The 113159-nt window shown below is 71.9% G+C and carries 101 protein-coding genes, 5 tRNA genes, 2 pseudogenes and 1 riboswitch (2 of these 109 cut by a window edge); of the genes and pseudogenes, 28 read left to right on the plus strand and 80 right to left on the minus strand.

Going from position 1 to position 113159, the window contains the following annotated elements; translation table 11 throughout:
* The 4 genes from ACWC5C_RS15725 to ACWC5C_RS15740 all read left to right on the plus strand — a co-directional run.
* Positions 1-613 carry the end of a thiamine pyrophosphate-binding protein gene (locus tag ACWC5C_RS15725; RefSeq protein ID WP_450875955.1) on the plus strand. It extends 1031 nt beyond the left edge of the window, so only the last 613 of its 1644 coding nucleotides appear in the window; its start codon lies off the left edge, out of view; the stop codon is at positions 611-613.
* A gap of 142 nt (positions 614-755) precedes the next feature.
* Positions 756-1484 (plus strand): ABC transporter ATP-binding protein, encoded by a 729-nt coding sequence (locus ACWC5C_RS15730; protein WP_450875956.1) that lies wholly within the window; start codon positions 756-758, stop codon positions 1482-1484.
* Positions 1466-2680: a hypothetical protein gene (locus ACWC5C_RS15735; protein ID WP_450875957.1), complete on the plus strand. Its 1215-nt coding sequence runs from the start codon at positions 1466-1468 to the stop codon at positions 2678-2680. The genes ACWC5C_RS15730 and ACWC5C_RS15735 overlap by 19 nt, the downstream gene beginning before the upstream one ends.
* A gap of 81 nt (positions 2681-2761) precedes the next feature.
* Positions 2762-3898 carry an LOG family protein gene (locus ACWC5C_RS15740; RefSeq protein ID WP_450875958.1) on the plus strand — a complete coding sequence of 379 codons (1137 nt, stop codon included), beginning with the start codon at positions 2762-2764 and terminating at the stop codon, positions 3896-3898.
* Between the two features lie 22 nt (positions 3899-3920).
* Here ACWC5C_RS15740 and ACWC5C_RS15745 read toward each other — a convergent pair whose 3' ends face one another.
* From ACWC5C_RS15745 to rpsB, 9 genes are all read right to left on the minus strand, one after another.
* The gene (locus tag ACWC5C_RS15745; RefSeq protein WP_450875959.1) at positions 3921-4949 is read right to left on the minus strand and encodes an ABC transporter ATP-binding protein; all 1029 of its coding nucleotides are present in this window, start codon (positions 4947-4949) and stop codon (positions 3921-3923) included.
* 45 nt (positions 4950-4994) lie between these two features.
* Positions 4995-6608, minus strand: coding sequence for an ABC transporter permease (locus tag ACWC5C_RS15750; protein ID WP_450876153.1), 1614 nt, complete (start codon positions 6606-6608; stop codon positions 4995-4997).
* Positions 6609-6667: 59 nt separating this feature from the next.
* Entirely contained in the window at positions 6668-7741 is a 1074-nt protein-coding gene (locus tag ACWC5C_RS15755; protein ID WP_450875960.1) for a thiamine ABC transporter substrate-binding protein, read from the minus strand.
* Positions 7737-7840: riboswitch (TPP riboswitch) on the minus strand. Its footprint overlaps the gene before it by 5 nt.
* A gap of 66 nt (positions 7841-7906) precedes the next feature.
* On the minus strand, positions 7907-9013 hold the full coding sequence (gene rlmN / locus ACWC5C_RS15760; RefSeq protein ID WP_385439429.1) for a 23S rRNA (adenine(2503)-C(2))-methyltransferase RlmN: 1107 nt from the start codon (positions 9011-9013) through the stop codon (positions 7907-7909).
* Positions 9014-9098: 85 nt separating this feature from the next.
* A complete protein-coding gene (locus ACWC5C_RS15765; RefSeq protein ID WP_450875961.1) occupies positions 9099-10295 on the minus strand; it encodes a phosphatidate cytidylyltransferase in 1197 nt (398 codons plus the stop codon).
* Positions 10295-10852, minus strand: coding sequence for a ribosome recycling factor (frr, locus tag ACWC5C_RS15770; RefSeq protein WP_009714720.1), 558 nt, complete (start codon positions 10850-10852; stop codon positions 10295-10297). Before frr ends, ACWC5C_RS15765 begins: the two co-directional genes overlap by 1 nt.
* Before the next feature lie 104 nt (positions 10853-10956).
* Positions 10957-11736 (minus strand): UMP kinase, encoded by a 780-nt coding sequence (gene pyrH, locus ACWC5C_RS15775; protein ID WP_385439424.1) that lies wholly within the window; start codon positions 11734-11736, stop codon positions 10957-10959.
* A gap of 151 nt (positions 11737-11887) precedes the next feature.
* Positions 11888-12724, minus strand: a complete 837-nt coding sequence (gene tsf / locus ACWC5C_RS15780; RefSeq protein ID WP_450875962.1) for a translation elongation factor Ts — start codon at positions 12722-12724, stop codon at positions 11888-11890.
* A gap of 99 nt (positions 12725-12823) precedes the next feature.
* On the minus strand, positions 12824-13756 hold the full coding sequence (rpsB, locus tag ACWC5C_RS15785) for a 30S ribosomal protein S2 (RefSeq protein WP_450875963.1): 933 nt from the start codon (positions 13754-13756) through the stop codon (positions 12824-12826).
* Positions 13757-14072: 316 nt separating this feature from the next.
* Between rpsB and ACWC5C_RS15790 the strand changes: the two genes are divergently transcribed.
* Positions 14073-14852 carry a M23 family metallopeptidase gene (locus tag ACWC5C_RS15790; RefSeq protein ID WP_450875964.1) on the plus strand — a complete coding sequence of 260 codons (780 nt, stop codon included), beginning with the start codon at positions 14073-14075 and terminating at the stop codon, positions 14850-14852.
* Here the strand turns inward: ACWC5C_RS15790 and ACWC5C_RS15795 are convergent.
* The 18 genes and pseudogenes from ACWC5C_RS15795 to proS form a co-directional block, all read right to left on the minus strand.
* The gene (locus ACWC5C_RS15795) at positions 14806-15345 is read right to left on the minus strand and encodes a helix-turn-helix domain-containing protein (RefSeq protein ID WP_450876154.1); all 540 of its coding nucleotides are present in this window, start codon (positions 15343-15345) and stop codon (positions 14806-14808) included. The genes ACWC5C_RS15790 and ACWC5C_RS15795 overlap by 47 nt on opposite strands.
* Before the next feature lie 103 nt (positions 15346-15448).
* Positions 15449-16282, minus strand: a complete 834-nt coding sequence (whiG, locus tag ACWC5C_RS15800; RefSeq protein ID WP_358621081.1) for an RNA polymerase sigma factor WhiG — start codon at positions 16280-16282, stop codon at positions 15449-15451.
* A gap of 129 nt (positions 16283-16411) precedes the next feature.
* On the minus strand, positions 16412-17665 hold the full coding sequence (gene dprA, locus ACWC5C_RS15805; protein WP_450875965.1) for a DNA-processing protein DprA: 1254 nt from the start codon (positions 17663-17665) through the stop codon (positions 16412-16414).
* Positions 17665-19287, minus strand: a complete 1623-nt coding sequence (locus tag ACWC5C_RS15810; protein ID WP_450875966.1) for a YifB family Mg chelatase-like AAA ATPase — start codon at positions 19285-19287, stop codon at positions 17665-17667. Before ACWC5C_RS15810 ends, dprA begins: the two co-directional genes overlap by 1 nt.
* Positions 19288-19647, minus strand: coding sequence for a YraN family protein (locus tag ACWC5C_RS15815; protein ID WP_450875967.1), 360 nt, complete (start codon positions 19645-19647; stop codon positions 19288-19290).
* A 142-nt stretch (positions 19648-19789) separates the two neighbouring features.
* Positions 19790-20098: a DUF2469 domain-containing protein gene (locus ACWC5C_RS15820; protein ID WP_009714730.1), complete on the minus strand. Its 309-nt coding sequence runs from the start codon at positions 20096-20098 to the stop codon at positions 19790-19792.
* Between the two features lie 39 nt (positions 20099-20137).
* On the minus strand, positions 20138-20674 hold the full coding sequence (locus ACWC5C_RS15825; protein WP_450875968.1) for an NUDIX hydrolase: 537 nt from the start codon (positions 20672-20674) through the stop codon (positions 20138-20140).
* Positions 20667-21422, minus strand: a complete 756-nt coding sequence (gene lepB / locus ACWC5C_RS15830) for a signal peptidase I (protein ID WP_450875969.1) — start codon at positions 21420-21422, stop codon at positions 20667-20669. Before lepB (ACWC5C_RS15830) ends, ACWC5C_RS15825 begins: the two co-directional genes overlap by 8 nt.
* Before the next feature lie 90 nt (positions 21423-21512).
* Entirely contained in the window at positions 21513-22553 is a 1041-nt protein-coding gene (gene lepB / locus ACWC5C_RS15835) for a signal peptidase I (RefSeq protein ID WP_450876155.1), read from the minus strand.
* Positions 22453-23560: pseudogene (gene lepB, locus ACWC5C_RS15840) on the minus strand (signal peptidase I); the annotation flags it as partial. The pseudogene lepB (ACWC5C_RS15840) and the gene lepB (ACWC5C_RS15835), both read right to left, overlap by 101 nt.
* The gene (lepB, locus tag ACWC5C_RS15845; RefSeq protein WP_450875970.1) at positions 23553-24338 is read right to left on the minus strand and encodes a signal peptidase I; all 786 of its coding nucleotides are present in this window, start codon (positions 24336-24338) and stop codon (positions 23553-23555) included. The pseudogene lepB (ACWC5C_RS15840) and the gene lepB (ACWC5C_RS15845), both read right to left, overlap by 8 nt.
* A gap of 62 nt (positions 24339-24400) precedes the next feature.
* A complete protein-coding gene (rplS, locus tag ACWC5C_RS15850) occupies positions 24401-24751 on the minus strand; it encodes a 50S ribosomal protein L19 (RefSeq protein WP_055557941.1) in 351 nt (116 codons plus the stop codon).
* Between the two features lie 133 nt (positions 24752-24884).
* Positions 24885-25727 (minus strand): tRNA (guanosine(37)-N1)-methyltransferase TrmD, encoded by an 843-nt coding sequence (trmD, locus tag ACWC5C_RS15855; protein ID WP_450875971.1) that lies wholly within the window; start codon positions 25725-25727, stop codon positions 24885-24887.
* Positions 25724-26275, minus strand: a complete 552-nt coding sequence (gene rimM, locus ACWC5C_RS15860; RefSeq protein ID WP_450875972.1) for a ribosome maturation factor RimM — start codon at positions 26273-26275, stop codon at positions 25724-25726. Before rimM ends, trmD begins: the two co-directional genes overlap by 4 nt.
* An 83-nt stretch (positions 26276-26358) precedes the next feature.
* Positions 26359-26598 (minus strand): RNA-binding protein, encoded by a 240-nt coding sequence (locus tag ACWC5C_RS15865; protein WP_003958958.1) that lies wholly within the window; start codon positions 26596-26598, stop codon positions 26359-26361.
* Positions 26599-26600: 2 nt separating this feature from the next.
* Positions 26601-27044 (minus strand): 30S ribosomal protein S16, encoded by a 444-nt coding sequence (rpsP, locus tag ACWC5C_RS15870; protein ID WP_385439403.1) that lies wholly within the window; start codon positions 27042-27044, stop codon positions 26601-26603.
* 155 nt (positions 27045-27199) lie between these two features.
* Positions 27200-27793: a hypothetical protein gene (locus ACWC5C_RS15875; protein WP_009714740.1), complete on the minus strand. Its 594-nt coding sequence runs from the start codon at positions 27791-27793 to the stop codon at positions 27200-27202.
* 257 nt (positions 27794-28050) lie between these two features.
* Positions 28051-29466, minus strand: coding sequence for a proline--tRNA ligase (proS, locus tag ACWC5C_RS15880; protein WP_450875973.1), 1416 nt, complete (start codon positions 29464-29466; stop codon positions 28051-28053).
* A gap of 297 nt (positions 29467-29763) precedes the next feature.
* On the opposite strand from proS, the gene ACWC5C_RS15885 reads away from it, so the two are divergent.
* Positions 29764-30609 (plus strand): methyltransferase domain-containing protein, encoded by an 846-nt coding sequence (locus ACWC5C_RS15885; protein WP_450875974.1) that lies wholly within the window; start codon positions 29764-29766, stop codon positions 30607-30609.
* A gap of 76 nt (positions 30610-30685) precedes the next feature.
* Here the strand turns inward: ACWC5C_RS15885 and ffh are convergent, their stop codons facing one another.
* The 5 genes from ffh to nsdA all read right to left on the minus strand — a co-directional run bounded on the left by ffh (position 30686) and on the right by nsdA (position 39099).
* Positions 30686-32242: a signal recognition particle protein gene (ffh, locus tag ACWC5C_RS15890; protein WP_450875975.1), complete on the minus strand. Its 1557-nt coding sequence runs from the start codon at positions 32240-32242 to the stop codon at positions 30686-30688.
* 840 nt (positions 32243-33082) lie between these two features.
* Positions 33083-35617, minus strand: coding sequence for a [protein-PII] uridylyltransferase (locus ACWC5C_RS15895; protein WP_450875976.1), 2535 nt, complete (start codon positions 35615-35617; stop codon positions 33083-33085).
* 57 nt (positions 35618-35674) lie between these two features.
* Positions 35675-36013 (minus strand): P-II family nitrogen regulator, encoded by a 339-nt coding sequence (locus ACWC5C_RS15900; protein ID WP_358621118.1) that lies wholly within the window; start codon positions 36011-36013, stop codon positions 35675-35677.
* Complete coding sequence (locus ACWC5C_RS15905; RefSeq protein WP_450875977.1) at positions 36010-37389, minus strand: ammonium transporter; 1380 nt, start codon at positions 37387-37389, stop codon at positions 36010-36012. The genes ACWC5C_RS15900 and ACWC5C_RS15905 overlap by 4 nt, the downstream gene beginning before the upstream one ends.
* A gap of 207 nt (positions 37390-37596) precedes the next feature.
* Positions 37597-39099, minus strand: a complete 1503-nt coding sequence (gene nsdA, locus ACWC5C_RS15910; RefSeq protein WP_450876156.1) for a transcriptional repressor NsdA — start codon at positions 39097-39099, stop codon at positions 37597-37599.
* A 443-nt stretch (positions 39100-39542) separates the two neighbouring features.
* Between nsdA and ACWC5C_RS15915 the strand changes: the two genes are divergently transcribed.
* Positions 39543-40202 carry a bifunctional DNA primase/polymerase gene (locus ACWC5C_RS15915; protein ID WP_450875978.1) on the plus strand — a complete coding sequence of 220 codons (660 nt, stop codon included), beginning with the start codon at positions 39543-39545 and terminating at the stop codon, positions 40200-40202.
* A gap of 92 nt (positions 40203-40294) precedes the next feature.
* Here the strand turns inward: ACWC5C_RS15915 and ftsY are convergent, their stop codons facing one another.
* The 5 genes from ftsY to ACWC5C_RS15940 form a co-directional block, all read right to left on the minus strand.
* Entirely contained in the window at positions 40295-41521 is a 1227-nt protein-coding gene (ftsY, locus tag ACWC5C_RS15920) for a signal recognition particle-docking protein FtsY (RefSeq protein WP_450875979.1), read from the minus strand.
* An 81-nt stretch (positions 41522-41602) separates the two neighbouring features.
* Positions 41603-42319: a response regulator gene (locus ACWC5C_RS15925; RefSeq protein ID WP_450875980.1), complete on the minus strand. Its 717-nt coding sequence runs from the start codon at positions 42317-42319 to the stop codon at positions 41603-41605.
* On the minus strand, positions 42316-44460 hold the full coding sequence (locus tag ACWC5C_RS15930) for a sensor histidine kinase (protein ID WP_450875981.1): 2145 nt from the start codon (positions 44458-44460) through the stop codon (positions 42316-42318). The genes ACWC5C_RS15925 and ACWC5C_RS15930 overlap by 4 nt, the downstream gene beginning before the upstream one ends.
* A 1-nt stretch (position 44461) precedes the next feature.
* Positions 44462-44740 carry a hypothetical protein gene (locus ACWC5C_RS15935; RefSeq protein WP_385439384.1) on the minus strand — a complete coding sequence of 93 codons (279 nt, stop codon included), beginning with the start codon at positions 44738-44740 and terminating at the stop codon, positions 44462-44464.
* Between the two features lie 188 nt (positions 44741-44928).
* Positions 44929-45321, minus strand: a complete 393-nt coding sequence (locus ACWC5C_RS15940) for a hypothetical protein (RefSeq protein ID WP_385439381.1) — start codon at positions 45319-45321, stop codon at positions 44929-44931.
* 205 nt (positions 45322-45526) lie between these two features.
* Between ACWC5C_RS15940 and ACWC5C_RS15945 the strand changes: the two genes are divergently transcribed.
* Positions 45527-46513 (plus strand): LLM class flavin-dependent oxidoreductase, encoded by a 987-nt coding sequence (locus tag ACWC5C_RS15945; RefSeq protein WP_385439380.1) that lies wholly within the window; start codon positions 45527-45529, stop codon positions 46511-46513.
* 42 nt (positions 46514-46555) lie between these two features.
* Here ACWC5C_RS15945 and ACWC5C_RS15950 read toward each other — a convergent pair whose 3' ends face one another.
* The 4 genes from ACWC5C_RS15950 to ACWC5C_RS15965 all read right to left on the minus strand — a co-directional run bounded on the left by ACWC5C_RS15950 (position 46556) and on the right by ACWC5C_RS15965 (position 53326).
* The gene (locus ACWC5C_RS15950) at positions 46556-47974 is read right to left on the minus strand and encodes a sugar porter family MFS transporter (protein WP_450875982.1); all 1419 of its coding nucleotides are present in this window, start codon (positions 47972-47974) and stop codon (positions 46556-46558) included.
* A gap of 204 nt (positions 47975-48178) precedes the next feature.
* Positions 48179-52216 (minus strand): AAA family ATPase, encoded by a 4038-nt coding sequence (locus tag ACWC5C_RS15955; RefSeq protein ID WP_450875983.1) that lies wholly within the window; start codon positions 52214-52216, stop codon positions 48179-48181.
* A 236-nt stretch (positions 52217-52452) separates the two neighbouring features.
* Positions 52453-52659 carry a hypothetical protein gene (locus ACWC5C_RS15960; RefSeq protein WP_385439375.1) on the minus strand — a complete coding sequence of 69 codons (207 nt, stop codon included), beginning with the start codon at positions 52657-52659 and terminating at the stop codon, positions 52453-52455.
* A 385-nt stretch (positions 52660-53044) separates the two neighbouring features.
* A complete protein-coding gene (locus ACWC5C_RS15965; protein ID WP_450875984.1) occupies positions 53045-53326 on the minus strand; it encodes an acylphosphatase in 282 nt (93 codons plus the stop codon).
* A 273-nt stretch (positions 53327-53599) separates the two neighbouring features.
* Here ACWC5C_RS15965 and ACWC5C_RS15970 point away from each other — a divergent pair, with 273 nt between their 5' ends.
* Together ACWC5C_RS15970 and ACWC5C_RS15975 are read left to right on the plus strand one after the other, a co-directional pair.
* Positions 53600-54388: a CAP domain-containing protein gene (locus ACWC5C_RS15970; protein WP_450876157.1), complete on the plus strand. Its 789-nt coding sequence runs from the start codon at positions 53600-53602 to the stop codon at positions 54386-54388.
* Between the two features lie 83 nt (positions 54389-54471).
* A complete protein-coding gene (locus ACWC5C_RS15975) occupies positions 54472-54921 on the plus strand; it encodes a winged helix-turn-helix transcriptional regulator (protein ID WP_450875985.1) in 450 nt (149 codons plus the stop codon).
* Here ACWC5C_RS15975 and mutM read toward each other — a convergent pair.
* The 9 genes from mutM to ACWC5C_RS16020 all read right to left on the minus strand — a co-directional run bounded on the left by mutM (position 54864) and on the right by ACWC5C_RS16020 (position 64276).
* The gene (gene mutM / locus ACWC5C_RS15980; protein ID WP_450875986.1) at positions 54864-55763 is read right to left on the minus strand and encodes a bifunctional DNA-formamidopyrimidine glycosylase/DNA-(apurinic or apyrimidinic site) lyase; all 900 of its coding nucleotides are present in this window, start codon (positions 55761-55763) and stop codon (positions 54864-54866) included. The genes ACWC5C_RS15975 and mutM overlap by 58 nt on opposite strands.
* Before the next feature lie 65 nt (positions 55764-55828).
* Positions 55829-56779 carry a ribonuclease III gene (gene rnc / locus ACWC5C_RS15985; RefSeq protein WP_450875987.1) on the minus strand — a complete coding sequence of 317 codons (951 nt, stop codon included), beginning with the start codon at positions 56777-56779 and terminating at the stop codon, positions 55829-55831.
* A gap of 19 nt (positions 56780-56798) precedes the next feature.
* Complete coding sequence (gene rpmF / locus ACWC5C_RS15990; RefSeq protein WP_009714764.1) at positions 56799-56972, minus strand: 50S ribosomal protein L32; 174 nt, start codon at positions 56970-56972, stop codon at positions 56799-56801.
* Between the two features lie 2 nt (positions 56973-56974).
* On the minus strand, positions 56975-57637 hold the full coding sequence (locus ACWC5C_RS15995; protein WP_450875988.1) for a YceD family protein: 663 nt from the start codon (positions 57635-57637) through the stop codon (positions 56975-56977).
* 114 nt (positions 57638-57751) lie between these two features.
* Positions 57752-58891: a cell division initiation protein gene (locus ACWC5C_RS16000; RefSeq protein WP_450875989.1), complete on the minus strand. Its 1140-nt coding sequence runs from the start codon at positions 58889-58891 to the stop codon at positions 57752-57754.
* 105 nt (positions 58892-58996) lie between these two features.
* Entirely contained in the window at positions 58997-59476 is a 480-nt protein-coding gene (gene coaD / locus ACWC5C_RS16005) for a pantetheine-phosphate adenylyltransferase (RefSeq protein ID WP_385439361.1), read from the minus strand.
* Between the two features lie 26 nt (positions 59477-59502).
* Positions 59503-60090: a 16S rRNA (guanine(966)-N(2))-methyltransferase RsmD gene (rsmD, locus tag ACWC5C_RS16010; RefSeq protein ID WP_450875990.1), complete on the minus strand. Its 588-nt coding sequence runs from the start codon at positions 60088-60090 to the stop codon at positions 59503-59505.
* Positions 60091-60217: 127 nt separating this feature from the next.
* Complete coding sequence (recG, locus tag ACWC5C_RS16015; protein ID WP_450875991.1) at positions 60218-62458, minus strand: ATP-dependent DNA helicase RecG; 2241 nt, start codon at positions 62456-62458, stop codon at positions 60218-60220.
* Between the two features lie 63 nt (positions 62459-62521).
* A complete protein-coding gene (locus tag ACWC5C_RS16020; RefSeq protein ID WP_450875992.1) occupies positions 62522-64276 on the minus strand; it encodes a DAK2 domain-containing protein in 1755 nt (584 codons plus the stop codon).
* Positions 64277-64487: 211 nt separating this feature from the next.
* On the opposite strand from ACWC5C_RS16020, the pseudogene rpmB reads away from it, so the two are divergent.
* Positions 64488-64598: pseudogene (gene rpmB, locus ACWC5C_RS16025) on the plus strand (50S ribosomal protein L28); the annotation flags it as partial.
* Positions 64599-64776: 178 nt separating this feature from the next.
* On the opposite strand, the gene thiD reads toward rpmB, so the two are convergent.
* Complete coding sequence (thiD, locus tag ACWC5C_RS16030) at positions 64777-65613, minus strand: bifunctional hydroxymethylpyrimidine kinase/phosphomethylpyrimidine kinase (RefSeq protein WP_450876158.1); 837 nt, start codon at positions 65611-65613, stop codon at positions 64777-64779.
* A gap of 16 nt (positions 65614-65629) precedes the next feature.
* Positions 65630-66598, minus strand: a complete 969-nt coding sequence (locus ACWC5C_RS16035; RefSeq protein WP_385439351.1) for a thiamine-phosphate kinase — start codon at positions 66596-66598, stop codon at positions 65630-65632.
* 137 nt (positions 66599-66735) lie between these two features.
* Here ACWC5C_RS16035 and ACWC5C_RS16040 point away from each other — a divergent pair, with 137 nt between their 5' ends.
* On the plus strand, positions 66736-66969 hold the full coding sequence (locus ACWC5C_RS16040) for an Lrp/AsnC family transcriptional regulator (protein ID WP_009714774.1): 234 nt from the start codon (positions 66736-66738) through the stop codon (positions 66967-66969).
* Positions 66970-67048: 79 nt separating this feature from the next.
* On the opposite strand, the gene ACWC5C_RS16045 is transcribed toward ACWC5C_RS16040, so the two are convergent.
* Genes ACWC5C_RS16045 through ACWC5C_RS16055 form a run of 3 tightly spaced genes read right to left on the minus strand, consistent with a single transcriptional unit; the run spans position 67049 to position 69991 of the window.
* Positions 67049-68221 carry a D-alanine--D-alanine ligase family protein gene (locus tag ACWC5C_RS16045; protein WP_450875993.1) on the minus strand — a complete coding sequence of 391 codons (1173 nt, stop codon included), beginning with the start codon at positions 68219-68221 and terminating at the stop codon, positions 67049-67051.
* Between the two features lie 34 nt (positions 68222-68255).
* A complete protein-coding gene (locus tag ACWC5C_RS16050; protein ID WP_450875994.1) occupies positions 68256-69257 on the minus strand; it encodes an NAD(P)H-dependent glycerol-3-phosphate dehydrogenase in 1002 nt (333 codons plus the stop codon).
* Positions 69254-69991, minus strand: a complete 738-nt coding sequence (locus ACWC5C_RS16055; RefSeq protein WP_385439345.1) for a lysophospholipid acyltransferase family protein — start codon at positions 69989-69991, stop codon at positions 69254-69256. Before ACWC5C_RS16055 ends, ACWC5C_RS16050 begins: the two co-directional genes overlap by 4 nt.
* Positions 69992-70162: 171 nt before the next feature.
* Here ACWC5C_RS16055 and cofC point away from each other — a divergent pair, with 171 nt between their 5' ends.
* Both cofC and ACWC5C_RS16065 read left to right on the plus strand, forming a co-directional pair.
* On the plus strand, positions 70163-70822 hold the full coding sequence (cofC, locus tag ACWC5C_RS16060) for a 2-phospho-L-lactate guanylyltransferase (RefSeq protein ID WP_450876159.1): 660 nt from the start codon (positions 70163-70165) through the stop codon (positions 70820-70822).
* Between the two features lie 49 nt (positions 70823-70871).
* Positions 70872-71075 (plus strand): hypothetical protein, encoded by a 204-nt coding sequence (locus tag ACWC5C_RS16065; protein WP_450875995.1) that lies wholly within the window; start codon positions 70872-70874, stop codon positions 71073-71075.
* A 115-nt stretch (positions 71076-71190) separates the two neighbouring features.
* Here ACWC5C_RS16065 and ACWC5C_RS16070 read toward each other — a convergent pair whose 3' ends face one another.
* From ACWC5C_RS16070 to leuC, 4 genes are all read right to left on the minus strand, one after another.
* Entirely contained in the window at positions 71191-71775 is a 585-nt protein-coding gene (locus ACWC5C_RS16070; RefSeq protein ID WP_450875996.1) for an HU family DNA-binding protein, read from the minus strand.
* Between the two features lie 125 nt (positions 71776-71900).
* On the minus strand, positions 71901-72146 hold the full coding sequence (locus ACWC5C_RS16075) for an SCO5555 family protein (RefSeq protein WP_179936968.1): 246 nt from the start codon (positions 72144-72146) through the stop codon (positions 71901-71903).
* Positions 72147-72270: 124 nt separating this feature from the next.
* The gene (leuD, locus tag ACWC5C_RS16080; protein WP_450875997.1) at positions 72271-72864 is read right to left on the minus strand and encodes a 3-isopropylmalate dehydratase small subunit; all 594 of its coding nucleotides are present in this window, start codon (positions 72862-72864) and stop codon (positions 72271-72273) included.
* Positions 72865-72870: 6 nt separating this feature from the next.
* Positions 72871-74301: a 3-isopropylmalate dehydratase large subunit gene (leuC, locus tag ACWC5C_RS16085; RefSeq protein ID WP_450875998.1), complete on the minus strand. Its 1431-nt coding sequence runs from the start codon at positions 74299-74301 to the stop codon at positions 72871-72873.
* A gap of 142 nt (positions 74302-74443) precedes the next feature.
* Here leuC and ndgR point away from each other — a divergent pair, with 142 nt between their 5' ends.
* On the plus strand, positions 74444-75160 hold the full coding sequence (gene ndgR / locus ACWC5C_RS16090; RefSeq protein WP_385439332.1) for an IclR family transcriptional regulator NdgR: 717 nt from the start codon (positions 74444-74446) through the stop codon (positions 75158-75160).
* A 55-nt stretch (positions 75161-75215) separates the two neighbouring features.
* Here the strand turns inward: ndgR and ACWC5C_RS16095 are convergent, their stop codons facing one another.
* On the minus strand, positions 75216-75707 hold the full coding sequence (locus ACWC5C_RS16095) for a DUF4188 domain-containing protein (RefSeq protein ID WP_450875999.1): 492 nt from the start codon (positions 75705-75707) through the stop codon (positions 75216-75218).
* Positions 75708-75822: 115 nt separating this feature from the next.
* Between ACWC5C_RS16095 and ACWC5C_RS16100 the strand changes: the two genes are divergently transcribed.
* Positions 75823-76458: a MerR family transcriptional regulator gene (locus ACWC5C_RS16100; RefSeq protein WP_450876000.1), complete on the plus strand. Its 636-nt coding sequence runs from the start codon at positions 75823-75825 to the stop codon at positions 76456-76458.
* 46 nt (positions 76459-76504) lie between these two features.
* Here ACWC5C_RS16100 and ACWC5C_RS16105 read toward each other — a convergent pair.
* The 8 genes from ACWC5C_RS16105 to ACWC5C_RS16140 all read right to left on the minus strand — a co-directional run bounded on the left by ACWC5C_RS16105 (position 76505) and on the right by ACWC5C_RS16140 (position 79825).
* Positions 76505-76577: transfer RNA gene (locus tag ACWC5C_RS16105), tRNA-Glu, on the minus strand.
* Positions 76578-76602: 25 nt separating this feature from the next.
* Positions 76603-76674, minus strand: a tRNA-Gln gene (locus tag ACWC5C_RS16110).
* A gap of 13 nt (positions 76675-76687) precedes the next feature.
* Positions 76688-76760, minus strand: a tRNA-Glu gene (locus tag ACWC5C_RS16115).
* Between the two features lie 31 nt (positions 76761-76791).
* Positions 76792-76864, minus strand: a tRNA-Glu gene (locus tag ACWC5C_RS16120).
* A gap of 50 nt (positions 76865-76914) precedes the next feature.
* Positions 76915-76986, minus strand: a tRNA-Gln gene (locus ACWC5C_RS16125).
* Between the two features lie 168 nt (positions 76987-77154).
* Positions 77155-78651 carry a glutamate--tRNA ligase gene (gene gltX / locus ACWC5C_RS16130; RefSeq protein WP_450876001.1) on the minus strand — a complete coding sequence of 499 codons (1497 nt, stop codon included), beginning with the start codon at positions 78649-78651 and terminating at the stop codon, positions 77155-77157.
* Positions 78644-79435, minus strand: coding sequence for a fumarylacetoacetate hydrolase family protein (locus ACWC5C_RS16135; protein ID WP_450876002.1), 792 nt, complete (start codon positions 79433-79435; stop codon positions 78644-78646). Before ACWC5C_RS16135 ends, gltX begins: the two co-directional genes overlap by 8 nt.
* Positions 79436-79645: 210 nt before the next feature.
* Positions 79646-79825 carry a hypothetical protein gene (locus ACWC5C_RS16140; RefSeq protein ID WP_450876003.1) on the minus strand — a complete coding sequence of 60 codons (180 nt, stop codon included), beginning with the start codon at positions 79823-79825 and terminating at the stop codon, positions 79646-79648.
* A gap of 599 nt (positions 79826-80424) precedes the next feature.
* Here ACWC5C_RS16140 and ACWC5C_RS16145 point away from each other — a divergent pair.
* The 8 genes from ACWC5C_RS16145 to ACWC5C_RS16180 all read left to right on the plus strand — a co-directional run bounded on the left by ACWC5C_RS16145 (position 80425) and on the right by ACWC5C_RS16180 (position 90958).
* Complete coding sequence (locus ACWC5C_RS16145) at positions 80425-84288, plus strand: nitrate- and nitrite sensing domain-containing protein (RefSeq protein WP_450876004.1); 3864 nt, start codon at positions 80425-80427, stop codon at positions 84286-84288.
* Between the two features lie 9 nt (positions 84289-84297).
* The gene (locus tag ACWC5C_RS16150; protein ID WP_009714791.1) at positions 84298-84711 is read left to right on the plus strand and encodes a roadblock/LC7 domain-containing protein; all 414 of its coding nucleotides are present in this window, start codon (positions 84298-84300) and stop codon (positions 84709-84711) included.
* Positions 84712-84804: 93 nt separating this feature from the next.
* Positions 84805-85215, plus strand: a complete 411-nt coding sequence (locus tag ACWC5C_RS16155) for a DUF742 domain-containing protein (RefSeq protein WP_009714792.1) — start codon at positions 84805-84807, stop codon at positions 85213-85215.
* A complete protein-coding gene (locus ACWC5C_RS16160; protein ID WP_385439319.1) occupies positions 85196-85783 on the plus strand; it encodes a GTP-binding protein in 588 nt (195 codons plus the stop codon). The genes ACWC5C_RS16155 and ACWC5C_RS16160 overlap by 20 nt, the downstream gene beginning before the upstream one ends.
* 337 nt (positions 85784-86120) lie before the next feature.
* Positions 86121-89189, plus strand: coding sequence for a nitrate- and nitrite sensing domain-containing protein (locus ACWC5C_RS16165; protein WP_450876005.1), 3069 nt, complete (start codon positions 86121-86123; stop codon positions 89187-89189).
* Positions 89190-89199: 10 nt separating this feature from the next.
* Positions 89200-89613, plus strand: coding sequence for a roadblock/LC7 domain-containing protein (locus ACWC5C_RS16170; RefSeq protein WP_009714795.1), 414 nt, complete (start codon positions 89200-89202; stop codon positions 89611-89613).
* 87 nt (positions 89614-89700) lie between these two features.
* The gene (locus ACWC5C_RS16175; protein ID WP_450876006.1) at positions 89701-90399 is read left to right on the plus strand and encodes a DUF742 domain-containing protein; all 699 of its coding nucleotides are present in this window, start codon (positions 89701-89703) and stop codon (positions 90397-90399) included.
* Positions 90380-90958, plus strand: a complete 579-nt coding sequence (locus ACWC5C_RS16180; protein WP_450876007.1) for a GTP-binding protein — start codon at positions 90380-90382, stop codon at positions 90956-90958. Before ACWC5C_RS16175 ends, ACWC5C_RS16180 begins: the two co-directional genes overlap by 20 nt.
* Before the next feature lie 106 nt (positions 90959-91064).
* Here the strand turns inward: ACWC5C_RS16180 and ACWC5C_RS16185 are convergent, their stop codons facing one another.
* The 6 genes from ACWC5C_RS16185 to ACWC5C_RS16210 form a co-directional block, all read right to left on the minus strand.
* Entirely contained in the window at positions 91065-91307 is a 243-nt protein-coding gene (locus ACWC5C_RS16185) for an acyl-CoA carboxylase subunit epsilon (protein WP_450876008.1), read from the minus strand.
* A gap of 24 nt (positions 91308-91331) precedes the next feature.
* The gene (locus ACWC5C_RS16190; protein ID WP_385446842.1) at positions 91332-92915 is read right to left on the minus strand and encodes an acyl-CoA carboxylase subunit beta; all 1584 of its coding nucleotides are present in this window, start codon (positions 92913-92915) and stop codon (positions 91332-91334) included.
* Between the two features lie 244 nt (positions 92916-93159).
* Positions 93160-95571 carry a polysaccharide lyase 8 family protein gene (locus ACWC5C_RS16195; RefSeq protein ID WP_450876009.1) on the minus strand — a complete coding sequence of 804 codons (2412 nt, stop codon included), beginning with the start codon at positions 95569-95571 and terminating at the stop codon, positions 93160-93162.
* 603 nt (positions 95572-96174) lie between these two features.
* On the minus strand, positions 96175-97773 hold the full coding sequence (gene cimA / locus ACWC5C_RS16200; RefSeq protein WP_450876010.1) for a citramalate synthase: 1599 nt from the start codon (positions 97771-97773) through the stop codon (positions 96175-96177).
* A 339-nt stretch (positions 97774-98112) separates the two neighbouring features.
* Positions 98113-99198: a branched-chain amino acid aminotransferase gene (locus ACWC5C_RS16205; RefSeq protein WP_450876011.1), complete on the minus strand. Its 1086-nt coding sequence runs from the start codon at positions 99196-99198 to the stop codon at positions 98113-98115.
* 205 nt (positions 99199-99403) lie between these two features.
* On the minus strand, positions 99404-100441 hold the full coding sequence (locus ACWC5C_RS16210) for a 3-isopropylmalate dehydrogenase (RefSeq protein WP_450876012.1): 1038 nt from the start codon (positions 100439-100441) through the stop codon (positions 99404-99406).
* A gap of 130 nt (positions 100442-100571) precedes the next feature.
* Between ACWC5C_RS16210 and ACWC5C_RS16215 the strand changes: the two genes are divergently transcribed.
* On the plus strand, positions 100572-102155 hold the full coding sequence (locus tag ACWC5C_RS16215; protein WP_450876013.1) for a purple acid phosphatase family protein: 1584 nt from the start codon (positions 100572-100574) through the stop codon (positions 102153-102155).
* 36 nt (positions 102156-102191) lie between these two features.
* Here ACWC5C_RS16215 and ACWC5C_RS16220 read toward each other — a convergent pair whose 3' ends face one another.
* The 3 genes from ACWC5C_RS16220 to ACWC5C_RS16230 all read right to left on the minus strand — a co-directional run bounded on the left by ACWC5C_RS16220 (position 102192) and on the right by ACWC5C_RS16230 (position 105411).
* Positions 102192-102332 (minus strand): hypothetical protein, encoded by a 141-nt coding sequence (locus tag ACWC5C_RS16220; RefSeq protein ID WP_385446848.1) that lies wholly within the window; start codon positions 102330-102332, stop codon positions 102192-102194.
* Between the two features lie 463 nt (positions 102333-102795).
* Positions 102796-104427, minus strand: coding sequence for an L-glutamate gamma-semialdehyde dehydrogenase (gene pruA, locus ACWC5C_RS16225; RefSeq protein ID WP_385446849.1), 1632 nt, complete (start codon positions 104425-104427; stop codon positions 102796-102798).
* Between the two features lie 57 nt (positions 104428-104484).
* Positions 104485-105411 (minus strand): proline dehydrogenase family protein, encoded by a 927-nt coding sequence (locus ACWC5C_RS16230; RefSeq protein WP_385446850.1) that lies wholly within the window; start codon positions 105409-105411, stop codon positions 104485-104487.
* A 167-nt stretch (positions 105412-105578) separates the two neighbouring features.
* On the opposite strand from ACWC5C_RS16230, the gene ACWC5C_RS16235 reads away from it, so the two are divergent.
* Complete coding sequence (locus ACWC5C_RS16235) at positions 105579-106799, plus strand: PucR family transcriptional regulator (protein ID WP_450876014.1); 1221 nt, start codon at positions 105579-105581, stop codon at positions 106797-106799.
* Here ACWC5C_RS16235 and ACWC5C_RS16240 read toward each other — a convergent pair.
* Positions 106777-108012, minus strand: a complete 1236-nt coding sequence (locus ACWC5C_RS16240; protein ID WP_450876015.1) for a serine hydrolase domain-containing protein — start codon at positions 108010-108012, stop codon at positions 106777-106779. The two genes, ACWC5C_RS16235 and ACWC5C_RS16240, sit on opposite strands and share 23 nt — an antisense overlap.
* Positions 108013-108173: 161 nt before the next feature.
* On the opposite strand from ACWC5C_RS16240, the gene ACWC5C_RS16245 reads away from it, so the two are divergent.
* Entirely contained in the window at positions 108174-109130 is a 957-nt protein-coding gene (locus ACWC5C_RS16245) for a glycoside hydrolase family 6 protein (RefSeq protein WP_450876016.1), read from the plus strand.
* Positions 109131-109134: 4 nt separating this feature from the next.
* Positions 109135-110544 (plus strand): pectate lyase family protein, encoded by a 1410-nt coding sequence (locus ACWC5C_RS16250; protein WP_450876017.1) that lies wholly within the window; start codon positions 109135-109137, stop codon positions 110542-110544.
* A gap of 6 nt (positions 110545-110550) precedes the next feature.
* Here the strand turns inward: ACWC5C_RS16250 and ACWC5C_RS16255 are convergent, their stop codons facing one another.
* Together ACWC5C_RS16255 and serA are read right to left on the minus strand one after the other, a co-directional pair.
* Positions 110551-112056, minus strand: coding sequence for an MFS transporter (locus ACWC5C_RS16255; RefSeq protein WP_450876018.1), 1506 nt, complete (start codon positions 112054-112056; stop codon positions 110551-110553).
* A gap of 143 nt (positions 112057-112199) precedes the next feature.
* Positions 112200-113159, minus strand: the 3' portion of a protein-coding gene (gene serA, locus ACWC5C_RS16260; protein ID WP_450876019.1) for a phosphoglycerate dehydrogenase. It continues 642 nt past the right edge of the window; the window shows 960 of its 1602 coding nt (coding positions 643-1602); its start codon lies off the right edge, out of view; its stop codon occupies positions 112200-112202.

Below are 113159 nucleotides of genomic sequence, written 5' to 3' on the forward strand. Positions count from 1 at the left end.
GATCGCGGCCGACCTGCTGGCCCGCGTACGGGAGCGGATCGCGGCGCAGGACCTGGACCTGGAGCAGCGGGTCCTGGGCGCCGTACGGGACGCCCTGCCCGATGACGCGCCCAGCTTCTGGGACATGACGATCCTCGCGTACTGGGCCTGGTCCGCGTTCGACCCGCGCGCGGGCGCGACGCACTCCGCGCAGGGCGCGGGCGGCCTCGGCTACGGGCTGCCCGCCGCCCTGGGGGCAGCCGCCGCGGACCGTACGCGGCCGGTGCTGGCCGTGTCGGGCGACGGCGGGGCGATGTACTCGATCGCCGAACTCGCCACCGCCCGCCAGTACGACCTGCCGGTGACCTGGCTGATCGTGGACGACGGCGGCTACGGGATCCTGCGCGAGTACATGACGGACGCGTTCGGCGAGGCGACCGCCACCGAACTGGCCCGCCCGGACTTCACCGCGCTCGCCGAGTCCTTCGGCGTACCGGCCGTACGGACCGCACCCGACCGGCTGCGCGCCGACCTGGCGGCCGCGCTGGCCGCCCCGGGCCCCTCGGTCGTCGTCCTCCCCGCCCGTCTGCGCATGTTCGCGCCCACCCACCTCGGAGAGCCGCACCAGGGCTGATCGGAGGAACCCGGCCCGCGCCCGGCCGAGCCTCAGGCGCGGGCCCCGGCGGGAGTCCTTACCGTGCAGTGACCCATTGGCTCCGGCCTCGTTCACCCCGTCGGGGGAACGGGACGATCGCAGGTAAGGCGAGGTGCTCTGGATGGTGGCTCCGCCGGACAACGACGTGCTCCGGGCACGCACCCTGTCGTACGCCCATGACGGCTCGCCCGCCCTCGCCAGTGTCACCGTCGGCGCGCGCGAGGGCGAGATCCTGGCGGTGACCGGCCCCCGGGGCTGCGGGAAGACCACGCTCCTCAAGTGTCTGTCGGGCCAGTTCCTCCCGGACGACGGCGAAGTGTGGTTCCACGACACCTCCGTGCACTCCCTCACCCCCCTGAGCCGCGAGCGGCTCTGGCGCGACCACTTCGGCTGGATCGACACCGAACCGCAGCTGGTACCCGAGCTGACCGGATGGGAGAACGCCGCGCTGCCGCTGATGCTGCGCGGCACCGGGCGGCGCGCCGCGAAGAGCGCGGCGTGCGAATGGCTGGAGCGGCTCGACGTCGCGGAGTGCGCCGGGGCGCGCCCCGGCGCGCTGCTGCAGTCGCAGCGTCAGCGGGTCGCGATCGCGCGGGCGCTGGCCCCCACGCCCAGCGTGCTGTTCGCCGACGAGCCCACCGCGCCGCTGCACCGCGCCGACCGCGCCCAGGTGCTGCGTACGCTCACCTCGGCGGCGCGGACCCACGGCATCACCGTCGTCCTCGCCACCCAGGACCCGGAGGTGGCGACGCTCGCCGACCGGACCGTGACACTGCTGGACGGCCGCCTGGTGGACTCGGCGGCGTTCCCCGACGCGGAGGGCATCGCGGCGTGCTCAGCCTCCGCCTGACCCGCGGCTCCCATCCGCTGATCCTGCTGCGCCGGTCGCTGGTGGCCGTCGCGGCGGCGGGCGCGAGCTTTCTGCTGCTGTCCGCCCTGGCGTTCGCGGCGAGCCACCCGGCCGACCCCGACGGGGCGCTGGCGCGGCTGCTGTGGTGCGTCGTCCCGCTGGCCGCGACCGTGCAGCTGGCCATGTCGGTCGCCCGCGCCGACCCCAGCACCCGCCCGGGGGCGGGGTTCGCCGCGGCGGGCCTCGGCCCGGCCCGGCTGGCGCTGCTGGCGGGCGCCGCGACGGCGACGGCCTGCGCGGCCGGGAGCGCGCTGGCCCTGCTGGTCTTCCTCCATCTGCGCGGCGATGTGGGCGGCTCGTGGCTGCTGTGGGCGGGCAGCGGCGCGGCGGGCCGCGCGCTCGGCGGTGAGCGGCCGTTGCCGCTGGTCGGGGCGGTCACGCTGGTGGCCGTCGTCCCGGTGGTGGCGGGCGCGGCGAGCGCGGCGGGGCTGTGGCCCCGGCGGCCGGGGGCCGGGGCGCCGAGGCCGTTCGTCCCCACCATGACGACCGGCTCGCCGCACCCGCCGCCGCACCGCGCGGCGGCCGCCCTGCCGTGGGGCGTCGCGCTGATCGCGGCGGGGCTCGCGCTGGGGGCGTACGCGGGGCGCGGGGCGCATCCGTCCCCCATGCCCCTGTCCGGGCGGTTCGGCGGCAGCGCACCCGAGATGGTGGGCGGCTGGGCGCTGACGGTGACCGGTCTTGTCCTGGCCGGGCCCGGCCTCGTCCACGGCTGCGGGCGGCTGCTGGCCCTGGGCCGTCCGCGCCCGCTGCGGCTGCTCGCGGGGCGCGTGCTGCAGCAGGAGGCGGGGCTGATCGGGCGTCCGGTGGGGGTGCTGTGCGCGGTCGCCGCCGGGCTGTACGGAGCGCTGTGGCCGCACGGAGCGGCCCACGGTCGCCCCGGCCCCCATGGGTTCGGTCCGCTCACGGAGCTGGGCGTGGGCCTGGTCCTGATGTGCGCGTTCGCCACGGCGCTCACGGCGGCGCTGGAGGCGCGGAGCGCACGGCGGCGCACCACGGCAGCGCTGCTGCGCCTCGGCGCGTCGGCCCGGCTGCTGCGGGGCGCGGCCGCGCTGCGCGGTGGGGCGCTGCTGCTCCTGCTGGCGCCGGTGGCCTGGGGCGTGGCCCAGCTGACGACGATGCCGTTCGCCCACTCCTGACCCCGCCGACCCTTCCGACCCCGCCGACCCTTCCGACCCTGGTCTGACCCCCGCGCCGTCCGGTGTGATTAGCATGACGCCGTGCCCACCAATGACGCTTCGGCGCCCACTGAGACCACCGCACCCGACGTCGAAATAGAGTCCCTGGAGGAGTTCGACCAGGTTGTCGCCCGCGGCACCCTGGCCGGATACCGGGTCCAGTCCGTCGATCTGACGGCCCGTACGTCCGCGCTGCTGTCCACCGACACCGACCGGGCGGTGTTCCTCGGCTGTCCGATGGAACCGGAAGCCGCCGCGCGGATCCGGGCGGCGGGGGCGCTGGTCTTCCCGCCCGTACCGGACCTGCCGTTCAATCCGTACCGGGGCACCCTCTACACCCCGGCCGAGCTGTTCGAGGGCCTGGACGACGGGGACGACGGGTACGCGGGCACGCCGGACGCGCTCTCGTACGCCTGGTTCCAGCGGACCAAGGCGGACGGCGACATCTTCGCCTCGATGCTCCGCTCGATCCACGACGACGCGGTCTCCGACGCGCTGGACGAACTGCTCACCGGCTCCCGGGTGGTGGGCGTGATGGGCGGGCACGCGCTGGAGCGCGGCTCCGAGGGGTACGCGGGCGCCGCCCGGCTCGGACAGGCGCTGGCGCGGTCCGGGCTGACCGTCGCGACGGGCGGCGGCCCGGGCGCGATGGAGGCCGCCAACCTGGGCGCGTACACGGCCCCGCTGCCGGACGCGGCGCTCAAGGAGGCGCTCGAACTCCTCGCCCGGACGCCCTCGTTCCGCCCCTCGGTGGGCGCGTGGGCCGGGGCCGCGTTCACGGTGCGGGAGCGGTGGCCGGACGGCGGCGCGTCGGTCGGGATACCGACCTGGTTCTACGGGCACGAGCCGCCGAACGCCTTCGCCTCGCACATCGCCAAGTACTTCGCCAACGCCATCCGCGAGGACGGGCTGCTGGCCCGCTCGAACGCGGGCGTCGTCTTCCTGCCCGGCGCCGCCGGAACCCTTCAGGAGATCTTCGACAACGCCACGCCGAACTACTACGAGTCGCGCGGTGAGCCGACCCCGATGGTGCTCGTGGACCGCGACCACTGGACGCGCCGCCTCCCGGCCTGGCCGCTGCTCGAAGCGCTCGCGGAGGGGCGGTCGATGAAGGCCCGTATCGCGCTGGTGGACTCGGTGGACGAGGCCCCGGACGCGCTGGCCGCCCTGACCGGCTGAACGTTTCTACGGACGGGCCGCGCTACGGCGAACCGAGCACCACCACGTCCGCAGCGTCGAACACCACCCCGACCCGCTCCCCCGCCTCCGGAGCGTCCCGCAGCGCGCAGGACGCCTCCAGGCGGGGGCCCTCGGACGGCTGGAGGATGAGCGCCACGTGGTCGCCGCGGAAGGTACGGGCGGCGACCGTACAGGGCAGCCCGTCCGAGGGGGCGGTGAGCCGCACCCCGGCCGGGCGGACCAGCAGCCGGACCGGGCCCGGCCGGGAGCCCGGCGGCACCGGCAGCTTGCCCCACACCGTGTCGGCGACATCGCCGTGCACGGTCGCCTCCACCACGTTGTCGAAGCCGAGGAAGCGGGCGACGAACTCGTTCGCGGGGTGCTGCCACACCTCCAGCGGAGTGCCGGATTGCGCGATCCGCCCGTTCTCCATGACCACGACCCGGTCGGCGAGCGCGAAGGCCTCGCCCTGGTCGTGGGTGACGGCGAGGACCGTGGTGCCCAGCCGGGCGAACAGCTCCCGCAACTCCACGACCAGCCGCTCCCGCAGCCCTCGGTCGAGCTGGCCCAGCGGCTCGTCCAGCATCAGCAGCCGAGGCCGAGGCGCCAGCGCGCGGGCGAGCGCGACGCGCTGCTGCTCACCGCCGGACAGCGAGTCGATCGGCCGCCGCTGCGCGCCGGGCAGTCCGACCAGCTCCAGCAGTTCGGCGACCCGGCGATCCGCCTCCGCGCGCGCGGTGCCCCGCATCCGCAGCCCGAAGGCGACGTTGCCGCCCACGTCACGCTGCGGGAAGAGCTGGTGGTCCTGGAACATCAGCCCCACGCCGCGCCGGTGGGTGGGCACATCGCTCTGGTCGCGGTCCGCGAGCCACACCCGGCCGGAGGCGGCGCGCTGGAGCCCGGCGACCACGCGCAGCAGGGTGGACTTGCCGCTGCCGCTGGGGCCCAGCACGCAGACCGTCTCGTGCTCGGCGACGGCCAGGTCGACGGCGTCGAGCGCGTCATGGCGGCCGTACCTGACCGTCACCTCGTCCAGTCGCAGCAGCGTCATCGGGCTGCCCCTATAGCAGAACCCGCCATGTCAGAACCCTCCATGTCAGAACTCCCCCGAGCGGTCGGTGCGGACGCGTTCCAGGGCCAGCAGGGAGCACGCGCACACCACCATCAGGATCGTGCTCAGGGCCATCGCCTGCCCGTAGTTGAGCTGTCCGGCGCGGCCCAGGAAGCGCGCCACGGCCACCGGGAGGGTGGGCAGGTCCGGGCGGGCGATGAACACCGTGGCCCCGAACTCGCCGAGCGATACGGCGAACGCGAACCCCGCCGCGACCGCCAGCGCCCGCCCCACCAGCGGCAGGTCCACCTCGCGCCAGGCGCGCAGCGGGGACGCGCCGAGCACGGCGGCCGCCTCCCGAAGCCGGTGGTCCACGGCGCGCAGGACGGGCAGCATCGTGCGCACCACGAAGGGCACGCCCACCAGGGCCTGGGCGAGCGGGACGATGACCCAGGAGGCGCGCAGATCCAGCGGGGGCTCGTCGAGCGCGATGAGGAAGCCGAAGCCGACGGTGACAGCCGAGGTGCCCAGCGGCAGCATCAGCAGCGCGTCGAAGCCGCGGACGAAACGCCCGGCGCCGCGGGTGAGCGCGGCGGCGGCGAGGCCGCCGACGACGAGCGCGAAGAGGGTGGCGACCGCCGCGTACTGGAGGGAGTTCCCGATGGCCTCCACGGGCGCCACGAAGAAGGTGCCGCCGCTGTCGGCGGCGGACTGGAGCGCCCGGTAGTACGTGAACCCGTAGCCGTCCGGCCCGTGCAGCGAGCGCTCCACCAGCACCGCGAGCGGCACCACGATCAGCAGCGCGACGACGGCCAGCACCCCCGCGAGCAGCCCCCACTGCGCCGCGCCCTGTGGGCGGCGCGCGGTCCGGGCGGCGTCGACGAGCCGCAGGGCGCCCTCCCGGCGCCGTACGGTCCAGGCGTGCAGGGCGAGCACGGCCGCGACCGCCGCGAACTGGACGAGGGTGAGCACCGCGGCCGTCGGCAGGTCGAGCAGCTGCGCGGTCTGCCGGTAGATGGCCACCTCCAGGGTGGCGTAGCGCGGGCCGCCGAGGATCTGGATCACCCCGAAGGAGGTGAACGTGAACAGGAAGACCATCAGCGCGGCGGCGGCCACGGCGGGCCCCAGCGCGGGCAGGGTGACCCGGCGCCAGGCGGCGAGGCGGCTCGCGCCGAGCACCCGGGCGGCCTCCTCCTGACGCGGATCGAGCTGCGCCCACAGCCCGCCGACGGTGCGGACGACCACCGCGTAGTTGAAGAAGACGTGGGCCAGCAGGATCGCCCAGACGCTGGTGTCCAGCCGTATCCCCCACAGCTCGTCCAGCAGCCCGCCCCGGCCGAGCAGCCCCAGGAACGCCGATCCGGCGACCACGGTCGGCAGCACGAACGGCACGGTCACCACGGCGCGCAGCAGCCCCTTGCCGGGGAAGTCGAAGCGGGCGAAGACATACGCGCCGGGCAGCGCGACCGCCAGCGTCAGCCCGGTCGACGCGGCCGCCTGCCAGCCGGTGAACCACAGGGTGTGCAAGACGGACGGATCGCCCAGCACCTCGGGTATCCGCCCGAGGTGCCAGCGGCCGTCGGCGCGCAGCCCGCGGGTGACGATCGCGGCCACCGGATACGCGAAGAAGACGCCGAAGAAGGCGAGCGGGATGGCCATAAGGGCGAACCGCACGGCGGCACCGCGGACGCTCCTCCCCGCACCCTTCTCGCGAGGCGCTACAGAACGAGCGAGGACCATGCCTTGACCCAGGGCTCACGGTTCTTGGCGATCTTGCGCGGGGGCAGCGTGGCCGGATCGGCGACCTTGGCCCCGTACCGGGTGAAGATCTCCGGCAGCTTCGCGTCCTCGCGCACCGGATTGACGTACATGTTCAGCGGTACGTCCTCCTGGAAGCGCTTGGTCAGCAGGAAGTCCAGCAGCGCCTTGCCCCCCTTGGTGTTGCCCGCGCCCTCAAGCAGCCCGGCGAACTCCGTCTGCCGGAAGCAGGTGCCCTCCGCCACCCCGGTCGGGGCCTTGGCGGGCTTCGACTTCGCGTCGGCCACCTCGGCGGGCGGGCTGGAGGCGTACGAGACGACGAGCGGCTTGTCGCCCTTGGCGCCGCCCGCCGAGCCGGAGAAGCGGTCGTAGTACGCCTGCTCCCAGCCGTCGACCACCTCGACGCCATTGGCCCGCAGCTTCTTCCAGTAGTCCCGCCAGCCGTCGTCGCCGTAGCGGGCGGCGGTGCCGAGCAGGAAGGCGAGGCCGGGGGACGAGGTGGCGGCGTTCTCGGTGACCAGGAGGTTCTTGTACGCGGGCTTGGTCAGATCGGCGAACGTCTTCGGCGGCGCGAGCTTCTTCTCGGCGAAGTACGCGCGGTCGTAGTTGACGCAGATGTCGCCGTAGTCGACCGGGGTGACGCGATGCTTCGCCTGGTCGAGCTGGTGCGCGGCCGGGACCTTGTCCAGGCCCTTCGCCTCGTACGGGGTGAACAATTCATTGTCCAGCGCGCGGGAGAGGAGGGTGTTGTCGACGCCGAAGAACACATCGCCCTGCGGATGGCCCTTGGACAGGATCGCCTGGTTGACGGCCGCCCCCGCGTCGCCCCCGGCCTGCACCCGCACCTTGTAGCCGGTGGTGCGGGTGAACTCCTTGAGGACCGCCTTGGACGCCGCGAACGAATCGTGCGAGACCAGGGTGACGGTCTTGGAGTCCTTGCCCTCCGCCGCACCTCCGCCGCAGCCGCTGAGGACGCCGGTGCCGAGGGAGCCGACGAGGGCGGCGGTGAGCGCACGCCGAAGATGGCTGTTCATGGTGAGGCTGACTCCCTACGCCGGTATGACCCGGATCAGGTTGGAGGGTCTGCGGCCGTGCCGCACTCTCAGCGCTGTCGCGCTCCCCTGTCGGAATGTTCAGTTGTCCGTCACTACGGGATGGTTGTACGACGGGTTGTGCGAAGGCACCGTATCAGCCGGTGGTCAGCGCTCCGTGGCCGCCAACTGACCGCACGCCCCGTCGATCTCCTGCCCCCGGGTGTCCCGGACGGTCACCGGCACCCCGTGCCGCTCCAGGGCCGCCACGAACGCCTTCTCGTCCTCCGGCCGGGACGCCGTCCACTTGGAGCCGGGCGTCGGGTTGAGCGGGATGAGGTTGACGTGGACCCGGTGGCCCTTGAGCAGCCGGCCGAGCAGATCGCCGCGCCAGGCCTGGTCGTTGATGTCCCTGATCAGGGCGTACTCGATGGAGATCCGGCGGCCGGACTTCTCCGCGTACTCCCACGCCGCGTCCAGCACCTCGCGCACCTTCCAGCGGGTGTTGACCGGGACGAGGGTGTCGCGCAGCTCGTCGTCGGGCGCGTGGAGGGAGACCGCGAGGCGGCACTTGAAGCCCTCGTCGGCGAACCGCAGCATCGCCGGGACCAGCCCCACGGTCGAGACGGTGATGCCGCGCTGGGACAGCCCGAGGCCGTCCGGCTCGGGGTCGGTGAGCCTGCGGATGGCGCCGATGACCCGGTTGTAGTTGGCCAGCGGCTCGCCCATGCCCATGAAGACGATGTTGGACAGCCGGGCCGGGCCGCCCGGGATCTCTCCATCCCTCAGGGCCCGCATCCCGTCGACGATCTGGTGCACGATCTCGGCGGTCGACAGATTGCGGTCCAGACCCGCCTGGCCGGTGGCGCAGAACGGGCAGTTCATGCCGCAGCCCGCCTGGGAGCTGATGCACATGGTGACCCGGTCCGGGTAGCGCATCAGCACGGACTCGACGAGCGTGCCGTCGAAGAGCCGCCACAGGGTCTTGCGGGTGGTGTCGTCGTCGCAGCTGATGTGCCGCACCACGCTCATCAGGTCCGGCAGCAGCTCCGTCGCCAGCTTCTCGCGCGCGGCGGCCGGGATGTCGGTCCACTGGGCGGGGTCGTCGGTGTAGCGGGCGAAGTAGTGACGCGACACCTGCCCGGCCCGGAAGGGCTTCTCCCCGAGGGCGGCGACGGCCTCGCGGCGCTCGGCGGGGGTGAGGTCGGCGAGATGCCGCGGGGGCTTCTTGGCCCCACGCGGCACGGCGAAAGTGAGTTCTCCGGGCTTAGGCATGGCCGTACCAGTGTCGCAGACACGCGGAAGGCCCCGCGCCACGGGCGGCGCGGGGCCCTGAACAGCCCTGTTCGGTACGGACGGCTCAGCCGCCGCCCACGAAGATCACGAACAGCAGCCACACCACGGGCGCGGTGGGCAGCAGCGAGTCGAGCCGGTCCATGATCCCGCCGTGGCCGGGCAGCAGCTTGCCCATGTCCTTGATGCCGAGGTCACGCTTGATCATGGACTCGCCGAGGTCCCCCAGGGTCGCGCTGACCGCGACGGCGAGGCCGAGCAGCAGCCCCTGCCACCACACGCCGTCCCTGATGAGGTACTGCATGCACAGCGCCCCCACGACCATCGCGAACGCCACCGCGCCCATCAGCCCCTCGCGGGTCTTGCCGGGGCTGATGCGGGGCGCGAGCGGATGCTTGCCGAAGCGCCAGCCGACCGCGTACGCGCCGGTGTCGCTCACCACCGTCAGCAGCAGGAAGGTCAGCACCCGCTGCGGGCCGTCGTGCTCGGCGGCCAGTATGAGCGCCACGAAGGTGGCGAGGAACGGCACGTAGAAGGCGGCGAAGACGCCCGCCGTGACGTCCCTGAGGTAGTTGTCGGGTGGCTCGGTCATCCGCCACACGAGCACGGCGAGCGCCGTGAGCGACACCGCCACCCAGGCGCCCTGCGCCCCGCGCACATAGCCCGCGACGACCATGGCGACACCGCCGACGGCGAGCGGCACCAGGGGGACCCGGATGTCCTTCCGCTCGGCCAGCCGGGAGGTCAGCTCCCACAGCCCGACGACCACGGCGACCGCTATCACGCCGATGAACACGGGCTTGTAGATGAAGAGCGAGGCGACGATGATCGCGCCGAGGCCGACGCCCACCCCTATCGCGGCGCGCAGATCGCGGCCCGCGCTCTTCTTCTTCGTCCCCTGACCGCCGCCGCTGCCGGGCGCGCTCCCGGCGGACTCGGGGCCGGGGCCGGGGGGCGTCGGCGGCTGCCCGGCGGGCTGCTGCCGGGGGCCGGGCCGAGGCTCACGCTCATCGCGGAACAAGGGGCCGCCCGGCCGGGCGGCCCCCCGGTCACGGCCGGCGGCGTCGCCGGGGTCGCCGCCTGCGTGCGGCACGGTGGGCATGGGGCGAGTCTGCGCCGCTTCGGCCACGTCGTGCGCGGGACCCGCCGAAGCGGGACCCGCCGAAGAAGGGGGCACCTCCCAGCCGTAGCCGGGGGAGGTGCCCTGATCAGTCGGTCCCCAGAGTCCGGCGCGTGGTGGGGCCCCCCAGGAAGAGTCGTTCATCAGACCTCGAGCAGCTCGGCTTCCTTGTGCTTGAGCAGCTCATCCACCTGCGCGACGTACTTCGCGGTGAGGTCGTCGAGCTCCTTCTCGGCACGGCGGCCCTCGTCCTCGCCGACCTCGCCGTCCTTGATCAGCTTGTCGATGGACTCCTTGGCCTTGCGGCGGATGCTGCGGATCGAGATCTTCGCGTCCTCGCCCTTGCCCTTGGCGACCTTGATGAACTCCTTGCGGCGCTGCTCGGTCAGCTCCGGGAACACCACTCGGATGATGTTGCCGTCATTGCTGGGGTTGACCCCGAGGTCCGAGTCCCGGATCGCCTGCTCGATGTTGCGCAGCGCGCTCTTGTCGAACGGAGTGATCACAGCCATGCGCGGCTCGGGCACCGAGAACGACGCGAGCTGGTTGATCGGCGTCAGCGCACCGTAGTAGTCCGCCACGATCTTGTTGAACATCGCCGGGTGCGCACGCCCGGTGCGGATCGCGGCGAAGTCCTCCTTGGCGACCACAACGGCCTTCTCCATCTTCTCCTCGGCCTCGAGGAGGATTTCTTCGATCACCACTTGCTCCTGGTGTTATCCGTAAGCAGAGCCTCGCCCCTGCGTGCGTCTTCTCCTGCACGGTGTCCGACCGGCAGGCCGTTGTCCATCCCCCGAACGAGCCGTCAGGCGCGTACGTCCCGGTCGCTCACGAGCGTGCCGATCTTCTCACCCTTCACCGCGCGGGCGATATTTCCTTCGGCGGTCAGCTCGAAAACCAGGATCGGCAGCTTGTTGTCCCGGCAGAGGGTGATCGCGGTGGCGTCGGCGACCTTGAGGTCCCGGGTGATCACCTCGCCGTACTCCAGAGCGTCGAACTTGACCGCGTCCGGGTTCCGCTTGGGGTCGGAGTCATAGACCCCGTCGACCCCGTTCTTGCCCATGAGCAGCGCCTCGGCGTCGATCTCCAGGGCACGCTGGGCGGCGGTGGTGTCCGTGGAGAAGTACGGCATGCCCATGCCCGCGCCGAAGATCACGACACGGCCCTTTTCCAGGTGGCGCACCGCGCGCAGCGGGATGTACGGCTCCGCGACCTGGCCCATGGTGATGGCGGTCTGGACGCGGGAGTCGATGCCCTCCTTCTCCAGGAAGTCCTGGAGAGCGAGGCAGTTCATGACGGTGCCGAGCATGCCCATGTAGTCCGAGCGCGCCCGGTCCATGCCGCGCTGCTGCAGCTCGGCCCCGCGGAAGAAGTTGCCACCGCCGATCACGATGGCGATCTCCGCGCCGTCCCGCACCACGGCGGCGACCTCGCGGGCGATGGCGTGCACGACATCGGGGTCGACCCCGAGTCCCCCGCCCCCGGCGAACGCCTCGCCGGACAGCTTCAGCAGGAAACGGCCGTGTCGTACTGGGCCGTCCGCGTTCTTGTCGGCGGCCTGATTGGCGTCCGCGCCGTGATTCATTGGAGATCTCCTCGTGCACATACGAAGAAGGCCACTGCCGGGTCCTGGTACGACCTCTGCGGCAATGGCCTCCTCGTCACATCTGCGGCCGACCGGTTGACGGTTGGCTGCCTACGACCCTATCGGTGTCGCCGGTGTTTCGCTGCTCGGCTCAGACGCCGACGCGGAAACGGGCGAAACGGGTCAGGGAGACGCCGGCCTCGTCCAGGACCTTCTGGACGCTCTTCTTGTTGTCCTTGGCGAACGCCTGGTCCACCAGGACGTTCTCCTTGAAGAAGCCGGTGACGCGACCCTCGACGATCTTCGGGAGGGCGGCCTCGGGCTTGCCCTCCTCGCGGGCGGTGGCCTCGGCGACGCGACGCTCGTTCTCGACCGTCTCGGCCGCGATCTCGTCACGGCTCAGGAACTTCGGCGCGAAGGCGGCGACGTGCTGCGCGATGTCCTTGGCGACCTCGGCGTTCTCCTTGTCCAGCTCGACCAGGACGCCGACCTGCGGCGGCAGGTCCGGGCTGGTGCGGTGCATGTACGCGGCGACGAAGCCGCCGGAGAACTGCGCGAAACGGTCGAGGACGATCTTCTCACCGAGAGTGGCGTTGGCCTCGTCCACGAACGCCTGGACGGTCTTACCGGCCTCGATCTCGGAGGCGAGCAGGGCCTCCAGGTCGGCCGGGACGGTCTTGGCGACGTGGGCGGCGATGGCGTCGGCGACGGCGATGAACTTGTCGCCCTTGGCCACGAAGTCGGTCTCGCACTTCAGCTCGACCAGCACACCGGAGGTGTTGTCGTCGGCGATGAGGGAGACAACGGCACCGTTCTCGGCGCTGCGGCTCTCGCGCTTGGCCACGCCCTTCTGGCCCTTGACGCGGAGGATCTCGACGGCCTTGTCGACGCTGCCCTCGGCCTCGTCCAGCGCCTTCTTGCAGTCCATCATGCCGGCGCCGGTGAGCTCGCGGAGCTTCTTGACGTCAGCGGCGGTGAAGTTCGCCATGATCTGTGAATCTCTTCTCGAAAGTCGAAAGCTCTACGGGTGAACGACGGGGGAGGTGCCACCGCACCGTCCCCCGCCGTTGTACACCGTCTGCGTAGGTCAGGCCTGCTCGGCGTCCGCGGCCGGGGCCTCGGCGGGCTTCGCGTCCTCGACCGGCGCCTCGGCGACAGCCTCGGCCGGCGTCTCGGCGACGGCCTCGGCGGGCTTCTCCTCGGCGGCCTCGGCCGGCTTGGCCTCGGGCTCGTCGGCCTTCTTCTCACCCTCGAGCAGGTCGCGCTCCCACTCGGCCAGCGGCTCGGCCGCCGCACCCTTGTCGGCCTTCTCGTCACCGGTGGCGACGCCGGAGCGGGCGATGAGGCCCTCGGCGACGGCGTCGGCGATCACGCGGGTGAGCAGCGTGACGGAACGGATCGCGTCGTCGTTGCCCGGGATCTTGTAGTCGACCTCGTCGGGGTCGCAGTTGGTGTCGAGGATCGCGACCACCGGGATGCGGAGCTTGCGCGCCTCACCGACGGCGATGTGCTCCTTCTTGGTGTCCACGATCCAGACGGCGCTCGGCACCTTCTGCATCTCGCGGATACCGCCGAGGGTCTTCTCCAGCTTGGCCTTCTCGCGGGAGAGGACCAGCAGCTCCTTCTTGGTGAGGCCGGAGGCGGCCACATCCTCGAAGTCGATCTGCTCGAGCTCCTTGAGGCGCTGCAGGCGCTTGTAGACAGTCGAGAAGTTGGTCAGCATGCCGCCCAGCCAGCGCTGGTTGACATACGGCATACCGACGCGGGTCGCCTGCTCGGCGATCGCCTCCTGCGCCTGCTTCTTCGTGCCGACGAACATGATGGAGCCGCCGTGGGCGACGGTCTCCTTGACGAACTCGTAGGCGCGGTCGATGTACGACAGCGACTGGAGCAGGTCGATGATGTAGATGCCGTTGCGCTCGGTGAAGATGAAGCGCTTCATCTTCGGGTTCCAGCGGCGGGTCTGGTGCCCGAAGTGGACGCCGCTCTCCAGCAGCTCCCGCATCGTGACGACGGCCATGGCCGTACTCCTTGAGGTACTCGGTTCCACGGCGGCCGGGCGGCCGCCGCTCCTGACGCCCCGGCGCGCCTGCCACGAACGAGGGCCCTGGTAGGGGGCTCGTCCGAGGACCGAGGGGCGCGGCCGCCGTGCTGCCGATACATGCTCGGGGCGTCGGCGGCGGGGCGTGCGAAGTCGATCCGGTGACCCGGATCGCCATAAGAAGTGTACGGGACCCGTGCGGTGCCGGGTGACGGCGATATCCACAACCCGTGGGTAGTCCCCAGTTCGCGTCCATGATCCACCGGATGCGGCGATTGGCGTCACCGTGGGTGACATGCGACGGCTTGGTGCGGTGTGGGCTCTTGCCCTGTGCGTTCTGTTGTGTGTGGTGCGGGCCCCGGCCGCGGTGGCGGCCCCGGGATCCGAGGGCCGGTCATGGCCGGTGGCGGGCCCGGCGGGGGCGGCGCGGCCGGCGGTGCTGAGGGTGTGGCGCCCGCCGCCCGCGCCGTGGGCGGCGGGCCACCGGGGGGTCGATCTGGCGGCGCGGGCGGGGCAGCCGGTGCGGGCGGCGGGCACGGGGCGGGTGAGCTTCGCGGGGCCGGTCGCGGGGCGCGGGGTGCTCACCATCGAGCTGTCCGGGACCGGAAAGCCCCCGCTGCGGACGTCCTACGAACCGGTGCGGGCCACGGTCGCCAGGGGCGCGCGGGTGGCGGCGGGGCAGGTGGTCGGGGTGGTGGAGGCGGGGCCGTTCCACTGCGCGGCCGGGTGTCTGCACTGGGGGCTGCGGCGCGGGGACCGCTATCTGGATCCGCTGTCGCTGCTGCCGCCGTCGATGCTGCGGGGCGGCCCATCCCGGCTGCTGCCGGTCTTCGGCGTCCCGGTCGCCGGGGAGTCCACGGCGGCGTCACCTCCGCGAATCGCCGGGTCGCGCCCGCTTCTGGCGGCGTCCGCCTCCCCCACCGGACCGTCGGACCTGGCACCGGCCACGGCGCTGGCGGCCGCGGCCGCCTACGCCGGACGCCGCCTGCGCGGCCAGGTTCGCTGGGCGCGCGGCGGGGCTTCGGCGGTCAGCCGCGCACGCCGTTCAGGACCATGGCGACCGCCGCCTCCGTGATGCGCTCGGGGTCCTCGGCGGCTCCCAGTTCGGTGCGGCGGACCGCGGCGTCCACGACGCCCTGCAGCAGCACCGCGGCAAGGCGGGGCTGCTGATGGCCGAGGGCACCGAGGGCGTCGACCACCATGCCGATCAGCCCGCCGTGGGCGGCGCGGATCTTCTCGCGCGCGCCCGCGTCCAGCTCACCGGCCGAGATCGCCACCACCGCACGGTGGCGGCGGTCGCCGACGAGGGCGAGTTGTCGGCGCACATACGCCTCGACCTTCGCCTCGGGCGCACCGGCCTCCTCCATGGCGGCCTCGACCTCGGCGGCCCAGACCGGGAAGTCGACGGCGCACAACTCCTCGACCACGGCCGCGCGGGAACGGAAGTACTCATAGACGGACGAGCGGGCGAGGCCCGTGCGCTCGGCGAGTGCGGGGAAGGTCAACGCCTCCGTACCGCCCTCGGACAGCAAGGAGCGGGCGGCCTCCAGCAGGGCGCCGCGCTGCATCGTCCGGTGCTCGGCCACTGAGGCCGCTCGAATCCTGGGCACGCCACCACTGTACGGAGACGTCACGGTCACGTCACGGCGGCGGCGATCCCGGCGGGACGATTCAGCGTCCGACGTCGGCGAGTTTGGCGCGCAGCTGGAGCACGGACTTGGTGTGGATCTGGCTGACCCGGCTCTCGGTGACCCCGAGGACCTGGCCGATCTCGGCCAGGGTGAGCCCCTCGTAGTAGTAGAGCGTGACCACGGTCTTCTCCCGCTCCGGAAGGGTGTTGATGGCGCGGGCGAGCAGCCGGCGCAGCTCCCGGTCCTCGGCCACCTCGACCGGGTTGTCCGCGGCGGTGTCCTCCAGGGTGTCCATGAGACTGAGCCGGTCGCCGCCCTCACCGCCGACGTGCAGCAGCTCCTCCAGGGCGACCACGTTGGCCAGCGACAACTGGCTGAAGACCCCGTGCAGTTCGTCGACGCTGATGTCCATCTCGGCGGCGACCTCGGCCTCGCTGGGGGTGCGGCGCAGCGCCGCCTCCAGCGTGGCGTACGCCCGCTCGACCGCCCTGGCCTTCTGGCGGACCGAGCGCGGGATCCAGTCCAGCGCCCGCAGTTCGTCGATCATCGCACCGCGGATGCGGGTGATGGCGTAGGTCTCGAACTTGATGGCGCGCTCGGGGTCGAACTTCTCGATGGCGTCGATGAGTCCGAAGACACCGGACGAGACGAAGTCGGCCTGCTCGACGTTGGAGGGCAGCCCGACGCTGACCCGCCCGGCCACGTATTTCACCAGGGGCGAGTAGTGCAGGATCAGCTGCTCCCGCAGCCGCCCGTCGCCCGTGGCTTTGTACGACCGCCACAGCTCGTCGAGCGAGGACGGTGCCGCGGGGCGCACCGCGCCGCGGGCAGCGGGCGGCGCCGCGCGGTCAGACCCGGAGATGTGCTGGGGCATTCGTCGCCTTGAGCCGTTCTGCCATGACATGGGTGAGGTCGTACGCTTCCACCGGAAACCTTGTGAGCGTAGCGTGACTGCGGCGTCGCGGTATGCGAAGGGCGTCGACTCGGCGGTCTGCGGATACGGTCATCGCCTCAACCCTTTCACCCGATTGCCCCGATTTGGGGGATCGCCTCGCCGTGTGCCGTCACTACGGCGTGCGGGCGGCGCCAACTGCCAGCGGTCGCCATGGCGTTCGACGAAACCCAGGGCGAGCAGTTCATAGAGCCGGCCCACGGCCTCCTCACAGCTCGTCCCGGAATCCCTGGCCACCTCACGTCCGTCGTTGCCGCCCTGTGCCGACAACGCTTCCAGCACCCGTGCCGTCACGGGATCGAGCAGGTCCCGCTCGACGAGGGGCCCTTCCCGGACAGGGGCGAGATCCCCGATGGCGCCGATCAGCTCGGCGACTTCGTCGGCGTCGGTGACCAGGACGGCCTCGCCGCGCAGCAGTTCATGGACCCCCGCGGAGAGCCCGCTGGTGACCGGGCCGGGCACGCCCATGGTGGACCGGCCGAGCTGCTGTGCCCGGCGGGCGGTGACCAGCGATCCGCTGCGGTACTCGGCCTCGATGACGACCGTGCCCCGGGTGAGCGCGGCGATGACCCGGTTGCGCAGCACGAAGCGGCTGCGGGTGGGATGCGCGCCGGGCGGTAACTCGGCCAGTACCAGCCCCTGTTCCGCGATGCGCTCGATCAACTCGGCGTGCCCCCGCGGATAGGGGGTGTCCACGCCGGAGGCGAGCACGGCCACGGTGGCCCCGCCCACGGCGAGCGCCCCACGGTGCGCCGCGCCGTCCACCCCCTGGGCCGCGCCGGAGACCACGACCCAGCCCCGCTCGGCGAGCCCGGCGCCCATCGTCGCCGCGACATGCGCGCCGTAGTCGCTGCAGGCGCGCGCCCCCACCACGGCGACCGAGCGCAGCGCCCACATGCGCAGCGACGCGGGGCCCCGCACCCATAACCCGACCGGGCGAGCGTCCCCCAGGTCGTCGAGCTGACCGGGCCACTCCATGTCCCCGGGGCAGATGAACCGCCCGCCCCGGGCGGCGATCAGGGCGAGGTCGGCCGCAGGGTCGAGCCCGGCGGCCCGCAGCGCGCATCCGGCCAGCCGGGACGGGCTCGCCCCGGGCGGCGGCTCAGCCTCCCCGGTGAGCGCCCGCCACAGGCCGACCGGCCCCAGCCCGCGCAGCCAGCGCCCCACCGCTTCGTCGCCGGGCTCCACGAGCCGGGTGAGGGCCGCGCGCGCCAGCCGCTCCCCGTCGTCCACGCCCGGCCCTGGGTCCATCGCGGGTGACGGCCGGGGCGCCGCGACCGGGCCTCCCGCCGGGAAGGCGGCCATCAGCACTCCCCCGCGCCGACCGGCACCCCGCGGGCCACTCCGGTGCGCAGCTGGAGGGCCTGGGCGACGTCCGGCGCCAGCGGCCGGTCGTGCCCGGCGAGGTCGGCGACGGTCCAGGCGACCCGCAGCACCCGGTCCAGGCCACGGGCGGTGAGCAGCCCGCGCTCCATGTCGCGCTCGGCCTCGCGGAGCGCCCCGGGGCAGGCCTGCCAGCGGGTGCGCAGCTCATGGCCCGGCACCTCGCTGTTCAGCCGCCAGGGGGTGTCCGCGAGGCGCGCGGCGGCCCGCTCCCTGGCCTCGCGCACCCGGGCCGCGACCTCGGCGGTGCTCTCCGCCGTGCCGCGCGCCCCGGTCAGCTCGGCCCGGCTCACCGCCTCGACACGGACGCGCAGGTCGACCCGGTCCAGCAGCGGGCCGGAGAGCCGCGACTGATAGCGGCGGACCGTCGAGGGCGAGCATTCGCAGCCGTCCCCCAGCAGCCCGTGCCGCCCGCATGGGCAGGGATTGGCGGCCAGCATGAGCAGGAAGCGCGCGGGCATGCGCATCATGCCCGCGGAGCGGGCGACCACCACATGGCCCGATTCCAGCGGCTGCCGCAGGGCGTCCAGCGCCCGGCCGCTGAACTCCGGCGCCTCGTCCAGGAAGAGCAGCCCCCGGTGGGCGAGCGAGACCGCGCCCGGCCGTGGCAGCCCGTTCCCGCCGCCGACCAGGGCGGCCATGGTCGCCGAGTGGTGCGGCGCGCAGTACGGGGGTGTCTCCACCAGGGGCTGGCCCGGTGGCAGCACCCCGGCCACCGAGTGCACGGCGGTGACCTCCAGCGCCTCCTGCTGGGTGAGCGGCGGCAGCAGCCCGGGCAGCCGCTCGGCAAGCATGGTCTTGCCCGCGCCCGGTGGCCCGACGAGAAACAGATGGTGGCCCCCGGCGGCGGCGACCTCCAGCGCGGTGCGCGCGGCCCGCTGCCCGGCGACCTCGGCCAGATCGGGCCGCCCCGCCCCGGCCCCGGGGAGCGCGGCCACACCGGTGCCCATGCCCGCGCCGGGCATGGTGAGCCCCGCCAGCATGGGATCGGGCCGCCCGGCCTCCAGCGGCTCGTCCTCCTCGGGGACCGGTTCGTCGGTGAGGACCGCGATCAGCTGGCGCAGGCTCCGCACGCCGAGCACCGAGACGCCCGGCACCAGGGATGCCTCGGCCGCGGTCTGCTCCGGGACGACGACCTGCCGGTATCCGGCCTCGGCGGCCGCGAGCACGGCGGGCAGCACCCCGCGCACCGGCCGGACCCGGCCGTCCAGACCCAGCTCCCCGATCATCATCAGATCGGCGATCTCCCGTGGGTCGATGCGCTCGGCTGCGCCGAGCACCGCGCAGGCCACGGCCAGGTCGAAGCCGCTGCCGCCCTTGGGCACGGACGCCGGGCTGAGCCCGACCGTGAGCTTCTTCTGCGGCCAGGCGTCACCGGAGTTGACCACGGCGGCGCGGACCCGGTCCCGGCTTTCCACCAGGGACTTGTCGGGCAGACCGACCAGGGCGAAGGCGGCCACGCCGGGCTCCAGGTCGGCCTGGACCTCGACCACCACGCCCTCGACCCCGACCAGGGCGACCGAGCAGGTGCGGGCGAACCCCATTCAGGCCACCCCCCGCATGTGCTCGACCACGGGCGCGCCGCGCCGTGGCAGCACCACGCCCACCAGGTCGATCCGCACACCCTCAGGCGGCGGCCCGCCGTGCCGCTCCAGCCAGCGCTCGGCGAGGCGGCGCAGCCGGTCGGCCTTGCCGGGCCTGACCGCCGCCGCCGGAGGTTCGTACCCCTCCGCGCGACGCGTCTTGACCTCGCAGACGACCAGCGCCCCGGCGTCCAGCGCGACGATGTCGATCTCGCCGTCCCGGCACCGCCAATTGCGCTGCAGGACGGTCATACCGGCCTCGGCCAGCCGGCGCGCCGCCAGATCCTCGCCGTAGCGGCCCAATGCTCCCCGGGCGTTCATTCGGCACCACCTCCGGCACCGACTGTGACGCCCCCGCCCCGAATTCAGGGATCTTGGTGGATTTCTGTGGACGGCCCGCCGCTGGTGGAGAACTCGGCCACCCGGAAGAGTGAGTCAGCCGAGGAAGGCCGGGTCCGGAAGATCAGCCCCCCGGAAGGTCGAGGTCGCTCTTGTTCAGCTCCTCGATATTCACGTCCTTGAACGTGAGTACGCGTACCTGCTTGACGAACCGCGCCGGTCGGTACATGTCCCAGACCCAGGCGTCCGCCATCGACACCTCGAAGAAGACCTCACCCTGGACCGAGTGCACCTGCATCTCGTAGTCGTTGGTGAGATAGAAGCGGCGCTCGGTCTCGATCACGTATTTGAACAGACCGACGACATCGCGGTACTCCCGGTAGAGCTTCAGCTCCATCTCGGTCTCGTACTTCTCGAGGTCCTCGGCGCTCATGGCATGTTCCCCTTCAGCCGTGCGTCCCCCCATTGTGCGTCAGACGCGCTCAGTCTCCAGGATCACCGGTGTAGTGGGCGGTCCCTGTTCCAGCAGCGTACGCAACAGTCCCACGAGCCGGGTCGGGTATACCGGCTCGGTCGCCCCGGCCAGCTCCTCCACCGTCCACCAGCGCGACCCGGTCATGCTGCGCCGCTCCAGCTCCGTCAGCCCCTCAGGGCGCGTCGTGGTCTGCTCCGTACGGGCCAGGTAGTACCACTCGTCCTGGTCCCAGCGGCGGCCGTAGAACGGGAAGGAGCAGGTGCGCCGCCACAGCAGCGGGCCGAGCCGGACATCGGTGATCCCGGTCTCCTCCGCCAGCTCGCGCAGGGCGGCCTGCTCGCGGCTCTCGTCGCCCTCCAGCCCGCCACCCGGGGTGAACCACCAGGTCAGCGAGGGGTCATCCGGTTCGAAGCCGTGCAGCAGCAAGATCCGGTCTTGGGGATCGAGCAGCACCACCCGGGCGACCTTCCGCAGCGGCGCCGCCTCCGCGCCGGTCCCGTCGGTTCTGTCAGCCTTGCCAGCCCCGTCAGCCACTGGCCGCCACCTTCTCCCGCGTCTCGTCCCGCCGGGTGGTGCCGCCTCCCATCCGGCGCGCGACCGGTCCGTAGGCCGCACCTCCCAGGATGAGCACGGCGCCGGTCAGGACCGAGACCAGGACGATCCGGAGCGGACCGGGCTGTGAGACCCCGCCCGGCAGCTCCTTGAACAGCTCAGGGCGCTCCATCATGCCGAAGGCCCCCAGCGGCCAGGCGGTGGCGTCCACCCGGGCCGTCACGGCGTCCGTGGGGACGGCTCCATGGCTGCTGTCGCTGAGGTGCACCCGGGAGTCGAGGGAGTCGCTGCGGTGGTCGCCCATGAGGAACAGGCGTCCCTTGGGCACGGTGGTGGAGAACCGGGTCATCGAGGCCGGTTCCTTGGCCTGCAGATACGGTTCTTCGAGGACCTTGCCGTCCACGGTGATGCGGTTCTGCTTGTCGCAGCACACGACCTTGTCACCGCCGACCCCGATGACCCGCTTCACCATCGGCAGGGCGCCCCAGATCTCGTCCTGGAAGACGACCACATCACCGCGGCGCACCTCACCGCCGTCGATGCGCTCCGCGAGCACCCGGTCGCCCTTGCCGATGGTCGGCGACATCGAGTCGGTCGGGACGCTGTACGGCTTGTAGAGCACCGCACCCCAGGCGAAGCCGCCCAGGAACAGCACACAGCCGACGGCCACCGCCAGCCCGGACAGCACGGCGCCCAGCCTGCTGCCCCCCGCCCCTCGGGCATCACTCATTCCAGTGCTCCCACCGTGTCCAGCAGACAGAGAAGGCCATGTTCCGCATGCCCCATGGCACGGGATCGCACCTTACCCGCGGTACGGGCGTCAGTCAGCCGTCCCCCGCACCTTCGCCGCCTGCCTGCGACGACGCCACAGCACGAGCGGCACCGCGCCCGCGAGCCCGAGCGCCGAGGGGGCCATGGAGGCCGCCGCGCTCAGCCCCGGCTGCTCGAAGGTGCCCGGGATCGACAGGGCGGACCAGCGGTTGATGGGCCAGGCGACCACGATCGCGCGCCCGACGACGTCGTCCACCGAGACCGTGCCGTTGTGCAGGTTCTGGTGGTAGCGGGAGTCCAGCGAGTCCTGGCGGTGGTCGCCCATCACCCAGATCCGGTCCTTGGGCACCTTGATCGGACCGAACGGCTTCTCGTCACACGGAGTGTTCCCGGGGAAGATGTACGGCTCGTCCAGCGGCTTGCCGTTGACCATCACCTTGCCGCCGCGCCGGCACGAGACCGTGTCCCCGCCGGTCGCGATCACTCGCTTGATCAGGTCCTTCTCATCGGCGGACGGCATCAGACCGACGCGGCTCAGCGCCTCCTGGATGCCCTCGGCGATCGGGCCCGCGTCCTGCGTCTGGGTCTCGCCGAGCCAGCCGCCCGGGTCGTGGAAGACGACCACCTCGCCGCGCTCCGGCTTCGAGCCGAACCACGGAGTGAGCTTGTCCACCAGCACCCGGTCGCCCCGCTGCAGCGTGTTCTGCATCGAGTCGGACGGGATCGAGAAGGCCTGCACCAGGAACGTCTTGATCAGCAGCGCCAGCACCAGCGCGATGAAGATCAGGATCGGCAGCTCCTTCCAGAAGGAGCGCACCTTCCTGCCCTTCGCGGGCCGCCGCCCGGACCCGGCCGCCTTGCCCTCTTCCTCGGAGCCGGTCTCCCGCTCCGCGCCGGGCCCGGCCCCGGGCCCCGGCCCGGGCGGTCCCGAAGGGCCGGAGGGCGGGGTGTCAGCCGGTCCGGCCTCGGGAGCGCCGCCCGGTGCCGGGGACGCCCCGGGCGCTTCCGGTGCCTGGTCCGCGGTCCCCTCTCCCCTCGTACCGGGCCGCCTCTCGGGCTCTTCGTGACCGGATCGCGCGCCGACCGCCAAGTCCCCCACATTCACTCCTCACGCCGCTGCCGCCTGCTCCACGAACGGCGCAGGCCCACCACTCCCATAACGAGCGGGAGTTCCGCAGGGGTCGGGAGCTGGATCATTCCTTGCTGATCCATGGGGGACAGCCTATGCGGCGCACCGCTCACCTGTGTCGCCCCACTCGGCGCGTCCCGCACGGACGCGTACGTTCCGGGCTCCTCCAGCTGCCGCATGTGGCCGAACGGCCATGCGATCACCACGGCCCGGCCCACCACGCTCTCATCCGCGACGGTGCCCTGGTACGCCTCGCCGAGGTGCACCCGGGAGTCCGCCGAGTTCGACCGGTGGTCGCCCATCATGAACATCCGCCCCGCGGGGACGGTCACCTTGAACTTGCGCTGCGACGGCGCGTTCCCCGGGTACAGATACGACTCGTTCAGCGGTGTCCCGTTGACCGTGACCCTGCCGTTCGTGTCACAGCATGCCACCGTGTCGCCGCCGACGGCGACCACCCGCTTGATCAGGTCCTGCTCGTCCGACGAGGGCAGCAGACCGATGAAGGTCAGGAACTCCTTGCCCTGCTTGATGACCGGCGGATCGTCCTTGGGCGGCTTCCGCTCGTCCTCGAGCCAGCCACCGGGGTCCTTGAACACCACCACGTCCCCGCGGGTCGGCTTGGAGCCGAACCACGGGGTGAACTTGTCGACCAGCACCCGGTCGCCGATCTTGATCGTCTGCTCCATCGAGCCGGACGGGATCACGAACGCCTGGACCAGGAAGGTCTTGAGGACCAGCGCGATCACCAGCGCCACACCGATCAGGATCGGTATCTCCCGCACCGCGGAACGGCGTCTTCTGCGCTTGATCCGCTGCTGCACCCGGCGCCGCTCCGCGCGCGTGGCCAGCCGCCGCTGCCCCGGCTCGCGCTGCGGCCCGTCGGGAGCGGGCGTGGGAGAGGGAGAGGGCGTGGGAGAGGGCCCTGCCCGGCGGGTGCCGGAGCGGGGGCGTCCGCGGTTACCCATGCGCACCACCGGGGACCGCCGCGCCCGGCGCACCGCCGGGTCCTGGGACGTCCGCGAAGGCCTCCGCGCCCCTGACGCGGGACCAGCGGCCGAACGGCCAGCCGATCCAGTCGGCCCGTCCGATCACCTGGTCCACGGGGACGGTGCCGCCGCCCGGCTCGCCGAGGTGGTCGCGGGAGTCCCGGGAGGCGCTGCGGTGATCGCCCATCACCCACAGCCGCCCTTCGGGCACGACGGTGTCGAACGGCACCCGCGAGGCGCTGTCCCCGGGGTACAGATAGTCCTCGTTCACGGGCCGGCCGTTCACCTCGATCCTCCCCCGCTTGTCGCAGCAGACGACCCGGTCACCGCCGACGCCCACCACGCGCTTGATGTAGTCGGTCTCGGCGGGCTCGGCGAGACCGACCGCCGCGGCCGCCGTGCGCAGCGCACCGGTCACCGGGTTCCCGGACGGCCCCTCTCGCAGGAAGGAGCCGGTGCCGTCGAAGACGACAACGTCACCACGGCGCGGATCGTCCCCGAAACGGTAGGCGAGCTTGTTCACCAGCACCCGGTCCCCGGGGCGCAGAGTGTTCTCCATGGAGCCGCTGGGGATCAGGAACGGCTGCACCACGAACCCGCTCACCAGCAGCACCAGCGCCATGGAGACGGCCGCGAGGAGCGCCGCCCGCCGCCACGGCGGCCGCTCCGGGGTATGCGAAGAGCGCGATCGCTCCTCGTGCTCCGGGTCGGAGCGGGAGGAGCGATCGCGCTCCGCGAGCCGTCCTTCGATGTCCATCGGGCCAGAGCCTATCCGGCCCGGCCGGGGCATCCGACGCTAGCTCAGTAGTCGCACAAAACTCAGCGGGTGCGCTTCTCCTTGATCTTCGCGGCCTTGCCGCGGAGGTCACGCAGGTAGTACAGCTTCGCGCGGCGCACGTCACCGCGGGTGACGACCTCGATCTTCTCGACGATCGGGGTGTGCACCGGGAAGGTGCGCTCGACGCCGACGCTGAAGCTCACCTTGCGGACGGTGAAGGTCTCGCGCACGCCGGAGCCCTGGCGGCGGATGACGACGCCCTTGAACTGCTGGACACGCGAACGGTTGCCCTCGATGACGCGGACGTGCACGTTGACCGTGTCGCCGGGGCGGAACGTCGGGATGTCGCTGCGCAGCGACGCGGAGTCGACGTTGTCGAGCAGGTGAGTCATGATCGTCTGCTTTCTTCGCTGATGCCACAGGTCATCAGCGGCATATCGGAATGTTGATTCGGAGTGCCGCCCTCATCGGGCGAGCGTCGGTCCCCCTGTGGCAGGGGCGCACACCCGGACGTACGGCAGCGGCCTATTCTTCCACGGGCCGGTCCGGCCGCCCAAATCGGGCCCGTCCCCCGGTTTCGCCCGCCCCGGGCAGCTCCTCCCAGCCGAGATCGGCCAGGAGCGCCCGGTCGTGCTTGTCGAGCGTCGCCGGGTCGCAGCGCTCGATCAGATCGGGGCGGTGGGCGCTGGTGCGGCGGAACGCCTCGTCCCTGCGCCACCGGGCGATCTTGCCGTGATGGCCGCTGACCAGCACCTCCGGGATGTCCCGGCCGCGCCACTCGGGGGGCTTGGTGTAGACGGGCCCCTCCAGCAGATCGGCCATCGCGCCGGGGGCGAAGGAGTCGTCCTGGTGCGACTCGGCGTTGCCCAGCACACCGGGCAGCAGCCGGGCGACGGCCTCCGTGATCACCAGGACCGCGGCCTCGCCGCCCGCCAGGACGTAGTCGCCGATGGAGACCTCGTGGATCTCCAGCCGCTCCCCGTACTCCTCGATCACCCGCCGGTCGATGCCCTCGTACCGCGCCGGCGCGAAGACCAGCCAGGGGCGCTCGGACAGCTCCACCGCGAGGGTCTGGGTGAACGGGCGGCCGCTCGGGGTGGGCACCACCAGGGTGGGCCCCGGCAGCCCCTCGCCCTCGCCCGACTCGATGACCTCATCCAGCGCCTCGCCCCACGGCTCGGGCTTCATGACCATGCCCGGGCCGCCGCCGTACGGGGTGTCGTCCACCGTGTTGTGCCGGTCGTGCGTCCAGGAGCGCAGGTCGTGCAGGCGGACGTCCAGTACGCCGCGGGCGCGCGCCTTGCCGACCAGCGAGACGTTCAGCGGCTCCAGGTACTCCGGGAAGATCGTGATGACGTCGAGCCTCATGACGACGCGTCCTCACGGCCGGTGGCGATCTCCGCCTCGGCCTCGTCCAGCAGTCCCGGCGGCGGGTCGACGACCGCGCGCTGCTCCTCCAGATCGATCTCCGGCACCATCTCGGAGACGAACGGGATCATCACCTCGCTGCCGTCGGGCCGCTTCACGATCAGCAGGTCCTGGTACGGAAGGTGGGAGATCTCGGAGATCCGGCCGACCGCCGCGCCGTCCACGGTGACCACGTCGAGGTCGATCAGCTGGTGGTCGTAGAACTCCTCGGGGTCCTCCGGGACCTCCTCGGGGTCGACCTCCGCGATGAGCAGGATGTTGCGCAGCGCCTCCGCGCCCGTACGGTCCCGCACCCCCTCGAAGCGCAGCAGCAGCCGGCCGCTGTGCACCCGGCCGGTCTCGATGGTCAGCGGTCCGGCCGAGGCGGGCTCGGTGGCCAGCACGGCGCCCGGGCCGAGCCTCAGCTCGGGCTCGTCCGTACGCACCTCGACGGTGACCTCGCCCTTGATGCCATGGGCACGGCCGATCCGCGCGACAACCAACTGCACGATGCATGTCCCTTTCACGCACACGGGCCGGGGACGGCCCAAAGCCCTCCCCGGCCCGTGCCGGTGCTCCTATTGATCGCCTCTCAGCTGACCTGATCCACGTCGACGAGGTCGACGCGGATGCCACGGCCGCCGATGGCGCCAACAACGGTGCGCAGCGCGCGGGCGGTGCGGCCGTTACGGCCGATCACCTTGCCCAGGTCATCGGGGTGCACCCGGACCTCGAGCACGCGTCCGCGACGCAGGTTGCGCGAGGCGACCTGCACGTCGTCGGGGTTGTCGACGATGCCCTTCACCAGGTGCTCGAGGGCTTCCTCGAGCATCCTCAGGCCTCGGTCGACGCGGTGGACTCAGCGGCCTCGGCCGCCTCGTCCGACTTCTTCTCGGACTTCTTCGCCTTCGGGGTGATGGCCTCACCCTTCGGCTCGTCACCGGCGTCCTTGGCCGCGGCCTCGAACAGGGCGCGCTTGTCGGCCTTCGGCTCGGCGACCTTCATCGGGGCCGGGGCGGGCAGGCCCTTGAACTGCTGCCAGTCACCGGTGACCTTCAGGATGGCGAGCACCGGCTCGGTCGGCTGGGCGCCGACCTTCAGCCAGTGCTGCACACGCTCAGAGTCGACCTCGATGCGCGAGGGGTTCTGCACCGGGTGGTACAGGCCGATCTCCTCGATCGCCCGGCCGTCACGGCGGGTGCGGGAGTCGGCGACGACGATGCGGTAGTGAGGCGAACGGATCTTGCCCAGACGCTTCAGCTTGATCTTGACTGCCACGGGAGTGGTGTCTCCTGGTCTTGACGTGGTTGAGCACTGCGAAGTGCCGCGTGGGGTTGCGGTACCCGAGTGCCCGATGGACGCGTCAGCCGGAGGAGAGAGGGGTCCTGGTCGGCTGTCGAGTACAGCGGACCATTCTGCCACACCGTGGCAGGTCACCCGACCGCGGCCACCGCGTCCGGAATACGGAACGGCTTCCCGCAGCCGCCGCACATGATCGGCGCCTGGGCCAGCACCGACGGAACGACGCGAACGTTCCGCCCGCAGTCGCACACCGCCTTGACGCGGACGCCGCCCCCGGACGAACCGTGCCGTGCCGCGGGCCCGCGGAAGGCGCGGGAGGTCTCGGCCGCGGTCGCGACGGTGTGCGCCTTGAGGGCGCGGTGCAGTCGGTCGATCGTGGTCCGGTAGCGCTTTCTCGCCTCGGGACTGAGAGTGACCAGCGAGAAGCCACTGCTGGGATGCGGCTCCTCGGAGTGGTCGAGACCCAGCTCCTCGGCGATCGCCAGGAACCGGCGGTTGTGGTAGCGGCCGGCGCGCGAGGTATCACGGACACCGCGGGCGGCGGCGATGCCGTGGACTGCCTCGTGCAGCAGCCGTTCGAAGGAGAGCTCGGCGCCACATGCGGACGACGACTCTCCGATCAGCGATTCGGGCGCGGCTAGATCTGGCAGCTCGGGGTGGTGCCGTTGAATGTCGGCCCACGCCTGTGCCAGCTCTGCGGCGAGTACAGGTGGTGTCGTGCTCACGTCGTGCTAACGAGCAGGAGCCGCCCGGTGTTCCGATTCCGGGGCATCTCAAATAATTTGCACGTACCAGTCAGTTCAGCGCTGATGCGTCGCGACGAGGGCGGGTGCGCACATGCATGGATGAGCCGCCCACGGCGCACCAAGGCGGTACGTACCGCCATGTACGGCCCGGCCCGTAGACACCGGGCCCGCGGAGGGCCCGTACACCGTCGGGAGGGCCCGTGCACCGTCGGCACCGGCTCACCGGTCCCGCGCCCTCAGTAGGCGCGTGCCACGAAGGCGACGTTACCTGGCGCGTCATCAGCGTCCGGCACCGCCCCGTCCTCGGCGACCAGACACCGTACGGACACCGCCCGCTCGGCGAGCGCGGCCTCGCCCTCCGGGCCCAGATCGGCCCACCGGATCCGCGCCCAGCCTCCCGCGGCCGCCGCCTCCGCGGCCTCCTCCACGGTCCGCGCCTCCACCGTGCGCGCCACGCGGCGCTCCCGCGCCTGGCGCAGCAGCAGCGCCTGGTCCTCCTCCAGCGCCTTCGGCACCGCCTCGGCCAGCAGGTCGGCGCGCACCGGTTCCTTGCCGCCCGGAATGCGCCGGGCGAGGGTGGCGGTCCCGGCCGCCAGGTCGCGCGGGCCGATCTCGACGCGCACCGGTACGCCGCGCAGCTCCCAGTCGACGGCGCGGCGGCCGAAGGGGACGTCGGTGCGGTCGTCGACCTGGACCCGCACCCCCGCCGCCGCCAGCCGGTCGCCGGTCTCGCGGACCGCGGCGAGCACCGCGTCGTCGCCCTTGACCGCGAGGACGACGGCCTGGACCGGGGCCAGCCGGGGCGGCAGCCGCAGCCCGTCGTCGTCGCCGTGCATCATGACCAGCGCGCCGACCAGACGGGTCGTACTGCCCCAGGAGGTCTGCCAGACCAGTTCCTGCTCGCCGTCCCGGGACAGATAGCGGGTGTTGAAGGCGCGCGCGAAGTTCTGCCCCAGCTCATGGCTGGTGCCCAGCTGCAGCGCCTTGCCGTCGCCCATCATCCCTTCCAGGGTGAGGGTGTTGACGGCACCGGCGAAGCGCTCCCGGGCGGTCTTGCGCCCCAGGACGACGTCCATGGCGAGCACGTTCTCCATGAAGTCGGCGTAGACGTCGCGGTGGATGCGGGCGGCGAACTCCCGGGCGTCCTCGTACGTGGCGTGCGCGGTGTGGCCCTCCTGCCACAGGAATTCGGTCGTCCGCAGGAACAGCCGGGGCCGCAGCTCCCAGCGCACCACATTGGCCCACTGGTTGATCAGCAGCGGCAGATCGCGGTAGCTCTGCACCCACTTCGAGAAGTACTCGTTGACGATCGTCTCGGAGGTGGGCCGGACCACCACCGGCTCCTCCAGCTCCTTGCCGCCGCCGTGGGTGACGACCGCGAGCTCGGGGGCGAAACCCTCGACGTGCTCGGCCTCCCGGGTCAGATACGACTGCGGGATGAAGAGGGGGAAGTAGGCGTTCTGGACGCCCGCCGCCTTGATCCGGGCGTCCAGATCGCCCTGCATCCGCTCCCACAGCCCGTATCCGTACGGTCGGATGACCATGGTGCCGCGCACTGGTCCGTTCTCGGCCAGCTCGGCCTTGCTGATCACATCCTGGTACCAACGCGGAAAATCCACCGCACGTGGGGTGAGAACGGGTGCTTTGACCATGGCGCCGATCGTACGGCGGCGGCGCGGCGAACCGCGGCGAATTTCTCCCGGGCGGGGCGGGGGCGCCTGGGGAGCGGGGCGAACGCGAGGGTGCGTGGGGGCGCACGGAGGGGGCACGCAAGCACGGCCGTGAAAGCTCTGGACGCGGGGACGGATGCGGAGTTCTCTGGCATACGGGGGTGGGACGCGACGAGCGGGTGCCCTGTGGAAGAGCCCGGCACGATCCACACGGCACCCTCTGGCGCACAACGGCGGATCTGACGACGGCACTGCTCTTCGCTGATTGGGGCCCTTTCGATGACATCTACGCTCGTACGGCGGCACCACCCGCACCCCTCCCCACCGCGCACGGCGGACCCGCACGCCCGCGCCCGCGACTGGGCGGAGATCCAGGAACGGATGCTGGTACCGCTGTACGAGGCCGTGTACGAACGGCTGGACGTCGGCACCGGCACCCGGCTGCTGGGCCTGGGCTGCGGCTCGGGGCTCGCCCTGCTCATGGCGGCCGGACGCGGCGCCGACGTCTGCGGCGTCGACACGGACGAGCCGCGCCTCGCGCTGGCGCGGGAGCGGCTGGGCGACCCGGTGCGGCTGGGGCCCGGCGGTCCGGAGTCGGCGTGCGCGCGGGAGGCGGCGGCGACCGCGCGCTTCTCGGTCGTGACCGCCTTCGAGCCACTGCCCGCCCCGGCGGCGGGCGGCCCCGGCGGGCCCGGCGCGGCGGCCTCCTCGCTCACGGCGGCCGCGGCGCTCGCCCAGCGCGGCGGCGCGGTGGTGCTGGCCGGGTGGGGTCCGCCGGAGCGGTGCGCCACCTCGTCGGTGCTGCGGGTGGGGGCCCGGCTCGCCGACCCGATGTGCGCCCCGGCACGCTGGCGGCCGTGCGGCCGGGACGACCTGGAGACGCTGGCCGAGCGGGCCGGGCTGCGGCCGGACGGATCGGGGCGGGTGGCCTGCCCGTTCGGGTACGCCGACCTGGACAGCGCGGTGCGCGGACTGCTCTCGACGGGGCTGTTCGACGCGGCGGAGCGGGCGACCGATCCGACGCAGGTGCGCAAGGAGATAGCGGAGGCGCTGCATCCGTATCAGCGTCCGGACGGGACGGTGTGGATGCCGAACGTATTGCGGTATCTGATCGCCCGGGTCTGAACGTCCGCGTATACGGGTGCGCGGGTCCCTGCCGTCCGTGGCAGGGACCCGCGCACCCGGTGCTGTGCGGGCGGGTTCAGCCCATGAACTTCTTGAACTCGTCGGGGAGTTCGAAGTCCTGGGCGCCCTGGCCGCCGGGCGCGCCGAACGCGCCGCCCTGCTGGCCCGCCTGCTCACGGCGGGCCGCGGCGGCCTGCTCGTCGGCCTTCCGCTTCATCGGGTTGCCGCTGCGCTGCTTGCCCTTGACCTTCTTCTGCGGCTTGCCCTTGCGCTTGGTGGCGCCACCGCCGGGCATGCCCGGCATCCCGGGCATCCCCGGCATGCCGCCGCCCTGGGCCATCTTCGACATCATCTTGCGCGCTTCGAAGAACCGCTCCACCAGGTTCTTGACCGCGCTCACCTCGACGCCGGAACCCCGGGCGATACGGGCGCGGCGGGAGCCGTTGATGATGTTCGGGTCCTGGCGCTCGCCCGGCGTCATCGACTTGATGATCGCGGCCGTGCGGTCCACGTCCCGCTCGTCCAGATTGTTGATCTGGTCCTTCATCTGGCCCATGCCCGGCAGCATGCCGAGCAGCTTGGAGATGGAGCCCATCTTGCGGACCTGCTCCATCTGCGCCAGGAAGTCGTCGAGCGTGAACTCCTTGGGGCCCTTCGCCAGCTTGGCCGCCATCTTCTCGGCCTCTTGCTGGCTGAAGGTCTGCTCGGCCTTCTCGATGAGGCTGAGCATGTCGCCCATGCCGAGGATGCGGGACGCCATGCGGTCCGGGTGGAACGCGTCGAAGTCGTCCAGCTTCTCACCATTGGAGGCGAACATGATCTGACGGCCGGTGACATGCGCGATGGACAGCGCGGCACCGCCGCGCGCGTCGCCGTCGAGCTTGGAGAGCACCACGCCGTCGAAGCCGACGCCGTCGCGGAACGCCTCGGCGGTGTTCACCGCGTCCTGGCCGATCATCGCGTCGACGACGAACAGGACCTCGTCCGGGCTGACCGCGTCGCGGATGTCCGCGGCCTGACGCATCAGCTCCTCGTCGATGCCGAGGCGACCGGCGGTGTCGACGATCACGACGTCGTGCTGCTTGGTGTTGGCGAACTCGACGGAGTCCTTGGCGACCTTCACCGGGTCGCCGACACCGTTGCCCGGCTCCGGCGCGAACACCGCGACGCCCGCGCGCTCGGCGACCACCGAGAGCTGGTTGACGGCGTTGGGGCGCTGGAGGTCACACGCGACGAGCAGCGGCGCGTGGCCCTGGCCCTTCAGCCAGCGGCCGAGCTTTCCGGCGAGCGTCGTCTTACCGGCGCCCTGCAGACCGGCGAGCATGATGACCGTCGGGGGCTGCTTGGCGAAGCGGAGGCGGCGGGCCTCGCCGCCGAGGATGCCGATCAGCTCCTCGTTGACGATCTTGATGACCTGCTGGGCCGGGTTCAGCGCCTGGGAGACCTCGGCACCGAGGCTGCGCTCCTTGACCTGCTTGATGAACGCCCGTACGACGGGCAGCGCGACGTCCGCCTCGAGCAGGGCGATCCGGATCTCGCGTGCCGTCGCGTCGATGTCCGCCTCGCTGAGGCGGCCCTTGCCCCGGAGGTTCTTGAAAGTCGCTGCGAGGCGATCGGAGAGGGTATCGAACACGGTGGTCGCGAATCCTTCGGTCGGATGTCGGGTCGGCGGTCGGCCTCCAAGGGTATCCGCACGCCGAGGTAACGGTCTGCCCCCGGGCGCACGACGCGGCATTCCCCCACCCCGCCCCTTCCCGAACCGGGGCCCCGCCCCGGCCCCCGCTCCTCAATCGCCGGAGGGGCTGGAGGCGGGGCACATCCGCCCCGGACCCGACCCCTCAAACGCCGAAGAGGCTGGAGGCGGGACACATCCGCCCCGAACCCGACCCCTCAAACACCGCAGGAGCCGAGGGCAGACGCGCCTCCGCCCCCCGGGGTCCCCGGCCGCTCAAACGCCGCAGGGGCTGGAGTGGGGCACCTTCACCCCAGGGCCCCGCTCCTCAACCACCGCAGGGTCTGGAGGCCAGGTATCCCCGCCCCGCACCCGACTCCCCAAACACCGCAGGAGCCGGAGGCAGGGGCACCTCCGCCCCGGGGTGCCCAGCCGCTCAAACGCCGCAGGGACTGGAGTGGGGCACCTTCACCCCAGGGCCCCGCTCCTCACCCACCGCAGGGTCTGGAGGCCAGGTATCCCCGCCCCGCACCCGACTCCCCAAACACCGCAGGAGCCGGAGGCAGGGGCCTCTCCGCCCCGGGGTGCCCAGCCGCTCAAACGCCGCAGGGACTGGAGTGGGGCACCTTCACCCCAGGGCCCCGCTCCTCACCCACCGCAGGGGCTGGAGGTCAGGTATTCCCGCCCCGGACCCGACTCCTCAAACGGCGCAGGGGCGGGGGCAGGGCGTCTCTGCTCCTGGGTGCGCGGCTGCCCGGCGTCGGGGAGGCCGGTGGCCGAACGGGGGACGGACGGTAGGGCCTAGCGCAGGGTCTGCTCTACCTCTTGGGCCAGTTCCGCGGCGCGCATGGGGGACAGCGGGGCGCCCGTGGGGTCCGTGACATAGAACGCGTCGACCGCGTTCGCGCCCAGCGTGCTGACGTGGGCGCTGCGGACCGTCACACCGGACGCCTCCAGGGCGCGGCCGATGCGGTGGAGGAGGCCGGGGACGTCCTGCGCGCGGACCTCGATCACGGTGGCGAGCTGTGAGCTGCCGGGCGCGACCGTCACCCGCGGGGGCGGGGCGTGGACGCCGCGGCGGCGCGGGTACTTGCGGTAGGCGGCCTCGCGCTCGGCGAGCCGGGCGACGATGTCGAGCGAGCCGTCCAGCGCCCGGAGCAGATCGTTCCGCAGCCGCGCGGCCTGCGGCAGCGATCCGTATTCGGCGGCCACCCGCCAGCTCAGCAGCAGGACGCCGCCGGGCTTGTCCGCGCCGTCCAGCTCCGACGGCAGCTCCACGGCGCGCAGGTCGGCCGCCCGGACCGTGAGCCGGTGCAGGGCCAGCACCCCGGCGGCCGCGGCCAGCACTCCGGTCTGGTCAGGGACGGCGATCAGCAGCTCGACGCCGATCGGTTCCGGTTCCGTCGCCGAGTCAGCCGAGTCAGCCGAGTCACTAGACGGCAGCGCTTCCGACCTCGCGTGCAGGGCCAGCACCGGGCCGCCGGTGCGGCACGCCTCGATCGCGAGCCGTTCCTGCTCGGCGGTGATCTGCTGCGGGTCGTCCGGGTCCGCCGCGGGCTCGCCCGCGAGGACGGCGGCGACCCGCTTGACCAGGTCGGCGACGAGCGCGCCGCGCCAGGCGCTCCACGCCGCGGGCCCGGTGGCCAGCGCGTCGGCCTCGGTGAGGGCGTGCAGCAGCTCCAGGGTGGCGGGGGCGCGGACCGCCTCGGCGACCGCGCGCACGGTGGCCGGGTCGTCCAGGTCGCGGCGGGTGGCGGTCTCCACGAGGAGCAGATGGTGACGTACGAGAGTAGCGAGGACGGACACATCGGCGCGGTCGAAGCCGATCCGGGCGGCCACGTCCCGGACGATCGTCTCCCCCACCACCGAGTGGTCGCCGGGCCAGCCCTTGCCGATGTCGTGCAGCAGCGCGGCGACCAGCAGCAGGTCGGGGCGGCCGACGCGGCGGCTGAGGGCGCTGGCGCGCACCGCGGTCTCCACGAGGTGGCGGTCGACGGTCCACCGGTGCACGGGGTTGCGCTGCGGGCGGCAGCGCACCCGCTCCCAGTCCGGCAGCAGCCGGGTGATCAGGCCCTCGGCCTCCAGCGCCTCCCAGACCGGCACGGTGGACTCGCCCGCGCCCAGCAGGGTGACCAGTTCCTCCCGGGCCTCCGGCGGCCAGGGCACCGGCAGCGGGCCCGAGGCGGCGGACAGCCGCCGTACGGCGTGCAGCGAGAGCGGAAGACCGGCCTGGGCGGCGGCCGCGGCGGCCCGCAGGGGGAGCACGGGGTCGCGCTCGGGGCGCGCGGCGCGGGCGAGCACCACCTCGCCGTCCTGTTCGACGACGCCCTCGGCGAGCGGGCTGCGCTCCCCCGGCGTCTGCCCGGCGTCGCCGGAGCCGCCACGGCCACGGCCACCGAGCAGTCCGCGCAGCCGCGGGCGGCTCGCCGAGCGGGCGCGCAGCACCCGGTCGACCTCGCGCCAGGTGACATCGCTCGCGTACGCGATGGTCCGGGCCGACTCGTAGACCTGGCGCAGCAGGGCGTCGGCGTCCATCAGCCCGACCGCCACCGCGATCTGGTCCTGTTCCTGGAGGGACAGCCGGTCGGTGGCCCGGCCGGTGGCCAGGTGGAGCGCGTCGCGGGTGTCCAGCAGCCGCCGCCGGGCCTCGTCCAGGCCCTCGCGGGGCGCGTCGGCGAGCCAGGAGGCGGCGATGGCGCGCAGCGCGGTGGCGTCGCGCAGTCCGCCGCGAGCCTCCTTCACGTCGGGTTCGAGCAGATACTGCAGCTCGCCGTGGCGCTCGGCGCGCTCCTGGCACAGCTCGCGCAGCTCGGGCAGGCGCTTCGGGGCCTGGGCGCGCCAGTCCGCGAAGACGGAGGTGCGCAGGCCCGCGGTGAGGGCGGCGTCTCCCGCGAGATGGCGGGCGTCCAGCAGGCCGAGCTGGACCTTCAGATCCTCGGCGGCGGTCTTGCGGGCCTCGCCGGGGGTGCGTACGGAGTGGTCGAGGGCCAGCCCCATGTCCCAGACGGGGTACCAGACGTGGTCGGCCAGCGCGGCGAGGGCCGAGGGGTCGGCGGAGCCGTCGTGCAGCAGGACGACGTCGAGGTCGCTGCGCGGGGACAGTTCGCCGCGTCCGTATCCGCCGACCGCCACCAGCGCGACGCCCTCCGTGATCCCGGAGGTCTCGGCGCCGCCGGTGAGCAGCGCGGCCAGCCACTGGTCGGTGAGTCCGGCCAGCGCGCTACGGCGCGGCGGCCCGGACCGCGACTCCTCCTGGAGGAGCCGCAGCCGGGCCGCCGCGTAGCCGCCGGGGCCCGAGTCGGTGGTCGTCTCTGTCGTTGCCTCGACGCGTTCCATCAACTCGGCTGCTCCCTGTCAGCTGGACATGCGCTTGCTGGATGCCTCACGGGTGGCTCACAAGGCGTCCGGGCCCCGCTCGCCGGTCCTGACCCGGACCGCGGTCTCGACGGGGACGCTCCAGACCTTGCCGTCCCCGATTTTTCCGGTGCGGGCGGCCTTGACCACGACCTCGATGAGGTCGTCGGCTTCCTCGTCCTCGGCCAGCACCTCGATGCGGACCTTGGGCACCAGGTCGACGGTGTACTCCGCGCCCCGGTAGACCTCGGTGTGGCCGCGCTGGCGCCCGTAGCCGCTGGCCTCGGTGACGGTCAGGCCCTGCACGCCGAACGCCTGGAGGGCTTCCTTGATCTCGTCGAGCCGGTGCGGCTTCACAACCGCCGTGATGAGCTTCACGCGTCCACCTTCTTCGGGTCCTTCTTGGCGTCCTTCTTCTTCGCCTCACCGGCCGCCGAGTGCGCGGCCGCCTGGAGGCCGCCGAGGGAGGTGCCGCCGCCCGCGCCCGCGAAGTCGTACGCCGTCTCGGCGTGCTCGACCTGGTCGATCCCGGCGACCTCGTCGTCCTCGTCCACCCGGAAGCCCATGACCAGGTCGACGACCTTGGCCAGGATCGCGGAGACGATCAGGGAGTAGGCGAGGACCGCGAAGGCACCGGCGGCCTGCTTGCCGAGCTGGCTGGCGTCGCCGCCGTAGAACAGGCCCTTGGCCTCGCTCTGCACCCGGCCGGTGGCGAAGAGGCCGATGAGCAGCGAGCCGATGAGGCCGCCGACCATGTGGACGCCGATGACGTCGAGCGAGTCGTCGTAGCCGAACTTGTACTTCAGGCCGACCGCCATGGCGCAGACGACACCGGCGATGACGCCGATCGCGATCGCGCCGAGCGGGCTGACCGCACCGCAGGCCGGGGTGATCGCGACGAGTCCGGAGACCGCGCCGGAGGCGGCGCCCAGGGTGGTGAAGGAGCCGTGCCGGATCTTCTCGTACGCGAGCCAGCCGAGCATCGCGGAGGCGGTGGCGACCTGGGTGTTGGTGAAGGCGGCCGCGGTGACGCCGTCGGCGCCGAGCCAGGAGCCGCCGTTGAAGCCGAACCAGCCGAACCACAGCAGACCGGCACCGAGCATGACCAGCGGCAGGCTGTGCGGCCGCATCGGGTCCTTCTTGAAGCCGACCCGCTTGCCGATGACGAGGATCACGCCGAGCGCGGCGGCGCCCGCGTTGATGTGGACGGCGGTACCACCCGCGAAGTCGATCACGCCGAGCTTGAAGGCCCAGCCGTCGGCGGCCCACACCCAGTGCGCGACCGGGAAGTAGACGACCGTCGCCCACAGGGCGATGAACACCGCCCAGGCGGTGAACTTCACGCGGTCCGCGAGGGCGCCGCTGATCAGCGCCGGGGTGATGATCGCGAACATCATCTGGAACAGGGCGAAGACATAGATCGGAATCGTGTAGCCGGGCCACAGCTCGGTCAGCCCGATGTTGTGCATGCCCAGCCAGTCGAAGCCGCCGAACAGGTCATTGCCCTTGTCGAAAGCGACGCTGAAGCCGTAGAGGACCCACAGGACGGTGACGATGCCGATGCTGATGAAGCTCATCATCAGCATGTTCAGCACGCTTTTGACGCGGACCATGCCGCCGTAGAAGAAGGCAAGGCCGGGCGTCATGATCAGGACCAGCGCGGCGCACAGCAGCATGAACCCGGTGTTGGCCGCGCTGAGTGCGTCATCGGGCGTGATCTTGTCCGCGGCAAGCATCGTGATGCCCACTGGCATCGGCGTCTCCTCGCTGTCGAAACGGCCCGTGCGGGCAATAAACAAAAGGGCCGGTATTCGCCACGAGATTGGCGCAGCGCCGTTTCAGTCGATGCCGCTCGATGTTTCGCGGCAGTGACGAAGGGCGCGGGCGTGTTACGCGCCGATGAATTGACGGTAAGCGGTCCTTCCGCTCCGTTACCGTGCCGCAACCCGCTCCGGGCCGCCTCAGACGGCCCGGGGGGCGCCCGTCTCGTCCGGGGAATCGGGCAGCATTTCGACGAGCCTGTCGCTCAGCTCGACGACCTCGGGCACGTCCCCGAAGTGGCGCACCGCCGTGTCCACGGTCTTGCGCAGGCGGTTGTTCACCCGCTCCGAGCGGATCCGCTGGGCGAGCGGCAGCGCCTTCTGGGCGACCTCCACGCACTGCTCGGGCTGCTTCTGGAGGAGGTGGACGGTGGCCATGCCGATCAGGTTGAGCGCATACGAACGCTGGTGCCCGCCCTCGCCCTCGGCGGTCTCCTCGCCGAAGAGGCGCACGGCGTTGCGCATCACCGGGTCGGCGAGCTGGGCGTAGGTGGGGCTGCGGCCCGCGACATAGGCGAGGTCGCGGTAGGAGTGGGCGTTCTCCGCGTTCAGCTCGGCCTCGGAGAAGAAGCCGATCCAGTTCGGGTCGCCGTCGCCCGTGGCGCAGTCGGCGAAGGTGTCCTCGGCCATCTTGACGGCGCGGTGGCACTTGCTGGGCTGGCCCATGTTGGCGTACGCCCGGCCCTCCATCGCATACAGCATGGCCTGGGTGCGCGGGGTGGCGCTCTCCCGGCTGCCGTACTGCGCGAGGTGGATCAGTTCCAGCGCGTCGTCCGGCCGCCCGACGTGGATCATCTGGCGGCTCATGCTGGAGAGCACATACGAGCCGAGGGGGCGGTCGCCGGACTCCTTGGCGGCGTGCAGCGCGAGGACGAAGTACTTCTGGGCGGTGGGCTGGAGGCCGATGTCGTAGCTCATCCACCCGGCCAGCTGGGCCAGCTCGCCCGCGACCTTGAACAGCCGCTTGGACACCGCCTCGGTGTGCGACTCCTGGAGCAGGTCGGTGACCTCGTGGAGCTGGCCGACCACCGCCTTGCGGCGCAGCCCGCCGCCGCACTGGGCGTCCCAGGCGCGGAACATCGTGATGGTGGACTCCAGCAGCTCCAGCTCCGGCTCGGAGAGCCGGGAGATGCGCCGTGAGCGGCCGCTGTCCGCCGCGCGCGCGCCGCCGGGCGCCCCGCTCGGCGAGGGCACCAGCCAGCGCTGCATCGGCTCGATGAGGGCGGGGCCCGCCGAGAGGGCGAGGGAGGTGCCGAGGAAGCCGCGCCGGGCGAGCATGAGGTCGCTGCGGGAGAACTCGCCGATCAGCGCGACGGTCTCGGGACCGGCCCAGGGAAGATCCACCCCGGACACGGACGGTGACCGGTGGGCGGGGCGCAGCCCCAGGTCCTCGATGCCGACCACACAGCCGAAGCGCTCGGAGAACAGCTCGGAGAGGATCTGCGGGATCGGCTCGCGCGGCTGTTCCCCATCCAGCCAGCGGCGCACCCGCGAGGTGTCCGTACTGATGTGATGCGCGCCTAACTGACGTGCCCTGCGGTTCACTTGGCGGGCCAGTTCCCCCTTCGACCAGCCGCTGCGCACAAACCACGATCCCAGCTGCGCGTTGGGTCGCTTGTCAGCACCGCCGCCGCTGTCGCCCACCGGAACGCCCCCATCCCACGAATCTTCCCGGACCGCCACCAGAATGCCTTCTGTCACGGTCAGTTGTCCCCGCGATACGGCGCATCAACCGTCCGCCACGGGAACCGGCCCTTGCCAGTGGCAAGTACCGGACCGCGGCCGGGCATATGCTCGCAACCGGGGATCGTGCACCGAAAGTAATCCTACGATCACGCTCTATGCGAGGTGGATCGGGAAAACGCCACCATTCGCCACCCCTTCGAATGAACCCCTTCACCGATTCACACGATTCACTTGACACGGGGCGACCGGAAGAACGCGAAGAGGTGCACAGCGGGGCGCATGCGCCGTTCCGCACCACCCGTTACACCGCGACACACCACCTGCCGCACCACTTCGGCGACGGAGCGTCATGAGTGCGCTCCGGCTCGTAACCATCGAGAGCGCGACCCGTTGGAGGGGGCATGGGCTTCACGATCGGCGGCATCCGGGAGATGCGGTCCGGCTCACGGCGCCGCGGCCGTACGTCCGAGTCCACCACGGTGGCGGAGTACACCGGGCTGTGGGGCTGGGACGTGGTGCCGGGCGCCCGGGCCGCGCGCGGTTCGGGCGAATGCTCCTGCGGTGCGGCCGACTGCCCGGCCCCCGGCGCCCATCCGCTCGGCTGCGTCCCCGGCGTGCCCGCGGGCGCCACGCTCGACGCCGCCGCGGCGGCGTGGGAGGAGGTCCCGGGGGCGGCCGTCCTGCTGCCGGTGGGCCGGTCGTTCGACGTCCTGGAGGTGGCCGAGTACGCGGGGCGGCACGCCCTGGTGCGGCTGGAGCGGATGGGGCTGCCGCTCGGCCCGGTCGCCGTCACCCCGCACGGGCGCGCCCAGTTCTTCGTCGAACCGGGGGCCGCGGCCGAACTCCCCGACCTGCTCTACCGCATGGGCTGGGACGACGCGGACCTCGATCTGTGCTGCTTAGGGAAGGGCGACCACATCACCGCGCCGCCCTCCGACCTCGGGGGCCTGGGACCGGTGCGCTGGCTGCGCCCGCCGACCCTCGACACGGCGGGCCGCCCGCCGCACGCCCGGCTGGTGCTGGGCACCCTCGCTTATGTGAGCCACCGCGCCGGGTCCTGAGTTCTTCCCGTACAACGCCGGACAGCCGGACAAACGCCGGACGGGCTTGAATCGATGGTCGATTCAAGCCCGTCCGGCGGTGCGGGACCGGATCAGTCGCCGATCAGCGCGTCGACGAACGCCTCCGGCTCGAACGGCGCCAGATCGTCCGCGCCCTCGCCCAGTCCGATCAGCTTGACCGGTACGCCCAGTTCGCGCTGGACCGCGACGACGATGCCGCCCTTGGCGGTGCCGTCCAGCTTGGTGAGCACGATGCCGGTGATGTCCACCACCTCGCGGAAGACCCGCGCCTGCACCAAGCCGTTCTGCCCGGTGGTGGCGTCGAGCACGAGCAGCACCTCGTCCACCGTGCCGTGCTTCTCCACGACCCGCTTGACCTTGCCCAGCTCGTCCATCAGACCGGTCTTGGTGTGCAGCCGCCCGGCGGTGTCGATGAGGACGACGTCCGCGGACTCGGCGATGCCCTCCTTGACCGCGTCGAAGGCGACCGAGGCCGGGTCGCCGCCCTCGGGGCCGCGGACCGTACGGGCGCCGACCCGCTCGCCCCAGGTCTGCAGCTGATCGGCGGCGGCCGCCCGGAAGGTGTCCGCCGCGCCCAGCACGACCGACTTGCCGTCGGCCACCAGGACCCGGGCCAGCTTGCCGGTGGTGGTGGTCTTGCCGGTGCCGTTGACCCCGACGACCATGACGACGCCCGGCTTCTCCTCGCCGTTCGCCCCCACCCCGCTCTCGGTGTGCACGGTCCGGTCGGCCTCGGTGCCGACGAGGTGCAGCAGCTCCTCGCGCAGCAGCCCGCGTAGCTCCTCGGGGCTGCGGGTGCCGAGCACCTTGACGCGCTCACGCAGCCGCTCGACCAGCTCCTGGGTCGGGGCGACGCCGACGTCGGCGGTCAGCAGCGTGTCCTCGATCTCCTCCCAGGTGTCGTCGTCGAGGTGCTCACGGGACAGCAGCGTCAGCAGCCCCTTGCCCAGAGTCGTCTGGGAACGGGACAGCCGGGCGCGGAGCCGGACCAGCCGTCCGGCGGTCGGCTCCGGGACCTCGACCGGCGGGGCCTCCGGCGCGGCGGGGGCGGCGGCCTCCGCGGGCGCGGCCGGCGCCTCGGCGCCGGGCAGGTCCACCTCTTCGATGGTTCTGCGCGGTTCCTCGCGCGGGGTTTCGGCCTCCTCGCCGACGTGCGGTTCGGCGGGCGGCGCGGTGACGGACGGGCTGCTCGGCGGTGCCGGGGGCAGTCGCTTCTTCTTGCGGCTGCTGATCACAAGCCCGCTGATCGCGGCGAGCGCGACCACAGCGATGACTACAGCAAGGATGACGAATTCCATAACCCACCCAGTATCAGACACATGGCCAAGCGAGTCATTCGCCTCGTCATCGCCTCATCGTTCGCCTCGTCACTCGCCTCGTCACTCGCCGCCGAGCCCAGCCTCGCGGGCCCGGACGATCGCCTGGGCCCGGTCGTGCACTTGGAGCTTGGCGAAGATCGAGCCGACATGGTTGCGCACGGTCTTGTCCGTGACCACCAGCCGCTGGGCGATCTGCCGGTAGCCGAGCCCGCCCGCGAGCAGGTCCAGCACCTCCCGCTCGCGCGCGGTGAGCGTCGGGAACGCCTCCTTGGCCGACGCCGCGCCGGAGGCGCCCAGCAGCACCCCCAGCCGCTCCGCCATGCGCGGGCTGAAGACGGCGCCGCCGCGCACCACGGTGTGCAGGGCGCGCAGGATCTCGTCCCGGCCCGCTCCCTTGAGGAGATAGCCACGGGCCCCGGCGCGCACGGCGGCCAGCAGACTGTCGTCGTCCTCGGACATCGTCATGACCATCACCCGCGCCTCGGGGCGGGCGCACAGGATGCGCCGGGTGGCCTCCAGACCGGACCGGCCGGGCAGCCCGAGGTCCATCACCACCAGATCGGGCGCGGCCCGCCCCGCCTCGGCGACCGCCTCGTCCGCGCAGGCCGCTTGGCCGACGACGGTGAAGGCGTCGTCCAGGTTGAGGGCGGCGGCCAGGCCCTCGCGGAAGAGCGGATGGTCGTCGACGAGCAGGACGCGCCACTGCGCGGTGTCCACCGGGGCGGTCACGGCGGCGCCCACGGGCGTGCCCACCGGGGCGCCCACCGGCGCGGTCATGGCGCCGGGGTCCTCTCTCTGGGCTTGGCCTGGGTGATGAGTGTCGTACAGGACCGGCATCCGGTGTGCTCCAGGTGTTCCTCTGGGTCCTCGTGCTCCCCGGGTCCGATGAGCGGCAGCACCGCGTGCACCACGGTGCCGGTCGCGGAGCCGGTGACCGTGCAGGAGCCGCCGATCTCCTCGGCCCGCTCCCGGACCGAGGCCAGCCCGACGCCGCGCACCGCGGTCTCCGGCAGTCCGCTGCCGTCGTCGGTGATCGTGATGTCGAGGGTTTCGGGGGTGTCGGGGTCGGTGGCGAGTTCGACCCGGACCTGGCGCGCCCGGGCGTGTCGTACGGCGTTGGTGAGCGACTCGGCCGCGATCCGGTACGCCGCGGTCTCCACGCCCGGCGACAGCGGGGGCAGGACGGCGGGGCGGCTGGCGACGCTCACCCGCAGCCCGTCCACGCCGAGCCGCCGCGCCAGGTCCCGCACCGCACCGGCGAGGCCGCGCTCGGCGAGGGCGGCCGGGGCGAGCCCGGCGGTGATGCGGCGCACCTCGACCAGCGCCTCGGCGAGGGTTTCGGCGGCCTCGCAGAGCTGGACGCAGGCCGGGTGACCGGGCGGGCAGGAGGTCTGGGCGATGTCCAGGCGCAGCCGTACGGCGGCGAGTTGGGGCCCGAGGCCGTCGTGGATCTCCCGGCGCAGTCTGCGCCGCTCCTGCTCGCGGGCGAGCACCAGCCGCTCGCGGGCGGCCTGGGCCTCCTCGGCCAGCCACAGCGCGGCGAGCGCGGGGGCGGCCTGGTCGGCGAGGAGGGACAGCAGCCCGCTGTCGCGCTCGGCGGGGGTGCCGGAGCCGTCGCGGGAGACTTCGAGCCGCCCGACCGTGCGGCCGTGGTGGCGCAGCGGGTAGGTCTGGACGCGGCCGGTGAGGGGTGCCCCGGCGTCCGCCAGGCGACGGGGCCCGGCGCGGGTGTCGACGCTGACGGCGGCACCGGAGACGCCGAGGTCCTCGACGGCGCTGCGGCAGATCTGCTGGGGCACCTCGCCGGGGTGCGGGGCCTGTTGCAGACGTACGGCCAGGGCGCTGACGGCTTCGTGCGGCCGGGCCCGGGGCCCGTAGAAGGCGCGCTCGACGCGGAGGGTGAGCCAGCGGGCGGACGGCCGCAGGGCCCAGCCCAGCAGCAGGGCGCCGCCGACGGCGACGACGGTGGTCCCGTCGCGTACGGAGGGGAGTCCGGCCTGCACGGCGACGGCGGCGCAGACGACGACGGCGGCGAACGAGGTGAGGACGAAGGCGCGGGCGAGCCGGTGGCTGGTGGAGCGGTCGAGCCGCCAGATCCCGGTGCGGGCGACGCCCAGGCAGATGGCGGCCGCCCAGACCGCGCTGCCGAGGGTGCGGGCGGCGATGGTGGGCATGCCCTCGCCCCACTCCGACAGCAGGAGCGAGACGCAGGCCGGGTAGGCGGCGGCCAGCAGGGCCCAGTCGCGCCGCTCGGCGCCGCCGGATACGGCGGCGCGGCAGCACAGGGCGGCGGTGACGGCGACCGCCACGCTGCGCAGCACCCAGGGTTCGGCCGCCGCGTAGGTGTCGAGGTGGTCGAAGGCCCATTGGCCACCCGCAGTGTGGAAGGCGGGGTTGGTGACCGCGCCGACCCGTGGCTCGCTGATCAGCCACAGCGCGGCGTAACCGAGCCAGTAGGCGGAGGCGGCCGCGCTCATGGCCCACCAGTGCCAGCGCCGTTTGGCGCCGCGCGGGAAGAGCCACAGCGGCAGCAGCAGGACGGTCAGCGGCCGGCAGACCATGGCGGCCACCGCGAGCAGCAGGGACAGGGCGGCGCCCGCCGGTCCGAGCCCGGCGGGCCCCAGCAGGTCGGCGACGGCCGAGGGCAGCAGCCACAGGGCGCCCGCCACCAGCAGCACTCCGCCGTAGCGCCGGGCGGACCGCTCGGCGAGCAGCAGGACGCCGACGCCGAGCACCGGCACGCCCACGGCCACCGAGGTCAGGAGCGTGGCGCCACGCATACGGGTGGAGGACAGGTCGAGCCACTGGTCGTTGATCCGCAGCAGACCGGCGAGCCAGCCCGCCAGCACCACGACGAACAGCGCCGACACCCCGCCCGCGGCCTGCACGGCACGGTCTTTCGGAAGGGCGTGCCGCATGTCAGCCGGCGGTCGGCCCGGTGAGGCGCGCGCCGCCGCCCCGGACCCACAGCGTGACGTAGTTGGCGCTGCGGCCGGGGCGGCACTTGTACTCGTCCCACTTGCTCTTCTCCACCCCGGCCTGTCCCGCCTTCCGGCAGGCGCCCTGGGTGTCGAAGTGCCCTTCCTCCCGCCACCCCGCGCCTCCGGAGGCGGTGGCGGGGGAGGCACTGGCGGTCCACATGACGGTTCCCGCGAGCAGGCCGAGCGCCGTCGTGGCGCGGATTCGGGAAAGTCGCATCTTCAACCTCCTGGTACTCGCCCGTGCCTTACCCCGCTTCACGGCGCTGAAGTGCGCGGACGGCATGCCCCACCCGAACCGGTGACCCGCCCGCACCCGCGTTCCGGTGGCGCGTTCACCCTTTCCGGTTCATCGCGGCTCCACCGTGCCGTCCAGGGCGCCCGTCACCAGACCTGTCACCAGACCTGTCACCAGACCTGGAAGAGGATGGCGACGGCGATCGACTCGGCCTCGTCGTAGGGGATTCCGTACCGCATCAGGGTGAGCATGACGGGCTGCGCGGCCCAGATGTCCAGGGTGTCCAGGTAGTTGGCGAGCCGGTGGGCGTAGCGGCGCACCATGGCGGTCTCGCGCGGGGTGAGCCGCCCGAGCACCTTGGCGAGGAGATCGCCGCCGTGGCGCAGCGCGGTGACCATCAGCCGCTGACGGATGCGCTGTGCCTCGGCGGGGGTGAGCCCGCCCGCGAAGAGCGCTTCCTTCGCGGCCTCCAGTTCCCGGGTGTCGCCCGCGCCGAGCCGGACCCGGCCGACCAGGTCGTCGATGTCGGATGTGGTGATGAGCGTTTCCCCCGTGGTGATCATGCGCCCCTCCTCGGGTGATGGTGCGATGTGGTTCCCGGGCCCGGCTCGCCGGGCCCAGGATGAGATTCGCGCGCCCCGCGTCCCAGGCGCATGAGTCATCCGTCCCGGCTCCGCCCGGCGCCTCGTGGTAGCGATTTGACGTTCCGTCAGCTACGGTCCGGTGGCCCGCTCCCGCCCGCCCCGCGCCGAAGGGGGACCCTCCGCCATGGCCGTCACGGTCGTACGCCTCAACCTCGTCGATCCCGCCGCCACTCCGCGCGCACTGGCCGAGCGGTACCGCGCCGCCCTCGACATGGCCGCCTACGCCGACGAACGGGGCATCTCCACCGTCCAGACCGAAGAGCACCACGGCGCCGCGAACGGCTGGCTGCCCGCGCCGCTGGTCTTCGCGGGCACGGTGCTCGGCGCCACCCGCCGGATCACGGTGACGGTCTCCGCGCTGATCACACCGCTGTACGACCCGCTGCGGCTGGCCGAGGACATCGCGGTGCTCGACCTGGCCAGCGGCGGACGGCTGATCACGGTGGCCGGGATCGGCTACCGGCCGGAGGAGTACGCGGCGCACGGCAAGGACTGGCCGGGGCGCGGCGCGCTCCAGGACGAGGCGCTGGAGACGCTGCTCGCGGCGTGGACGGGCGAGCCGTTCGCGTACCAGGGCCGCACCGTGCGGGTCACCCCGCGCCCGTACACCCAGCCGCATCCGCTGCTGCTGGTCGGCGGCAGTTCGAAGGCGGCGGCCCGGCGCGCGGCCCGGCTGGGGCTGCCGTTCTTCCCGAGCGCTCATCTGCCGGAGCTGGAGGGGTACTACCACGCGCGGCGCATGGAGTACGGGACCGACGGCTGGTGCCTGATGCCCCCGGCGGTCACCCCGCTGCTGCACATCGCCGAGGACCCGGACCGGGCCTGGGCGCTGTACGGGGAGCATCTGCTGCACGAGGCGCGCACCTACGCGTCCTGGCAGTCGGGCGCGGTGCGCTCGGCGGTCCGCTCGCACGCCGCGGACGCGGGGGCGCTGCGCCGCGAGGGCGTCTACCGGATCGTCACGCCCGAGGAGTGTGTGGCGTACGCGCGGCAGAGCGGCGAGCAGGCGAGCCTGGTGCTGCATCCGCTGTGCGGCGGGATGCCGGTCGAGGAGGGGTGGCGGGGCTTGCGGCTGTTCGCGGAACGAGTGCTGCCCCGCCTCAAGGAGTGAGGCGGGGCAGTTCTCTTGGGGTGAGGAGTGGGCGGCGGGGGGTTAGCCCATCTCCTCCAACGCCTTGCCCTTGGTCTCCGGCACCCACTTGAGGATGAACGGGATCGAGAGCACGGCGAAGGCCGTGTAGAGGATGTAGGTCGCGGAGAGGTTCCACTCCGACAAGCTCGGGAAGCTGGCGGTGATGGCCCAGTTGGCGATCCACTGCGCGGAGGCGGCGACGCCCAGGGCGGCGGCGCGGATCTTGTTCGGGAACATCTCGCCGAGCAGCACCCAGACGACCACGCCCCAGGAGAGCGCGAAGAAGAGCACGAACGCGTGGGCCGCGACCAGCGCCACGACGCCCTCGGTGTGCGGAAGCTTGCCGTCCACCAGGTTCGCGGAGAAGGCCCAGGCCACCAGGGCGAGCGAGAGCGCCATACCGATCGAGCCGATGAGCGCGAGCGGCTTACGGCCGACCTTGTCGACGAAGATCATCGCGATCACGGTGCCGAGGATGTTGATGATCGACGTGGTGAAGGAGTAGAAGAACGAGCTGCTCGGGTCGACGCCGACGGACTGCCACAGCGTCGAGGAGTAGTAGAAGGCCACGTTGATGCCGACCAGCTGCTGGAAGACCGAGAGCCCGACGCCGATCCACACGACCGGCAGCAGCCCGAACCGGCCGCCGAGCAGGTCCTTGAACGTCGACTTGTGCTCGCTGCGCATCGCCTGCTCGATCTCGTCGACCCGGACGTCCAGGTCGACGGCCTTGCCCTCGACCTCCGCCAGGACCTTCTTGGCCTGGTCGTTCCGGCCGACCGAGATCAGGAAGCGGGGGGACTCGGGGATGGCGAAGGAGAGCAGCCCGTACACGACGGCCGGGATGACCATCACGCCGAGCATCCACTGCCAGGCCTCAAGACCGGCGATCTTGCCGCGCTGGTCGCCGTCGGCCAGGTTGAGGATGCCGTAGTTGACGAGCTGGGAGACGGCGATGCCGATGACGATCGCGGCCTGCTGGAAGGAGGCGAGCCGGCCGCGGTACGCGGGCGGGGCGACCTCGGCGATGTAGGCCGGGCCGATCACGGACGCCATGCCGATGCCGATACCGCCGAGCACCCGCCACATGGCCAGGTCCCACAGGGCGAACGGCAGCGCCGAGCCGACCGCGCTCACGGTGAACAGCACGGCGGCGATCTGCATGACGCGGATCCGGCCGATCCGGTCGGCTATCCGGCCCGCGGTGGCCGCGCCGATCGCCGAACCGATCAGTGCGATGGCGACGACCTGGGCGAGGGCGGCGGACCCGATGTCGTACCGGCCGCGGATGGCCTCGACCGCTCCGTTGATCACCGAGCTGTCGTAGCCGAAGAGAAAGCCGCCCATCGCGGCGGCAGCGGTAATGAAGATGACATGGCCGAGATGGTCCGGCTTGGCCTTGCGGCCTTCGGACCCCTGTGCCTGCACGGTGGTGGACAACGTGAACTCCTGTGGCCCGTCCGGCAACGCTGCCGGACGTGGGGGGCAGACCCTTCCGGTGGAGGCGGAGCCGGAGAGGTCGGCCACCACTTAAAGGTAAAAGCGACGTTGCAGAGACTATTCCTTCAAGTTTCGAAGTCAATAGGGGGAGGCCAAGAAGTTACGCTGCACCCTTTGCACCATTGACTTCAAGTATTGAAGCGGTCACCGCAGGCGTTGACTAATGACTTTCGACACTCCGTCGCCCTGCATCGAGACGCCGTACAGCGCGTCCGCGACCTCCATCGTCCGCTTCTGGTGAGTGATCACGATCAGCTGGGACGACTCCTGCAGCTCCTCCATGATCCGGATCAGCCGCTGCAGATTGGTGTCGTCCAGCGCCGCCTCGACCTCGTCCATCACATAGAACGGACTCGGCCGCGCCTTGAAGATCGACACCAGCAGCGCCACGGCCGTGAGGGAGCGCTCCCCGCCGGACAGCAGCGACAGCCGCTTGACCTTCTTGCCCGGCGGCCGCGCCTCCACGTCCACGCCCGTGGTGAGCATGTTGTCCGGGTCGGTGAGCACCAGCCGCCCCTCCCCACCTGGGAAGAGCCGCGAGAACACGCCCTCGAACTGACGCGCGGTGTCCCGGTACGCCTCCGTGAACACCTGCTCGACGCGCTCGTCGACCTCCTTCACCACCTGGAGGAGATCCGCCCGCGTCTTCTTCAGGTCCTCCAGCTGCTCGCTCAGGAACTGATGCCGCTCCTCCAGCGCCGCGAACTCCTCCAGCGCCAGCGGATTGACCTTGCCGAGCTGCTGATACGCGCGCTCGGCGGCCTTCAGCCGCTTCTCCTGCTGCCCCCGGACGTACGGCACCGGCCGGTTGCGCGGATGCTCCGGGTCCTCCGGCAGCTCCTCGCCCTCCGCGGGCGGCGACGGCGGTACGAGCTGATCCGGGCCGTACTCGGCGATCAGCCCGGCCGGTTCCACGCCCAGCTCTTCCAGCGCCTTCGACTCCAGCTGCTCGATCCGCATCCGCTTCTCGGCACCCAGCACCTCGCCCCGGTGCACCGAGTCGGTCAGCTTGTCCAGCTCGCCCTTGAGGTCACGGCCCCGGTTGCGCGCGGCCTCCAGCTCGCGTTCGCGCTCGGCCTTGGCGCGCTCGGCCGCGTCCCGCTCCTCGGCGGCCCGTACGAGCGACACCTCCACGTGCGCCAGCAGCTGCCGGGTTCCGTCCGCCACCGCCGACGCCACCTGCGCCTCGTGGCGCAGCCGCGCGCGCCGCTGCTCGGCGCGCGCCCGCGCCTCGCGCTCGGCGCGCGCGCCCCGGTCGAGCGCGTCGGCCCGCCCCGCGAGCCCCTTCACACGCTCCTCATGGGTACGGGCCTGGAGCCGCGCCTCCATCTCGGTCTGCCGGGCGTTGGCGCCGTCCGCGGCGAGCCGGTCCCGTACGGAGGTGTCCGGCTCCTCCTCCCCCGGCTGCTCCTCGGCCACCGCCAGCCGCTCGGCCAGCTCCTCGGCCTCCCCCATCGCCTTCTCCAACGCCTCCTCGGCCCGTGCGGCGGCCGCGGCCGACCGCTCCGCCTCCCCCGCCGCGCCCCGCGCCTGCCCGGAGAGTCGGCCGAGGTCCTGCGCGACCTGCGACTTCTCCCGATCCGCCGCGCTGCGCCGGGCCGCCAGCTCATCCACCAGCGCCACGCACTCGGTACGCCGCTCCCCCGCCGCGCGCTGCGCCCCGGCCAGCTCCTCGCACCGTACGGCCAGCTCCTCCAGCTCCGCCGCCGCCTCGTCGACCGACGCCTGCACCTCCAGCAGACTGGGCGCTCCGGCGGACCCGCCCTGCGCGAAGTGCGCCCCGAGCAGATCGCCGTCGGCGGTCACCGCGGTCAACTCGGGCCGATCCCGGACCAGTTCCTCGGCCTCCTCCAGCGTCCCGACCGCCACGACGCCGTCAAGCAACCGCCGCACGACCCCCACCAGCCCAGCAGGCCCGTCCACCAGCCCCGCCACCAATTCACCCCCGGCAGGACGCGGCACCCGTACGGATACGTCCCGCCGGACAGCCCCCGCCGCTTCAGCGGCCACCGGACGAGGCTGATCGCCGCCCTCGGCAGTACGGGCCTCCGGCAGCCCCGCCGGACCATCCGACACCTCGGAAACGGCCCCGGCCCCCGCGCCCAGGGCAGGCGAGTCCGCCGGGGCGGTGGCGCCGCCCACCTCCGGCACCGCCGCGTGGGCTTGGCTCCCCGAAGCGGCGGCCGGGACGGAGGGCTCACCGGCAACGCCGGGCGCGGCGCACGAGGACAGGCCCGCCGGGCCGTCCGCCGGGGCGGGGGCGGCCTCACCAGGCGGGGTCCGTGTGCCCGGCACCACGGGCGGGCCCGTTGGCCCGTCCGACGCCACGGGGGTGGCGCCCGGATCCGTACCCGCACCGCCCGGCATGCCGACGGCAGCCGCTGCCGCGTTGGTCTGGCCCCCCGAGGCGGCGGCCTGGGCGGAGGGCTCACCGGCGGCGGGCGTTCGCGTGCCCGGGAGCGGGGGGCCGGTTGGGAGCAAGGTGGCTCGGCCCGCGTCTTTGGTGCGGAGGTGGCGGATCGCCTGCGCGGCGGTCGTGGGGTCGGTGACGGCGATCGCGTCGGCGGCGGCGCCCAGGGCCGCGGCGACCTGGACCTCGTAGCCGGGGCTGACCGTCAGCAGTTCGGCGGCCGGGCCGAGGAGGCCGGTGAGGCGGTCGGCCGCGGCCAGCAGCGCGCCGGTGCCGTCCTTGCGGCGGAGGCCGAGGGCCAGGGCGTCGTGCCGGGCGGCGGTCGCGGCGCGGTCGCGTTCGGCGGCGGTCGCGGCCTCGCGGGCCGCGCTCAGCGCGGTCTCCGCCTCGGACAGCTCCCGCTTGGCGGCCTCGTGGCGCTCCGCCAGTTCCGCGTCGTCCGCGTCGAGTCCGTCGACCTCGGCCTTGAGCTGTTCGTACTCCTCCTGCGCGGCGGTGGCCCGGGTCTGGGCCTCGTCGCGGGCGGCGGCCAGGCGTTCGATCTCGGCGCGGGCCGAAGCGGCGCGGCCACGGGCGGCGTTGACCTGGCCCTGGAGCCGGGCGAGCCCTTCGCGGCGGTCGGCGATGGCGCGGGCGACGTCCTTCAGGCGGCGCTCCTCCTGCGCCAGGTTCCGTTCGAGTTCCGCGCGGTGCTCGACGGTGTCGTCCAGGGCGCGGCTGGCCGCCTCCAGGGCGGCTTCCAGCTCGGCTTCCTGCTCCCGGATGCGGGCCGCCTCGCGTTCCATGTCCTCGGGGTCGCGGCCGCGCCGCTCCTCGGCGGGGGCGGTGGTCGCGCTCTTGACCCGGGCGTCGGCCAGGCTGACCGTGCCGCGCACCCGCTCGGCGAGCTGGGACAGCTCGTACCAGGTCTGCTGGGCGTCGCGGAGCCGCGGGGCGAGCTGCCGGACGTGTTCCTCCAGGGCGGCCTCGCGCTGCTGGGCGGTGCGCAGCTCGGCCTCCGCGACCTCCTTGCGCTTCTTCAGCTCGGCCTCGTCGGCGACCTCGGCGCGCAGTGCCTCGCGCAGGGTGACCAGGTCGTCGGCGAGCAGCCGCAGCCGGGCGTCGCGCAGGTCGGCCTGGATGACGGCGGCCCGGCGGGCGACCGCGGCCTGCCGCCCGAGGGGCTTGAGCTGCCGCCGCAGCTCGTCGGTGAGGTCCTGGACGCGGGCCAGGTTGGCCTGCATGGCGTCCAGCTTCCGCAGCGCCTTCTCCTTGCGTCTGCGGTGCTTGAGGACGCCCGCGGCCTCCTCGATGAAGGCCCGGCGGCCGGTCGGGTCGGCGTGCAGGACGCCGTCGAGCTGACCCTGTCCGACGATGACGTGCATCTCGCGGCCGATGCCGGAGTCGGACAGCAGTTCCTGGATGTCCAGCAGCCGACAGGTGTCGCCGTTGAGCTGATACTCACTGCCGCCGTTGCGGAACATGATCCGCGTGATGGTGACTTCGGCGTAGTCGATGGGCAGCGCGCCATCGGCGTTGTCGATGGTGAGGGAGACCTCGGCGCGGCCGAGCGGGGGACGGCCGGTGGTCCCGGCGAAGATGACGTCCTCCATCTTGCCGCCGCGCAGCGACTTGGCGCCCTGTTCGCCCATGACCCAGGACAGCGCGTCCACGACGTTGGACTTGCCCGACCCGTTGGGGCCGACGACGCAGGTGATACCCGGTTCGAAACGGAGCGTCGTGGCAGAGGCGAAGGACTTGAAGCCTCGTAGGGTCAGGCTCTTCAGGTGCACGCCGTTGGACTCTACCTTCCGGGCCCCTTCCGGCAGCCTCCCCTGCGCGTGGCGCCGCGGGCCCGTCCCGGCTTTTTCCCGCTTTCCTCAATGATCGGTTTCACCGACGAGGGGGTGGGGCACATCAGTCGGTAAGAGAAAACTGGAAACGCGGGGGAACGACGAAGGGACGCCGAGGCGTCCCTTGAAGATTCTCAAGCGGCTGACGGTTCAGCCCGACCGGCCCGAGGGCTGGGTCAGGCGAGCGCAGGCTCCGCCTGGGATACGTCGATGCTGTCGAGCAGCGAGTCGCCGTGACGAGCGGCGGCCGACAGCGAGTCGTTCTCGGCCTGAATCCGAACCAGCTCGGATTCAAGATCCTGAACGCGCTGCTGAAGCCGTCGCATCTCGGCGAGGACTCGGGGGTCGGAGCCGCCGACGTAACCGAGAAGCGCCTTTGCCATGATGGATGGTCCTCCACACTGAGTGACCGACCGAAGCGGTGTGGGTCGTGAGGGATTCGCACCCGCGATGTCCGCCGATATTGCCGTGCTGAGGTGGCGGACAAGTTAAGGTGCGCGGGGACTTCCAGAGTCTCACCAATTGGTTTGAGGGTCAACACGATCACATGCCGCCGACACCGCGAGGGCCGAGAGCACAAGGGGACGCGAGCTGCGCCGCCCGCTCTCCAGAGGACCCGTAGCGGTTGGGGATCTTCCTACGCTCCGCAGCCTTCCACGGAGCGGCGTCGTTCGCAACCATCAGCCGATTTCTGCTCACAGCGCGCACGGAAGGCGTGGTCAGCGGGGCGTCGGGAGGGGGCCGAACGGGGGTCTCGCGGGGGCTCGCTCAGCGGATCTCGAAGCTCTCGTAGGCACCCCGCGGTGTGTCCCAGATCTCGGTGACTCCGTCGACCCGCCCGGGCGTGTCGCCCTCCCGCAGCCAGTCGAGCAGCTGTTCGCACCCCGCACGCGGGCCCTCCGCGACCACCTGTACGCGACCGTCGGCGAGGTTGGAGGCGAAGCCCGCGAGGCCTCCGATGCGCAGCGCGTTGGCCCGGGTGAACCATCGGAAGCCGACGCCCTGGACCCGGCCGCGGACCCACGCCGTAAGGCGCACGTTGTCGTTCATGTGTGCACGCTAACCGGCTAATTGGCGCCTCGGCACATTCAGCTCCTACCGCATGGCGTACAGTCCCGCCTCAACGAGACTCACTCACACGAGTGACACATGAGTTGCCCACAGAAGCCACACATTTGACGCTCTCACACATAAGGAAGGCAGGAGATGGGCCGCCATCGACGATCTGCCCCCGGCTCCGCGACGCCGCCCGAGGTGGGCGCCGGCCGCCACCGGGGACCGCGCCGTAGCCCTCTCGCACCGGTGAGAACCGGACTGTTGAGTGTGTCCGCCGCCGTCGCGGTGGGCGCTGTGGCCATGGCCTCCGGCCTGGTTCCGGGTGGCCCCGCCGGTCTCGGCGGCGGCAGTGAACCCGCCGGTCAGGTGCAGGCGGGCGGATCGCCCGGCACCGGCCTGGACACCCAGGGCCCGGGGGCGTCCTTCCCCTCGGGCGGCACCGGGACGTCGACGGGTTCCGGCGAAACGAGCCCGCAGTCGCCGTCCACGTCCCCCTCCCAGACCCCCTCGAAGCCCGCCGGAACGCCGTCCACGACACCGGCCGAGCGCCCCGGGTCCGGCAGCAAGCCGGGCGGGTCCGGTGGCGGCGGTGGCGGTGGCGGATCGGACTCGTCCACTCCGTCCCGTACGCCCACGACCGACCCGGTGCCCAGCCTCCCGCCGGAGAAGCCGGACCGGGCGGCGGCGGCCGAGAAGGCGGTCATCGCCCTGGTGAACCAGGAGCGGGCGGCGGTCGGCTGCCAGCCGGTGACCGAGGACCGGAAACTCGCCCAGCTGGCGCAGGACTTCAGCGACGACATGGCGATACGCGACTTCTTCGACCACACCAGCCCGGACGGCGAGGACCCCTGGGAGCGCGCCAAGCTCGCGGGCATCCTGGACCTGGGCGGGGAGAACATCGGCCGGGGCCAGACCACCGCGCAGGACGTGATGGACTCGTGGATGGACAGCCCCGATCACCGGGCGAACATCCTCAACTGCCAGTACACGACGCTCGGCGTCGGCGCGCACTTCGGTGACGAGGGCCCCTGGTGGACCCAGGACTTCGGCTACTAGACGCGGAGAGTGCTCTAGACACGGAGAGCGCTCACCGGACGACAGCGCGATCCGGCGGAGAGCGCTGAGCGTATGGTGTGTGCATGGAATGTGAACGCACCGCCGCCAGCCACCCGGCGGAGGACACCGCCGGGGACCTGGCCTTCGACGTGTTCGCGCGCGCCTGTCCGTCCCGCGCCACGCTGGAGCACATCACCGGCAAGTGGGGCGGCCTCACTCTGACCGCCCTCGCCGAGAGCGGCTGCCGCTTCAACGAGCTGCGGCGGCGGGTCGACGGGGTCAGCGAGAAGATGCTGTCCCAGACGCTGCACGCACTGGAGCGGGACGGTCTGGTGCACCGCGAGGCCCAGCCGGTCAATCCGCCGCGCGTGGACTACCGGCTCACCCCGCTGGGGCAGGCGGTCGCCGAACGGCTGCTGGCGCTGATCCACCTGGTCGAGGGGCGGATGCCGGAGGTGCTGAGCGCCCGGGAGGCCTACGACGGGCGGCGCGGCGAGAGCGCCGAGACCCCGACCGGGCGCGGCGGGCGCTGACAGCGCGGGCAGAAGTAGCTGGAGCGGTTCATCCAGGGGCGGCGGCGCATGGCGGTGCCGCAGCGGCGGCACGGCTCGTCCTCCCGGCCGTAGGCGTCGAGCGAGCGCTCGAAGTAGCCCGACTCGCCGTTCACATTGACGTACAGGCTGTCGAAGCTGGTGCCGCCCACCGCCAGTGCCGCGCTCATGACATCCCGCACATGGCCGAGGAGTTCGGTGGAGCGCGGCCGGGTGAGGGTGGCGGTCGGCCGGTCGTAGTGCAGCCGGGCGCGCCACAGCGCCTCGTCGGCGTAGATGTTGCCGACGCCGCTGATCAGCGACTGGTCGAGCAGGGCCCGCTTGACGGTGGTACGGCGGCGGCGCAGCGCGAGGTGGAAGGCCGCCTCGTCGAACGCGGGGTCCAGCGGGTCGCGGGCGATGTGCGCGATCGCGTCCGGCAGCCCCTCCAGGTCGCCGGGTACGGAGCCGTGCAGCGAGAGCCCGCCGAAGGTGCGCTGGTCGACGAAGCGCAGCTCGGTGCCCACGTCGTCGGCGAACCGGACCCGGATGCGCAGATGCTTCTCGTCCGGGGCGGCGCCGGGCTGGACGAGCAGCTGGCCGCTCATGCCGAGATGGGCCAGGACCGCTTCGGCGGTGTCCTCGAACGGCAGCCACAGATACTTGCCTCGGCGGCGGACCGCCCCGGTGCGGCGGCCCTTCATCCGGGCCGCGAAGTCCTCCGCGCCGCCCAGGTGGCGGCGGACCGCGCGGGGGTGCAGCACCTGGACCTCGTCGACCGTACGGCCGCTGACCCAGCGCTCCAGACCGCGCCGGACCACCTCGACCTCGGGCAGCTCGGGCAACGTGACTCCTGAAGAGGGATCACCGGCACTCCGGCCCCGGTCGGTGACCGGGGCCGGGGCGGTGCCTAACGGGTGGTGGTGGCCGAGTCCGCGGCCGGGGCGCTAGCGGCCCCGGCGCCGTCGGCGGCTGTCTCGGCCGCTGCCTCGGCCTCCGCCTCGACTTCCGCCTTGGCCTCTGCTTCTGCCTTGGCCTCGGCTTCCGCCGCGGCTTCGGCCTCCGCCTTGGCCTTCGTCTGCGCCTCGTCGGCGGCAGCGCGGATCGCGCGCCAGGCGGCCTCGGCCGCCTGCTGCTCGGCTTCCTTCTTGCTGCGGCCGGTGCCGGTGCCGTACGCGACACCACCGACGCGGGCGGCAGCCGTGAAGGTCTTCTCGTGGTCGGGCCCGGTCTCGGAGACCAGGTACTCCGGAACCCCAAGACCCTCGGTGGCGGTCAGCTCCTGGAGACTGGTCTTCCAGTCCAGGCCGGCGCCGAGGTTAGAGGACTTCTCGATCAGTGGGTCGAAGAGCCGGTGCACCAGTTCGGCGGCGGCGTCGAGTCCCCGGTCGAGATAGACCGCGCCGATCACCGCTTCCAGGGTGTCGGCGAGAATGGATGCCTTGTCCCTGCCCCCGGTGCCCTCTTCGCCCCGGCCGAGCCGGATGAAGGCGCCGAGGTCCAGACCCCGGCCCACCTCGGCGAGCGCGCGCGAGTTGACTACCGCGGCCCGCAGCTTGGCCAGCTGACCTTCGGGCAGATCCGGGTGGATGCGGTACAGCGTGTCGGTGACCACCAGGCCGAGCACCGAATCCCCGAGGAATTCCAGCCGCTCGTTGGTGGGCAGACCGCCGTTCTCGTACGCGAAGGAGCGATGGGTGAGCGCACGCACCAGAAGGGCGGACTCGAGCTGATACCCGAGCCGCCCTTCCAGGATCGTGTGGGACGAGGCCTTGTCCGCCTGGACCGTATCGCCGCCGCGCTGATGACCTCCGCGAGGTTCACCCGCGCGCTTGCGGGACGGCGTGCTGGCGTCCGACATAGAGCCTGTCACCCGCCGATCAGACCTCGAGGACCTGGCGGCGGTTGTAGGTGCCGCAGCTCGGGCACGCGATGTGCTGCTGCTTCGGCTCGTGGCAGCGCTCGCACGCCACCAGGGTGGGGACCGCAGCCTTCCACTGCGACCGGCGGTGGCGCGTGTTGCTGCGCGACATCTTCCGCTTCGGAACAGCCACGGCTACTTCTCCTGTGGGTCATCCCCGCGCGGGCGGGGGGCGTTGTCCTTCTCGCCGTCCTGAATGGACTCGGCGAGTCCCTGCAATGCCGCCCAACGGATGTCGACGGCTTCGTGGTGGTGGTCCGGGTCGTCCGCGAGGCGCGCACCACAATCGGCACACAGCCCCGGGCAGTCCTCCCGGCACACCGGCTGCAACGGCAGTGCGAGCACCACCGCGTCGCGCAGCACGGGCTCGAGGTCGAACAGGTCGGCCTCGAGGAAGAGGGTGTCCTCCTCCTCGGCGTCGTCGCCGGTGTCCGCGTCGCGGCTCCGGTCGTCGGCGTCGGGGTAGGAGTACATCTCCTGGAAGTCCACTTCGAGCTCTCGCTCCAGCGGCTCCAGACACCTTACGCACTCCCCCGTGAGCGGTGCACGGGCGGTGCCTGTGACAAGCACCCCTTCCATGACCGACTCAAGGCGGAGGTCAAGCTCCACGGTCGCGCCTTCCCGCACCCCGATGACCTCGATGCCGAGGTCCTTGGGGGCCGCCACGGAGCGGGAGACCCGCTTGAGCGCACCAGGACGCCGCCCCAGCTCGCGTGTGTCGAACACGAGGGGGGCACGGTGGTCGAGGCGGGCGTTCAGGGCTTCCTGCTTTCTACGCTGCGGCGGGCCGCCCGGCATGGACTTGAAGCGGGCAGCCGAGATCGCGGACGTACTCGCGACCGAAGAGCCAGGATACTGGACGGGCCGCTTCAGGCCCAATCGGGTGTCGGACGGCTCCGGAACGCCGGAGGCCTAGCGTCCCTGCTCGTACTGGCGCAGCTGGTCGAGGTCGATCATGCTCGTGTCGAACAGGCTGGTCTCGTCGAGCGCCGCGCCCGGCTGCTGCGGGGGGTACGGGGGCTGCTGCGGGTGCTGCGGCTGCTGGACGTAGCCGTTCGGGTCGTAGCCCTGTTGTTGCTGCTGCTGCCAGCCGTAGGCGTCCTGCTGCGGATATCCCGCCTGCTGGACGTACGGGTCCGGCTGCTGGACGTACCCCTGCTGCGGGTAGCCGTACGCGTCCTGCTGCGGGTAGCCCGGCTGCTGGACGTAGTACCCGGCGGCCGCGGCGGGGTCCATGGCCGCGGGGTCCATCGCGGCGGGCTGGACGGCAGCGGGCTGCACGGCGGCGGGCTCGATGACGGGCGGCTGCGGTACGGCCGCGGGCTGCGCGGTGGCGTCCTGGGACTGGGCCAGCTCCGCGTAGTAGTCGTCGTCGCTGGTCCGCAGGGCCTGGGCGGCCGCGTCCTGGGCCGCCATATGGGCGCCCAGCTCGTCGGCCGGGCGGGAGCCGAGCAGCTTCTGCCGCCCCCGGCCGACCGCCTCCAGGGTCTTGCCGAGCACCGCGGAGACGGCCCCCAGCTTGGTGTCCACGTACTCGTCGGCGCGCTGCCGCAGGGTGTGCGGATCGGCGCTGCGCTCCGGCTCGTCGTCCATGCCGTCGCCGCCGGGCACCCGGCCGAGCAGCTTGTCGCGGCCCCGGTCCACCGACCCGATGGTCTTGGTCAGCACGACCTCGAAGTTGGCGAGCTTGCTGTCGACGTAGTCGTCGGCCTCGGCGCGGATCTCCTCGGCCTCCCGGCGGGCCTCTGTGAGGATCCGGTCGGCCTCCTCCTGCGACGTACGGGCCACCTCGGTCGCGGAGATCAGCTGGGCGCGCTCGGCGTGCGCGGACTCGATGATCCGCGTCGCCTCCTGGCGGGCGTCGTCCACCATCCGGTCCCGCCCGCCGATCAGCTCCTCGGCATGGGCGAGCGAGTCGGGGAGCGCGGCGCGCACCTCTTCGAGCATGGCGAGCAGGTCGGCGCGGTTGACCACGCACGAGGCCGACATGGGCATGGCCCGGGCACTGCCGACGGCGCTCACGATCTCGTCGAGCTTCTTCTGCACGTCCACCTTGGGTGCTCGCAGTCTGAGTCGGAGGGGATGAGACGGGACCGACTGTACGGCCAGCGGGCGCCTGCCCGACACCCGCTGAGCCGCCGTCAGTGCCCGTCCGCGCTACTTCCGCCGGAGCCGTTCGTCCAGGGCCTCCAGGACGAGCGGCGGCACCAGGTGGGAGATGTCACCGCCCCAGGCCGCGACCTCCTTGACCAGGCTGGAGGAGAGGAAGCTGTAGGTGGGGTTGGTGGGCACGAAGAGGGTCTCCACGCCCGACAGGCCGTTGTTCATCTGGGCCATCTGCAGCTCGTAGTCGAAGTCGCTGACGGCCCGCAGCCCCTTGACGATGGCGGGGATGTCGCGCTGCTTGCAGAAGTCCACGAGCAGCCCGTGGAAGGCCTCGACCTCCACGTTCCCGTACTCGGCGGTGGTCTGGCGGAGCAGATCCATCCGCTCCTCCACCGTGAACAGCCCCTGCTTGGACTTGTTGATCATCACGGCGACGTGGACGACGTCGTACAGCTTGGACGCTCGGCCGATGATGTCCAGATGCCCATTGGTGACGGGGTCGAAGGACCCCGGACAGACTGCGCGGCGCAACGGAAGTTCCTCGCTCTCGGGTCCGGTCATGACGCGTTGTCGCACGTCGAGGCGGCGCGACCGTACCAAAGCGTGCCCTCGCCGTAGCGACGGGACCGCAGTCCCTCGAAACCGGCCGGCCACCCGAACTCCCCGCCTCTGGTGCTGCGCTCCACGGTGACCAGCGCTTCCGGTGCGAGCCAGCCTTTGCCACGGAGTGTGATCAGGATCTCGCGGAGCTCGTCGTCGGTGACGGCGTAGGGCGGGTCCAGGAAGACGACGTCGTACGGACCGGAGGCCGGGGCCGGGCCGTCGACGGCCGCCTCGGCCTTCCCGGTCCGCAGCTCGGCGCCGGGCAGCCCCAGCGCCCGGACGTTCTCCCGGATGGTGCGGGCGGCGCGCGGGTCCGACTCGACCAGCAGCACATGGGCCGCGCCCCGGGACAGCGCCTCCAGGCCGACCGCGCCCGATCCGCCGTACAGATCGAGGACGCGGACCCCGCTCAGCGAGCCGAGCAGCGACTCCCAGGTGGAGAACAGGCCCTCGCGCGCCCGGTCCGAGGTGGGTCGGGTGCCGTTTCCCGGCGGCACGGCCAGGCGACGTCCGCCGGCCGCTCCGGCGATCACGCGGGTCATGGGTGTGGCAGTCCTTCGCGGTGGTCGTCGCGGTGGTCGGGGCGGCGGCGGGCGGGTACGCCGACCCGCCGCCCCTCCACGATATGGCGTCCGGCGCCGCACGGGACCCCCGCACGCCCCCTACGGATCACCCCTTGTCGAGGAATTCCTCCCGCTCCTTGTCCAGCAGGGCGTCCAGCGCGGTGCGCAGCTCCGGGTAGCCGGTCAGCTCGGGGTCGGCCGTGACGATCGCGGTGGCCTCCTCGCGGGCGGCGGCGATGACCTCCTCGTCGTCGATGACGGCGAGCACCCGCAGCGAGGAGCGGACGCCGGACTGGGCCTGGCCGAGGACATCGCCCTCGCGGCGCTGCTCCAGGTCGATCCGGGACAGCTCGAAGCCGTCGAGGGTGGCCGCGACCGCGCCGAGCCGCACCCGGGCGGGGCTGGCCTCGGGCATCTCGGTCACCAGCAGACACAGCCCCGGTGCCGAGCCGCGCCCGACGCGGCCGCGCAGCTGGTGCAGCTGGGAGACGCCGAACCGGTCGGCGTCCATGATCACCATGGCGGTGGCGTTGGGGACGTTCACACCCACCTCGATGACGGTCGTGGCGACCAGCACGTCCACCCCGCCCGCGGCGAAGCGGCGCATCACCTCGTCCTTGGCCTCCGGCGCCATCTGGCCGTGCAGCACCTCCACCCGCAGATCGCGCAGCGGGCCCGTGGCGAGCTGGTCGGCGACGTCGAGGACGGCGAGCGGCGGGCGCTTCTCCGCCTCGTCCTCGGCGGACTTCTCCTTCCCCGCCTTGGTCGCCTTCGCCCCCTTCGCCCCCTTCTCCTCGTCTTCGTCGTCCCCGATGCGCGGGCACACCACATACGCCTGGTGGCCGCCCGCCACCTCCTCCCGCACCCGCTCCCAGGTCCGGGCCAGGAAGTGCGGCTTGTCCTTGGCGGGCACCACATGGGAGGCGATCGGTGAGCGGCCGGCCGGCAGCTGGTCCAGGACGGAGGTCTCCAGGTCGCCGAAGACGGTCATCGCGACGGTTCGCGGGATCGGGGTGGCCGTCATCACCAGCAGATGCGGGGGCTGCTTGCCCTTGGAGCGCAGGGCGTCGCGCTGTTCGACGCCGAAGCGGTGCTGCTCGTCGACGACCACCAGGCCCAGATCGTGGAACTGGACCTTGTCCTCGATCAGGGCATGGGTGCCGATCACGATCCCGGCCTCGCCGGTGACCAGGTCCAGCAGCGCCTGACGGCGGGCGGCGGCGCCCATGGAGCCGGTGAGCAGCACGACCTTGGTGCCCTGCTCGGCGCCCCCGAGCATGCCGCCCTCGGCCAGCTCGCCCATCATCTCGGTGATCGAACGGTGGTGCTGCTGGGCCAGGACCTCGGTCGGTGCGAGCATCGCCGCCTGTCCCCCGGCGTCGACGACGCCGAGCATCGCGCGCAGCGCGACCATCGTCTTTCCTGATCCGACCTCGCCCTGGAGGAGGCGGTGCATGGGGTGGTCGGTGGCCAGGTCGGTGAAGATCTCGGCGCTGACCCGCTGCTGGCCGTCGGTGAGGGTGAACGGCAGCCGGGCGTCGAAGGCGTCCAGCAGGCCGCCGTCCACCCGCCTGCGGGGGGCTGCGGGGGCCGTCGCGTCGGCCTGGCGGCGGCGGGCGAGGGCGACCTGCAGGACGAACGCCTCGTCCCACTTGAGCCGGTCGCGCGCGTCGGCGATGTCGGCCTTGGTGCGCGGGCGGTGGATGCGGCGCAGCGCCCCGGGCAGCGTGGCCAGCCCCCGGCCCTCGCGGAGGGATTCGGGCAGCGGGTCGATCAGCCCGGCCAGCACGGTGTCCTCCTGGCCCGCCGGGCCCAGCACCGTGTCGATGGCCTGCTGGATCTGCCAGGACTCCATCTGCTTGCAGGCCGGGTACAGCGGCAGCAGCTGGTTGGCGAACGCCTCCGCGGCGTCCGACCCGCTGTCCCCGCGCAGCAGCTTGAACTCGGGGTGCGCCAGCTGCCGCTTGTGGTTGAAGACCGAGACCTTCCCGGCGAACAGAGCGCGGCTGCCGGGCAGCAGCTCGGAGCGCGGCTTGTGGACGCCCTTGCCGAAGAAGACGAGCTGGAGGCGGCCGCTGCCGTCGGTGATGGTGACCTCCAGCCGCTGGCCCCGGCCGCTGTTGAACTTGTGCACCCGGGCGTCCGCGACCTGCGCGACCACGGTCACATGCTCGTCCAGGGGCAGATCGGCCAGCCGCGTCAGCTCGCCGCGCTCCGCGTACCGGCGCGGGTAGTGGTGCAGCAGGTCGCCGACCGTGTGCAGGTCGAGGTGCTCGGCCATCACCTTCGCGGTGTTGCCGCCGAGGACTTTCTTCAGGGGTTCATCCAGCACGGGCACGCAGTCCATTCCACACCACGCCACCGACAAGCGGGGCCCTTCACGGGGTCATTGCCGGGATCTTGCCCGGGATCATTCGACGCCTATGATCAGCGGCGCGGAGGGCTGGCCACCCCGGTAGACGATCGTGTCGACGGCGAAGTGGCCCTCCCGTACGTGCCGCTCCAGCCGCTCGGCGATGTCGTCCGGGAGGTCCGCGCCGAGCACCAGCGTGACCATCTCCCCGCCCGCCGCCAGCATCCGGTCCAGGACCGTCTCGGCGGTCGGGGCCAGTTCGGTGCCGATCACCGCCACATCGCCGTCGATCAGGCCCAGGACGTCCCCGGCCTGGCAGACCCCGGCCATGGTCCAGGACCGGTGCTCGGCGACGGCCAGTTCGGCGCAGCGGGTGGCGCCCGCGGCGGAGGTCATGGCGACGACGTCCTCGTCGAAGCTGCGGGCGGGTTCGTGTACGGCGAGCGCGGCGATGCCCTGGACCGGGGAGCGGGTGGGGATGACGGCGACCCGTACGCCCTCGGCGCGGGCCTGCGCGGCGGCGGCCGCCGCCGGGTGACGCAGCTCGGCGTCGTTGGGCAGCAGCACCACCTCGCGCGCGTGGGCCCGCAGGATCGCCTCGGCCAGCTCGCCGCCGCCGGGCGGCTTCCCGGGCTCGGCGGCGACCACGGTGGCGCCTGCCTCGGCGCACAGCGCGGCGAGCCCGTCGCCGGGGACGACGGCGACCACGGCGCGGGTCGCGCGCTCGCCGGACGGCCGGTCGGGCCACCGCCCCCTCCGGCTCGCCTCGGGGCGGCCGGGCTCCGGGACGGCGGCGGGACGGCGCTCGGCGGGGGCGCCGAAGTGGGTGATGCGGACGCGGTACGGGCGTCCGGCCTCGATGCCCGCCTCCACCGCGGCGCCCGCGTCGTCCACATGGACGTGGACGTTCCACAGCCGGTCGCCGCCGACGATCACGAGGGAGTCGCCGAGTGCGTCCAGCCGCTCGCGCAGGGCGGGGACGGCGTCGTCGTCGGCTTCCAGGAGGTAGATCACCTCGAACGCGGGCCCGTCGGCGGAACAGTCCGCCGGACCGGGCTCCCCGGAGGGCAGGGCGGGAGCGGGGATGGCGGGGGCAGCGGGCGGCGCGGCCGGGGGTTCGCCGGAGAGCGCCTCGGCGAGCCCGCCCAACACCGTGACCAGGCCGTAGCCCCCCGCGTCGACGACGCCCGCGCGGGCCAGCACATCGAGCTGCCCGGGGGTCGCCTGAAGCGCGGTGCGCGCCCCTTCGTACGCCGCCCGCGCCACCGCGCCGACGTCCCCGGTGGCCCGCTCCGCGCTTTCGGCCGCGCCCATGGCCACGGTCAGCACGGTCCCCTCGACGGGATGCGCGACGGCCAGGTACGCCAGCTGGACGGCGCGCCGCAGGGCCCGCCGCAGCCCGTCCGCCTCGCCGCCGCTCTCCGTACCACCGCTCTCCGTACCGCCGCCCTCGGCCAGCACGTCCGCCATGCCGCGCAGCAGCTGGGCCAGGATGGTGCCGGAGTTGCCGCGCGCGCCGATCAGCGCGCCATGGGCCATGGCGCGCACCACGTCGGCGAGGCTGGGGCGGGCGGCTCCGGCCGAGGCGGGGTGGCGGTCGAACGCGGCGTCGACGGCCTGGGCGGCGGACTCGACGGTCAGATACAGATTGGTGCCGGTGTCACCGTCCGCGACCGGATAGACGTTGATCGCGTCGATGTCCTCGCGGGCCCGGCCCAGCGCGTCCAGCGCCAGCCCGCACCAGATCCGTACCGCATCGGCGTCGAGCGTGTGCGGCACGTACGTACTCCTCGGGGTCGGGCTGCGCGTCATCGCAGGCTAGTCGCCGCCCTCCGCAGGGGCTGGGGCAGCCATGATAGTTTCGTTGTACGGGAGTGGCCGTTGTATGCTGCTCCGGTTGCCCGATGAGAGTCGGGCTATTCCCCCTGGCGCCGCCGGTCTTCCGATCCTGGCTACGCCGGGGTTCCGTTCAAGTTTCTGTCTCCTCGCGGGAAGCGAGGCTGACCCGTCTTTGGAGTAACCCGTGGCTGCCAACTGCGACGTCTGCGGCAAGGGGCCGGGCTTCGGCAACAACATCTCGCACTCGCACCGCCGCACCCGCCGTCGTTGGAACCCCAACATCCAGACGGTGCGCGCTGTGGTCGGTCGGACCCCGAAGCGGCTCAACGTCTGCACCTCGTGCATCAAGGCCGGCAAGGTCTCGCGCTAGGCGCACGCCTTCCCCCGCGCAAGCGGGGTTCCGGTTGCCGAGGCCGGTCCACGCATGACGGTGGACCGGCCTTTACGCATGCCCGGACGCGCCCTTTCGGGGCTTACTCGCCGGCCGTCAGCCAGCCGTGGTCGACCGGGCCGATGCCCGCGCCCAGGGGGAAGCCCGCCTCGATCGCGCCCGTGACGTACGCCTTGGCCGCCGTGACGGCCTCCGGGACCGCCATGCCGCCCGCGAGGTAGGTGGCGATCGCCGAGGCGAGGGTGCAGCCGGTGCCATGGGTGTGGCGGTTGTCGTAGCGGGGCGCCCGCAGCCAGTGCTCCTCGGTGCCGTCGGTGAGCAGGTCCACCGCGTCGCCCGGCAGGTGGCCGCCCTTGATCAGCGCCCAGCGCGGGCCGAAGTCCAGCACCGCGCGCGCCGCCCGCCGCAGATCGCCCTCGGAACCGGCCCGGATGCCGGTCAGCTGGGCCACCTCGTCCAGGTTGGGGGTGGCGACGGTGGCGGTGGGCAGCAGCTTGGTGCGGACCGCGTCCAGCGCCTCGGCGGCCAGCAGCGGATCGCCGTGCTTGGAGACCCCGACCGGGTCGACGACCACCGGCGCGGGCAGCCCCGCGAGCAGCCCGGCGACGGTCTCGACCAGCTCGGTGGTGGCCAGCATGCCCGTCTTGACCGCCTGGACGCCGATGTCGTCCACCACGCTGCGGAACTGGGCGCGGACCGCCTCCGCGGGCAGCTCCCAGGCGCCCTGGACGCCCTGGGAGTTCTGCGCCGTCACCGCGGTGAGCACGCTCATCCCGTGCGCGCCCAGGGCCAGCATCGTCTTCAGGTCGGCCTGGACGCCCGCACCGCCGCCGGAGTCCGACCCGGCGACGGTGAGGACGCGGACGGGCACCCGGCTGTCACGAGGAACACGGGGTACGCGGGGGACATCGGTAGACATGGCCATACGGCCGAATCTACTCGGCGCCCTGGTCATCCCCGAAATGGTCCCAGCCCGCGTGCACCCAGGGCGCCCCGTCGACCGTCACCTGCGGCAGCGCCGACGGGTTAAGCACCTCGCCGATCACCTTCCAGCGGGCGGGCAGCTTCACGTCGGACGGGAAGGTGGCCACGATCGCGTGGTCCTCTCCCCCGCTGAGCACCCACTGGATCGGGTCGACGCCGACGGCCTGCCCGATGTCCGACATCTGCGTGGGGATGTCGATGTCCCCCGAGCGCAGATCGATACGGACCTGGCTGGCGTCGGCGATATGCCCGAGGTCGGCCACCAGACCGTCGCTGACGTCGGTCATCGCGGTCGCGCCGAGCCCGGCGGCGGCCGGTCCCGCGTGGTACGGCGGCTCCGGTCGGCGGTGCGCCTCGACGAAAGCGCGCGGTGAGCGGAAGCCGCGCGAGAGCACCGCGTGCCCGGCGGCCGACCAGCCCAGCCAGCCGGTGACGGCGACAACGTCGCCCGGCCGGGCACCGGATCGGGTGACCGGCTCATGGTTGCGCAGATCGCCCAGCGCGGTGATGGCGATGGTGATGGCGTCTCCGCGCACCACGTCGCCGCCGACCACCGCGGCGCCCGCCACCTGGCATTCGTCGCGGATCCCGTCCATCATCTCGGCCGGCCAGGTCACCGGCAGATCGGCGGGCACCACCAGGCCCAGCAGCAGCGCGGTCGGCACCGCGCCCATGGCCGCGATGTCCGCGAGGTTCTGCGCGGCGGCCTTGCGGCCGACGTCATAGGCGGTGGACCAGTCCCGGCGGAAGTGCCTGCCCTCCAGCAGGACGTCCGTACTGGCCACCACTCTGCGGTCGGGGGCGGCCACGACCGCCGCGTCGTCCCCGGGCCCCAGCTTCACCGCCGGGGTGGTGGTGAGCCGGGAGGTCAGCTCTCTGATGAGCCCGAACTCCCCCAACTCGCCCACGGTGCCCTTCATCGCATTGCCCCTTCGTGCTCGTGGCCCTCTGCCCGCCGCGCGGCGCACCCCGCGCGGGTCTCCCCGCGCCGCATGGCGACGCGGTACCGTGGCGTCCCTTCTCCCCACATGATCCTCGTAGCCGCCCTGGAGGTTCCGTGGTACAGGCGTACATCCTGATCCAGACCGAGGTTGGCAAGGCGTCGACCGTCGCCGACGTCATCGCCAAGCTCCCGGGGGTGATACAGGCCGAGGACGTCACAGGGCCGTACGACGTGATCGTGCGCGCCCAGGCCGAGACGGTCGACGAACTCGGTCGCATGGTCGTCGCGAAAGTCCAGCAAGTGGAAGGGATCACGCGCACGCTCACCTGCCCGGTGGTCCATATCTAGATCCTGCTCCCCCCGAACGCCCGGCCGGTGAGGCGGGCCACCGGGCCGACGCGGCCCGGTGGCCGGACGCCTTGCGGAACTAGCGCAGGCCCGTGGAGCGGCGCAGCGCGGCCTGGATGAGCCGGTCCACCAGCTCGGGGTAGGTCACGCCGCTCTCCTGCCACATGCGCGGGTACATGGAGATCGGGGTGAAGCCGGGCATCGTGTTGATCTCGTTGATCACGAACTCGCCGCTGTCCAACAGGAAGAAGTCCGCGCGCACCAGGCCCTCGCAGGACACCGAGTCGAACGCGCGCACCGCCAACTCCTGGACCCGCTCGGTCTGCTCCGCGGTGAGCGGCGCGGGCACCACACCGGGGGCCGCGTCGATGTACTTGGCCTCGAAGTCGTAGAAGTCGTGGCTGGAGACCGGGGGGATCTCGGCGGGCACGCTGGCCCGCGGCCCGTCCTCGAATTCCAGCACCCCGCACTCGATCTCGCGACCGCGCAGCAGCGCCTCCACGATGACCTTCGGGTCGTGGCGGCGGGCCTCCTCGATCGCCTCGTCCAGCCGCTCCGGGCCGTCGACCTTGGTGATGCCGATGGAGGAACCGGCCCGGGAGGGCTTCACGAACACCGGCCAGCCGTGCTCGGCGGCGAAATCGGTGATCCTGGCGCGGGCGGCGGCGGGGTCGCGCTCCCAGTCGCGGGGGCGGATGACCTCGTACGGGCCGACGGGCAGCCCGAACGAGACGAACACCCGCTTCATGTACTCCTTGTCCATGCCGACCGCGGAGGCCAGCACCCCGGCGCCCACATAGGGCACCCCGGACAGCTCCAGCAGCCCCTGGAGGGTGCCGTCCTCGCCGTACGGGCCGTGCAGCATGGGGAAGACGACGTCGACGTCGCCGAGGGCCTTGGGCACCGCGCCCGGCTCGCTGTAGACGACCTCGCGGCTGCCCGGGTCGACCGGCAGCACGACCGACCCCTCCTCGGACTCGGCGAGCCGGTCGACGCTCGGGAGCCGCCGGTCCGCGATGGCCATCCGCTCGGGCTCGTCGGCGGTGAGCGCCCAACGGCCGTCCGACGTGATGCCGATCGGCAGCACGTCGTACTTCTCGCGGTCGATGGCGCGCAGCACGGCCCCCGCGGTGACCACCGAGATGGCGTGCTCGGAGCTGCGTCCGCCGAAGACGACGGCGACGCGCGGCTTCCGCGGCTCGCCGGTGGAGGAAGCCGGGACAGGGCTTGAGGAAGGAGTCTCGCTGCTCATATCGCGTTGAGGTTACCTTGCGGTTCGGACGGCGTCAGTGCCGCTCCGCCTTCGCGCTGCGCGACATCAGCTCTTTGAGCGCGACGAGCGGCTGTTTGCCGTCATGGACGATGCCCACCACGGTCTCGGTGATCGGCATGTCGACGTCGTAGCGCCGGGCGAGATCCAGTACGGACTCGCACGACTTGACGCCCTCCGCCGTCTGCCGGGTGACCGCGATGGTCTCCTCCAGCGTCATCCCGCGGCCCAGGTTGGTGCCGAAGGTGTGGTTGCGGGAGAGCGGCGAGGAGCAGGTGGCGACCAGGTCGCCCATGCCCGCCAGGCCCGCGAAGGTGTGCGCGTCGGCGCCCATCGCGAGGCCGAGGCGGGTCGTTTCGGCGAGGCCGCGGGTGATGAGGGACGCCTTGGCGTTGTCGCCGAGCCCCATGCCGTCCGCGATGCCGACGGCCAGCGCGATGACGTTCTTCACCGCGCCGCCGAGTTCGCAGCCGACCACGTCGGTGTTGGTGTACGGGCGGAAGTAAGGGGTGTGGCACGCGGTCTGGAGGCGGCGCGCCACGTCCTCGTCCCGGCAGGCCACCACGGAGGCCGCGGGCTGCCGGGCGGCGATCTCCTTGGCGAGGTTGGGGCCGGTGAGCACCGCGACGCGCTCCGCGGGCGCGTCGGCGACCTCCGCGATGACCTCGCTCATCCGCTTGGCCGTGCCGAGTTCGACGCCCTTCATCAGGGACACCAGCACGGTGTCGGCGGGCAGCAGCGGGGCCCAGGCGGCGAGGTTGCCGCGCAGCGTCTGGGAGGGCACGGAGAAGACGGTGAACTCCGCGCCGCGCGCGGCCTCGGCCGGGTCGGTGGTGGCCCGTACGCCCTCGGGGAGGCGGATGCCGGGGAAGTAGTCGGGATTGGTGCGGCCGGTGTTGATGGCCTCGACGACATCGGGCCTGCGGCCCCACAGCGTCACCTCGCAGCCGGCGTCGGCGAGCACCATCGCGAAGGCGGTGCCCCAGGAGCCGGTGCCGTAGACGGCGCAGCGCGTCACTTGCTCTCCTCCTCGGCCACGGGACGTTCCGCGATGACGTCGGCCGTCCGGGCGGGCACCGGCTCGTCGCGGACTTCGGCGAGGAGTTCGGTGACCGCGGCCATGATGGTGTCGGTGGCCGCCCGCAGCACGTCGGCGGTGGGCTCCTGGCCGTAGTACTCGGACAGGTCCACCGGCGGGCCCGCGTGCACCTTGAGGGTCTTGCGCGGGAAGAGCCGGACCCGCCGCTCCTTGGCGTACGGCGGTACGGCCTCGTTGGCGCCCCACTGGGCGACCGGGATGACCGGGGCCTTGGTGAGCAGGGCGACCCGGGCGGCGCCGGTCTTGCCGCGCATCGGCCACATGTCGGGGTCGCGGGTCAGGGTGCCCTCGGGGTAGAAGGCCACGCACTCGCCCTTGTTGATGGCGTCGACGGCGGCCCGGAAGGCGTTGGCCGCGTCGGTCGACTCGCGGTAGACGGGGATCTGCCCGGTGCCGCGCAGCATGGTGCCCATGAAGCCGCCCTTGAAGAGGGCGGCCTTGGCGAGGAAGCGGGGCACGCGTCCGGAGTTGTACTGGAAGTGCGCGTAGGAGAGCGGGTCGAGATACGAGTTGTGGTTGACCGCGGTGATAAAGCCACCGTCGGCCGGAATGTGCTCCATTCCGTGCCAGTCCCGCTTGAACAGAACCACCATCGGTGGTTTCACCATGACCGCCGCCATGCGGTACCAGAAGCCGATTCTGCGGCCGGACACTCGGAACATCCTCCTCTTGACCCTGCTGACCTGCTGGCTTGCTGCCGTCGTGGCAGCCGCACAAGTCTCGCTCCAGGTACTCGGTCTGTCGAGGACACCGTAACCCCGCCACGTCCGGGACGAGCCGGGCAGCAGGCGAGAATGGGGTCCGTGGGAAGAAACGCAAGCCCTGTGGTGTGGATGCTGGTGGTGCCGCTGAAACCCCTGTCACGGGCGAAGAGCAGGCTCTCCGACGCCACCGGGGACGCCCTGCGGCCGGGGCTCGCGCTGGCGTTCGCCAAGGACACGGTGGGTGCGGCGCTGGCCAGTCGGCGGGTGGGCGGGGTGACCGTGGTCACGGACGACCCGCTCGCCGCGCGCGAGCTGGCTGCCCTCGGCGCCCGGATCCTGCCCGATACGCCGGGCCGTGGACTGAACGCGGCGCTCGCGCACGGCGCCCGGACGGTACGGGAGGGCCGCCCCAGGGCCTTCGTGGCGGCGCTGAACGCCGATCTCCCGGCGCTGCGGACCGCCGACCTCGACCAGGTGCTCGAAGCCGCCGCGGGCTTCCCACGCGCCTTTCTGGCGGACGCTGCGGGGGTCGGTACGACACTCCTCGCGGCGTCGCCTGGCACCGACCTCGCCCCCGCCTTCGGGGGCGCCTCCCGGGCCCGGCACCGGGCGTCCGGCGCGTACGAGATCGAGCTGCCCGGGGTCGATTCGGTGCGGCGCGACGTGGACACCGGCGAGGACCTGCGCGCGGCGCTGGCGCTGGGCGTCGGCCCCCATACGGCCCGGCTGTGCGGCACCTCCTGCCCGCCCGGTCGGCGGGCGGCGCTGCCGGGGACGTAGGGGGTGCCCCGAGGGGAGGCGCCGGGCGGGGCGCACTAGGCTGGCGGGTATGCAGGGAACGGCCTACACCTACGACTCCGACGCCCGTACGGGCAGTGTGCTGCTCGACGACGGCACGCCCCTGCCCTTCGACGCGGCGGCCTTCGACGCCGGGGGGCTGCTGACGCTGCGGCCCGGGCAGCGGGTCCGGATCGAGGTCGCGGGCGAGGGCACCGAGCGGCGCGTCGTCTTCATCACCCTGCAGACGTTCTGACACCCCAGGCGGGGGCTCCGGCGGCGGGGGTTCCGGGCACGCGCACGCACCGCGGGCCGGGCTCCCTCTTCGGAGCCCGGCCCGGCGCGTGAAAGGTGCCGCTGTACGGCGCTGACTAGCGCTTCCTGGCGGTGGTGGTCTTCTTGGCGGGGGCCTTGCGCGCGGTCGTCTTGCGCGCCGGGGCCTTCTTCGCGGTGGCCTTCTTGGCGGTCGTCTTCTTCGCCGGAGCCGCCTTCTTGGCGGTGGCCTTCGCCGGGGCCTTCTTGGCGGGCGCCTTCTTGGCCGCGGTCTTCTTGGCGGCCGCCTTCTTCGCCGGAGCCGCCTTCTTGGCGGTGGCCTTCTTGGCCGCGGCCTTCTTCGCGGCGACCTGGAGGCTGCCCTTGGGGGCCTTCTTCACGGCCACCTCGCCGCCCCGCGGCAGCTTCTTCGAACCGCTCACCAGGTCCTTGAAGCCCTGACCCGCGCGGAAACGGGGCACCGAGGTCTTCTTGACCCGGACCCGCTCTCCGGTCTGGGGGTTACGGGCGTACCGGGCGGGCCGTTCCACCTTCTCGAACGAACCGAAACCGGTGACCGAAACTCGATCCCCGCCGACCACCGCGCGGACGATGGCGTCCAGGACCGCGTCGACCGCTTCGGCGGCCTGCTGTCGTCCGCCGACCTTGTCGGCAATCGCTTCTACGAGCTGCGCCTTGTTCACGTCTTCCCCTTCGGAGACATTGCTGGAACGAATGTGTTCAAGCTTTTTCGCACGTTAGGCAGATATATACCGCAAATCAAACACGAAACGGGCTAATCACCCTTGTGCCGCAACGCACTCGGTCGTCACGGGCTTCGGTAGGAGTCGGGATCTTCGGGGAAACGGCCCTCGTCGAGGTCGTTCATCAACCGCTCCAGACGCCTTGCCGCGTCTGCGAGATCGTGTTTTGACGCTGCCGTGATCACCAGCAGCTTCCGGGACAGCGCCATCCGTACGCCCTCCGGGACTTGCAGTGTGCGCACCCTTGTGTGCGCTTCCTTGAGCCGGGCAGCGACAAGACCGTAGAGCTCGAGTTGGCCGTCGCGTTCCATGCACTGATTGTGCCATCTGAGGCGAGTTGTCGCTTCACGGGGCCTCAACATGACGATGCGCCGCCAGTCCGAGGACTGGCGGCGCATCATGCCAAACCCGCTCTGTGCAGGGGAAACCGGGGGGTCAGAGCACCGTCGTGGTGGGCTTGAAGGAGAAGCGGCGACCCTCGTACGCGACGATGTCGGCCTCCTCCCTGAGGGTGAGGCTGATGTCATCCAGCCCCTCCAGGAGTCGCCACCGGGCGTTCTCGTCAAGCTCAAAATCAGCCGTGATTCCCTCGGCTCGAACCTGACGGTCGACGAGGTCCACGGTGACCTCCGTGGTGGGGTCCGCCTCGACCAGCTTCCAGAGCCGTTCCACGGTCTCCTGCGGCAGGACGACGGTCAGCAGCCCGTTCTTGAGGGAGTTGCCCCGGAAGATGTCGGCGAAGCGCGAGGAGATCACGGCCTTGAAGCCGTAGTTCTGCAGCGCCCACACCGCGTGCTCGCGCGAGGAGCCGGTGCCGAAGTCGGGGCCGGCCACCAGAACCGTCCCGCCCTTGTGTTCGGGCTTGTTGAGCACGAACTCCGGGTCCTTGCGCCAGGCCTCGAACAGCCCGTCCTCGAAACCGTCGCGGGTGACCTTCTTGAGCCAGTGCGCGGGGATGATCTGGTCGGTGTCGACGTTGCTGCGGCGCAGCGGAACGGCCCGGCCGGTGTGCGTGGTGAATGCTTCCATGGCTGCTCAGACCCCCACGGGAACGGTGACGTCGGCGTCGGACAGGTCGGCGGGCGAGGCCAGATGGCCGAGCACCGCGGTGGCGGCGGCGACCTGCGGCGAGACCAGGTGGGTACGGCCGCCCTTGCCCTGCCTGCCCTCGAAGTTGCGGTTGGACGTGGACGCCGAGCGCTCACCGGGGGCGAGCTGGTCGGGGTTCATGCCCAGGCACATCGAACAGCCGGCGTGCCGCCACTCGGCGCCGGCCTGGGTGAAGACCTTGTCCAGCCCCTCCTCCACGGCCTGCAGCGCGACCCGTACCGAGCCCGGGACCACCAGCATCCGCACCCCGTCGGCCACCGAACGGCCGTACAGGATGGAGGCGGCGGAGCGCAGGTCCTCGATGCGGCCGTTGGTGCAGGAGCCGACGAAGACGGTGTCCACCTTGATCTCGCGCAGCGGCTGACCGGCCGTCAGACCCATGTACTCCAGGGCCTTCTCGGCGGCGTACTTCTCGCTGGCGTCCTCGAAGGTGGCCGGGTCCGGCACCGACTCCGACAGCGGCGCGCCCTGACCGGGGTTGGTGCCCCAGGTGACGAACGGGGCCAGCTCGGAGGCGTCGATGACGACCTCGCGGTCGTAGACCGCGTCGTCGTCGCTGCGCAGCGTGCGCCAGTACTCGACGGCCCGGTCCCACTCCTCGCCCTCCGGGGCGTGCGGGCGGCCCTGGAGGTAGTCGAAGGTGGTCTCGTCCGGGGCGATCATGCCCGCCCGGGCGCCCGCCTCGATGGACATGTTGCACACGGTCATCCGGGCTTCCATCGAGAGCTGCTCGACGGCGGAGCCGCGGTACTCGATCACGAAGCCCTGGCCGCCGCCGGTGCCGATGCGGGCGATGATCGCCAGGATCAGGTCCTTGGCGGTGACGGTCTCGGGCAGCTCGCCCTCGACGGTGACGGCCATGGTCTTGAACGGCGCGAGCGGCAGCGTCTGGGTGGCCAGCACGTGCTCGACCTGGCTGGTGCCGATGCCGAACGCGAGCGCGCCGAAGGCGCCGTGGGTGGAGGTGTGGCTGTCACCGCAGACGACGGTGGTGCCGGGCTGGGTCAGTCCCAACTGCGGTCCCACTACGTGGACAACGCCCTGCTCGACGTCGCCGAGCGGGTGCAGACGCACCCCGAACTCCGCGCAGTTCTTGCGCAGCGTCTCCAACTGGGTGCGGGAGACGGGGTCCGCGATCGGCTTGTCGATGTCGAGGGTCGGGGTGTTGTGATCCTCGGTCGCGATGGTGAGATCGGTACGGCGCACCTGGCGGCCGGCCTTGCGGAGGCCGTCGAAGGCCTGCGGGCTGGTCACCTCGTGCAGCAGGTGCAGATCGATGAAGAGGAGGTCGGGCTCGCCTTCGGCGTGCCGGACGACATGATCGTCCCAGACCTTCTCCGCGAGTGTCCGTCCCATCGCTTTCCCTCCGACCGGCCTCTTCGCCGGCCCAACTCGTGTCGAGTACGTGCCCTGGGTCGCGGGCCCGCCAGTTACAGAGTGGCGGGTATCCCGAAAAATTGAACTTGCGTTTCACACTGTGAGACGCGAGTATCGTTTCATGGACAACTCTAGCGGCGTCGGCGTTCTCGACAAGGCGGCTCTGGTATTGAGCGCTCTGGAGTCCGGTCCGGCCACCCTCGCGGGGCTGGTCGGAGCCACCGGTCTCGCGCGCCCCACGGCGCACCGGCTGGCGGTAGCACTTGAGCACCACCGGATGGTGGCGCGTGACATGCAAGGGCGCTTCATCCTGGGCCCGCGCCTGGCCGAGCTGGCCGCGGCGGCGGGCGAGGACCGGCTGCTCGCCACGGCGGGCCCGGTCCTCACCCACCTCAGGGACGTGACCGGGGAGAGCGCGCAGCTCTACCGGCGCCAGGGCGATATGCGCATCTGCGTCGCGGCGGCCGAGCGGCTGTCCGGATTGCGGGACACCGTGCCGGTCGGCTCCACGCTCCCCATGAAGGCGGGCTCGGCGGCCCAGATCCTGATGGCCTGGGAGGAGCCGGAGCGGCTGCACCGGGGCCTCCAGGGCGCCCGCTTCACCGCGACGGCGCTCTCCGGCGTACGGAGGCGGGGCTGGGCCCAGTCGATCGGCGAGCGGGAGCCGGGCGTGGCGTCCGTGTCCGCCCCGGTGCGCGGCCCGTCCAACCGTGTGGTCGCCTCCGTCTCGGTCTCCGGACCGATCGAGCGGCTGACCCGCCACCCGGGCCGTATGCACGCCCAGGCGGTCATCGACGCGGCGGCGCGCCTCTCGGACGCGCTGCGCCGGGGCCACTGATGCCCGCGTTACGGGCGCCTGATCACCGCACGCCCGCCCCCCTGGCGCGCGGTGGTTACGCGCCCTTCAGCGACAGCCGGTCGGCCGCGCGCTCGCCGCGTCGGCCGACCGGGACGACCCCGGTGGCCTTGCCCAGCCCGAACGCCGGCATGCCGGAGTAGATCGACTCGTGCGCACCGGCCGGTACGACGTACGTCTCGTGCCAGATGCCGACCTTCCCCCGGCCCTCCCGGGCCCGCCGGTTGAACGCGGCCCAGGCCGGGCGGTGCTCCTTGCCCTGCGCCGAGGCGTACGCCATCAGCTTCTCGTGCGAGTCCCAGTACTGGACGACGCACAGCACCCGGGGCGGGCCCACCAGCAGCTCGTAGCCCAGCAGCCCGCTCCCCTTGTCCCGCGACAGCTCGCGCAGCATCCGCGGCATGGCATTGAACACCGGCAGCCAGCTGCGCAGCGCGCGGAAGCGGTTGACGCGCATCCCGATGAGGAAGACGGTCACCTCCCCCTCACTCTCGGCGGTCATCCGGCCTTCGATCACATCGGCACCCATGGCGATCCCCTCGTTCCGACGTCACGACATAATGGATAGTGAAGCTATCCAATGATTGGATAGTGGCACTCTCCATACGGAAGCGCAAGAGAAAACCGCGAGGGAAAGGGACGGCATGCGACTGGCGGAGCTGAGCGAGCGCAGCGGAGTGTCCACCGCGACGATCAAGTACTACCTGCGCGAAGGGCTGCTGCCGCCGGGCGAGCGCCTGACCGCCACGAAGGCCGAGTACGGCGAGGAGCATCTGCGCAGGCTGCGGCTGGTGCGGGCGCTGATCCAGGTCGGCCGGATGCCGGTGGCCACCGCCCGCGAGGTGCTGAAGGCCGCCGAGGACGAGTCGCTGAGCCAGCACATGCGGCTGGGCGCCGCGGTCTGGGCGCTGCCGCACGGCCCGGAACCCGATAACCACGCCCCGGAGACCGCCCGCGCCCGGGAGGAGGCGGACGCGCTGCTGGAGCGGCTCGGCTGGACCCACGACCGGGACTCCCCGGCCTACCGGATGCTGGTGGAGGCCGTCGCGTCGCTGGCCCGCCTCGGATACCCGTATGACACCGGCCACTTGCTCCCGTACGCCCGGCTGGCGTCCGAACTGGCCGTCCACGAACTGGATGTGGTGGAGACGTACGACACGCCCTCCGGGCAGATCGAGGCGTCCGTCGCGCTGACCGTGCTGTACGAGCCGGTGCTGCTGAGCCTGCGGCGGCTCGCCCAGGCCGAGGAGTCCGGCCGCCGCTTCGATGACGTGGAATAACACGAAAAGGCCCTCCGTGTCTCCACGGAGGGCCTTCTCTGTTCTGTACCCCCGACCGGATTCGAACCGGCGCTACCGCCTTGAGAGGGCGGCGTGCTAGGCCGCTACACAACGGGGGCCTGAATCAGCACATCCTGCACTGCGCTGGGCTACCAGGACTCGAACCTAGACTAAATGAACCAGAATCACTCGTGCTGCCAATTACACCATAGCCCATGGTATAGACCAGTACCCCCGACCGGATTCGAACCGGCGCTACCGCCTTGAGAGGGCGGCGTGCTAGGCCGCTACACAACGGGGGCCCTAGCGATCTCCGTAACTGCTGGAGATCTGTACCCCCGACCGGATTCGAACCGGCGCTACCGCCTTGAGAGGGCGGCGTGCTAGGCCGCTACACAACGGGGGCCTGGTTTTGCTTGATCAAGAGATTCACGAAGAAATCGAGAAGATCTCTTGCTGGGGTACCAGGACTCGAACCTAGACTAAGTGAACCAGAATCACTCGTGCTGCCAATTACACCATACCCCACCAAAACTCCACCCCTGTCGGGGTGTTGTCTGGGTTTGCGCCCCGGTCCGGCCTTTCGGCCCGCCCGGGCGGCGCAGGAAGAACATTACCCGATGGTGGACGGGCCACCAAAACGGATTGCCGGGTCGGTGGCGCCGCGTGCCGGGCACGCGGCGCCCCTCCGGGTCGTCAGGCCGACGACGCCGACAGCTTGGCCAGCGCCGCGTCGATGCGGGCCAGTGTGCGCTCGCGCCCCAGGACCTCCAGGGACTCGAACAGCGGCAGACCGACCGTGCGACCCGTGACGGCGACGCGGACCGGGGCCTGCGCCTTGCCCAGCTTGAGGCCGTGCTCCTCACCGGCGGCGAGGACGGCCTCCTTCAGCGGCTCGGCCTGCCAGTCGGCCTCGGCGATCTTCGCGCGGGCGGTGGCGAGCAGGGCGTCCGCGCCCGGCTTCATGGCCTTCGTCCACGACGCCTCGTCCTCCACCGGCTCGGCCAGGAAGAGGAAGTCGACGTTGGCGGTGATGTCGGACAGCACCGTCAGCCGGGTCTGGGCCAGCGGGGCCAGCTCCTCGAAGGCGGCCGCGTCGAAGCGCTCCGGGTCCCAGGGCGCGTGCGGGGCCTGCAGCCAGGGGTCGCACGCCTCGATAAAGGCCTTGACGTCCAGCTGGCGGATGTGGTCCGCGTTGATCGCCTCGGCCTTCTTGAGGTCGAAGCGCGCCGGGTTGGCGTTGACGCCCGAGATGTCGAACGCGGCGACCATCTCCTCCCGCGAGAAGACGTCCCGGTCGGCCGAGAGCGACCAGCCCAGCAGGGAGAGGTAGTTGAGCAGCCCCTCGGGGAGGAAGCCGCGCTCCCGGTAGAGGTTCAGCGACGCCTGGGGGTCGCGCTTGGACAGCTTCTTGTTGCCCTCGCCCATGACGTACGGCAGATGGCCGAAGGCGGGCACCAGGCCGCCGCCCACGCCGATCTCGGCGAGCGCCCGGTAGAGCGCGATCTGGCGCGGGGTGGAGGACAGCAGGTCCTCGCCGCGCAGCACGTGGGTGATCTCCATCAGCGCGTCGTCGACGGGGTTGACGAGCGTGTAGAGGGGGGCGCCGTTGGCGCGCACGATGCCGTAGTCCGGAACGTTGTCCGGGGTGAAGGTCAGCTCGCCGCGCACCAGGTCGGTGAAGGTGATCGGCTCGTCGGGCATCCGGAAGCGGACGATCGAGGTGCGGCCCTCGGCGTCATGCGCCGCGATCTGCTCGGGGGTCAGCGCGCGGCAGGTGCCGTCGTAGCCGGAGGGGCGCCCGGCCTTGCGGGCGGCCTCGCGGCGCTCGTCCAGCTCCTCGGCCGTGCAGTAGCAGCGGTACGCGTGCCCGGCCTCCAGCAGCTTGGCCGCGACGTCGGCGTAGATGTCCATGCGCTGCGACTGGCGGTAGGGCGCGTGCGGGCCGCCGATCTCGGGGCCCTCGTCCCAGTCGAAGCCCAGCCAGCGCATGGCGTCGAGCAGCTGCGCGTACGACTCCTCGGAGTCGCGCGCGGCGTCGGTGTCCTCGATGCGGAAGACCAGGGTGCCGCCGTGGTGGCGGGCGAACGCCCAGTTGAAGAGGGCGGTGCGGACCAGGCCCACATGGGGGTTGCCGGTCGGCGAGGGACAGAAACGAACCCGCACGGGGGCGGAGGAGCTTGCGCTAGCCACGCTTGATCACCTTGTTGGTGAGAGTGCCGATGCCTTCGATGGTGACGGCGACCTCGTCGCCGACGGTGAGGGGGCCGACGCCCGCCGGGGTGCCGGTGAGGACGACGTCGCCGGGGAGCAGCGTCATCGCCTCGGTGATGTGCACGATCAGGTCCTCGATCGAGCGGACCATCTCGCTGGTGCGGCCCAGCTGCCGCTGTTCGCCGTTGACGGTGCACATGACCCCGAGGTCGCCCGCCCGCTCCAGGTCGATGCCCGTCTCCACCCAGGGGCCCAGCGGGCAGGAGCCGTCGAAGCCCTTCGCCCGCGCCCACTGCTTCTCGCGCCGCTGCGCGTCCCGCGCGGTGATGTCGTTGGCGCAGGTGTAGCCGAGGATGACGTCGGCCACGCGCTCGCGCGGGACCTCGCGGCACATCCGTCCGATGACCACGGCCAGCTCGGCCTCGTGGTGCACCTCGGAGGAGAAGGAGGGGTACGCGATGGGGTCGCCGGGGCCGGTCACCGCGGTGGACGGCTTGAAGAAGACGACCGGGACGTCCGGGACCTCGTTGCCGAGTTCGGCGGCGTGCTCGGCGTAGTTGCGGCCCACGCCCACGACCTTGTTGGGCAGGACGGGCGGCAGCAGCCGGACCTTGCTGAGGGGGATCTTCTGCCCCGAGCGCTCGAAGTCGGCGAAGGGGTGTCCCTTGATGATGTCGACGACGGGGCCGTCCTGATCGGACGGCTCGCCCTCGACCACTCCGAAGGCGACGTTGCCGTCGAGGGAGAATCTGGCGATGCGCACGGGAAGCTGGTGCCCCTTAACTGAACTCGCTGGAGACTGACGCTCCAGGCTATCGCCCCGCCTCCCGCGCGCCGCCGGGGCGAGTGAGCCGAAGGGGCGCGCCGGTGTCGAAAGGGAGAGCGCGCGCAGGCCCCGAGGAACGAGGGGCCGAGCACGGTCGACCGTCGACATCGGCTTTTGCGCCCCGGAGGCGAACCGAGCCCCAAAAAATCAGTGCCCGGGGGCCTCGGTGAGCACGGTGCGCCGGGGGTTGGCGGTCTGGGTGGGCAGTTCGACGGGGTGCTCCGGCGCTTCGCCGGTCTCGGTCCGCAGTTCCTCGGCGTCCTCGAGATGGGCCAGGGTGGTGCGCCGGGGGTTGGCTATGGTGCGGAACATCATCGTCGTCTTCACTGGGTTTACGCCTCGCGTTGTTGTCGTATCGACCGGTGGTGTAAAGCGTCAGGCTAGAGGCCGCCTTGCCCATGGATTCGCAGAAAAAGTCTCGACCGGCATGTGATTTTGCTCACGACTGATCGGGTAAATGCCACATTCGCGACACGCGATCCGCGCCCCGAAACGGACATTGCACCCCCGAAGCAGACGTTCCGCTCTTGATCATCGCTAGCCGGACACGCCGTTACCGCGATCGACTCGTTCACAAAAGTCCGTTATCGCAGACATGACTTTCTACGTCCGGTAATAAAGCCCGTACTGAGCGTCACGCGCGTCACAGCCTGACCCCTTGCCCTTGTTGCAGCATCCGGCACTGTGCTGGAATTCCCGGGACCGCCGCGGGAATCAGCCCGGCGCGCATGGGGGCGCAAGACAGAGAGGCGCCGAGCGGCGGGGCTCCTCTCTTGTCGATATACGAAAGGAAGCGCGCCGGTCACTCACGACCGAATTGGGGGGCCGCGGTCCCCCTCGACTCGACACCGCTCCACTGCTGATCCAGTGGGGCGCCTGGTCCAGAGGTTGCGACGCTAGTGCAGGGACGTTTCAAGAGGGATGGTATGGGGTCCCCCCAGGCCCGCCAGGGCCGTGGGGAAGCTTCGGCGGACCCGGAACCGCGTGGTGGGACCGCCCGCGGCGCCGCGCCCCAGCGCGCCCAGGGCGGCGGGCGGCCCCCGGCCGGCCAGAGCCCCGAGACCGGCGCCCAGGGCGCTACGAAGACCAGTGCGCCCAGCGGTGGCGGCGGCGCCGCCGAGCCCACCACGCCGACGGCGCCCAGCGGGCCCGGTGCCCGGGTCGCCCTCAAGAACTGGCGTATCAGTACCCGGCTGGTCTCCCTGCTGGCGCTCCCGGTGGTCGCCGCGACCACGCTGGGAGCGCTGCGTATCGACACCTCGCTGGACAACATCCAGCAGCTCGACCAGATGAAGCTGCTCACCGACATGACGCAGCAGGCCACTCAGCTGTCGAACGCGCTCCAGGCGGAGCGGGACAAGTCGGCGGGGCCGCTGGCGAGCAAGGGCAACGAGAAGGACGACGGCGTCGTCTCCACGCGCGAGGACACCAACCGCGCGATCGCGGCCTTCCGCAAGGCCACCGACAACGTCGAGCCCGGCGACCAGTCCATGGCCGGTGTGCAGTCCACGCTGGTCAACATCGACCGCCAGCTCGGCAAGATCAACGATATCCGCGACACGGCGTACGGCAACAGTGCGTACTACTCGCTGACGGTCCAGGACTACAACGAGCTGATCAACTCGCTGCTGTCGCTGTCGCAGGACATGGCCCAGGCGACCAGCAACCGCGCGATGATCAACAACACCCGCGCGCTCGCCACCTTCTCCTCGGCCAAGGAGTACGCCTCCATCCAGCGCGCGCTCATCAGCGCCGCCCTCGCCGACCCCAAGGGCGCCGAGTTCTCCGCCAACGACAGCCGGTTCGCCAGGACCGCGGTCGACAAGGAGAACGAGGCGCTCGGCAGCTTCAAACAGATCCGCCAGGGCAACTCCGAGGACCTGCTGGAGCCGCTGGACAGCCGCCCGGACATCAAGGCGGCGACGATGTACGCCGACCGGGCGGTGCGCGACCCGGACGGTCTCAAGGCCGAGAAGCGCACCTATCTGGACTGGTACGACCAGGACAGTATCAAGATCGACGAGATGGGCAAGATCGAGCAGACGCTGCTCAGCGAGATGACGCAGAAGTCTCGTGAGCTGCGCGACGACGCCCAGCAGGACGCGATCCTCAACGGTGCGCTGATCCTGCTCGTCCTCGGTGTCTCGCTGGTCGGCGCCTTCGTGGTGGCCCGGTCCATGGTCCGCTCGCTGCGCCGGCTGCAGGACACCGCGCAGGACGTCGCCGAGAAGCGGCTGCCCGAGCTGGTCAAGCAGCTGTCCGAGTCCGACCCGCAGGACGTGGACACCTCCGTCGAGTCCGTCGGTGTGCACAGCCGGGACGAGATCGGCAGGGTGGCCGCGGCCTTCGACGACGTGCACCGCGAGGCGGTCCGGCTGGCCGCCGAACAGGCGCTGCTGCGGGGCAACGTCAACGCGATGTTCACCAACCTCTCGCGCCGCAGCCAGGGCCTCATCCAGCGCCAGCTCTCGCTCATCTCCGAGCTGGAGAGCCGCGAGGCCGACCCGGACCAGTTGTCGTCGCTGTTCAAGCTCGACCACCTCGCGACCCGCATGCGCCGTAACGGTGAGAACCTGCTGGTCCTCGCGGGCGAGGAGCCCGGCCGCCGCTGGACCCGGCCGGTGCCGCTGGTGGACGTGCTCCGCGCGGCCGCCTCCGAGGTGGAGCAGTACGAGCGCATCGAACTCAGCTCGGTCCCGGCGACCGAGGTCGCGGGCCGGGTCGTCAACGACCTCGTGCACCTGCTCGCCGAGCTGCTGGAGAACGCCACCTCGTTCTCCTCGCCGCAGACCAAGGTCAAGGTCACCGGTCACGCGCTGCCCGACGGGCGGGTGCTGGTCGAGATCCACGACACCGGTATCGGGCTCTCGCCCGAGGACCTGGCCGCGATCAACGAGCGGCTGGCCTCGCCGCCCACGGTCGATGTGTCGGTGTCCCGGCGCATGGGCCTGTTCGTGGTCGGCCGCCTGTCGCTGCGTCACGGCATCCGCATCCAGCTGCGGCCGTCCGACTCGGGCGGTACGACGGCGCTGGTCATGCTGCCGGTGGACGTCGCCCAGGGGAACCGCAAGCCCCAGCCGCAGGGCGCGGGCGGCAAGGCCGGTGCCCCCGGCCAGGGCGCTCCGGGTGCCGGCGGGCAGGGCAACGGCTCGGCGGGGCTGCTCGGTTCGCCGCCGCCGCGGCGGCAGGTCCCCGGTTCGGGTCCGCGCACCGCGCTGCCCGGCAATGGCGGCGGCAACGGCGGCGGCGGTCTGCCGACCCGTCCGGCCGGTGCCGGTGCGGACGCGGGTCCCTCGGGCCCGTCCGGAGGGGCTCCCTCCGCTCCGAACCTCTTCGAGGCGCCCGGACGCTCGGCCGCCCCGCAGCGCAACGAGCCCCCGGCCGGATCCGGTGGCGGTGCGGGTGACCGCGGCGGTTCCGGTGCCCGTCCCCCGCTGCCCTCGCGCGGCGACCAGGGGCCGACGGTCGCGCCGCCGACCGGTGCGCCCCACCGCGCCGACGCGGGCGACCAGGGCAACCGTCCGGAGCTGCCCTCGCGCGACCCGGCACGTGAGCTTCCCGGTCCGCAGGCGCAGCAGCCCGGCCCCAGCTGGGGCCGTCCCGAGGACGACTGGAGTGCCGGGCGCCGGGACGCGGCCGACCGGCCGCGCGGGCACGAGGAGCCCGAGACCACGGGCCAGTACGAGCGTCCTGACCTTCTCTCCGCCCCCGGCCCCGGCCCCGGCCCGGGCGAGCGCCGCGATCCGTTCGGCAACCGTGGCCCCGGCGACACCGGTGAGCTGCCGCAGCTGAGCGACGGCCCCAACCTGTTCGAGCCGCGCCGCGGCCCGGGTGACACCGGCGAGTTCCCGCGCCCGGACTACGGACGCGGGCCCGGCGACACCAGTGAGTTCCAGCGGCCCGACTTCGGCCGCGGTCCCGGTGACACCGGCGAGTTCGCCGTACCCGGCCAGGAGGGCCGCGGTCCGGGCGACACCGGGCAGTTCAGCCGCCCCGACTACGGGCACGGCCCCGGCGACACCAGCGAGTTCCAGCGGCCGGAGCTGGGCCAGGGGCCCGGCGACACCGGTCAGTTCCCGCAGGTGCGGGACGACCGGAACGGCCGCCAGGACGACAGCCTGCCGCCCGCCGGTCCCGGCGACGGCCGGACGCCGATATTCGACACCATCGAATCCACCTGGCTCCACCAGCCCGAAACCCCGGGCAACCAGAGCGACGCCGGGCAGTACACCGCCGAGCCGCCCGCCCCGGCTCCCGAACCGCCCGCCTCCGGGCGGCCCGCCTCGGCCGTTCCGCCCACGCGGGGCCGCGAGCCGCAGCAGCCGTCCTGGAACACCGGTGAGTACAACGGCATCGGGTCGAACGACACCGGGGCGAGCGGCACCAGCGCCCTGCGCGACACCAACGGAGTCCAGCGCGTCGGCGGCACGAACGGCACCAACGGCGCAGGCTTCCAGGGGCTCGGCGGTGCCGGGGACGCGACATGGCAGTCCTCGTCGGCCAACGACGAGCGCTGGCGCCGCGCCGGGCAGATCCGCGAGCCCGCCGCCGGCGGTATCACGTCGTCCGGCTTGCCACGGCGGGTGCCCCGCGCGAATCTCGTGGAAGGCGCGGCCCAGCCGTCGCAGCAGCCCGAGCAGGTGGGGCCCCAGGTGTCTCGCGCGCCCGACGACGTGCGCGGGAGGCTGACCAACCTCCGCCGGGGGATTCAGCAGGGTCGTCGGGCCCAGCCCGGTCCCGACGGCAACCACGATCGCGGCGTAGGCCCGACTTACCAGCAGGAGCGTTAGTTGAGCCCGATGAGCCAGGCGGCGCAGAATCTGAACTGGTTGATCACCAACTTCGTGGACAACACCCCCGGGGTGTCCCACACGGTGGTGGTCTCCGCCGACGGACTCCTTCTGGCGATGTCCGAAGGCTTCCCGCGTGACCGAGCCGATCAACTGGCGGCGGTCGCCTCCGGCCTGACGTCCCTCACGACCGGGGCCTCGCGCATCTTCGAGGGCGGCACGGTCAACCAGACCGTCGTCGAGATGGAACGGGGCTTCCTGTTCATCATGTCCATCTCCGACGGCTCCTCCCTCGCCGTACTCGCCCACCCCGAGTGCGACATCGGCCTCGTCGGCTACGAGATGGCCCTGCTCGTCGATCGCGCGGGCAACGTCCTCACCCCCGACCTGCGCGCCGAATTGCAAGGCAGCTTGTTGAACTGACCCCCGACCGCCAGCCCGGCCGTACGGCCGGGCGCCCCCCACCGGCACCGACCGACGGCACAGTCGTCACCTTGTTGTCCGACCGGAGGACTCATGACCCCGCCCCCTGCCTCGACCGGCCCGTACGGCGGCCATCACCACTCGCCGTACGGGGGTGAAGGCGACCAGCCATTGGTGCGTCCCTACGCCATGACCGGAGGCCGGACCCGGCCGCGCTACCAGCTCGCCATCGAGGCACTGGTCAGCACCACGGCCGACCCCGCGCATCTGGCGGGACTGCTCCCCGAGCACCAGCGCATCTGCCATCTCTGCGGGGAGGTCAAGTCCGTAGCGGAGGTGTCGGCGCTGCTGAACATCCCCCTCGGAGTGGCGCGGATCCTGGTGGCCGACCTGGCGGAAGCCGGCATGGTGGCCATTCACCAGCCGGGGGGCAGCTCGGAGACGGGCGGTACGCCGGATGTGACACTGCTCGAAAGGGTGCTCAGTGGACTTCGCAAGCTCTAGCGGCGGCGCCCCGCCCGCCCGCACGACCACCTCGGCGAAGATCGTGGTGGCGGGCGGCTTCGGCGTGGGCAAGACCACGTTCGTCGGCGCGGTCTCGGAGATCAACCCGCTGCGCACCGAAGCCGTGATGACGTCCGCCTCGGCGGGCATCGACGACCTGAGCCATGTGCAGGACAAGACCACGACGACCGTGGCGATGGACTTCGGCCGCATCACGCTCGACGACGACCTGATCCTGTACCTGTTCGGCACCCCCGGACAGGACCGGTTCTGGTTCATGTGGGACGACCTGGTCCGCGGCGCCATCGGCGCCATCGTCCTCGTCGACACCCGCCGCCTCGCCGACTGCTTCCCCGCCGTCGACTACTTCGAGAACTCCGGACTGCCCTTCGTCATCGCCCTCAACGGCTTCGACGGACACCAGCCCTACGCTCCGGAGGAAGTTCGCGAGGCGCTGCAGATCGGCCCGGACACCCCGATCATCATTACGGACGCGCGCCACCGCAGCGAGACCAAGAGCGCCCTTATCACATTGGTCGAGCACGCGTTGATGGCCCGGCTCAAGTAGGGGCAGATCGCCGGAGGTTGTCCGACAGCGAAGGTACGAGCGGGCTGTGTCCAACGACACGGCCCGCTCGTACCTTCATAACGTTTCGACAGAGAAAAACGCGGCTCTTCGACACGGAGCGCATGCGGGCGACTCCGCTGAGCACTCAATTAGTTCGGTATTTGACATGCCTCACCCTTAACGCCCGTTTTATCTCTGGTCTAGACAACAGACTGAGCGGTTTGCACAGTGTTTGGAAAGCACCAGCGGGGCGTGCTGGAATTCGCTGAACTGGGCAGTAGAGGGCTCAACTGGGAACGGCACGAGATCGGTGCCGACGCCGAGAGGTTTTGGTCGAGTGAGGCGAAGCACGCCGGACCCCGCGCAAGAAGCGCGAGGGAACTTCACCCCGCCGCCGCGTACACGCACTGCGGCACCGCCCGCAGACGCGTCGGATCCGCCCGCCCCCACCGGTGGCCGGATCACCCCGCGGAACTGGGGGGTGCGCACGCGGCTTTACGCCATTTTGCTCATCCCGGTGCTGGTGGCGCTGGTTTTCGGTGGCTTCCAGGTGCAGGCGTCGTTCGCCACCTGGAACGAGGCGCAGGACGCGGAGCGCACCGCCAAGCTGGTCCGGGCCGCCGAGAGCTACGCCCACGCCCTGGTCGACGAGCGTGACCGCACCGCGGGACCGCTACTGACGGGCACCAATGAGGACGTGGTGCGCAAGATGCGCGCGACGACCGACACGATGAAGAAGCAGTTCGACGACGCGGCCGCCGACATGCCGCAGACGGCGACCCTCAAGCGCCGCCTCAAGGCGTTCCGGGCGACCGAACCCCAGCTGGCGGCGCTGCGGCGGAACGCCTACACCGACCGGCTGGGCGCGGTGAAGACCGAAGAGGGCTACGTCGGCGTCGAGCACTCGCTGATCGAGTTCGCGAACGAACTGGGCCTGGGCACCGGCAACATCACCTCCTACGGCCGCACCGTCTACGCGGTCTCGCTGGCCAAGGGCGCCGAGTCGCTGCAGCGCTCCATCGGTACGCATCTGCTGGTCAAGCCGGGTCCTTCGGCGGCCGACCGCAAGACCCAGCTGACCGCTTTCGGCAGCTATGTCTACCTGGAGGGCATCGCCCTCGGGGAGTTCAACGCCGCCGGTACCCCGGAGGACGTGACCCGTCTGGAGGACACCCTCACCGCGGCCAAGAAGCGGGCCGACGAGCAGGGCGCCGCGGCGAAGCAGAAGGCCGAGTCGGAGGGGAAGACGTACGCCGAACCGCCCTCCATGGACCGGATGGTCCAGGCCATTGCCGGTGGTTCGTCACCCAAGGACCTCGCGGACCAGGGCATCACCCCGGACACCTGGTTCACCGCGTCCACGGTCAAGTTCGACGCGTACCGCGACGCCGAGCAGAACCTCGTCGACAAGGCCGTGAACGAGGCATCGCAAATATCCGCGAACGCAAAGCAGGACACGATCGTGAACTCCGCGATCGTGCTCGTCGCCCTGCTCGTGGCGTTCATCGTGGCCGGCCGGATGGCCCGCTCGATGAGCCACAGCATGCTCCAGCTGCGCAACGCCGCCTTCGACGTGGCCGAGCAGCGGCTGCCCATGGTGGTCGACCAGCTCTCCCGCACCGACCCGGGCCGGGTGAACACCCGGGTCACCCCGATCCCGATCAACACCAAGGACGAACTGGGCGAGGTCGCCCGCGCCTTCGACCAGGTGCACCGCGAGGCGATCCGTCTCGCGGCCGAGCAGGCGATGCTGCGGGGCAACGTCAACGCGATCTTCACGAACCTTTCCAGTCGCAATCAGGGGCTGATCGAGCGGCAGCTCACCCTGATCTCGGAACTGGAGAGCCGGGAGGCCGACCCGGACCAGCTGGAGCACCTCTTCCGGCTGGACCACCTGGCCACCCGTATGCGCCGCAACGGCGAGAACCTGCTGATCCTCGCGGGCGAGGAGCCGGGCCGCCGCTGGAACCAGCCGGTGCCGCTGATCGACGTGCTGCGCGCCGCCTCGTCCGAGGTGGAGTCGTACGAGCGGATCGAACTGGCCGGGATCTCCGAGAGCGAGATCCACGGCACGGCGGTGACCGACCTCGTCCATCTCCTCGCCGAGCTGCTGGAGAACGCCACCACCTTCTCCTCGCCGCACACCAAGGTGCGGGTCACCGCGACCCGGCTGCCGGACGGCCGGGTGGTCGTCGAGATCCACGACAAGGGCATCGGCCTGACCGCCGAGGACTTCGCCGACATCAACCACAAGCTGGCCAAGCCGCCGACCGTGGACGCCGCGGTCTCCCAGCGCATGGGCCTGTTCGTGGTCGGCCGCCTCGCCGACCGGCACGGCATCCGGGTGCAGCTGCGCCCGGCCGGTGAGCAGGCGGGCACCACCTCGCTGGTGATGCTGCCCGAGGCGATCACCCACGGCGGTGGCGGCGAGGAGCTGCCCCAGGAGGACTTCACGGTCTCCCGGCTCGCCCCGGAGCCGGATCCGCAGCCCACGTACACCGCCGAGGACGCCGCGCTGTCCTCCCGTACGGCCGCTGAGCTGGGCTTCGACGACTCGTCATACGCCCAGGAACAGCTTCAGCGGCAGTACGGCGGGATGCAGGCCATGCAGCCCGAGCAGGAGCCCCGGCACGACCCGGCCGGGCCCGACCTGCTGGCCCAGCCAGGCCCCGATCTGCTGGCCCAGCCGGGGCCGGGACCGGTCGCTCCCGGGTACCAGGATTCCGCCTTTTCTGAACCGGAAGCGGACTTCACCGCCCAGACGGAGCCGGAACAGCAGCCGTATGTCGGCTACAACTCACCTTCCCAGCAGGGAGAGTGGGGCGATTCCGGATCTTTTGAAAACCCCTTCGCGTCGCAGTTCGGGACGCAAACGGAATCGGGACCCGGCGGTCCCGAAGTTTCCCGGGACCGCGTAGAGTTCCACCGTCCGGGCCCCTCTCCGAGCGGCGTCCACTCGATGACCGACGCGGGGCTCCCGCGCCGCGACAGGCAGTGGCAGCCGTCCGAGGAGACAGGGGCACAGGCGGCAGTCGGGGAGCCGGCGGCGCCCGCGGCGCCGGAACGGCCGCGGCAGGCCCCGCAGGAGGACGGTAACCGGTGGCAGTCGGAGAACGACCAGCGCTGGCACCGTGCCGAACAGCTCCGTGAGCCGAAGGCCGGCGGAGTCACCTCCTCCGGTCTGCCCCGGAGGGTACCCAAGGCCAACCTGGTCGAGGGTGCCGCGGAGCCCACCGGACAGGGTGGCCCCCAGGTCTCCCGGGCCCCGGAGGACATCCGCGGCAGGCTCAGCAACCTGCGCAGCGGCATCCAGCGGGGACGCGACGCGGGATCCGGGATCCCCCCGCGTGACCAGCATGACCAACAGGGCTTCGGCCCCGGCAGCACCTACGATCAGGAGCGTTAGTGTGAGCCCGATGAGCCAGGCGGCGCAGAACCTGAACTGGTTGATCACCAACTTCGTGGACAACACCCCCGGGGTGTCCCACACGGTGGTGGTCTCCGCCGACGGACTCCTTCTGGCGATGTCCGAAGGCTTCCCCCGTGACCGAGCCGATCAATTGGCGGCGGTCGCCTCCGGCCTGACCTCGCTCACCGCCGGAGCCTCCCGCATCTTCGAAGGCGGCGCGGTCAACCAGACCGTCGTCGAAATGGAACGAGGCTTCCTCTTCATCATGTCCATCTCCGACGGCTCCTCCCTCGCCGTACTCGCCCACCCGGAGTGCGACATCGGCCTCGTCGGCTACGAGATGGCCCTGCTCGTCGATCGCGCGGGCAACGTCCTCACCCCCGACCTGCGCGCCGAATTGCAAGGCAGTCTTCTCAACTAGCAAACATGGAGTGCGTTTCGCGCCACCGCGCCATAGGGTGCGGTGGCGCGACCGGCCGACAGGCACGTTGGAGTTGGAGGAGGAAACGTGGCAACGCCCCCTAGCGGATATCCGTACGGCCATGGGCAGCCGTCCGAACCGCGCGGAGAAGCCCCGATGAAGCGCTTCAACTTCCCCTCCGCGCCCAGCAGCCAGTCCCGCTCCCCGTACCCGGGCGACCAGTCCTGGGATTACCCGGGCGATCAGTCCTGGGATTACCCCGGCGAGCAGGCCCAGGAGCCGATGCCCCCGCAGCCCCACATCCCACAGGGGCAGCAGGACCTCTACGCGCCCTCCTACGCGCCTCCCGAGAGTCCGATGTACGAACCACCGCAGCCACCCCGCATCCAGCCCGTACAGCCGCCTCAGCGCCTCGCACCGGAACCTTCCCCCACGGGGGGCGCGCATAACCCCCTGGTGCGGCCGTACGCCATGACCGGGGGCCGTACCCGGCCCCGGTACCAGCTCGCCATCGAGGCACTGGTACACACCACGGCCGATCCCAGCCAGCTCCAGGGCCAGCTGCCCGAGCACCAGCGGATCTGCCAACTGTGCCGTGAGATCAAGTCGGTCGCCGAGATCTCCGCACTGCTCACCATCCCCCTCGGCGTCGCCCGAATCCTCGTAGCCGACCTGGCCGAGGCCGGGCTCGTCGCCATTCATCAGCCCGGCGGCGACGAGTCCGCCGGCGGCCAGCCTGACGTGACACTGCTCGAAAGGGTGCTCAGTGGACTTCGCAAGCTCTAGCGGTGCAGCCCGCTCCACCACCTCCGCGAAGATCGTGGTGGCGGGCGGCTTCGGCGTGGGCAAGACCACGTTCGTCGGCGCGGTCTCGGAGATCAACCCGCTGCGCACCGAAGCCGTGATGACGTCCGCCTCGGCGGGCATCGACGATCTCACCCACGCGCCGGACAAGACCACCACCACGGTGGCCATGGACTTCGGCCGCATCACGCTCGACCAGGACCTGATCCTGTACCTGTTCGGCACCCCCGGACAGGACCGGTTCTGGTTCATGTGGGACGACCTGGTCCGCGGCGCCATCGGCGCCATCGTCCTCGTCGACACCCGCCGCCTCGCCGACTGCTTCCCCGCCGTCGACTACTTCGAGAACTCCGGACTGCCCTTCGTCATCGCCCTCAACGGCTTCGACGGACACCAGCCCTACAGTCCCGAAGAGGTCCGTGAGGCGCTGCAGATCGGCCCCGACGCGCCGATCATCATCACGGACGCGCGCCACCGCAGCGAGGCCAAGAGCGCGCTGATCACGCTGGTCGAGCACGCGCTGATGGCCCGGCTGCGTTAGCGGCGCCGGTTTCCGGCGGGCCCCGGCCCGCCGGAAACCGGACGGTACCGGGTACGCGAAATCCCCCGCACTCCGATGGGAGTGCGGGGGATTTCGCGTTGGGGCGTCAGCCCTGCCAGCTGTGCGGGGCGCTGAACGCCGGGCGGCGCTCCAGGCGGCGCCAGCGCGCGGCGCTGCGGCGCGGGCGGACCGCGCCGCCGTCGCGCGAGTGACCGGCGGTGGCGGCCGCGCGGGCGAGCAGGACGGCGGTGACCGCGGCCAGCTCCTCGGCGTCGGCGTGGCCCTTCTCGACCCGGACCAGGGTGGCCGCCGCGGAGGCGGTATCGGCGATGTCGGTGGGCGTGCTCACGGTGTGTTCGTCTCCCTCGTGGCGTTACTGCGGCGGGTTGCCGTGCTTGCGGGACGGCAGGTCGGCGTGCTTGTCGCGCAGCATCGCCAGGGACCGGATGAGGACCTCACGGGTTTCGGACGGGTCGATGACGTCGTCCACCAGGCCCCGCTCGGCCGCGTAGTAGGGGTGCATCAGCTCGGACTTGTACTCCTTGACCATGCGCGCGCGCATGGCCTCGGGGTCGTCCGCGTCGGCGATCTGACGGCGGAAGATCACGTTGGCGGCGCCCTCGGCGCCCATCACCGCGATCTCGTTGGTCGGCCAGGCGTAGGTCAGGTCGGCACCGATGGACTGGGAGTCCATGACGATGTACGCGCCGCCGTACGCCTTGCGCAGGATGACGGAGATGCGCGGCACGGTCGCGTTGCAGTACGCGTACAGCATCTTGGCGCCGTGCCGGATGATGCCGCCGTGCTCCTGGTCCACACCGGGCAGGAAGCCGGGCACGTCGAGGAAGGTGATCAGCGGGATGTTGAACGCGTCGCACATCTGGATGAAGCGCGCGGACTTCTCCGACGCCTCGATGTCCAGCACCCCGGCCAGCGACTGCGGCTGGTTGGCGATGATGCCGACGACCTGGCCGTCGAGCCGGGTCAGGGCGCAGATGATGTTGGTCGCCCAGCGCTCGTGGACCTCCAGGTACTCGCCGTCGTCGACGATCTCCTCGATGACCTTGCGCATGTCGTACGGGCGGTTGCCGTCGGCCGGGACGAGGTCGAGCAGCGACTCGCCGCGCCGGTCGGCCGGGTCGTCGGCCTCGGCGGTCGGCGGGTTCTCCCGGTTGTTCTGCGGCAGCAGCGAGAGGAGGTAGCGCACCTCCTCCAGGCAGGTCTCCTCGTCGTCGTACGCGAAGTGGCACACGCCCGAGGTCTCGGCGTGCACGTCCGCGCCGCCCAGGCCGTTCTGGCTGACCTTCTCCCCGGTCACCGCCTGGACCACGTCGGGTCCGGTGATGAACATCTGGGACGTCTCGCGGACCATGAAGACGAAGTCCGTGAGCGCCGGGGAGTAGGCGGCGCCACCGGCGCACGGGCCGAGCATCACGCTGATCTGCGGGATGACGCCGGACGCCTTGGTGTTGCGCTGGAAGATGCCGCCGTAGCCCGCGAGCGCCGAGACGCCCTCCTGGATACGGGCGCCGGCACCGTCGTTCAGGGACACCAGGGGTGCCCCGGCCGAGATGGCCATGTCCATGATTTTGTGGATCTTGGTGGCGTGGGCCTCGCCCAGCGCGCCGCCGAAGATCCGGAAGTCGTGTGCGTAAACGAACACCGTCCGGCCGTGGACGGTCCCCCAGCCGGTGACGACCCCGTCGGTGTAGGGCTTCTTCGCCTCGAGCCCGAAACCGGTCGCGCGGTGCCGCCGCAGCGACTCCACCTCGTTGAAGGACCCCTCGTCCAGCAGGAGATCGATCCGCTCGCGAGCCGTCAGCTTGCCCTTGGCCTTCTGGGCCTCGGTCGCCCGCTCGCTCGGGCCGCGCCGAGCCTGCTCGCGGATCGCGTGCAGCTCGGCGACGCGCCCGCGGACGTCACTCGCCTCTTCGGGCGCACCTTCGAGATTGGTCATGGAACGACGGTACGTTCCCTGACCCCCGGAAACGCATGTCAATTCCATACAACGTCGGGCCCGTTTTCGTGGGCAGGCGGAACAGAACTGGACAGCGGATTTCCCCTTACCCGGCACCCCCAAGGGTCCGGAGGGCTGTCGGCACCCCACAATCTTGTGGGCGACGCCCCGTAACCGGTGGGCTTTACCACCCGAATGGCCGACGGCCGTCGGGGCCACGGCCCCGCGCTGCCTAGGGGATCCCCTAGAACAGCGCGAGCTCGCAGCGGTGGGTGGCGCAGGCCGTGCCGGGGGTGACGCGCAGCCGCAGCGCGGCGCCGGTGGCCAGCACCTCGACCGTGGCGTCGTGGGCCGTCACGGCGCGCACCGGGCGCGCCCAGCGCAGTTCGAACGGCTCCCCGGTGCGGAGCGGCTCGGCGATCGCGAGGTGCGCGGTGCGCGTTCCGGTACAGGTCCCTGTACGGGTCCTGGTACGGGTCCCTGTACGGCGCAGCAGCACGCTCGCCGGGGCGCTCGCGGTGAGCCCGCCCGCCGTGCCCGGGGCCCAGAAGTTCGCGGCCGTGACGCCGAGCGACGGGATGGCGATCGCCTGCCGGGCACCGGAGTTGGCGAGCACGGTCAGCCAGCGGCGGTCGGCGGCCCGGGCGGCGAGGGCGGCCGGGCCCGCGCCCGGCATCAGGAGGTAGGCGTAGTCCGCGCCATCGGGGTCGGTGCCGTGGTCGTGCCAGAGGGTGAGGTAGCGGCGGGTGACCGGGTCCGGGGAGCCGCCGGTGTTGATGTCCCGCCAGGAGCCGGTGCGGGCCTCGCGGCGAGTGCGGAGGGTGGCGCCGCCGGGGAAGACATAGCCGCCGTGCCCGGCGAGATGGGCCCAGCGGGCCCGGCGGAAGGTGCGGGTCCGGTCGGGGGCGGCGGGCTGGGGGACGCCGTCGACGGTGAGGGTGGGGGTACCGTCTGCGCCGAGGTTCCGGTTGTCGACGACGGTGGCGACGGGGGCGCCGTCGCGGGCGGTGATGTCCGCGCCGAGGCAGACGACCGCGTCGGCCACGCAGAACCAGGACTTCTTGGCGCGCAGCGTGGAGCCGAGCCCGCGCAGGTCCTGGCCGATGGCGGCGAACTCCCCATCCGTGGTGCCGCCGACCCAGCGCGCGGCGGGTTTGGGCTCGCCCCAGCCGCCGCCCTCGTTGTCGGCCAGTGGCCGGGCGGAGGCGGTGGTTCCGGGCAGCCGGTAGGGGTCGACGGTGGGCCAGAAGGCGTCCGTGTACTGGGACGCCGTGCGCTCACCGGCCCACCAGGAGAGCATTCCGGCGCCGGTGTGCCAGCCGCGCGGGTGCTCGCCGTTGCCGTTCTCGTAGTAGGCGATCCGGTCCGAGGCCATGGCCAGGGCGGCCGTCCAGCCGGGGCGCCGGTGCACAGCCCGGTCCATCGCCGGGAACAGCCGGTGGCCCACCGGCTCGGGCAGCGCCGGTCCCGGCCCGCTCGCCACGGCGGCCAGCCGCGCCAGGTCCGCGACGCCGAACTGCGGGTCGGTCAGCACGGGGTGGCCGGTGTCGCGTGCGATCCAGCCCCTGACCATGCCGTTCCAGCGCTCCCGCGCGGCGTCGTCCGCGCCCGCGCCGAGCAGCGCGATGGCGGCGAGGAGCAGATGGCCGCGCTGGTGGTCGCTCTGCGCGATGGCCCGTGGGTCGTTCGTCTGGACGCCGCGGCTGACGGCCCGGCCGGAGACGCAGTCCATCATCAGCCCGTCGTGCAGCAGCGGGGCGTACGCGTGCTCCACGCTGTCCAGGATGATCCGCCGGTTCGGGTCGGTGACCTCCCACTCCGACCCGGCCAGCAGCGCGAAGAGCCGACCGAGGCCGTCGAGCAGGACGTAGCCGTAGGTGCCGGAGTAGGCGACCCAGGTGTGCTGGATGAACGATCCGTCGGCGTAGAGCCCGTCGCCCTTCGTGACGTACGGGAAGACGGGCGACAGCGCGTCCCGGGCGAGCGCGACCTTGGCGGGCGCCGCGCCGAGGATGCCGCGCAGCGCCACGACCCGGCACAGGTCGACGCGGTTGGCGCCGGTGCTGGTGCCGGTGTAGTCGCCGAGCATGGTGTCGGGCACGAAGTGGTCGACGGCGGCGAGGCAGCGCGCCCGCCGCTCGCCGCCGAGCCGGTCGTACAGGACCGCGAGGGTGTCCAGGAGCAGCCGGGGGCTGCCGATCTGCCACTCCCACCAGTTGCCGTAGCGGGTGGTGCCGGGGTGGTAGACGGTGGCGTCGAGGTGATCGATGCCCCGGGCGATGTCGTCGGCGAGACCGGGATCGCCGGTGAGGCCGGTGCCGGGCTGGGCGTAGGCCTGGGCCATGGTGTTCAGGCGCGCGTAGCTCTGGGTGATCCCGGCGGGCGGGTCGAAGGGCTGGTCGGGCCAGAGCGAGGCAGCGGCGGGCGCCATGCCCGTACGGAACCCGGCGGCCAGCCGTCCGGTCTCGGCGAGACGACTGGCGTACGGCTCGGCGGCGGGGTCGTAGCCGGTGCCGAGCGCGAGGTCGGTCCAGCGCCGCCGCAGTACGCCGAAGTCCACCCCGGCGGCCCGGGCCTGCCCCGGCCATAACGCCCCGGCGGCGACCACGCCCAGAAACCCCCGCCGGGACCAGAAGCCGAACGGGCGCGCTGGCATGGGACCTCCTGAGGTGGCCGAACCTCCTGCGGTGAACCCGGGCAGCGGGATGATGCCCGGGTTCAGCGGCGTCCATACGCCCCGGGGGCACCCCCGCAGCGGGACGCCCCTCGCGCCGGGGACGCCCCCGCGACGCGCCCAACCGGCGGCACGCCCCGCAAGACGGCAACCCCTCAGCACGCGGCGCCCCTACAGCGCAGCGTTCCCCGCAGCACCGGCACCCCGCGCAAACGCGGCACCCCGCAAGTGCGGCGCCCCTGCGGCACGACGCCCCCACACAGGGGCGTTCCCGCAGCACCGGCATCCCTGCGGCGCGGCACCCCGCGCAACGCGGCACCCCCGCAAAAAGGCGACGCCCCTGCGGCACGGCGCCCCCCGCAGCGCAGCGTTCCCGCACCGGTATTCCTTCGGCGCGGCCACCGGCCACGTGGCATCCCCGCTCCGGGCACCCCCACGACGCGGCAACCCCTCAAACGCGGCGGCTTAAAAGCGCGCCCCAGGGGCGCCCCGCGGCGCCCAGGAGCAGCGGGTGGCGTTTCGTGGGACCGGCGGGGCCTTGCCCCGGGGCACTGGGGCCCCGGGGGCGGCCGGTCGGGTCCGGCGTTACTCCTGCGGCTCCACGCCCGCGCGCAGCAGGCCGTACGCGTACGCGTCGTCCAGGGCCTGCCAGGAGGCGGCGATCACGTTCTCGGCGACGCCTACCGTGGACCACTCCCCCTTGCCGTCCGTCGTGGAGACGAGGACCCGGGTCGTGGACTCCGTGCCGTGCTTGCCCTCCAGGATGCGGACCTTGTAGTCCACCAGCTCCATCCTGGCCAGCTGCGGGTAGATCCGCTCCAGGCCCACCCGCAGTGCCCGGTCGAGGGCGTTGACCGGACCGTTGCCCTCCGCCGTGGCGACGATGCGCTCGCCCTTGGCCCACAGCTTCACGGTCGCCTCGTTGGCGTGGGTGCCGTCCGGGCGGTCCTCGACGATCGCGCGCCAGGACTCGACCCGGAAGAAGCGGCGGGCCCGGCCCTCGGCCTCGGCGCGCAGCAGCAGCTCGAAGGAGGCGTCGGCGGCCTCGTACGTGTAGCCCGCCAGCTCGCGCTCCTTGACCCGCTCGACGACCCGCTGCACCAGGGCCCGGTCGCCGCCGAGGTCGATGCCCAGCTCCTTGCCCTTCAGCTCGATCGAGGCGCGGCCCGCCATGTCGGAGACCAGCATCCGCATCGTGTTGCCGACCTGCTCGGGGTCGATGTGCTGGTACAGGTCCGGGTCGACCTTGATCGCGGAGGCGTGCAGTCCGGCCTTGTGGGCGAAGGCGGAGACACCCACATAGGGCTGGTGGGTCGAGGGCGTCAGGTTGACGACCTCGGCGATCGCGTGCGAGATCCGGGTCATCTCCTCCATCGCGCCCTTGGGCAGCACCCGGCGCCCGTACTTCAGCTCCAGGGCGGCGACGACCGGGAACAGGTTGGCGTTGCCGACCCGCTCGCCGTAGCCGTTGGCGGTGCACTGGACGTGGGTGGCGCCCGCGTCGACCGCGGCCAGGGTGTTGGCGACGGCGCAGCCGGTGTCGTCCTGGGTGTGGATGCCCAGGCGGGCGCCGGTGTCGGCGAGGACGGTACGGACCACGGCGTCGATCTGGCCGGGCAGCATGCCGCCGTTGGTGTCGCAGAGGATGACCACGTCGGCGCCCGCCTCGTGGGCGGCGGAGACGACCCGCTTGGCGTAGTCGGGGTTGGCGCGGTAGCCGTCGAAGAAGTGCTCGCAGTCGAGGAACACCCGGCGGCCCTGGGACCGCAGGTAGGCGACGGTGTCGCCGACCATCGCCAGGTTCTCCTCCAGCGTGGTGCGCAGGGCCAGCTCCACATGGCGGTCGTGGGACTTGGCCACCAGGGTGATCACCGGGGCGCCCGAGTCGAGCAGCGCCTTGACCTGCGGGTCGTCCGCGGCGCTGACGCCCGCCTTGCGGGTGGCGCCGAACGCGACGAGCTGGGCGTGCTTGAAGTCGATCTCCGCTTGGGCACGGGCGAAGAACTCCGTGTCCCGCGGGTTCGCGCCGGGCCAGCCGCCCTCGATGAAGCCCACGCCGAAGTCGTCCAGGTGACGGGCGATGGTGAGCTTGTCCGCGACCGTCAGGTTGATGCCTTCGCGCTGCGCGCCGTCGCGCAGGGTGGTGTCGAAGACATGGAAGCTGTCGTCGGGCCGATCCTTCATGGTGGTCTGGCTCCTGTCGGATGGATCTCGGTCTACCGGAATGACCGGTTCCGCGCCCTCCTATGATCCCGCACGCTCCGCCTCCGGTGGGATGGTCCGGAAAACGAAAAGACCCCTCGCGGGTGCGAGAGGTCTGCGCGCGGGTCTGGGGCACGGTGGTCGCGTCGTACCGGGTCGTACGGGGCGATCACTGCGGACCGGCGCGCCTGCTGCCAATAATCATGGCGAACGAGAGCACGGTGGCAGTCAAGCACATTTCCGCCCCCGTGCTCCCATCCGTCTCAGGATGCGGGCTTTCGGCCCTTAAAGGACTGAGCCTCCAAGGGCCGGGCCAACGCCTCAGCCCAGGCGGTGCAGCCAGCCGTGCGGGTCGGGGGCGGCACCGGTCTGGATGTCCAGCAGCGCCTTGCGCAGCTTCATCGTGACCTCGCCGGGCTCCCCGTCGGCCACCGTCCAGCCCGCGCGGGCGGACTTGACCGAGCCGACCGGGGTGATGACGGCCGCGGTGCCGCAGGCGAAGACCTCGGTGAGGCTGCCGTCCGCGTTCCCCTCGCGCCAGTCGTCGACCGAGATCCGGCCCTCGGCGACCTCGTAGCCGAGGTCCTCGGCGATCCGCAGCAGCGAGGCACGGGTGATGCCGGGCAGCAGCGAACCGGACAGCTCGGGGGTGACGATGCGGTCCCCGTACACGAAGTACAGGTTCATGCCGCCCATCTCCTCGATCCAGCGGCGCTCGATGGCGTCCAGCCAGACCACCTGGTCGCAGCCCTGCTCGGCGGCCTGCGCCTGGGCCACCAGGGAGGCGGCGTAGTTGCCGCCCGCCTTGGCGGTGCCGGTGCCGCCGGGGGCGGCGCGCACGTACTCCTCGGAGAGCCAGACGGAGACCGGCTGCACACCGCGCGGGAAGTAGGCACCGGCCGGGGAGGCGATCACGAGGAACAGGTACTCGTTGGCGGGCCGGACGCCCAGACCCACCTCGGTCGCGATCATGAACGGCCGCAGGTACAGGGACGACTCACCGCTGTCCGGCACCCACGCCTTGTCCTGGGTGACGAGGGCGTCGCAGGCCTGGAGGAACAGGTCGACCGGCAGCTCGGGCATCGCCATGCGGCGCGCGGAGGCCTGGAAGCGCTCGGCGTTCTGCTCGGGGCGGAAGGTGGCCACGGTCCCGTCGGGCTGGCGGTACGCCTTGAGCCCTTCGAAGATCGTCTGCGCGTAGTGCAGGGTCATGTTCGCCGGGTCGAGCGACAGCGGGGCGTACGGCGCGAGCTGGGCATCGTGCCAGCCGCGGCCCTCCGTCCACTTGATCGTCACCATGTGGTCGGTGAAGTGGCGGCCGAATCCGGGGTTGGCCAGGATCTCCTCCCGCTCCGCGTCGGAGAGCGGGTGCGAGGAGGGCTTGAGCTCGATCGAGGGCGTCGTCATGAGTGGTAGTCCTTCACTTCCGTTGTGGCGGACCGCGCTCACACCATCCTGCCCGTGATCGGTACTAGGACGTCCAAGCTTCCCTGCACACGGCGGCCCCACGAGCGATTATCGCTGACGTGGGGCCGGGGGTTGAAGCATGCGTGCGAAGTGCGCGGCCCGAGGTCGATGTTCGCACCCAGCCGCGCGACGGCGCAGGCTGGGGTCAGCCGGATACTCGCGCGGCGAGCGCGTCGCCGATCTCGTCGGTGGTACGCGCCGCGTCCCGCTCGGCGAGGTCCTCGGCGACGGCCGTCTCGATACGGGCGGCCTCGTCCGGGTAGCCGAGGTGCTGGAGGAGCAGGGCCACCGACAGGATGGTCGCGGTCGGGTCGGCCTTGCCGGTGCCCGCGATGTCCGGCGCGGAGCCGTGGACCGGCTCGAACATCGACGGGAAGGCGCCGGAGGGGTTGATGTTGCCGCTCGCGGCGAGCCCGATGCCACCGGTGACGGCGGCGGCGAGGTCGGTGAGGATGTCACCGAAGAGGTTGTCGGTCACGATCACGTCGAACCGCTCCGGCTGGGTGACGAAGAAGATCGTCGCGGCGTCGACGTGCAGGTAGTCCGTGGTGACGTCCGGGTACTCGGCGCCGACCTGGTCGAAGATGTTCTTCCACAGGTGACCGGCGTGCACCAGGACGTTGTTCTTGTGCACGAGGGTCAGCTTCTTGCGCGGGCGGCTGTTGGCGCGCTCGTACGCGTCCCGGACGACGCGCTCGACGCCGTACGCGGTGTTCAGGCTGACCTCGGTGGCGACCTCGGCCGGGGTACCGGTCCGCAGCGAGCCGCCGTTGCCCACGTACGGGCCCTCGGTGCCCTCACGGACGACGACGAAGTCGATGTCCGGGCGCCCGGCCAGCGGGGTCGCGGTGTTCGGGAAGAGCTTCGACGGACGCAGGTTGACGTAGTGGTCGAAGGCGAAGCGCAGCTTGAGCAGCAGCCCGCGCTCCAGCACCCCGGACGGGACCGACGGGTCGCCGATCGCGCCCAGCAGGATCGCGTCGTGGTCCTTCAGCGACTCCAGCTCCGCGTCCGGCAGGGTCTCGCCGGTGGCGTGCCAGCGCTGGGCGCCGAGGTCATAACTCTTGGTCTCCAGCTTCACGTCCTGAGGAAGGGCGGCGCCGAGGACCTTCAGGCCCTGGGCCACGACTTCCTGGCCGATACCGTCACCGGGGATCACTGCGAGGCGAATGCTGCGCGACATACCAGGACCCTACTCCCGCGTCCCACCCCATGACACCGGCCGTCCGCCATACGGACAGATCGCCGACCGGACAGGCCGCGTTCACCCGCAGTACGGAGTGATGTCGTCCGCGCGGGGGAGATTCCGGATCATGCATACACCACGGTTCGGCATTCCGGAGCCGCTCGCGAACCGGATGACCATGGCGGAGCAGCACGAGTACCTGCGCGACGCCTTCCCCCGCCGACGCGTGCTGCGCGGGGGCGCGGCGACGGCCGGGGCGGCCGCGGTGGCGCTCGGCGGCGCCGGGTGCGCCGGGGCCACCGCGTCCAAGCCGTCACCCGCGGCGGACGCCCGTCCCGCGGCGCCGAAGGTGGACGGCGCTCTGGTGGCCCCGTTCGGCCGCCATCTGGCGCTCGGCGCCGAGCCGACGACGCAGATGCGGGTCTCCTGGCAGGTGCCGTTCGCGGTGCGGGGGCCTTATCTGCGGATCGGCCCGCGGCCGACGGAGCTGACCCGGAAGGTCGAGGCCGAGGTCCGCCATCTGCACACCCCGTCGCTCGGCGAGAAGCTGCCCGCCGTCGACCAGTACTACCTGCACGCCGCGGTGGACGGCCTGAACCCCGGCACCACCTACTACTACGGCGTCGGCCACGAGGGCTACGACCCCGCCGACCCGCGCCACTTCACCGCGCTGGGCACCTTCCGCACCGCCCCGAAGCGGCCGGAGAAGTTCGTCTTCACCGCCTTCGGCGACCAGGGGGTGAGCTATGACGCGCTCGCCAACGACCAGTTGATCCGGGGTCAGAACCCGTCGTTCCATCTGCACGCCGGGGACATCTGCTACGCGGACGACACGGGCCACGGCGAGAAGTCCGACCTGTACGACGCCCGGGTGTGGGACACCTTCCTCGCCCAGACCGACTCGGTCGCGGCGAGCGTGCCGTGGATGGTGACGACCGGGAACCACGACATGGAGGCCTGGTACTCCCCCGACGGCTACGGCGGACAGCTGGCCCGCTGGTCGCTCCCCGACAACGGGCCCGACCCCCGCAAGGCGCCCGGGATCTACTCGTTCGTCTACGGCGGGGTGGGCGTCGTCGCGCTGGACGCCAATGACGTCAGCTACGAGATCACCGCCAACAAGGGCTACACGGGCGGCGACCAGACCCGCTGGCTGGACCGGCGGCTGAAGCAGCTGCGGGAGCGGTCCGACATCGACTTCCTGGTGGTCTTCTTCCACCACTGCGCGTACTCCACGACCAGCTCGCACGCCTCGGACGGCGGGGTGCGCGACGAGTGGGTGCCGCTCTTCGAGAAGCACCAGGTGGATCTGGTCATCAACGGCCACAACCACGTCTACGAGCGCACCGACGCGATCCGCGGCGGCAAGGTGGCCCGGAAGGTGCCGGTCGGCGGGAGCGCGGACGCGGTGCGCGACGGGATCGTGTACGTCACGGCGGGCGGCGCCGGGGCGGACCTGTACGAGTTCCCGGTGCCCGACAGCTACGAGGGGCACGTCAAGGACCTCGACGAGGTGAAGAGCTACCACTGGACGAAGGACGGCGAGAAGAACAAGGACACCGTGGAGTGGTCACGGGTCCGCTACACCGGCTTCTCGTTCCTCGCGGTGGAGGTGGAGCCGGGCACGAACCCGCGGCTGAGCGTCACGGCGCTGGCGGAGTCCGGTGAGCGGGTGGACCACTTCGAGGTCACCCGCTCCCGCCGCCGCTGAGGGGCGGCTCCGGGGCTTGGCGCCCCGGCGCCCGGCTCAGTGACCGGTGGCGCCGCCGTGACCGGTGGCGCCGCCGTTGTCGCGGCGGTCGAGCGCGCGCTGCAGCGCGGCGGCGGCGTTCCGCCGGTCGGTGTCGTCGCTCTTGCGGCGGATCCTGCGGATGGTCTGCTCGGCCATGGTTCACGTCTCCTCTGCTGAACCCCGGCGCGCGGCCGGGAGGTATCCCCGAGAAGGTGGCTGCCGTAAAGGGGCGGGGGCCGGGGTGCGGGCAGGGATCACCTGCGCGAGTGCACCGGGCCACGTCCGCCATCGCTCGATGGAGCGGGACGTTCGGCTTCCACAAACGTAAGGGAGCAGAGCGTCAGTGTCTGCAGAATTAGTCGGACGTCCTACTATCTGAGACGAGCAATGGCCGAGGCCGACCCCCGTCCGACCTCGACCATGGCTGGTTATCGACGTAAACTGCGGTAAATAACGCTGACTTGAATGCATGACGCTAGCATTCGGGCGCCTCGGGCGTCCACAGGTTTATGCCGTTTCACCCCCTCTTCACGCACGCCGCCCCCGACCGGCTCGCAGCCTGGTCGGGGGCGGGGCCCTGGGGGCGGGACCCGGGCGGCGCGGGGGTGCGCCGGACGGGTCAGCCCATGTGCGGGTAGCGGTAGTCCGTCGGCGGGACCATCGTCTCCTTGATGGAGCGGGTGGAGGTCCAGCGCATCAGGTTCTGCTTCGCGCCCGCCTTGTCGTTGGTGCCGGACGCGCGGCCGCCGCCGAAGGGCTGCTGACCGACGACGGCCCCGGTGGGCTTGTCGTTGATGTAGAAGTTGCCGGCCGCGAAGCGCAGCGTCTCGCAGGTCGCGGCGGCCGCGGCGCGGTCCTGGGCGATGACGCAGCCGGTCAGGCCGTACGCCGACGCCGACTCCATCTGCTCCAGCATCGCGTCGTACTCGGCGTCCTCGTACACGAAGACACCGATGATCGGGCCGAAGTACTCGTCCTTGAAGATCTCGTTCTCCGCGTCGGTGGAGACGAGCACGGTCGGACGGACGAAGTAGCCCTCGCTGTCGTCGTACGTGCCGCCCGCGACGACCTCGATCGTCGGGTCGGACTTCGCGCGGTCGATCGCCGCCTTGTTCTTGGCGAAGGAGCGCTCGTCGATGACCGCGCCCATGAAGTTGCCCAGGTCGGTGACCGGGCCCATGGACAGGCCGTTGACCTCGGCGGCCAGCTCCTCCTTGAGGCCGTTGTCCCACAGGGAGCGCGGGACGTAGGCGCGGGAGGCGGCGGAACACTTCTGGCCCTGGAACTCGAAGGCGCCACGGGTGATCGCCGTCTTCAGCACCGCCGGGTCGGCGGACGGGTGGGCGACGATGAAGTCCTTGCCGCCGGTCTCGCCGACCAGCCGCGGGTAGGTCTTGTAGTTCTCGATGTTGTTGCCGACCGTCTTCCACAGGTGCTGGAAGGTACGGGTCGAGCCGGTGAAGTGGATGCCCGCGAGGTCCGGGTGGGTCAGCGCCACCTCGGAGACGTCCTTGCCGTCGCCCGTGACCAGGTTGATCACGCCCTTGGGCAGCCCGGCCTCCTCCAGCACCCGCATCAGCAGCACGGCGGCGTGGGTCTGGGTCGGCGAGGGCTTCCAGACGACGGTGTTGCCCATCAGGGCGGGGGCGGTGGGGAGGTTGCCCGCGATCGCCGTGAAGTTGAAGGGCGTGATCGCGTAGACGAAGCCCTCCAGCGGCCGGTGGTCGCTGCGGTTCCAGACGCCCGGGGCGTTGGCCGGGGGCTGCTCGGCCAGGATCTGGCGGGCGAAGTGGACGTTGAAGCGCCAGAAGTCGATCAGCTCACAGGGAGTGTCGATCTCGGCCTGCTGCGCGGTTTTCGACTGGCCCAGCATGGTGGAGGCGGCCAGCGTCTCGCGCCACGGGCCGGACAGCAGGTCGGCGGCCTTGAGGATGATCGCGGCGCGGTCGTCGAAGCTGAGCGCGCGCCACGCCGGGGCGGCGGCCAGCGCCGCGTCGACCGCGTCCTGGGCGTCGGCCTTGGTGGCGTTCCCGTAGGTGCCGAGGCGGGCGGCGTGGTTGTGCGGCTGTACGACGTCGAACCGCTCACCGCCGCCGAGCCGCTTCTCGCCGCCGATGGTCATCGGCAGGTCGATCGGGTTGTCGGCCAGCTCCTTGAGCTTGGCCTCCAGACGGGTGCGCTCGGCGCTGCCGGGGGCATAGGTGTGCACCGGCTCGTTCACCGGCACGGGGACCTGGGTCACAGCGTCCATGATGGCCGTTGTCTCCTTTGTCGTGGTGGTCGTCGTGGTGTCGTGAGCCGAGGGCTGTCAGCCGCGGCCGACGAGCGAGCGCAGGAAGAACGCGAGGTTCGCGGGACGCTCGGCGAGCCGCCGCATGAAGTACCCATACCAGTCTGTTCCATACGGGACGTAAACCCGCATACGGTGACCTTCCGCGACCAGCCGCTCCTGCTCGGCCGGGCGGATGCCGTACAGCATCTGGAACTCGTACTCGTCCAATTTGCGGCCCATGCGGTGGGCGATGTCCTGGGCTATGGCGACCATGCGCGGATCATGCGAGCCGATCATGGGGTAGCCGTCGCCGGACATCAGGATCTTCAGGCAGCGCACAAAGGCGCGGTCCACCTCGCGCTTGTCCTGGTACGCGACCGACGCGGGCTCGTTGTACGCGCCCTTCACCAGCCGTACCCGCGAGCCTTCCCCGGCGAGCGCGCGGCAGTCGTCCTCGGTCCGGAAGAGATACGACTGGACGACCGCGCCGGTCTGCGGGAACCGGGTGCGCAGCTCGCCGAGGATCGCGAGGGTGGAGTCCACGGTGGTGTGGTCCTCCATGTCGAGGGTGACCGTCGTTCCGGCCGCCGCGGCGGCCTCCACGACCGGGGTCACATTGGCGAGCGCGAGGTCATGGCCGCCGGGCAGGGCCTGGCCGAAGGCGGAGAGCTTCACGGACATCTCCGCGCGGGCCCCGAGCGACTCCGCGGCGAGCGCCTCGGTCAGCGCCAGATAGGCGTCCCGGCTGCGCAGTGCCTCGGACCGGTCGGTAACGTCCTCCCCGAGGTGGTCCAGGGTGACCTCCAGGCCGCGCGAGGCGAGCCCGCGCACCGCGGCCACGGATTCGGCCAGCCGCTCACCGGCGACGAACCGATCCACCATGGGTCGGGTGACCGGCGCGGCGGACACGATCCGGCGGATGGCAGCACTGCGCGAAGCAGCGAGCAGCACGGGTCCCAGCACAGGGCACCTCCACGATGACGGCCGGCGAACGGCTCCAACAACTCACCGTGAAACCTAAGGATCGCGCGGAATCGGGGCCATCGACAGCTGTCACGCATCCGTGTCCGGGATCTCAGACACCTGTATGAGAGGCTGAGGCGATATTCGGGGAAGGAGGCCGGGACGCCATGCGCGAGGACTATCAGCAGCTGGTGGACGAGATCACCGCGACGCTCGGCGCGCCCGCGACCCTGGAGAACCGCGACTTCGCCCTGATCGCCTTCGGCGCGCAGGACAGCGACGACGCCGAGGAACCGACCCTGGACCCGGTCCGGACCCGATCCATCCTCCAGCGCCGCTCGACGGCGGCGGTGCGGGCCTGGTTCGAGGCGTTCGGGATCGCCCGGGCGCAGGCCCCGCTGCGGATCCCGCCGGACCCGGGGGCCGGGGTCTTCATGGGCCGCATCTGCCTGCCGGTGCGGCACCGCGGCGTCGTCCACGGCTATGTCTGGCTGCTGGACGACGGCCACCTCTCCGACCTGGAGCTGGGCGGCCCCACGACACCCCCCGACCCGCGGCTGGTCCGGGCGATGGAGACCACGGCCCGGATCGGCGCCCTGCTGGCGGCCGAGGCGCGGGCCGGTGAGGAGCTGGGCGAGCTGCTGCGCGAACTGCTCACCGGGCCGCCCGCCGCCCGCGACGCGGCCTGCTCGGGCCTGCACACCGCGCTGCGCGGCGCGGCCGACGGGCCGATGGCGCTGGTCGCGGTCCTGCCGTGGGTGCCGGACACGGGCGAGGACGAGGACCACCCGGGCCTCCCCCACCTGCCGGGCATCGCCGCGGCCTGTGTGATCCCCGACGAGACGGCGCTGGCCGCCCTGATCCGGCTGCGCGCCCCCACCTCCCTGGGCCCCGCCCGGGCCACCGCGGAACAGCTCCTCCGCTCCCCCCGCACGGCCGCCCCCGACGAGCCCGCACCGGCGTGCGGCGGCGGCCGGGAGAGCGCCGCCGGGGTCAGCGAGGCGCGGCGCGGGCTGGACGAGCTGCCCGCCGCGTGGCGAGAGGCGCTGGCCGCCGCCCGGGCCGCGCGGGCGGACGCCCGGTTCGACCCGATCGCGGAGTGGACGGCCATCGGCCCGTACCGGCTGCTGGCCACGCTCCCCCAGGCCGCCCCCGACGCCGCCGTACGCCCCCTCCTGGAGCGCACCCACGCGGAACTGGCCCGCACCGCCGAGACGTTCCTCGACTGCGCGGGCCAGGCGAGCCGTACCGCCCAGATGCTCGGCATCCACCGGCAGACGCTCTACTACCGCCTCTCCCGGGTGCGCCAGCTCACCGGCCTGGACCTCGACGCGGGCGACGACCGGCTACTCCTCCACATGGCCCTCAAGGCCGCCCGGCTCCGCTAGGCGGTGTCGTGCCGCAGAACTCCGCCTCGATGGCTGCTTGTTGGAGTTTGCCGTCGCCCCAGTCGCCGTTCTCGTTGATCGTGAGGATGTGCTCGCCGTCGGCCGTGGCCGCGGTCCGGGTCGCGTTGCCGAAGATGTCGCCCGAGTGCCCCCAGACCGTCACGCCGCACGCCTTGAGCTTCTGCGACCTGATGCCGAGTCCGTACGACCTGCCGTCGCCGAGGTCGTGGCCGGTGAGCATCTCCTTCTGCAGGGCGGGGGGGAGCAGTTCGCCGCCCAGCAGGGCGCGGAAGAAGACGTTCAGGTCGCGGGCGGTCGAGATCATCTCACCGGAGGCTCCGGCGATCGAGGGGTCGAACTCGGTGACGTCGTAGGACCGGGCGCCGGGGCCGTCGACGAAGAGCGTGGAGTAGTGCCGCCCGTGCGGGCCGGGCACCCACGGCGAGGTGCCGGGCAGCGAGGTCCCGCGCAGGCCGAGGGGCTTGATGATGCGGCGCTCCACTTCGGAGGCGTACGTATGGCCCGTGGCCTTCTCGATGACCATCCCGGCCAGGATGTAGTTGGTGTTGGAGTAGCCCCAGCCCTTGCCGGGACGGAAGTCCGGCTCCCGCGCGAGGGCGATGCGCACCAGCTCCTCGGGCGTGGCGCCGTCGTACCGGTGGTCGAAGAACGCGGTGCCGGTGTACTTGGCCCGGAACGTGTCGTCTTCGAGGTAGTGGTAGAGCCCGCTGGTGTGCTGGAGCAGCTGGCGCAGGGTGATGAGGCTCCCGTCGTTGCCGTTGCCGCGCACCAGGCCGGGCAGCCACTTCTCCACCGTGTCGTCGAGCGACAGGCCGTACGCGGGGTCGGCGGCGAGCTGCAGCAGGACGGTGGCGGTGAAGGACTTGGTCACGCTGCCGATGCGGAACCGATCCTGCGGCAGCCGCGGGCGTCCGCTGCGGCGGTCCGCCACGCCGGAGGTGCCGTTCCAGGTCTTGTCCGCACGGTCGGCCCTGGCCAGGGCCCCGGGGACCCCGGCGCGGGTGATCGCGTCGAGGGCGTCCTGCGTCGCGGAGTGCGGGGAGGGGCGGGAGGCGGTGTGCGGGGAGGCGGTGTGCGGGGAGGCGGTGTGCGGGGAGGCGGCGGCCGGGGCGACCGCCGTCGCGACGACCGCTCCCGCCAGGGCGAGTGCGGCCAGAGCGCGGGGCAGGCGGGATAAAGCATGCGATTCCATGCGAGGTCCTCCGTTATCGGATGAATTCCGGTATGAAGAAAGACTCCGAACCGCGGCCGAGGGTTGACTCCGCCCGCGGCAACCTTCCCGCGCGCGGCGGCAACTCATACGGAACGCACCCCGCTCCCCGTCCCCCGGGTCCGCGAGAGGACTGATGCACCGTGCGCATCATCAGAGCGTTAGCGGCCGCCGCGCTCGCCACCACCTTCCTGGTCGGCGTGGGCCACGCGCCCCGCGCCGCCGCGGGCGAACTGCCCTCCGCCACCGCCTTCTTCAACCACCCCGACTCGCTCGTCAACAAGTGGGTCGCCGCCAACCCGAACGACTCCCGCCGGGCCCGCATCGCCTCGCGGATCGCGTCCCAGCCCCAGGCCGTCTGGTTCTCGCGGTACACCCCCGGCACCGTCACCGAGGACGTCCGCAAGATCACCTCGGCCGCCGCCGCCAAGAACCAGGTGCCCGTGCTCGTCGCGTACCAGCTCCCCAACCGCGACTGCGGCGGCGCCTCCGCGGGCGGCGCCCCCGATCTGGCGAGCTACGACGCCTGGGTCCGCGGCTTCGCCGCCGGGCTGGGCGGCGGGGCCTCGGTCGTCATCCTCGAACCGGACTCGATCGCGCTCATCAGCTGTCTGTCGCCCGCCGAGCTGAGCGGCCGCTACGCCTCGCTCGCGCGCGCCTCCGCCGCCATCCACGCCGCCGCGCCCAAGGCCCGGGTGTACTTCGACGCCGGTCACTCCGCCTGGAACAGCCCCGCAGTCCAGGCCTCCCGGCTGCGCTCGGCGTCCGTGCTGAGCAGCGGCGACGGCATCTACAGCAATGTCTCCAACTACCGCCGCACCGCCGAGGAGGTGGCCTTCGCCAAGGCCGTGCTCGCCCAGCTCGGCAGCTCCTCGGGCCTCACCGCGGTCATCGACACCAGCCGCAACGGCAACGGCCCCGCGCCCGACAACGCCTGGTGCGACCCGCGCGGCCGCAAGGTCGGCGAGAACCCCACGGCCAACACCGGCGACCCGGCGATCGACGCCTATCTGTGGGTCAAGCCGCCGGGCGAACTCGACGGCTGCGCCGGGGCGGCGGGGGCGTTCTCGCCGGACTACGCGTACGAGATGGCGGGCTGACCGGATGCGCCGACGCGCGTACGCCGCGGCGGCCGCGCTCCTGTGCGCCCTCCTGGGCGCACCGGGCGAGGCCGCCGCGGCGCCTCCGGTCGCATCGGGCTGGGCCACGGCGGGGTCCGGCACCACCGGAGGCGCGGGCGCGGCGCCCGACAGCGTCCATGTGGTGCGCACCCGCGCCGAGCTGAAGACCGCCCTCGCCAACCACGGCGATCCCACCGCCCCCAAGGTGATCCGCGTACGCGGGCACCTGAGCGGCAACGAGAGCGACGACGGCCGCCTCCTGGGCGCCCAGGACTACGCCCCCGGCTGGGACTTGCGGCGCTATATGGACTGCTTCGGCCCGGACGGTACGGCGTGGAGCGACGACCGCTACGAGTGGTGCAAACGGATGCGCACGCTCCGAGTCACCGGCTCGAACGCCCAGAAGCAGCGGATCCAGCTCACCGTGCCCAGCAACACCACCATCCTGGGCACTGGACGGGACGCGGCCCTGCTCGGCGTCTATCTGACCGTCAACACCGGCCGGAACATCGTCATCCGCGACCTCCGCCTCGAAGCCCCGGTGGACCACTTCCCCAGCTGGGACCCGGGCGACGGCGCGACCGGCGCCTGGAACGCCCGCTTCGACGCGCTGTCGGTCGTCACCGGCCGCAACATCTGGATCGACCACTGCGCCTTCTCCGACGGCCGCTACCCCACCAGCCGGGCCACCGTCGGATTCCACGGCAAGCGCGTCGAACACCACGACGGGCTGCTGGACATGGAGGACGGCACGGACTTCGTCACCGTCTCCTACAGCCGCTTCAGCGACCACGAGAAGACCCTGCTGATCGGCTCCGGCGACGGCAAGGGCGACCGCGACCGCGGCCATCTGCGGATCACCTTCCACCACAACCTGTTCTCCGACACCGCCCAGCGCAGCCCCCGCGTCCGGTTCGGCCACGTGCACACGTACAACAACTACTTCCGCGGCTCCACCGACGACCCCGACTACCCGATGCGCGGTCAGGCCCTCGGCGGCAGCTCCTACTTCCTCGGCGCCGGGCTCGAATCGAAGATCGTCTCCGAATACGACGTCTTCACCCACACCGGCCCGGGCGCCTCTCCCGACATCACGGTGACCACCTTCCACGGCCACCAGTTCTCGGCCACCGGCGCCTCGTACAACGGCCGCCGCGTCGACCTGAACCGCATCGCCCGAGCGAAGTTCGAGGCCGAGGCGGCCCAGGCCCGAGCCGACGCCGAGTCCACGGGCACCCCACCCCCCGAATGGGCCCTGCGCACCTTCACCACCGACCCCGGCTGGACCCCCGCCGCCATCTACCCCTACCGCCCGCGGCACTCACCCCGGGCGGTCATCCGGACGGTGCTGCGCGAGGCGGGCCCGACCCTCACATCCGGTCGCTCCCGGTGACACGCGTCAGCCCAGATGGACGGGGGCGGCCGGAGCGTCGTGGGCGGGCTTGTCGTGGGACGGGCGGGGGGTGTTCATCAGTACGCCCACCACCACCGCCGCCGCCGTGAGGATCACAGACGACCAGACGAACGCGTGGGAGAAGCCCTCGACCAGGCCCTCCTTCGCGGTGTCCGGTGTCATGCGGCGGGCGTGGTCGTGGAGGTAGTCGGCGGTCGCGCTGGTGGCGATGGTGTTGAGCATCGCCGTGCCGATCGAACCGCCGATCTGCTGGGCCGTGTTCACCGTGGCGGAGGCGATGCCCGCGTCCCTGGGCTGGACGCCGTGGGTCGCGTAGTTCATCGAGGGGGCCATCACCAGGCCCATGCCGAAGCCGACGAGGAGTTCGGAGGGCAGCACGCCCGCCGCGTACGAGCTGGTGGCCTCCAGCGGGACCAGCAGCGCCACCCCGGTGGCCGCGATCAGCAGCCCGGGCACCACCAGGACCCGGGGCGGCACCTTGGGGATGAGACGGACGGCGACACCGCCCGCGGCGGCCAGCACCGCCGCGGTCATCGGCAGGAAGGCCACGCCGGTGACCAGCGCCGAGTACCCCTTCACGATCTGCATGTAGTACGTGAGGAAGAGGAACATCGCGAACATGCCGACCACCGAAAGACCGACCGCCAGATAGGCACTGCCCCGGGTGCGGTCCGCGATCACCCGGATCGGCAGCAGCGGCTGGGCGGCGCGCCGCTCCACCAGGACGAAGGCGGCGAGCAGCACCACGCCCAGCGTCAGCAGCCCCGTCACCAGCCGGGAGTCCCAGCCCTCCGACTCGGCCTCGCTGCATCCGTAGACCAGCGACACCAGACCGGCGACGGCCAGCAGCACACCGGGGATGTCGAAGCGCGCCCGCCGCTCGGCGGGCCGGTCGGCGGGCAGGACGGACCAGCTGAACGCCGCGAGGACGGCGATCGGCACGTTGACGTACAGGCACCAGCGCCAGTCCAGGTACTCGGTCAGCAGCCCGCCGACGACCAGGCCGATCGCGCCCCCGCCCGCCGCGATCGCCCCGAAGATGCCGAACGCCTTGGCGCGCTCGCGCGCCTCGGTGAAGTTCACGGCCAGCAGCGACAGCGCCGAGGGCGCGAGCAGCGCGGCGAAGGCGCCCTGGAGCGCACGGGCCCCGAGGAGCATGCCGAGCCCCTGGGCGGCGCCGCCGAGCGCGGAGGCGCAGGCGAAGCCGATCAGACCGACCAGGAAGGCGCGCCTGCGGCCGGTGTAGTCGGCGATCCGGCCGCCGAACAGCAGCAGGCTGCCGAAGGCCAGGGTGTACGCGGTGATGACCCACTGCCGGTCGCCCGCGGAAATGCCCAGGTCGCGCTGGGCGGAGGGCAGGGCGATGTTCACGATGGTGATGTCGAGAACGATCATCAGCTGGGCGAGGCCGATGAAGAGCAGGGCGAGCCAGCGCCGGGGGTTGGGCGCGGGCGCCCCAGCGGCGGGCGATATGGCTGAGGGCTCGGACATGGCGGTGCCTTTCTGGTGACGCGTATGGCTCGCCATCTTATTCAACACCTGATGAAAAAGAACCCGCCGGGGCACCGAAAAGGGCCCGGCCCCCGCACGAAGCGGGGACCGGGCCCTTCCGGAACGCCTAGGCGCTACACGGCTCAGACCAGGTTGACCGAACGGGCCGACGTGGCGCCGATCTCCTCGGCGATCTCGGTGAGAACGGACTGCGGAATCGTGTCGTCCACGGTCAGCGCGACCAGTGCGGCACCGCCCACCGCAGCACGCGAGACCTGCATGCCCGCGATGTTGATGCCCGCCTCGCCCAGGATGCGGCCGAGCGTGCCGACGATGCCGGGACGGTCGGTGTAGCGGAGGAAGGCCATGTGGTCGGCGAGGGCCAGGTCGACGTCGTACTCCCCGACCGCGACGATCTTCTGGAGGTGCTTCGGACCGGCCAGCGTGCCGGAGATCGACACCTCGGCGCCGTCGGCCAGGGTGCCGCGCACGGTCACCACATTGCGGTGCTCCGAGGACTCCGAGCTGGTGGTCAGCCGCACCTCGACGCCGCGCTCCTGCGCGAACAGCGGGGCGTTCACATACGAGACCGTCTCGTCGACGATGTCCTCGAAGACGCCCTTGAGCGCGGACAGCTCCAGCACCTTGACGTCGTGCTGGGTGATCTCGCCGTACACCTCGACGTCGAGCCGGACGGAGACCTCGCCCGCGAGCGCGGTGAAGATCCGGCCCAGCTTCTCGGCCAGCGGCAGCCCGGGACGTACGTCCTCGGCGATCACACCGCCCTGCACGTTCACCGCGTCCGGGACCAGCTCGCCCGCGAGCGCCAGCCGCACCGAGCGCGCGACCGCGATGCCCGCCTTCTCCTGGGCCTCACCGGTGGAGGCGCCCAGGTGCGGGGTGGCGACCACGTTGTCGAACTCGAAGAGCGGGGAGTCGGTGCACGGCTCCTTGGAGAACACGTCCAGACCGGCACCGGCCACCCGGCCCTCCTTGAGGGCCGCGGCCAGCGCCACCTCGTCGACGATCCCGCCACGGGCGGCGTTGACGATGCGGACCTCGGGCTTGACCTTGCGCAGCGCCTCGTCGCCGATCAGGCCGAC

This window comes from Streptomyces sp. NPDC001700 (genome assembly GCF_053596435.1).

What these genes read in the sequence shown, in the direction of transcription:
- ACWC5C_RS15730 (WP_450875956.1), top strand. Translation starts at nt 756, where the DNA reads ATGGTGGCTCCGCCGGACAACGACGTGCTCCGGGCACGCACCCTGTCG.
- ACWC5C_RS15745 (WP_450875959.1), bottom strand. Translation starts at nt 4,949, where the DNA reads ATGACGCTGCTGCGACTGGACGAGGTGACGGTCAGGTACGGCCGCCAT.
- ACWC5C_RS15750 (WP_450876153.1), bottom strand. Translation starts at nt 6,608, where the DNA reads ATGGCCATCCCGCTCGCCTTCTTCGGCGTCTTCTTCGCGTATCCGGTG.
- ACWC5C_RS15755 (WP_450875960.1), bottom strand. Translation starts at nt 7,741, where the DNA reads ATGAACAGCCATCTTCGGCGTGCGCTCACCGCCGCCCTCGTCGGCTCC.
- rlmN (WP_385439429.1), bottom strand. Translation starts at nt 9,013, where the DNA reads ATGCCTAAGCCCGGAGAACTCACTTTCGCCGTGCCGCGTGGGGCCAAG.
- ACWC5C_RS15765 (WP_450875961.1), bottom strand. Translation starts at nt 10,295, where the DNA reads ATGAACGACTCTTCCTGGGGGGCCCCACCACGCGCCGGACTCTGGGGA.
- pyrH (WP_385439424.1), bottom strand. Translation starts at nt 11,736, where the DNA reads ATGAATCACGGCGCGGACGCCAATCAGGCCGCCGACAAGAACGCGGAC.
- tsf (WP_450875962.1), bottom strand. Translation starts at nt 12,724, where the DNA reads ATGGCGAACTTCACCGCCGCTGACGTCAAGAAGCTCCGCGAGCTCACC.
- rpsB (WP_450875963.1), bottom strand. Translation starts at nt 13,756, where the DNA reads ATGGCCGTCGTCACGATGCGGGAGCTGCTGGAGAGCGGCGTCCACTTC.
- ACWC5C_RS15790 (WP_450875964.1), top strand. Translation starts at nt 14,073, where the DNA reads ATGCGACGGCTTGGTGCGGTGTGGGCTCTTGCCCTGTGCGTTCTGTTG.
- ACWC5C_RS15795 (WP_450876154.1), bottom strand. Translation starts at nt 15,345, where the DNA reads ATGCAGCGCGGCGCCCTGCTGGAGGCCGCCCGCTCCTTGCTGTCCGAG.
- whiG (WP_358621081.1), bottom strand. Translation starts at nt 16,282, where the DNA reads ATGCCCCAGCACATCTCCGGGTCTGACCGCGCGGCGCCGCCCGCTGCC.
- dprA (WP_450875965.1), bottom strand. Translation starts at nt 17,665, where the DNA reads ATGGCCGCCTTCCCGGCGGGAGGCCCGGTCGCGGCGCCCCGGCCGTCA.
- ACWC5C_RS15810 (WP_450875966.1), bottom strand. Translation starts at nt 19,287, where the DNA reads ATGGGGTTCGCCCGCACCTGCTCGGTCGCCCTGGTCGGGGTCGAGGGC.
- ACWC5C_RS15815 (WP_450875967.1), bottom strand. Translation starts at nt 19,647, where the DNA reads ATGAACGCCCGGGGAGCATTGGGCCGCTACGGCGAGGATCTGGCGGCG.
- ACWC5C_RS15820 (WP_009714730.1), bottom strand. Translation starts at nt 20,098, where the DNA reads ATGAGCGCCGAGGACCTCGAGAAGTACGAGACCGAGATGGAGCTGAAG.
- lepB (WP_450875969.1), bottom strand. Translation starts at nt 21,422, where the DNA reads ATGAGTGATGCCCGAGGGGCGGGGGGCAGCAGGCTGGGCGCCGTGCTG.
- lepB (WP_450875970.1), bottom strand. Translation starts at nt 24,338, where the DNA reads ATGGACATCGAAGGACGGCTCGCGGAGCGCGATCGCTCCTCCCGCTCC.
- rplS (WP_055557941.1), bottom strand. Translation starts at nt 24,751, where the DNA reads ATGACTCACCTGCTCGACAACGTCGACTCCGCGTCGCTGCGCAGCGAC.
- trmD (WP_450875971.1), bottom strand. Translation starts at nt 25,727, where the DNA reads ATGAGGCTCGACGTCATCACGATCTTCCCGGAGTACCTGGAGCCGCTG.
- ACWC5C_RS15865 (WP_003958958.1), bottom strand. Translation starts at nt 26,598, where the DNA reads ATGCTCGAGGAAGCCCTCGAGCACCTGGTGAAGGGCATCGTCGACAAC.
- proS (WP_450875973.1), bottom strand. Translation starts at nt 29,466, where the DNA reads ATGGTCAAAGCACCCGTTCTCACCCCACGTGCGGTGGATTTTCCGCGT.
- ACWC5C_RS15885 (WP_450875974.1), top strand. Translation starts at nt 29,764, where the DNA reads ATGACATCTACGCTCGTACGGCGGCACCACCCGCACCCCTCCCCACCG.
- ACWC5C_RS15895 (WP_450875976.1), bottom strand. Translation starts at nt 35,617, where the DNA reads ATGGAACGCGTCGAGGCAACGACAGAGACGACCACCGACTCGGGCCCC.
- ACWC5C_RS15905 (WP_450875977.1), bottom strand. Translation starts at nt 37,389, where the DNA reads ATGCCAGTGGGCATCACGATGCTTGCCGCGGACAAGATCACGCCCGAT.
- ACWC5C_RS15915 (WP_450875978.1), top strand. Translation starts at nt 39,543, where the DNA reads ATGGGCTTCACGATCGGCGGCATCCGGGAGATGCGGTCCGGCTCACGG.
- ftsY (WP_450875979.1), bottom strand. Translation starts at nt 41,521, where the DNA reads ATGGAATTCGTCATCCTTGCTGTAGTCATCGCTGTGGTCGCGCTCGCC.
- ACWC5C_RS15925 (WP_450875980.1), bottom strand. Translation starts at nt 42,319, where the DNA reads ATGACCGCGCCGGTGGGCGCCCCGGTGGGCACGCCCGTGGGCGCCGCC.
- ACWC5C_RS15930 (WP_450875981.1), bottom strand. Translation starts at nt 44,460, where the DNA reads ATGCGGCACGCCCTTCCGAAAGACCGTGCCGTGCAGGCCGCGGGCGGG.
- ACWC5C_RS15935 (WP_385439384.1), bottom strand. Translation starts at nt 44,740, where the DNA reads ATGCGACTTTCCCGAATCCGCGCCACGACGGCGCTCGGCCTGCTCGCG.
- ACWC5C_RS15940 (WP_385439381.1), bottom strand. Translation starts at nt 45,321, where the DNA reads ATGATCACCACGGGGGAAACGCTCATCACCACATCCGACATCGACGAC.
- ACWC5C_RS15945 (WP_385439380.1), top strand. Translation starts at nt 45,527, where the DNA reads ATGGCCGTCACGGTCGTACGCCTCAACCTCGTCGATCCCGCCGCCACT.
- ACWC5C_RS15960 (WP_385439375.1), bottom strand. Translation starts at nt 52,659, where the DNA reads ATGGCAAAGGCGCTTCTCGGTTACGTCGGCGGCTCCGACCCCCGAGTC.
- ACWC5C_RS15965 (WP_450875984.1), bottom strand. Translation starts at nt 53,326, where the DNA reads ATGAACGACAACGTGCGCCTTACGGCGTGGGTCCGCGGCCGGGTCCAG.
- ACWC5C_RS15975 (WP_450875985.1), top strand. Translation starts at nt 54,472, where the DNA reads ATGGAATGTGAACGCACCGCCGCCAGCCACCCGGCGGAGGACACCGCC.
- rnc (WP_450875987.1), bottom strand. Translation starts at nt 56,779, where the DNA reads ATGTCGGACGCCAGCACGCCGTCCCGCAAGCGCGCGGGTGAACCTCGC.
- ACWC5C_RS15995 (WP_450875988.1), bottom strand. Translation starts at nt 57,637, where the DNA reads ATGCCGGGCGGCCCGCCGCAGCGTAGAAAGCAGGAAGCCCTGAACGCC.
- rsmD (WP_450875990.1), bottom strand. Translation starts at nt 60,090, where the DNA reads ATGACCCGCGTGATCGCCGGAGCGGCCGGCGGACGTCGCCTGGCCGTG.
- recG (WP_450875991.1), bottom strand. Translation starts at nt 62,458, where the DNA reads ATGGACTGCGTGCCCGTGCTGGATGAACCCCTGAAGAAAGTCCTCGGC.
- ACWC5C_RS16020 (WP_450875992.1), bottom strand. Translation starts at nt 64,276, where the DNA reads ATGACGCGCAGCCCGACCCCGAGGAGTACGTACGTGCCGCACACGCTC.
- thiD (WP_450876158.1), bottom strand. Translation starts at nt 65,613, where the DNA reads ATGTCTACCGATGTCCCCCGCGTACCCCGTGTTCCTCGTGACAGCCGG.
- ACWC5C_RS16035 (WP_385439351.1), bottom strand. Translation starts at nt 66,598, where the DNA reads ATGAAGGGCACCGTGGGCGAGTTGGGGGAGTTCGGGCTCATCAGAGAG.
- ACWC5C_RS16045 (WP_450875993.1), bottom strand. Translation starts at nt 68,221, where the DNA reads ATGAGCAGCGAGACTCCTTCCTCAAGCCCTGTCCCGGCTTCCTCCACC.
- ACWC5C_RS16065 (WP_450875995.1), top strand. Translation starts at nt 70,872, where the DNA reads ATGCAGGGAACGGCCTACACCTACGACTCCGACGCCCGTACGGGCAGT.
- ACWC5C_RS16075 (WP_179936968.1), bottom strand. Translation starts at nt 72,146, where the DNA reads ATGGAACGCGACGGCCAACTCGAGCTCTACGGTCTTGTCGCTGCCCGG.
- leuD (WP_450875997.1), bottom strand. Translation starts at nt 72,864, where the DNA reads ATGGAAGCATTCACCACGCACACCGGCCGGGCCGTTCCGCTGCGCCGC.
- leuC (WP_450875998.1), bottom strand. Translation starts at nt 74,301, where the DNA reads ATGGGACGGACACTCGCGGAGAAGGTCTGGGACGATCATGTCGTCCGG.
- ndgR (WP_385439332.1), top strand. Translation starts at nt 74,444, where the DNA reads ATGGACAACTCTAGCGGCGTCGGCGTTCTCGACAAGGCGGCTCTGGTA.
- ACWC5C_RS16095 (WP_450875999.1), bottom strand. Translation starts at nt 75,707, where the DNA reads ATGGGTGCCGATGTGATCGAAGGCCGGATGACCGCCGAGAGTGAGGGG.
- ACWC5C_RS16100 (WP_450876000.1), top strand. Translation starts at nt 75,823, where the DNA reads ATGCGACTGGCGGAGCTGAGCGAGCGCAGCGGAGTGTCCACCGCGACG.
- ACWC5C_RS16145 (WP_450876004.1), top strand. Translation starts at nt 80,425, where the DNA reads ATGGGGTCCCCCCAGGCCCGCCAGGGCCGTGGGGAAGCTTCGGCGGAC.
- ACWC5C_RS16150 (WP_009714791.1), top strand. Translation starts at nt 84,298, where the DNA reads ATGAGCCAGGCGGCGCAGAATCTGAACTGGTTGATCACCAACTTCGTG.
- ACWC5C_RS16155 (WP_009714792.1), top strand. Translation starts at nt 84,805, where the DNA reads ATGACCCCGCCCCCTGCCTCGACCGGCCCGTACGGCGGCCATCACCAC.
- ACWC5C_RS16170 (WP_009714795.1), top strand. Translation starts at nt 89,200, where the DNA reads ATGAGCCAGGCGGCGCAGAACCTGAACTGGTTGATCACCAACTTCGTG.
- ACWC5C_RS16190 (WP_385446842.1), bottom strand. Translation starts at nt 92,915, where the DNA reads ATGACCAATCTCGAAGGTGCGCCCGAAGAGGCGAGTGACGTCCGCGGG.
- ACWC5C_RS16195 (WP_450876009.1), bottom strand. Translation starts at nt 95,571, where the DNA reads ATGCCAGCGCGCCCGTTCGGCTTCTGGTCCCGGCGGGGGTTTCTGGGC.
- cimA (WP_450876010.1), bottom strand. Translation starts at nt 97,773, where the DNA reads ATGAAGGATCGGCCCGACGACAGCTTCCATGTCTTCGACACCACCCTG.
- ACWC5C_RS16205 (WP_450876011.1), bottom strand. Translation starts at nt 99,198, where the DNA reads ATGACGACGCCCTCGATCGAGCTCAAGCCCTCCTCGCACCCGCTCTCC.
- ACWC5C_RS16210 (WP_450876012.1), bottom strand. Translation starts at nt 100,441, where the DNA reads ATGTCGCGCAGCATTCGCCTCGCAGTGATCCCCGGTGACGGTATCGGC.
- ACWC5C_RS16215 (WP_450876013.1), top strand. Translation starts at nt 100,572, where the DNA reads ATGCATACACCACGGTTCGGCATTCCGGAGCCGCTCGCGAACCGGATG.
- ACWC5C_RS16220 (WP_385446848.1), bottom strand. Translation starts at nt 102,332, where the DNA reads ATGGCCGAGCAGACCATCCGCAGGATCCGCCGCAAGAGCGACGACACC.
- pruA (WP_385446849.1), bottom strand. Translation starts at nt 104,427, where the DNA reads ATGGACGCTGTGACCCAGGTCCCCGTGCCGGTGAACGAGCCGGTGCAC.
- ACWC5C_RS16235 (WP_450876014.1), top strand. Translation starts at nt 105,579, where the DNA reads ATGCGCGAGGACTATCAGCAGCTGGTGGACGAGATCACCGCGACGCTC.
- ACWC5C_RS16240 (WP_450876015.1), bottom strand. Translation starts at nt 108,012, where the DNA reads ATGGAATCGCATGCTTTATCCCGCCTGCCCCGCGCTCTGGCCGCACTC.
- ACWC5C_RS16250 (WP_450876017.1), top strand. Translation starts at nt 109,135, where the DNA reads ATGCGCCGACGCGCGTACGCCGCGGCGGCCGCGCTCCTGTGCGCCCTC.
- ACWC5C_RS16255 (WP_450876018.1), bottom strand. Translation starts at nt 112,056, where the DNA reads ATGTCCGAGCCCTCAGCCATATCGCCCGCCGCTGGGGCGCCCGCGCCC.